This window comes from uncultured Eudoraea sp., from assembly GCF_947490415.1.
Lineage (GTDB): Bacteria > Bacteroidota > Bacteroidia > Flavobacteriales > Flavobacteriaceae > Eudoraea.
Map to the genome: position 1 here is coordinate 634,388 of NZ_CANLGX010000002.1, position 108,720 is coordinate 743,107.

At 37.0% G+C, this 108,720-nt stretch carries 93 protein-coding genes and 1 riboswitch (1 of these 94 running past the window's edge); of the genes, 41 read left to right on the forward strand and 52 right to left on the reverse strand.

The features are described from left to right. From Q0874_RS07770 to Q0874_RS07780, 3 genes are all read left to right on the forward strand, one after another. Window positions 1-33, forward strand: partial view of a 2TM domain-containing protein gene (locus Q0874_RS07770; protein ID WP_299161490.1) — the end only. Its footprint begins 270 nt before the window's first position; the window shows 33 of its 303 coding nt (coding positions 271-303); its start codon lies beyond the left edge, outside the window; it ends in the stop codon at window positions 31-33. 30 nt (window positions 34-63) lie between these two features. Beyond that, on the forward strand, window positions 64-375 hold the full coding sequence (locus tag Q0874_RS07775) for a 2TM domain-containing protein (RefSeq protein ID WP_299161492.1): 312 nt from the start codon (window positions 64-66) through the stop codon (window positions 373-375). Between the two features lie 66 nt (window positions 376-441). After that, on the forward strand, window positions 442-1,197 hold the full coding sequence (locus Q0874_RS07780) for a LytTR family DNA-binding domain-containing protein (RefSeq protein ID WP_299161494.1): 756 nt from the start codon (window positions 442-444) through the stop codon (window positions 1,195-1,197). A 76-nt stretch (window positions 1,198-1,273) separates the two neighbouring features. On the opposite strand, the gene Q0874_RS07785 is transcribed toward Q0874_RS07780, so the two are convergent. The 9 genes from Q0874_RS07785 to Q0874_RS07825 all read right to left on the reverse strand — a co-directional run bounded on the left by Q0874_RS07785 (window position 1,274) and on the right by Q0874_RS07825 (window position 13,314). Next, a complete protein-coding gene (locus Q0874_RS07785) occupies window positions 1,274-2,467 on the reverse strand; it encodes an LETM1-related biofilm-associated protein (protein WP_299161496.1) in 1,194 nt (397 codons plus the stop codon). A gap of 553 nt (window positions 2,468-3,020) precedes the next feature. Continuing rightward, the gene (locus Q0874_RS07790) at window positions 3,021-3,608 is read right to left on the reverse strand and encodes a superoxide dismutase family protein (RefSeq protein ID WP_299161498.1); all 588 of its coding nucleotides are present in this window, start codon (window positions 3,606-3,608) and stop codon (window positions 3,021-3,023) included. Between the two features lie 229 nt (window positions 3,609-3,837). Further along, window positions 3,838-5,052 (reverse strand): bifunctional alpha/beta hydrolase/OsmC family protein, encoded by a 1,215-nt coding sequence (locus Q0874_RS07795; RefSeq protein WP_299161500.1) that lies wholly within the window; start codon window positions 5,050-5,052, stop codon window positions 3,838-3,840. Window positions 5,053-5,283: 231 nt separating this feature from the next. Continuing rightward, window positions 5,284-5,970 (reverse strand): DUF2490 domain-containing protein, encoded by a 687-nt coding sequence (locus Q0874_RS07800; protein ID WP_299161502.1) that lies wholly within the window; start codon window positions 5,968-5,970, stop codon window positions 5,284-5,286. 122 nt (window positions 5,971-6,092) lie between these two features. Next, window positions 6,093-8,036 carry an alpha/beta fold hydrolase gene (locus Q0874_RS07805; RefSeq protein ID WP_299161505.1) on the reverse strand — a complete coding sequence of 648 codons (1,944 nt, stop codon included), beginning with the start codon at window positions 8,034-8,036 and terminating at the stop codon, window positions 6,093-6,095. 276 nt (window positions 8,037-8,312) lie between these two features. Then, window positions 8,313-9,566, reverse strand: a complete 1,254-nt coding sequence (locus tag Q0874_RS07810) for an amidohydrolase family protein (RefSeq protein WP_299161507.1) — start codon at window positions 9,564-9,566, stop codon at window positions 8,313-8,315. A 44-nt stretch (window positions 9,567-9,610) separates the two neighbouring features. After that, a complete protein-coding gene (locus tag Q0874_RS07815; RefSeq protein WP_299161719.1) occupies window positions 9,611-10,378 on the reverse strand; it encodes a CDP-alcohol phosphatidyltransferase family protein in 768 nt (255 codons plus the stop codon). Window positions 10,379-10,501: 123 nt separating this feature from the next. Beyond that, on the reverse strand, window positions 10,502-11,878 hold the full coding sequence (locus Q0874_RS07820; RefSeq protein WP_299161509.1) for an amidohydrolase family protein: 1,377 nt from the start codon (window positions 11,876-11,878) through the stop codon (window positions 10,502-10,504). After that, window positions 11,875-13,314 carry an amidohydrolase family protein gene (locus tag Q0874_RS07825; protein ID WP_299161511.1) on the reverse strand — a complete coding sequence of 480 codons (1,440 nt, stop codon included), beginning with the start codon at window positions 13,312-13,314 and terminating at the stop codon, window positions 11,875-11,877. The genes Q0874_RS07820 and Q0874_RS07825 overlap by 4 nt, the downstream gene beginning before the upstream one ends. 252 nt (window positions 13,315-13,566) lie before the next feature. Between Q0874_RS07825 and Q0874_RS07830 the strand changes: the two genes are divergently transcribed. After that, window positions 13,567-16,983, forward strand: coding sequence for a ThuA domain-containing protein (locus tag Q0874_RS07830; RefSeq protein WP_299161513.1), 3,417 nt, complete (start codon window positions 13,567-13,569; stop codon window positions 16,981-16,983). 92 nt (window positions 16,984-17,075) lie between these two features. On the opposite strand, the gene Q0874_RS07835 is transcribed toward Q0874_RS07830, so the two are convergent. The 4 genes from Q0874_RS07835 to Q0874_RS07850 form a co-directional block, all read right to left on the reverse strand. Beyond that, window positions 17,076-18,710, reverse strand: a complete 1,635-nt coding sequence (locus tag Q0874_RS07835; RefSeq protein ID WP_299161515.1) for a M1 family metallopeptidase — start codon at window positions 18,708-18,710, stop codon at window positions 17,076-17,078. 162 nt (window positions 18,711-18,872) lie between these two features. After that, window positions 18,873-20,201: a DUF2268 domain-containing putative Zn-dependent protease gene (locus Q0874_RS07840; RefSeq protein WP_299161518.1), complete on the reverse strand. Its 1,329-nt coding sequence runs from the start codon at window positions 20,199-20,201 to the stop codon at window positions 18,873-18,875. Between the two features lie 8 nt (window positions 20,202-20,209). Then, window positions 20,210-21,544: a M28 family metallopeptidase gene (locus Q0874_RS07845; RefSeq protein ID WP_299161520.1), complete on the reverse strand. Its 1,335-nt coding sequence runs from the start codon at window positions 21,542-21,544 to the stop codon at window positions 20,210-20,212. Window positions 21,545-21,805: 261 nt separating this feature from the next. Beyond that, entirely contained in the window at window positions 21,806-24,010 is a 2,205-nt protein-coding gene (locus tag Q0874_RS07850; RefSeq protein WP_299161521.1) for a bifunctional alpha,alpha-trehalose-phosphate synthase (UDP-forming)/trehalose-phosphatase, read from the reverse strand. A gap of 102 nt (window positions 24,011-24,112) precedes the next feature. On the opposite strand from Q0874_RS07850, the gene Q0874_RS07855 reads away from it, so the two are divergent. Both Q0874_RS07855 and Q0874_RS07860 read left to right on the forward strand, forming a co-directional pair. After that, on the forward strand, window positions 24,113-25,912 hold the full coding sequence (locus tag Q0874_RS07855; protein WP_299161523.1) for a glycoside hydrolase family 15 protein: 1,800 nt from the start codon (window positions 24,113-24,115) through the stop codon (window positions 25,910-25,912). Between the two features lie 362 nt (window positions 25,913-26,274). Next, window positions 26,275-28,305: a dihydrofolate reductase gene (locus Q0874_RS07860; RefSeq protein ID WP_299161525.1), complete on the forward strand. Its 2,031-nt coding sequence runs from the start codon at window positions 26,275-26,277 to the stop codon at window positions 28,303-28,305. 79 nt (window positions 28,306-28,384) lie between these two features. Here the strand turns inward: Q0874_RS07860 and Q0874_RS07865 are convergent, their stop codons facing one another. From Q0874_RS07865 to Q0874_RS07900, 8 genes are all read right to left on the reverse strand, one after another. After that, window positions 28,385-30,199, reverse strand: coding sequence for an acyl-CoA dehydrogenase family protein (locus Q0874_RS07865; protein ID WP_299161527.1), 1,815 nt, complete (start codon window positions 30,197-30,199; stop codon window positions 28,385-28,387). A gap of 20 nt (window positions 30,200-30,219) precedes the next feature. Next, window positions 30,220-31,410, reverse strand: a complete 1,191-nt coding sequence (locus Q0874_RS07870) for an acetyl-CoA C-acyltransferase (protein ID WP_299161529.1) — start codon at window positions 31,408-31,410, stop codon at window positions 30,220-30,222. A gap of 4 nt (window positions 31,411-31,414) precedes the next feature. Beyond that, the gene (locus Q0874_RS07875) at window positions 31,415-33,820 is read right to left on the reverse strand and encodes a 3-hydroxyacyl-CoA dehydrogenase/enoyl-CoA hydratase family protein (RefSeq protein WP_299161531.1); all 2,406 of its coding nucleotides are present in this window, start codon (window positions 33,818-33,820) and stop codon (window positions 31,415-31,417) included. After that, window positions 33,817-34,281 carry a MarR family transcriptional regulator gene (locus Q0874_RS07880; RefSeq protein WP_299161533.1) on the reverse strand — a complete coding sequence of 155 codons (465 nt, stop codon included), beginning with the start codon at window positions 34,279-34,281 and terminating at the stop codon, window positions 33,817-33,819. The genes Q0874_RS07875 and Q0874_RS07880 overlap by 4 nt, the downstream gene beginning before the upstream one ends. Before the next feature lie 138 nt (window positions 34,282-34,419). Beyond that, entirely contained in the window at window positions 34,420-36,192 is a 1,773-nt protein-coding gene (locus Q0874_RS07885; protein ID WP_299161535.1) for a long-chain fatty acid--CoA ligase, read from the reverse strand. 145 nt (window positions 36,193-36,337) lie between these two features. Continuing rightward, window positions 36,338-36,793, reverse strand: a complete 456-nt coding sequence (locus Q0874_RS07890; protein WP_299161537.1) for a GNAT family N-acetyltransferase — start codon at window positions 36,791-36,793, stop codon at window positions 36,338-36,340. Next, complete coding sequence (gene purL, locus Q0874_RS07895; RefSeq protein ID WP_299161539.1) at window positions 36,790-40,467, reverse strand: phosphoribosylformylglycinamidine synthase; 3,678 nt, start codon at window positions 40,465-40,467, stop codon at window positions 36,790-36,792. Before purL ends, Q0874_RS07890 begins: the two co-directional genes overlap by 4 nt. 99 nt (window positions 40,468-40,566) lie before the next feature. Continuing rightward, the gene (locus tag Q0874_RS07900; RefSeq protein WP_299161541.1) at window positions 40,567-41,778 is read right to left on the reverse strand and encodes a methyltransferase domain-containing protein; all 1,212 of its coding nucleotides are present in this window, start codon (window positions 41,776-41,778) and stop codon (window positions 40,567-40,569) included. A gap of 193 nt (window positions 41,779-41,971) precedes the next feature. Here Q0874_RS07900 and Q0874_RS07905 point away from each other — a divergent pair, with 193 nt between their 5' ends. Further along, window positions 41,972-43,000 (forward strand): oxidoreductase, encoded by a 1,029-nt coding sequence (locus Q0874_RS07905; protein WP_299161543.1) that lies wholly within the window; start codon window positions 41,972-41,974, stop codon window positions 42,998-43,000. Between the two features lie 81 nt (window positions 43,001-43,081). Here Q0874_RS07905 and Q0874_RS07910 read toward each other — a convergent pair whose 3' ends face one another. The 8 genes from Q0874_RS07910 to Q0874_RS07945 form a co-directional block, all read right to left on the reverse strand. Beyond that, the gene (locus Q0874_RS07910; protein WP_299161545.1) at window positions 43,082-43,429 is read right to left on the reverse strand and encodes a DUF6515 family protein; all 348 of its coding nucleotides are present in this window, start codon (window positions 43,427-43,429) and stop codon (window positions 43,082-43,084) included. A gap of 180 nt (window positions 43,430-43,609) precedes the next feature. Further along, the gene (locus Q0874_RS07915; protein WP_299161547.1) at window positions 43,610-44,062 is read right to left on the reverse strand and encodes a hypothetical protein; all 453 of its coding nucleotides are present in this window, start codon (window positions 44,060-44,062) and stop codon (window positions 43,610-43,612) included. After that, on the reverse strand, window positions 44,055-44,558 hold the full coding sequence (locus tag Q0874_RS07920) for a hypothetical protein (RefSeq protein WP_299161549.1): 504 nt from the start codon (window positions 44,556-44,558) through the stop codon (window positions 44,055-44,057). Before Q0874_RS07920 ends, Q0874_RS07915 begins: the two co-directional genes overlap by 8 nt. A 118-nt stretch (window positions 44,559-44,676) precedes the next feature. Then, window positions 44,677-45,219, reverse strand: a complete 543-nt coding sequence (locus Q0874_RS07925; RefSeq protein ID WP_299161551.1) for an RNA polymerase sigma factor — start codon at window positions 45,217-45,219, stop codon at window positions 44,677-44,679. Window positions 45,220-45,279: 60 nt separating this feature from the next. Further along, entirely contained in the window at window positions 45,280-47,109 is a 1,830-nt protein-coding gene (locus tag Q0874_RS07930) for an ABC transporter ATP-binding protein (protein ID WP_299161553.1), read from the reverse strand. After that, the gene (locus tag Q0874_RS07935) at window positions 47,109-48,818 is read right to left on the reverse strand and encodes a phospho-sugar mutase (protein WP_299161555.1); all 1,710 of its coding nucleotides are present in this window, start codon (window positions 48,816-48,818) and stop codon (window positions 47,109-47,111) included. The genes Q0874_RS07930 and Q0874_RS07935 overlap by 1 nt, the downstream gene beginning before the upstream one ends. A 49-nt stretch (window positions 48,819-48,867) precedes the next feature. Next, a complete protein-coding gene (locus Q0874_RS07940) occupies window positions 48,868-49,824 on the reverse strand; it encodes a glycosyltransferase family 2 protein (protein ID WP_299161557.1) in 957 nt (318 codons plus the stop codon). Window positions 49,825-49,867: 43 nt separating this feature from the next. Then, window positions 49,868-50,386, reverse strand: coding sequence for a DUF4199 domain-containing protein (locus tag Q0874_RS07945; RefSeq protein ID WP_299161560.1), 519 nt, complete (start codon window positions 50,384-50,386; stop codon window positions 49,868-49,870). A gap of 157 nt (window positions 50,387-50,543) precedes the next feature. On the opposite strand from Q0874_RS07945, the gene Q0874_RS07950 reads away from it, so the two are divergent. From Q0874_RS07950 to mtaB, 3 genes are all read left to right on the forward strand, one after another. Then, entirely contained in the window at window positions 50,544-50,852 is a 309-nt protein-coding gene (locus Q0874_RS07950; protein WP_299161562.1) for a type B 50S ribosomal protein L31, read from the forward strand. 83 nt (window positions 50,853-50,935) lie between these two features. Next, window positions 50,936-52,111, forward strand: a complete 1,176-nt coding sequence (locus Q0874_RS07955; RefSeq protein ID WP_299161564.1) for a GlmU family protein — start codon at window positions 50,936-50,938, stop codon at window positions 52,109-52,111. A gap of 141 nt (window positions 52,112-52,252) precedes the next feature. Beyond that, window positions 52,253-53,581, forward strand: coding sequence for a tRNA (N(6)-L-threonylcarbamoyladenosine(37)-C(2))-methylthiotransferase MtaB (gene mtaB / locus Q0874_RS07960; RefSeq protein WP_299161566.1), 1,329 nt, complete (start codon window positions 52,253-52,255; stop codon window positions 53,579-53,581). A gap of 31 nt (window positions 53,582-53,612) precedes the next feature. Here mtaB and Q0874_RS07965 read toward each other — a convergent pair whose 3' ends face one another. Beyond that, complete coding sequence (locus tag Q0874_RS07965) at window positions 53,613-53,906, reverse strand: GNAT family N-acetyltransferase (RefSeq protein ID WP_299161568.1); 294 nt, start codon at window positions 53,904-53,906, stop codon at window positions 53,613-53,615. Between the two features lie 175 nt (window positions 53,907-54,081). Between Q0874_RS07965 and Q0874_RS07970 the strand changes: the two genes are divergently transcribed. Together Q0874_RS07970 and Q0874_RS07975 are read left to right on the forward strand one after the other, a co-directional pair. Further along, a complete protein-coding gene (locus Q0874_RS07970; protein ID WP_299161570.1) occupies window positions 54,082-54,744 on the forward strand; it encodes an alpha/beta hydrolase in 663 nt (220 codons plus the stop codon). Window positions 54,745-54,789: 45 nt separating this feature from the next. Continuing rightward, entirely contained in the window at window positions 54,790-55,746 is a 957-nt protein-coding gene (locus Q0874_RS07975; RefSeq protein WP_299161572.1) for a lytic transglycosylase domain-containing protein, read from the forward strand. A 4-nt stretch (window positions 55,747-55,750) separates the two neighbouring features. Here the strand turns inward: Q0874_RS07975 and Q0874_RS07980 are convergent, their stop codons facing one another. Beyond that, a complete protein-coding gene (locus Q0874_RS07980) occupies window positions 55,751-56,266 on the reverse strand; it encodes a DUF2892 domain-containing protein (protein ID WP_299161574.1) in 516 nt (171 codons plus the stop codon). A gap of 2 nt (window positions 56,267-56,268) precedes the next feature. Beyond that, window positions 56,269-57,153: a DUF6263 family protein gene (locus Q0874_RS07985; protein ID WP_299161576.1), complete on the reverse strand. Its 885-nt coding sequence runs from the start codon at window positions 57,151-57,153 to the stop codon at window positions 56,269-56,271. Window positions 57,154-57,291: 138 nt separating this feature from the next. On the opposite strand from Q0874_RS07985, the gene rpmH reads away from it, so the two are divergent. Next, window positions 57,292-57,450 carry a 50S ribosomal protein L34 gene (gene rpmH, locus Q0874_RS07990; protein ID WP_297702715.1) on the forward strand — a complete coding sequence of 53 codons (159 nt, stop codon included), beginning with the start codon at window positions 57,292-57,294 and terminating at the stop codon, window positions 57,448-57,450. Window positions 57,451-57,544: 94 nt separating this feature from the next. After that, window positions 57,545-60,397, forward strand: a complete 2,853-nt coding sequence (gene carB / locus Q0874_RS07995) for a carbamoyl-phosphate synthase large subunit (protein WP_299161578.1) — start codon at window positions 57,545-57,547, stop codon at window positions 60,395-60,397. Between the two features lie 41 nt (window positions 60,398-60,438). Here carB and Q0874_RS08000 read toward each other — a convergent pair whose 3' ends face one another. Further along, entirely contained in the window at window positions 60,439-61,488 is a 1,050-nt protein-coding gene (locus Q0874_RS08000) for a phosphotriesterase (RefSeq protein WP_299161580.1), read from the reverse strand. Between the two features lie 170 nt (window positions 61,489-61,658). Further along, window positions 61,659-63,068 carry an NADP-dependent phosphogluconate dehydrogenase gene (gene gndA / locus Q0874_RS08005; RefSeq protein ID WP_299161583.1) on the reverse strand — a complete coding sequence of 470 codons (1,410 nt, stop codon included), beginning with the start codon at window positions 63,066-63,068 and terminating at the stop codon, window positions 61,659-61,661. Between the two features lie 181 nt (window positions 63,069-63,249). Between gndA and zwf the strand changes: the two genes are divergently transcribed. Both zwf and pgl read left to right on the forward strand, forming a co-directional pair. Continuing rightward, window positions 63,250-64,782, forward strand: coding sequence for a glucose-6-phosphate dehydrogenase (gene zwf / locus Q0874_RS08010; RefSeq protein WP_299161586.1), 1,533 nt, complete (start codon window positions 63,250-63,252; stop codon window positions 64,780-64,782). 9 nt (window positions 64,783-64,791) lie between these two features. Continuing rightward, window positions 64,792-65,502: a 6-phosphogluconolactonase gene (gene pgl / locus Q0874_RS08015; RefSeq protein ID WP_299161587.1), complete on the forward strand. Its 711-nt coding sequence runs from the start codon at window positions 64,792-64,794 to the stop codon at window positions 65,500-65,502. Window positions 65,503-65,555: 53 nt separating this feature from the next. On the opposite strand, the gene Q0874_RS08020 is transcribed toward pgl, so the two are convergent. The 5 genes from Q0874_RS08020 to Q0874_RS08040 all read right to left on the reverse strand — a co-directional run bounded on the left by Q0874_RS08020 (window position 65,556) and on the right by Q0874_RS08040 (window position 70,357). Next, window positions 65,556-65,921 carry a 6-phosphogluconate dehydrogenase gene (locus Q0874_RS08020; RefSeq protein WP_299161588.1) on the reverse strand — a complete coding sequence of 122 codons (366 nt, stop codon included), beginning with the start codon at window positions 65,919-65,921 and terminating at the stop codon, window positions 65,556-65,558. 5 nt (window positions 65,922-65,926) lie between these two features. Continuing rightward, window positions 65,927-67,264, reverse strand: coding sequence for a DNA recombination protein RmuC (gene rmuC / locus Q0874_RS08025; RefSeq protein ID WP_299161590.1), 1,338 nt, complete (start codon window positions 67,262-67,264; stop codon window positions 65,927-65,929). 63 nt (window positions 67,265-67,327) lie between these two features. Continuing rightward, window positions 67,328-68,080 (reverse strand): ABC transporter ATP-binding protein, encoded by a 753-nt coding sequence (locus Q0874_RS08030; protein WP_299161593.1) that lies wholly within the window; start codon window positions 68,078-68,080, stop codon window positions 67,328-67,330. An 85-nt stretch (window positions 68,081-68,165) separates the two neighbouring features. Continuing rightward, entirely contained in the window at window positions 68,166-69,197 is a 1,032-nt protein-coding gene (locus tag Q0874_RS08035; protein WP_299161596.1) for an iron ABC transporter permease, read from the reverse strand. Next, window positions 69,197-70,357 (reverse strand): ABC transporter substrate-binding protein, encoded by a 1,161-nt coding sequence (locus tag Q0874_RS08040; RefSeq protein WP_299161598.1) that lies wholly within the window; start codon window positions 70,355-70,357, stop codon window positions 69,197-69,199. The genes Q0874_RS08035 and Q0874_RS08040 overlap by 1 nt, the downstream gene beginning before the upstream one ends. 202 nt (window positions 70,358-70,559) lie before the next feature. Beyond that, a riboswitch (cobalamin riboswitch) is annotated at window positions 70,560-70,785 on the forward strand. Window positions 70,786-70,933: 148 nt separating this feature from the next. On the opposite strand from Q0874_RS08040, the gene Q0874_RS08045 reads away from it, so the two are divergent. Beyond that, window positions 70,934-72,721 carry a TonB-dependent receptor plug domain-containing protein gene (locus Q0874_RS08045; protein WP_367275417.1) on the forward strand — a complete coding sequence of 596 codons (1,788 nt, stop codon included), beginning with the start codon at window positions 70,934-70,936 and terminating at the stop codon, window positions 72,719-72,721. Between the two features lie 7 nt (window positions 72,722-72,728). On the opposite strand, the gene Q0874_RS08050 is transcribed toward Q0874_RS08045, so the two are convergent. Beyond that, window positions 72,729-74,204, reverse strand: a complete 1,476-nt coding sequence (locus tag Q0874_RS08050) for a S41 family peptidase (RefSeq protein WP_299161604.1) — start codon at window positions 74,202-74,204, stop codon at window positions 72,729-72,731. 236 nt (window positions 74,205-74,440) lie between these two features. On the opposite strand from Q0874_RS08050, the gene Q0874_RS08055 reads away from it, so the two are divergent. The 5 genes from Q0874_RS08055 (at window position 74,441) to Q0874_RS08075 (ending at window position 77,527) form a co-directional block, all read left to right on the forward strand. Continuing rightward, window positions 74,441-74,950 (forward strand): sigma-70 family RNA polymerase sigma factor, encoded by a 510-nt coding sequence (locus Q0874_RS08055; RefSeq protein WP_299161723.1) that lies wholly within the window; start codon window positions 74,441-74,443, stop codon window positions 74,948-74,950. Next, entirely contained in the window at window positions 74,937-75,356 is a 420-nt protein-coding gene (locus tag Q0874_RS08060) for a hypothetical protein (protein WP_299161606.1), read from the forward strand. The genes Q0874_RS08055 and Q0874_RS08060 overlap by 14 nt, the downstream gene beginning before the upstream one ends. Before the next feature lie 10 nt (window positions 75,357-75,366). After that, entirely contained in the window at window positions 75,367-75,921 is a 555-nt protein-coding gene (locus Q0874_RS08065) for a DUF4252 domain-containing protein (protein WP_299161609.1), read from the forward strand. A gap of 95 nt (window positions 75,922-76,016) precedes the next feature. Continuing rightward, window positions 76,017-76,556, forward strand: a complete 540-nt coding sequence (locus tag Q0874_RS08070) for a DUF4252 domain-containing protein (protein ID WP_299161611.1) — start codon at window positions 76,017-76,019, stop codon at window positions 76,554-76,556. Between the two features lie 158 nt (window positions 76,557-76,714). Further along, window positions 76,715-77,527 (forward strand): mechanosensitive ion channel domain-containing protein, encoded by an 813-nt coding sequence (locus Q0874_RS08075; RefSeq protein WP_299161613.1) that lies wholly within the window; start codon window positions 76,715-76,717, stop codon window positions 77,525-77,527. A 66-nt stretch (window positions 77,528-77,593) separates the two neighbouring features. Here the strand turns inward: Q0874_RS08075 and purB are convergent, their stop codons facing one another. Both purB and Q0874_RS08085 read right to left on the reverse strand, forming a co-directional pair. Further along, entirely contained in the window at window positions 77,594-78,937 is a 1,344-nt protein-coding gene (gene purB, locus Q0874_RS08080) for an adenylosuccinate lyase (RefSeq protein WP_299161616.1), read from the reverse strand. A gap of 144 nt (window positions 78,938-79,081) precedes the next feature. Then, window positions 79,082-79,642 carry an adenylosuccinate lyase gene (locus Q0874_RS08085; RefSeq protein WP_299161619.1) on the reverse strand — a complete coding sequence of 187 codons (561 nt, stop codon included), beginning with the start codon at window positions 79,640-79,642 and terminating at the stop codon, window positions 79,082-79,084. Between the two features lie 37 nt (window positions 79,643-79,679). On the opposite strand from Q0874_RS08085, the gene Q0874_RS08090 reads away from it, so the two are divergent. After that, window positions 79,680-80,153: a heme-binding domain-containing protein gene (locus Q0874_RS08090; protein ID WP_299161622.1), complete on the forward strand. Its 474-nt coding sequence runs from the start codon at window positions 79,680-79,682 to the stop codon at window positions 80,151-80,153. On the opposite strand, the gene Q0874_RS08095 is transcribed toward Q0874_RS08090, so the two are convergent. Then, window positions 80,116-80,811, reverse strand: a complete 696-nt coding sequence (locus tag Q0874_RS08095; protein ID WP_299161625.1) for an NAD-dependent deacylase — start codon at window positions 80,809-80,811, stop codon at window positions 80,116-80,118. The two genes, Q0874_RS08090 and Q0874_RS08095, sit on opposite strands and share 38 nt — an antisense overlap. A gap of 45 nt (window positions 80,812-80,856) precedes the next feature. Here Q0874_RS08095 and Q0874_RS08100 point away from each other — a divergent pair, with 45 nt between their 5' ends. The 3 genes from Q0874_RS08100 to Q0874_RS08110 are packed head-to-tail and all read left to right on the forward strand — an operon-like array spanning window position 80,857 to window position 82,469. Continuing rightward, a complete protein-coding gene (locus tag Q0874_RS08100) occupies window positions 80,857-81,513 on the forward strand; it encodes an RNA methyltransferase (RefSeq protein ID WP_299161628.1) in 657 nt (218 codons plus the stop codon). 41 nt (window positions 81,514-81,554) lie between these two features. Then, window positions 81,555-82,082: an SRPBCC family protein gene (locus Q0874_RS08105; RefSeq protein ID WP_299161630.1), complete on the forward strand. Its 528-nt coding sequence runs from the start codon at window positions 81,555-81,557 to the stop codon at window positions 82,080-82,082. 9 nt (window positions 82,083-82,091) lie between these two features. Continuing rightward, window positions 82,092-82,469 (forward strand): VOC family protein, encoded by a 378-nt coding sequence (locus tag Q0874_RS08110; RefSeq protein ID WP_299161633.1) that lies wholly within the window; start codon window positions 82,092-82,094, stop codon window positions 82,467-82,469. A 9-nt stretch (window positions 82,470-82,478) separates the two neighbouring features. Here the strand turns inward: Q0874_RS08110 and Q0874_RS08115 are convergent, their stop codons facing one another. From Q0874_RS08115 to Q0874_RS08135, 5 genes are all read right to left on the reverse strand, one after another. Next, window positions 82,479-83,291, reverse strand: coding sequence for a metallophosphoesterase (locus Q0874_RS08115; protein ID WP_299161635.1), 813 nt, complete (start codon window positions 83,289-83,291; stop codon window positions 82,479-82,481). 72 nt (window positions 83,292-83,363) lie between these two features. Beyond that, window positions 83,364-85,055, reverse strand: coding sequence for an alpha-amylase family glycosyl hydrolase (locus Q0874_RS08120; protein WP_299161637.1), 1,692 nt, complete (start codon window positions 85,053-85,055; stop codon window positions 83,364-83,366). Window positions 85,056-85,187: 132 nt separating this feature from the next. Beyond that, complete coding sequence (locus tag Q0874_RS08125) at window positions 85,188-85,967, reverse strand: carboxypeptidase-like regulatory domain-containing protein (protein ID WP_299161639.1); 780 nt, start codon at window positions 85,965-85,967, stop codon at window positions 85,188-85,190. A gap of 74 nt (window positions 85,968-86,041) precedes the next feature. Continuing rightward, entirely contained in the window at window positions 86,042-87,841 is a 1,800-nt protein-coding gene (locus Q0874_RS08130) for a DEAD/DEAH box helicase (protein ID WP_299161641.1), read from the reverse strand. Between the two features lie 152 nt (window positions 87,842-87,993). Continuing rightward, window positions 87,994-88,575 (reverse strand): non-canonical purine NTP diphosphatase, encoded by a 582-nt coding sequence (locus Q0874_RS08135; protein WP_299161643.1) that lies wholly within the window; start codon window positions 88,573-88,575, stop codon window positions 87,994-87,996. Between the two features lie 75 nt (window positions 88,576-88,650). Between Q0874_RS08135 and Q0874_RS08140 the strand changes: the two genes are divergently transcribed. From Q0874_RS08140 to serA, 5 genes are all read left to right on the forward strand, one after another. Beyond that, complete coding sequence (locus Q0874_RS08140) at window positions 88,651-89,103, forward strand: isoprenylcysteine carboxylmethyltransferase family protein (RefSeq protein WP_299161645.1); 453 nt, start codon at window positions 88,651-88,653, stop codon at window positions 89,101-89,103. A gap of 122 nt (window positions 89,104-89,225) precedes the next feature. Next, complete coding sequence (locus Q0874_RS08145) at window positions 89,226-89,837, forward strand: SatD family protein (protein WP_299161647.1); 612 nt, start codon at window positions 89,226-89,228, stop codon at window positions 89,835-89,837. Then, window positions 89,834-90,529, forward strand: a complete 696-nt coding sequence (locus Q0874_RS08150; protein WP_299161650.1) for a DUF3307 domain-containing protein — start codon at window positions 89,834-89,836, stop codon at window positions 90,527-90,529. The genes Q0874_RS08145 and Q0874_RS08150 overlap by 4 nt, the downstream gene beginning before the upstream one ends. A 12-nt stretch (window positions 90,530-90,541) precedes the next feature. Then, window positions 90,542-91,702, forward strand: coding sequence for a cellulase family glycosylhydrolase (locus Q0874_RS08155; protein ID WP_299161652.1), 1,161 nt, complete (start codon window positions 90,542-90,544; stop codon window positions 91,700-91,702). A gap of 254 nt (window positions 91,703-91,956) precedes the next feature. Beyond that, on the forward strand, window positions 91,957-93,849 hold the full coding sequence (gene serA, locus Q0874_RS08160; protein WP_299161655.1) for a phosphoglycerate dehydrogenase: 1,893 nt from the start codon (window positions 91,957-91,959) through the stop codon (window positions 93,847-93,849). 41 nt (window positions 93,850-93,890) lie between these two features. Here serA and rlmH read toward each other — a convergent pair whose 3' ends face one another. Further along, window positions 93,891-94,364: a 23S rRNA (pseudouridine(1915)-N(3))-methyltransferase RlmH gene (rlmH, locus tag Q0874_RS08165; protein ID WP_299161658.1), complete on the reverse strand. Its 474-nt coding sequence runs from the start codon at window positions 94,362-94,364 to the stop codon at window positions 93,891-93,893. Between the two features lie 83 nt (window positions 94,365-94,447). Between rlmH and nadC the strand changes: the two genes are divergently transcribed. The 3 genes from nadC to priA are packed head-to-tail and all read left to right on the forward strand — an operon-like array spanning window position 94,448 to window position 98,757. Further along, window positions 94,448-95,305 carry a carboxylating nicotinate-nucleotide diphosphorylase gene (gene nadC / locus Q0874_RS08170; protein WP_299161660.1) on the forward strand — a complete coding sequence of 286 codons (858 nt, stop codon included), beginning with the start codon at window positions 94,448-94,450 and terminating at the stop codon, window positions 95,303-95,305. Further along, window positions 95,306-96,271 carry a YihY/virulence factor BrkB family protein gene (locus Q0874_RS08175; RefSeq protein ID WP_299161662.1) on the forward strand — a complete coding sequence of 322 codons (966 nt, stop codon included), beginning with the start codon at window positions 95,306-95,308 and terminating at the stop codon, window positions 96,269-96,271. It abuts the gene before it with no gap. Window positions 96,272-96,300: 29 nt separating this feature from the next. After that, window positions 96,301-98,757, forward strand: coding sequence for a primosomal protein N' (gene priA, locus Q0874_RS08180; RefSeq protein ID WP_299161665.1), 2,457 nt, complete (start codon window positions 96,301-96,303; stop codon window positions 98,755-98,757). On the opposite strand, the gene Q0874_RS08185 is transcribed toward priA, so the two are convergent. Further along, complete coding sequence (locus Q0874_RS08185) at window positions 98,758-99,450, reverse strand: LytTR family DNA-binding domain-containing protein (RefSeq protein WP_299161667.1); 693 nt, start codon at window positions 99,448-99,450, stop codon at window positions 98,758-98,760. 241 nt (window positions 99,451-99,691) lie between these two features. Between Q0874_RS08185 and rpsF the strand changes: the two genes are divergently transcribed. From rpsF to hisS, 6 genes are all read left to right on the forward strand, one after another. Then, window positions 99,692-100,030, forward strand: coding sequence for a 30S ribosomal protein S6 (gene rpsF, locus Q0874_RS08190; RefSeq protein WP_299161670.1), 339 nt, complete (start codon window positions 99,692-99,694; stop codon window positions 100,028-100,030). A gap of 5 nt (window positions 100,031-100,035) precedes the next feature. Then, window positions 100,036-100,332 carry a 30S ribosomal protein S18 gene (rpsR, locus tag Q0874_RS08195; RefSeq protein WP_299161672.1) on the forward strand — a complete coding sequence of 99 codons (297 nt, stop codon included), beginning with the start codon at window positions 100,036-100,038 and terminating at the stop codon, window positions 100,330-100,332. Window positions 100,333-100,345: 13 nt separating this feature from the next. Further along, window positions 100,346-100,798, forward strand: coding sequence for a 50S ribosomal protein L9 (rplI, locus tag Q0874_RS08200; protein ID WP_299161674.1), 453 nt, complete (start codon window positions 100,346-100,348; stop codon window positions 100,796-100,798). A 98-nt stretch (window positions 100,799-100,896) separates the two neighbouring features. Beyond that, window positions 100,897-104,073, forward strand: coding sequence for a TonB-dependent receptor (locus Q0874_RS08205; RefSeq protein ID WP_299161676.1), 3,177 nt, complete (start codon window positions 100,897-100,899; stop codon window positions 104,071-104,073). A 57-nt stretch (window positions 104,074-104,130) separates the two neighbouring features. After that, on the forward strand, window positions 104,131-104,601 hold the full coding sequence (locus Q0874_RS08210; protein WP_299161679.1) for a DUF6495 family protein: 471 nt from the start codon (window positions 104,131-104,133) through the stop codon (window positions 104,599-104,601). Between the two features lie 64 nt (window positions 104,602-104,665). Continuing rightward, the gene (gene hisS / locus Q0874_RS08215) at window positions 104,666-106,057 is read left to right on the forward strand and encodes a histidine--tRNA ligase (RefSeq protein WP_299161682.1); all 1,392 of its coding nucleotides are present in this window, start codon (window positions 104,666-104,668) and stop codon (window positions 106,055-106,057) included. On the opposite strand, the gene Q0874_RS08220 is transcribed toward hisS, so the two are convergent. After that, window positions 106,037-106,600, reverse strand: coding sequence for an NUDIX domain-containing protein (locus Q0874_RS08220; RefSeq protein ID WP_367275418.1), 564 nt, complete (start codon window positions 106,598-106,600; stop codon window positions 106,037-106,039). The two genes, hisS and Q0874_RS08220, sit on opposite strands and share 21 nt — an antisense overlap. A gap of 24 nt (window positions 106,601-106,624) precedes the next feature. After that, on the reverse strand, window positions 106,625-107,713 hold the full coding sequence (locus Q0874_RS08225) for a M42 family metallopeptidase (protein WP_299161685.1): 1,089 nt from the start codon (window positions 107,711-107,713) through the stop codon (window positions 106,625-106,627). Window positions 107,714-107,818: 105 nt separating this feature from the next. Between Q0874_RS08225 and Q0874_RS08230 the strand changes: the two genes are divergently transcribed. After that, on the forward strand, window positions 107,819-108,505 hold the full coding sequence (locus tag Q0874_RS08230; protein WP_299161688.1) for a DUF4294 domain-containing protein: 687 nt from the start codon (window positions 107,819-107,821) through the stop codon (window positions 108,503-108,505). Window positions 108,506-108,720: the final 215 nt, after the last annotated feature.

Genomic DNA, 108,720 nt, shown 5'->3' on the forward strand with positions numbered 1-108,720 from the left:
CGCGATGAAGAACAGCAAAACAGATGGGAGTAAAAATTAGTAGAATATTAAATAATAAAAGAAATGGAGAATGACAACAAGTTAAACAGAGCTAAAAAGAAAGTAGAAGAGATGAAAGGGTTTTACATTCATCTTGCAGTTTATATTGTGATTAATGCTTTTATTCTCGCTAATGTTTATATGAGGACTCTTGGAGATGGGGAGAGTTTTTGGAAATTTTCCACTTTTTTCACCCCCATATTCTGGGGAATTGGAGTAGTGTTTCATGCAGCTCATGTATTTAATTATAATCCTTTCTTTGGCAAAAGTTGGGAAGAACGGCAGATTCAAAAATACATTGACAAAGACAAACGTGAAGCAGAAAAGTTTAAATAATAATCAGCTCTAATTATATATGCGAGTTAAAATGAATAGAAATCATAGCTTAATTAAATTTGCGGTATGAACGTATTAATTATTGAGGATGAAAAACCTGCGGCAAGACGTTTAGCCCGATTGTTAAATGAACTGGATGTTCAGGTAGCTACCATGCTTCATTCAGTTGAAGAATCTGTTGAATGGTTTCAGAACAATGATCATCCTGATTTGATTTTCCTCGATATTCAGCTTTCCGATGGTTTGTCTTTTGAAATTTTTGATTTGGTTGAGGTAAAAAGCGCTATCATTTTTACCACAGCTTATGATGAATATGCTCTTCAGGCTTTTAAACTTAACAGTATTGATTATCTTCTAAAACCCATTGACGATGAAGAGTTAGAAAGTGCGGTTATAAAATATCAAAATCTGAAACCGGACCATAATCAATTAAGCCTGGATTTTGAGGATATTAAAAAATTACTTGTCAACCCACTTGAAAGAGAATACAAAAAAAGATTCACTATTCGACTTGGACAGCATTTGAAAATTATCAATGCCGATGAAATTGAATGTTTCTATAGCGAAAATAAAGGTACGTATGCATCAACTACAGAAGGAAGAAACTATCTTTTGGATACTACATTAGAAAACCTTGAGAATGAATTATCACCTCAAATATTCTTTAGAGTGAGCAGAAAATTCTATATCAATATCAATCACATAAAAGACATTGTTTCTTACACCAATTCTCGCCTGATAATCAAGTTGAATCGCTATAATGAGCAGGAAATAATAGTAAGTAGGGAAAGGGTAAAAGATTTTAAGTTATGGTTAGAATAACTATGATTAAGTATCTGATATAAAAATACTTAGAATTAACTATAGATATTTCTTATAGTAGCTTTTTAACAATATTTCAGGACTTTTCATCTACTCTGTTGTCATCAAAAGCAGAAGGCAGTAATTTAGGAATTAATTTTATAAAAATTGGCAATAAAACTGCTCCTCCGGGTAATAAAAATATAGCCAGGGATGGTATGCTTTTAAAAATATCTATAAGGTGATTTTGGACTTTTTTCTTTTCCTCTGAACTGAGGTCCTTAACCGTGGACTTAGAAAGTAGCTGCATCAATTCTTTGCTCTCTGATAATTCTTTTTGAAGTCTTTTATTATTTCTTAGAATTAGTTTATTGACCACTTTGGACATGCTATCGTAAAATTGAATTGCCATGTTGGGGTCCTTCAGAAAAGGAATATTCGCAGAATTTTTCTCAAAGAAAGAAGTAATTTCTTCCAGTGATCGGGAAATCTCTTTTCTCTCAAAACCAAGATTCTTACCTATACCAAAAATAAATTCAGATTCCTGATATTCCAGTGTTTTATCTTCCCAAACAGTAAGACATGCCACATCCAGAAAATAATGATTTTCCCAGATAACTGAGTTATTCAATAGTTGGGCTCTGTATGAACCGTCAAATTCTTGTTTTTCACCATCAATAAAGGTCATGGAAGAAGCAAAAAGTTGGGCTAAACGTTCATCCGTTTTGTTTTTCTCTTTAGAGTTTAGTGCATGTGCGGTAACATTTATGGTAAGGTATTCTAAGGTTTGAGCGTGTTCCCTAATATTTTTGCCTCCGTTCAAGTAGTATTTGAATGTAAGAACATCAATAAATAATAATGAGTTTGTGATAATTCTGTTAAAGGTTTTACTAAATACATTATCACCTAGATAAACCCTGGAATCAATAAGTTTTTCAAGTTGCTTAGAGGTTTTACTACCGGCAAGGATTTTATTAAGAAAGGAAATGTTACTAACATTCAGTTCCTGATAAAATTGAAAAATTGTGTGAACAAAATCATCAAAATTAGAATTGTTATGTTCTAATTTAAAGGTAAAGAATAAGGCCGTAAGCAGGTTAATTTTTGCCTTTTCATCCTCTGACAAAGTGTGTTCAGGTTTAATAAAACCCGGAATCTTGATATTTAATCCATAGACAAAACCAGATGTTTTAAGCCCTCCGTAAAGATTCCTGAAATCGTTAAAAACTTCAAGATTATCTTTTACATCGTGCCCGAATTTGTCAATCCAACCGGATGCGGATGGGTTCATTGGCTTGATCTTTTAAAAAGTCAAAGTAAAACAAAATATGGGACATTCCCTTTGTTGTCTCTCTTATTAAAATGGAAAATTGGTATGTTGTAACTGTTATCAACTTAATTTTATTTTTATATCAACCGTAATTTGGAATTGAAAAATTTAAAATTAATCAGTGTTCAATTCATTTGATATTTTGTTTTTTTTAACTTTTTCTTAGGAAATTATGGATGAAATGCTTATGTTTAACGTTCAAATGCTATCAGAGCATTTCTGCAATGCCCCAAGTATTACAGAAATCTGAATTTATTTATTAGTACGTTTTCGAGAATATTAACCCAAATCAACCTCGTTATGGAATATTATATTTTCTCTGTTTGGTTTATAGTTATGTCGTTTCTTCTATTTAAAGTTTTTAAAGCCCATTATTCCTTGAGAAAAAAATAGGGCAAAAAAAATATTTACATATTGATCGACTTTTACTGAAAAGACCATAAACAAATAGGCCTCTTAAAACTTAAAATGGCCGCTAATTTAGCAGCCATATTTTAATAAAATTATAGGTTTTCTATTGAATAATACCGGTGCAACTTACTCTGGCACCTGCGGCACCACTGGGTTGCGATGTAAAATCATCAACTCCCTGATGTACAATTACAGCTTTGCCTAAAATGTTCATATTTTCATCTTCGCAGCCTATACACCACTGATCGGTACTAAATTCAACAACGGCATTACCCTCTGCATCTGCCGTAAAATTACCGATATCTCCTTTATGGTAACCCTCGGCCATACCCCATTTTCCATGTGGCTCATGGGTAGGGTTCCAATGCCCTCCGGAGGACGTGCCATCATCAGAAGAACAATCTGCCTTTTCGTGAATATGAATTGCATGTTCTCCGGGGCTAAGTCCACTTAAGGTGGCTTTCATCATTACCATTCCGTTTTCTTCTGTAAAGACCACTTCACCCTGCACATTGCTATCACTTTTGGGTTCCATAGAAAATTTTATAACTTCTACTTTAGCTTCCTCCGCTGTTTTTTCCACAGCTTCGTCCGTAGCCGCATTACTTTCTTTTTCAGTCTTTTTACCATCTTTACAATTATATGCCAGTACAAGAATCATACTTAGTACGATGATGTGTATTTTCTTCATTTGTTTTTCGTTTTATGTTACTGACGAAAGTTACGCAATATTCGCTGGTAAGTCAACACAATATTTACAATCATTTGAATAAAACCCTCGGATAGCAGTCTTAATTTAAGGCGATTACGCGGTTAAACGGATTCTTCATAGTATAGTTCAGACTTTTAATTTCTCCTTAACTTATAAATTATACTTCTTTTATAACATCGGTAAATATTTCAAAAAGGATTGTTTAGAATTAGTCAATGATTTTTGTGATGACCTGTATCTCGCTGTGCAAAGTTTTATGAACCGGACATTTATTTGCTATATCCAGGATGCGTTGAGTCTGTTTCTCATCAACACTACCAGTTAGTTTTAGTTCCCTGTGAAATGTATCTATTTTTGCCCCGGGGGACTCACAATCCTGGCAATCCTCAGCATGTGATTTACTAAATGAGGAGTGTACTTCAACGTTTTTCAGGTCCCATCCTTTGCGTTTTACGTACATCTGAATAGTCATGGCCGTACAAGCCGCCAAACCTGCAGAGACCAACTCATATGGAGAAGGTCCAAAATCATTACCGCCAAATTCTTCCGGTTCATCCGCTATCATATAATGATTTCCTACTTTCATTGAAGTTGAAAACCCTTCATCCGCATCCAGGCTTGCCACCGCCTGGTGTTCGGAGTTAATACTTTTATCCTGAGGAATATCGAGGTAACGTTGCGCCCAACCCGAAATAACATTACCTGCATAGGTTGAATCTTTTTTATCTGAAAGGAGATGATCTGCCCCATCTAAAGAAATAAAGCTCTTTGGGTGATGTGCAGCGATATAAATTTCTTCTGCATTTTTAATAGCCACCGTTTGATCTTGTGGAGAATGCAATATCAAAATTGGTTTGCGTAATTCTTTGACTGTTTGTGAAATCGTTCTATTTTCCAAATCCTCAAGAAATTGTTTTTTAATGGTAAAATCGCGTCCGCCTATATTAACCAGGGCCTTCCCATTTAAGTTTATTTCCTCGATATTACTCTTAAGTAAACGTTTTACATGCACAGGATTAGAGGGAGCAGCAATCGTCGCTATAGCTTTTATCGATGCTATTTCTGCTGCTGCCAGGAGTACTGCCGCGCCCCCAAGAGAATGTCCTATTAAAAGGGTTGGTGCTTTGTGAGTGTTACTCAGATGTTCTGCTGCAGCTATCAAATCTTCAACGTTCCCCGAAAAATTGGTGTCTGCAAAATCTCCCTCGCTCTCACCCAGACCAGTGAAATCAAAACGTAAAACACCAAAACCACTGGAAGTAAGTGATTTACTAATATTTTTAATGGATAACAGATTTTTATTACAAGTAAAACAATGTGCAAATAACACGTAGTTATGCGGTAGTTGATTTGCAGGTAGCTCTAACCTACCCACCAGTTTCTGCCCCGACTTGTTTTGAAATAGTACTTTTTGAAGACTCATATTGCTTTTTAATTAATTGGTAGTCGAATGAAAGGTACTAAACTTTCTTACAGATCGAAATTGACACTAATGGACAGATTTATAAAAAAATATGGAAATAACTCTATGAGGCTGAGTGATTTGGATATACTTAAGTTTAGGTCTTAAACGGGTATTAACAGTAATCCCTACCTCTAAGTTTTTTATATTTTTGGTAGGTAACTATACCATTTTAGCATTGGTAGGAATAGGTTATTTTACTTCATTCTTTTTTCGGCGTAAATCCGGGTTGTAGAAAACGGCTAATTGCAATCGATCGTAATTAGCTGTATTAAAATGGTTTTTCAAATACCCTAACTGCAAACTTAAATTTTCAACAATATTTATCCCCAGAGCAGCATACAGTCTGTTCTGCCCAAAAATTTCATCCTGAAGATTCAAAAATATCTCATCATAGAAGTTGAGGAAAAAGGTATTGGTAAGTGGAAGTGTGATTTGTAATCTATACCGTGCTCTATGTTGGGTGTCAGAAAACGTTCCTGAATTCAAAAAACGCTGTTCAAAGCGAAAACGATGTTCAAATAATAATTCCCAAACCTTGTTTTTGAGGATAAATTGTTCAAAAATTCTGTTTTCCAGCAGCTTATTTTCGTTAGGGATATCTTCAAAACTTGTATCGGTATCAATATAGCCATAACCTATAGTAGCAATGGCTTCAGAACTAATATGGTAATTCAGTCCGGTTCTGAGCAGTAATTGATTAAAATTACTTGTGGTTTCATAATATCTAAATTGAGCTTCTGTATGAATACTAAATCGCTCAGAGACTTTATTGGTACCAAAGTACATGTACCATGCGCCTAATTTGTCTTCTCCTGTTTCCTGAGCTTGATTATTTGTTGCAATAAGTAATGTAAGAATGGCTAGTAATTTTCTCATAAGGTAACATCTTTTATAAAAGTGCAAAATTACAAGCTCGCTTGAATTAACTTTTGACAAACAAGCGAGCTTCTATATTTAATTTAACTATCTAAAATCAATAAATTTAGATTTTGTTAAACTTAATCAGAATTCATTTCAATAGTTTCACCATCCTTAATTGGAGTACCTTTGTCCTGCTTTAGATATACATCCAAAAATTCGAGGACTTTACTATAAGCTTCAATTTGATTTTCCTTTTTAACAAAACCATGACCTTCATCTTCAAATAAAACATATTCCACTGGAACCCCATTTTTTCTAACCCCGGCAACAATCTCATCAGATTCTACCTGTAAAACCCTGGGATCCTGAGAGCCTTGAAGGACAATCAATGGTTTAGTTACTTTATCAGTATGGAATAATGGGGATATTTTTTTAAGACGAACGGAGTCTGCGCTATTTGGGTCTCCTAATTCTTTATAAAGCGCATCTTTAAACGATTCCCACCATGGTGGAATACTTCTAAGGGTTCTTATCCAGTTGGTAACCCCAAATAAATTTACGCCTACAGCAAATTCTTCAGGGGTATAAGTAAGGGCAGCCATGGTCATATAGCCTCCATATGAGCCCCCTATAATACCAATCTTTTCTGCATCAATTTCGCCTTGTTGCGTGAGCCAATTTTTTCCTTCTACACAATCTTTTAGATCTTTATCCCCATGATTTAAGTCATCCATCTGATAAAAAGTCTTGCCATATCCGCTACTTCCTCTGTTGTTTACCGCCAGGATAGCATAGCCATGGTTTACCAAATATTGTATTATGGAACTAAAATTTTGTCTCGATTGTCCTCCGGGACCACCATGTACCCAAACCAGAGCAGGCACCTTATTTTCAGCACTGGCCTGATGGGGTTTGTAATAAATAGCTGGTATTTCAAGACCATCAAAAGAATTAAAACGTACAACTTCTGCAGTGACCAGATGCTCACCTTTTATTTCCCGGTTTAAAACGTTTGTAATTTGATTCTGCTGCTTGGTTTCCAAATCATATACAAATAAATTAGATGGAGTATTTGAACCACCGGCATAAAACCTCATGGTCTTTTCATCATCTGAAAAACCGACATTAGTAATACTCGTATTTTCAAATTTGGGAAGTTCAATATTTTCACCCGAAGCCATGTCTTTTACTTCAATAACATTTTTTGCATCTTCATTTATATAAGTCACCTGATATGTTCCATTTTCAGTAAAATAACTACCAACAATATCCCAATCGCGTTCCATAACTTTTTCACGTGTGCCATCGGCAATATTATATTTCATGAGGTAAGCAAATTCAGCACCATCGTCTGTAGTATAATATAGCGATGAACCGTCTATGGCAAAGTCTTCACTGCTATTGGCGCTTTGATTTAGATTTATTTTTGTTGTAGACTTATCTTTAAAACTATAAAGGAATAAATCACTGTCATTGGTGTTAATAGATTTGCTTAATGGCAGGTATTGCTTATCATGTGAGATTCCGCCAACGTTATATCCTTCATCATTTTGGTAGAGCAGGGTAGGTGTAAAATTCTCTAAATCCATCTCATACAGATCCATATACCTCTTATCTCTTTTGTTGGAAGTAAAGTAAAAGCTTTTGTCATCCTTGGCCCACCCGTAGAAAACCGTTCTGGCACCTTCAAAAGGAGTAATATCTTTTTGTTTTCCCTCTTCGTCCCTTAAAAAGATATGATAAATTTCATCCCCATTGTTATCCATCCGGAATAACATACGCTCGTCTTGAGGAAAATAGGAAATTGAGAAAACGGAGGAACTATCGGAAGCTGTTACGGGAATAAAATCGCCTCCTGACGAAGGAACCGTATACATGTTATAAATACCCGAGCGGTTACTGGACACTAATAATTTTGATTTATCCGGAGAAAAACTTCCCCCAAATACGCTCTCATTGTCCATCATTTGCTCTATGGTGTAAGTCTCCAGAGTTTCTGCAATGCTTGGTTTTACTTCCGTTTTTTCTTGCTTGCAACTCCATATCATTGTGATTGCCAGCATTAAGATCAGTTTTCTCATGTTTACTATGGTTTTAAGATTGATGTTTAAGTAGTTATTACCCTAATAAATAAAGAAGTATGAGCATTAATTCCGGCTGGAAAGAATGGCCATTTTTACATTAAACAAGGGTGCTTTTATTTAATTGTTAAATATACCAAAAAGTTGAACTATAAATCTTAAAGGCTTGTTAATGGCAGATTCTCATTTATTATACGAAATGTTTAAAAGAGGAAAATTCGAATTTTAGTTTTCGATACTTATTTAAATTGTAAAATTTGCATCAATTTTTCAGCCTTACTTGTCTCCTAGGTAGACTTCTCCATCTTTCATTACAAATTTTACCGATTTTATAGCCGAAATATTCTTAGTAGGGTCACCTTGGACGGCTATAATATCTGCCAATAACCCCTTCCTGATACGGCCTAGTCTGTCAAGGTGAAATACCCGGGCATTTACAGAAGTTGCAGATTGCAATACAGCTAATGGGGTCATCCCGTATTCTACCATTAATTCCATTTTCCGATAATTTTCTCCATGGCTAAAAACACCTACATCTCCACCAAATACGATCTCAACCCCCGATTTTAGTGCTTCTTCAAATGAAGCTTTTTTTAGAATAATTCTCATTGGTACAGGGTCCTTGCCTTTTATCCATCCGCCATATTGCTCAACGGCTTCTCCTGCGGCAAGGGTAGGACAAAAGGCAACATCGTTTTCTTTCATTAAAGTAAACTCCTTTATCGTTCCCAAATCCCCGTGCTCTATGGTTTCTACACCTGCAAGTACTGCCCTGCGTATTCCCTCCGGAGTGCTGGCATGAGCTACTACGTATCTTCCTGTACTTTCAGCTGTAGCCACCATAGCTTCAATTTCATTCTGCAAAAAAGTGGGTTGTGCTGGCTCACCCGGATTCCATCTGTAGTCTGCATATACTTTAATAAAGTCGGATCCATTGCCAATCTGCCTGCGCACTGTTTTAATGGCTTCATCAATTCCACTTACAGTTTCAGCTCCCAGTGGGACTACTACCCCGTCATGAAACCCTTTTGGGCCATAAGCCCCGGTAGCTACAATTGCCGGGCCGGCAACCAATAGACGGGGTCCTGGAATAATACCTTCATCAATAGTCTTTTTTAGATAAACATCGGTATATCCGGCTCCTTCAGCACCCAAATCCCGCATTGTTGTAATTCCTGCCAAAAGTGACCTTCTTGCATAAACAGTGCCTCGGATTGCCCTTTCTGCAGGAGATTCTTGAAGTACCTGATCATTCCAACTGGTTTCATTATACGGATGGAGCAGCAGATGTGAATGGCCTTCTATAATTCCTGGTAAAAGTGTCATCCCTTTTAGCAAAACGGTGTCTTTTATAATTTTTATCGGACATTTATCAAGAGGACCACTGTATTCAATTTGATTGCCATCCACAATAACGATCCAATTAGTAAATAAAGTTTCTCCATCAAATACTCTATCAGGAATCAATAGTGATTGACTTTGCATTCCGGCACTTAATAGTAAAAAGAATAGGATAAAAAGCTTTTTCATTTCCGGTTAAATTTATGAAGATTGAATGTTGAAAATAAAGATAATTACCGATTTAGTATCCTTCGAATTGCAATAAATAAAAAAATAAACAGTGAATAACCAATAAAAAAGGGAATTATATAGGATTCCAGATTACACATAAGCATTATACCTATTATTAAAAGTTGAAACCCTAGTCCAAAAGTAGAAACAGCAGTCATAAACCAATTGGGAAGATTTTGACTTGCTACAGCCTTTCTGTCCAAGACATAAATTATCCTGTCAAATAGTCCATATAAGATACTGTAAAGTCCAAAAAGGAAATTAACCGTACTCTGTTTCTCTCCGCTCATGGCTTTTGGTGCTTTGCGTTCAAAGACCCGGCTGGTAGTATCACCATTGTATTTATTCCTCAGAATTACATAATAGTAATTATAAAGGGTTCCCTGCAACTGAAGTCCAATAAAAGCCAGGATGGTATACCCTATTGATCCGTCAGTAACATACCATATCGTAATCAGGATCATTAGATTGAGAATAATGTCTGAAACAGAATCTAAATACCTTCCCGTATAAGAGGGCTGATTTTTAATACGGGCTAATTCTCCATCTGCTGCATCCAAAATTGATTTTAATATTAGGAAGAACGCAGAGGCCCAATAATAATGATTAAAAATACACAGGATAGCAATAAGACCCGAAATTACAAACCCGATAGTTAGATGGACCGGCGTAAAAGCCGTATTTTTTAAAGAATTTGCGATGATTCGTGCAATGGGCCTGCCATAGTCTGAAAGGTCTATAAATTGATGTTCTTTGGGCAATTTGGACATTATATCTATGCCTGCTACCTCTGTAGATATTAATAACGATTGCACGCTGGCTTAATATGAAGTAAAGGCTTGCGGCAAAAATAACATTAAATCTACTATTACGTCCTCTAAATATTAGTATTACTAGTTAGCGGAAGCATTTTTTGCTATTTGTTGAAGTTTTTGATCAATATCGGCCTTGCTTATCCATTTCCCTTTGACCATTACCCCGGACAAGTCTTTTAATGCACTAATGTCTTCAACGGGATTAGAATTAACAAGCAGAATATCTGCGGCCATTCCTTCCTTTAATTGGCCGAAAACAGATTCCATATTAAAAAAGAGAGCTGGGTTAATTGTTCCGGTTTGTAGTATTTCAAGTGGAGATAAGCCCGACTTTAACATTCCCTCAATTTCGTGATGGATGGAAAATCCTGGAACATTGAATAATTGTGGGGCATCTGACCCCAATAGCAGGCCATGCCCTGTTTTATTTAGTGCATAGATTAGTTTTCTTCTTAAGTCTATAAAGGTTTCCCATTGTGTTTTATCAAAATTTGTGCCCGGGCCTGTTGATGCCTCCTTACGTTTTCTCCATTCTAACAGGGTTGATGCAGGCATGTATTTCATCTCGGGCTGCTGAAGAAGTATTTCTCCATCTACCGGTGCAAACCATCGTTCAAAAAGGCTTTGTGTAGGTACTATCCAGACTTTGTTGTTTTTTGAAAGTTCAACTAGTTCATCAATCATCGTAGTATCAGCCAGTTTTGTGAAATTGTAGCCAAAAAATCCGTTTTCATTTGGATCAACTTTTTCTGAATTAGGCACTAAACCTTCTAAAAACCCATCTACATGGTCTATGGAGGCATATTTACTCTCTAAGGCGTGTTCAATACCAACATCAACAGGCACATGTCCGGAAAATGAAATCCCCGATTCATTGGCGGTTTTGACTAATTCGTCAAACACATCGCGCTTAATTCCGGGGTGGATTTTTAAAAAATCATAACCGTCGTTTTTGTAAGCTATTACCTTCTCCCTGGCTTCTTCAGTTGACGTAACCGAATTTCCATTTAAGGAAGGACTGGAAGTAAAAATTCTTGGGCTAAGGAGTTCCCCTCGTTCTGCCGCTATTCGCAACTCTAAATGTGACGGATGACCTAACATTCCTCTTATGGTTGTGATACCATTGGATAGATAGAGAAAAAGGATTTCTTCCGTTTGTTCTTTAGACGTAGGTGGCGAAGGAATATGAGCGTGCATTTCGGCCAGGCCGGGTAAGGCATATTTTCCCTGCCCATCTATGATGTTTTTATAAACCTCTTCATTTTCTATACTGACTGCTATTTTCTTGATTTTCCCAGAGTCTATAACCATTTGCCGGTCCGAGAGAAGCTCTCCAGTAATTACATCAATGACCGTAACATTGGAGATTAAAATGGCCGTATCACTTACTTTTTCCTGTGCCTGATTACATGAAATAAAGATTAAGATAGCACCTGCAATAAATAGTTTTTTCATGGGTTTATATTTTTTTCAATTTCAGCTTCTTTCATTAATTCTCGCAACTCTTTGGAGTAAAAAACCTTGTCTCCTTTTATTACGAAATCAATTTTTTGTGTATTTGAGATATTCTCCAGCGGATTTTCAGCCAATAAGACCAGGTCGGAAATTTTGCCTTTAGTTACCGATCCAAAGTCATTATTTTTATTTAAGAAAACAGAACCGTTATATGCCGAAGTTCGCAGTGCTTCGATGGGCGGAATACCTACCCTCACCATAGCTTCCAGCTCTTTATGCAAAGAAATCCCCGGATAGACATATGAATTATATGCCCCACAATCTGAACCTGCAAGAAGACCAACACCGGCCTTATTTAGATCATGGGTTAATTTACCAAAAAAGGCATTTAATTCTTTCCTGTCTCTTCGGCGTTCGGCACTGGCCTTAAGAGCTCCGTTAATTCTCCCTTCATAGCTTTTAATAAAGGCATCTTGCAAATATTTTAAATAGGAATCCTCGCTGTGGTTTACTTCATCTAAATAGCTTAAAACTTCTCCAATATGAAGTGTTGGTACTACAAATATGTTGTTGGTTTTTAATGATGCAAATGTCTTTTCTGCAGTACCTTCTTCATAGCTCTCCTGTAACAAAGGCATGGCCTCCCAAAATCCAATGGTTTTATCCTGAAGTTGTTTTGTAAGGGTATTTTCAAGGTAAGAACATCCCTTCATTACGTAATACAAATGCTCAATGGCATCTATACCGGCCTCTACTGTTTCATTTAAATTTACGGTAAAAGGCATGTGACCCGAGGTAATTAAACCCCGGTTTTCCGCCTCTATAATAGTTTTCAGATATAATTCGCCGCTAATCTTACTATCATATAATTTAACAAAATCCGTTTTCAAATTTGTCAGGGAATCAAGTGCTTTTTTAATATCCAGTTCATTTTCAACTTCAAGTGAACCGGCCCAGGTTGCTCCGGGGCCATCAATTTTAGGACCTGAGGTATATATATCCGGACCTGTTAAAGTTCCTTCGGAAATACCTTTTCTCCATTGCATTACATTTGGAGTGAGATCGCCACCAGCGTCTCGGACTGTAGTTATTCCGTTGGCTAAAAACACTTTTAAAAAGTTTTTGTTATTCGAAATCAGGTCTTTGCCACCTCTGAAATGTACGTGATTGTCCCAAAACCCCGGCAGGATATATTTGCCTTTTGCGTTTATAAGTTTATTTCCTTTATATAGGGGGATTTCATCAGAATTACCCAGTTCTTTGATTCGGCCATTGGAAATATAAATATCCTTTTGTTCAATTTTGCCGGTTTCCAAATTAATGATATTCCCGTTCTGAATGATAAGATCAACCATTTCCTTCGAGTTCTCATTACAGCCTGTAAGAATAAAAAGGGATAGAACTATAATTGATAGGGTTTTTAAGAAAATGGACATATAGAAAGTAGAAGTTTAACTCTAAAAGTAAAAATAATTAAGTAGACACCTTTAGAAATGGTGTAATTTTTGGAAATCCAGAGTCACTATTCTTTGGTATTCTTAAAACAGATTTCTGGTGATGTCTTATTTTTTTTCACAAATTAATACGAATTAGTTGATTATGAATATCATATTTTGAAAAATTAACAACTACTATTCTTATATTTGCTGCTTGCAAAAAATCTACAATAATTTATTACTCACTAAATAATGAAAAATATTTCCCCTTTGGCAATATTCTTTTGCTGCCTTTTACTTATTGGATGTAGTTCTAAAAAAAGAGAAGGAAACCCAAAAGTATTGGTATTCTCAAAAACCATGGGATTCAAACATGCATCTATTCCTGATGGGATAGCAGCTATTCAAAAACTGGGAGCTCAGAATAATTTTGAAGTAGATACCACTAAAAATGCAGCCATCTTTGAAGAAGACTCATTACGCCAATACTCAGCGATTATATTTATGAGTACTACTGGTAATATTTTGGATCACAAGCAGGAAGCCGGGTTTGAGCGTTACATTCAGGCCGGTGGTGGTTTTGTTGGTGTGCATGCAGCCACTGATACGGAGTATGATTGGAACTGGTATGGGAAATTAGTTGGTGCCTATTTCCATAGCCACCCTGCAGGTACCCCGGAAGCAGATTTTATAATAAAAGATCAAAGTTTTGCAGCAACCAGTTTCTTTACAGATACGATCTGGCACAGAACGGACGAGATGTACAACTTCAAGAAGATAAACCCGGATATAAATGTCCTTATGACCGTTAATGAAAAAACCTACGATGGAGGCATTAACGGGGATAACCACCCTATGAGTTGGTACCATCAATACGATGGAGGAAGGGCATTTTATACGGCACTAGGTCATACGTCAGAATCCTTTACAGAAGAACTGTATTTGAAACACTTATTAGGTGGTATACAATATGCAATTGGGGATAATTTAAAACTAGATTATTCTAAAGTGAGTTCGCAAATTCCTCCAGAGGTGGATAGATTTTCCAAAGTTTCTCTGGTAGGGGGAGGTGAATTTTTTGAACCTACGGAGATGACGATTTTACCAAATAATGATGTCCTTATTGGACAGCGGAGAGGAGAAGTTATGCACTACAATGCAACTACCAAAGAGCTAAATCAAGTGGCTTTACTGGATGTTTACCACAAATCATTGTTGAACCCGGATGTCAATGCCGAAGAAGGACTTATGGGATTGCAAAAAGATCCTAATTATGCACAGAACAACTGGATATACATTTATTATGCACCAACGGGGGATGAGTCTGTAAACCGATTGTCAAGATTTAAGTTTAAAGACGGAATTTTTGACATGGATTCCGAACAAAAAATTCTGGACGTGGACAGTCAGCGTGAGATCTGTTGCCATACAGGAGGGTCTATTGCATTTGGACCCGGCGGACTCTTACATTTATCCACTGGTGACAATTCCACTCCATTTAATGAAAAAGGGGTAAAATATGTAAATAGTGGCTACGCTCCCTTAAATGATACTCCCGGAAAACAGCAATATGATGCCCGAAGGTCATCTGGTAATACTAATGACTTAAGAGGAAAAATTTTGCGGATAAAAGTAAATGAAGATGGTTCTTATGATATTCCGGAGGGAAATTTATTCCCGATAGGGACAGAAAAGACACGCCCGGAGATTTATACCATGGGTCACCGAAACCCATATAGAATCTCCGTGGACCCTAAAAAAGGATATGTCTATTGGGGCGATGTTGGCCCTGATGCGAGAGAAGACAGCCTTTTAACAAGAGGTCCCAGGGGTTATGATGAAATGAATCAGGCCAGGGAAGCCGGGAATTTTGGCTGGCCACTATTTGTTGCAGATAATAAACCCTACTTCGAATATAACTACGAAACAGGGGTTAGCGGGGAAATATTTGATCCCGAAAGGCCTTTAAATAATTCTAGAAACAATACGGGTTTAAAAGAACTTCCAAAGGCTATGCCCGCTTATGTTTTTTATCCCTATGTTGAGTCTACAGATTTTCCTCAGGTAAGTACAGGAGGAAGAAATGCAATGGCTGGTCCGGCGTATTATTCAGATTTGTATAATGGCCCTAACGCCTTGCCTGAATACTATAATGGGAAGGTGATAATTTTTGATTGGATGAGGGGCTGGATGAAGGCGGTAAGCCTTTTTGAAGACGGCACATTCAATAAAATGGAACCTTTTGCTTCAGATATTGAGGTTAATAACCTGATCGATATGGAAGTTGGCGCAGATGGCAGAGTGTATCTTCTTGAATACGGTAGCGGGTGGTTCCAAAAAAATGATAATTCCGGATTGAGCTATATTGAGTATAATGGCGGAAACAGGCCCCCGTTAATAGACCACCTGATAGTGGATAAGACTTCCGGAATTTTGCCTTTGAGTATTACTGCCGAAGTCGTTGCAACAGATAGAGAGAAAGATCAGATAAGTTATTTATGGAATCTTGGAGATGGAACAACCATGGAGTCAACAGAACCTTCAATTAATTATGTTTATGATAAGGCTGGAGAATATATGGTTTCTGTTGAGGTAAAGGATGATAAAAATGCTATTGCCACCAGTGAGGTGGTAACTGTTGTAGCTGGAAATTCCAGGCCAATAGTAACCATAGACCTTAGTGGAGGCAACTCATCATTTTTTATGCCTGGCGTACCTTTAAATTACAAGGTTTCCGTAAATGATCCGGATGGCAATGGGGATATTGATGAAGAAAATATATTTGTGTCATTAGATTATATGGAAGGAATGGATGAGGTAAATCTTTCTTTGGGACATAAGGAAGTATCTGCCGCCGTTGCTGGTAAAGCCCTTACCTTATCTATGGATTGTAGAGCCTGTCATAAGGAAAGTCAAGCCTCAATTGGGCCAATGTATTCCCAGATTGCTGAAAAATATAAAGATGATGAAAATGTAGTAAGTTATTTACAGGAAAAAATAAAATCGGGCGGTAATGGCGTCTGGGGAGAAGTAACTATGCCAGCCCACCCGAACATTAAGAACGAGGAATCCAGGCAAATTGTAATGTATATCCAATCCTTAAGGGTAGGAAATACTGCAAAAAAATCACTTCCTTCCAAAGGTGCAATAATACCAAAACCAACACCTGGAACTAACGTCTTAGTACTAACAGCCAGCTATACTGATGCCGGAGGAGGTGCAGCCATACCACTTACCGGAATAGAAAAGGTTTACCTAAAAGGGAGTACTGTTCCGTTTTCCGGTAAAACTAAAGTAGACGGATTTAATCCCGTTTCGTTTGGTGGAATGGATTTACTCATATTACCTGCTAAAAAGGGTTGGTTTGTCTTGGAAGACATAGATTTAACCGGGGTAAAAGTGGCACATATTAACACAAGTTGGAGGGAGTTGCCTACTGCTGGTCTCGATTTTGAGATGCGATTAAATGCACCTGATGGCAAATTATTAGGAAAAGGAAGCATGCCTAAGCCGTTAACAGGAGAAACCAGTAGTGTGGTATCCATTCAGCTTGATTCGGAGACCAATGTCAAAGCAGATGAAATCTATTTTGTATATATACCCAAAGAAGGTGAAGACAGAGGTCCTGGTGCCGTTGTCGCAAGAAATGTAAGGTTTGACAGTAATTAATTATTTTTAGAATAATATATCAGGTCAGAGTTAAGTTGTACTAAAATTATATTCTTAACTCCGATTTTTTTTGTACAAGTTTGCCAAAAGAGTTATTGAGATAGGTTTTTAACCAAAATATAAAAATTCTCATCTACCAGAACCTGGGTTGTGTCCTTCGCATTTAAGTTCTCTGTTTTCCATTCAGCCTTGGGGAATAACCATTGCTCCTGATCGTTAACTTTAATTCTTACAGGCATATCAAAATCCTTGACAATATTTGTGTACCTGTATCTCATTTTATTATCCATAATGCTAAATTCCAAAACCGGAATTTTCGTTGTACGCAGATATTGATTGAAAAATGCAGTGAGATCTATATTGGTTTGTTCACTTAGATAGTTTTCAATTTGGTTGGTGGTAACCGTCTGATGATAAAATTCTTTATTTAAGCCACGAAGAATTTGCCTCCATTTCTCATCATCTTCCAGGAGTTGTCGAAGGGTATGTAGCATATTTGAGCCTTTATAATACATATCCCCGGATCCTTCATAATTAACGCCATATACAGCAATAATAGGGCGGTCATTGCGAATTCTGCTTCGGGTACCAATAACATATTCTGCTGAAGCTTCAGGGCCAAAATAATAATCCAAATAGAGGTTTTCGGAATAGGCCGTAAAACTTTCATGAATCCACATATCCGCAATATCTTTGTTGGTAATATTATTGGCGAACCATTCATGACCTGATTCATGAATAATTATAAAATCGAATTTTAAACCCCAGCCACTGCCCGAAAGGTCCGTACCCAGATAGCCATTTTGATATTTATTCCCATAAGTTACTGAACTCTGATGTTCCATTCCCAGATATGGAACTTCTACCAATTTATATCCGTCTTCATAAAAAGGGTAGGGGCCAAACCAATGTTCAAAAGCTTCCATCATCAGGCCGGCTTGTTTGAACTGTTTTTCTGCTAATTCGAGATTATCTCTTAATACGTAATAGTCCATGCTTAACGATCCATTTTCTCCATCATAGGTTTCTCCGAAATAGACATAGTCACCTATGTTTACGTTTACACCGTAATTATTAATAGGATTAGCCACAAACCAATGGTAAGTTTTAGAATTCGCACTTTCTTTAATTTCTCTTAAACGGCCATTGGAAACATTCATAAGATTTTTTGGTACAGTGACGTTTATGGCCATACTATCCACTTCATCATACATATGGTCCTTGTTAGGCCACCAGACACTCGCTCCAAGACCCTGACAGGAACTTGCGACAAATGGATTGCCATTTTGATCCGAACTCCAGGAGAAACCCCCATCCCAAGGAGCATTAGCAGCTTCTTTTGGGTGCCCGGAATAGGATACGACAAGTTCATTGTATTCGCCAATTTTTTGCGGCTTTAAAAGAGTAACCCAGTGCGCATTCCCTATGGAGTTATAAACAAGATCATTACCGTCCTGAGTAATTTTTGTTATAGTCAGCGGGGATTGCAGGTCTATTTGAATAACCTGATTTTCACTTAATACTTTGTATCTGATAGTATTGCTTCCCGAAATATATTTCTCATCCGGATTAACTTCAATGTCCAGATTGTAATAATTCAAATCCCACCATGCCCTTTCAGGAGTAATGCTTCCTCGAAGGGTGTCTTGAGCTGTAAAAAGTGGAGCCTGGCCGTAAGAAGGTAAAACTATGAGAAGTACGACGGTATGAAGTAAAAATCTGATCATTGTATACTATTTATTGGCAACCATTTTCAATAGCTATTTTATAAAAGCCCTTTCCGTGGAAGCGGTTTTAAATCTATTTTCTTCATTTAACTTTTATGAAGTTATAAATTAAAAGGAGCATGACACTTAAATGATATTTTTTATAAGATAAGAACTAATAAATTAAAGGTCCTTCTCCAGCAGAAAAGCATAATCACTTGCTTTAAGTATAGATAAAAAGTCATTTGTATTTAAAAGTTCAAATACAGCCTTCTGCTTATTTAAGGCAAGTTCGTAATATGATTTGGAAATCAGGTATCCCACGGTATATCCCAGATCATGAGGCCTGTCATTAATTCCACCTCCATTATAAAGCCATTTGGAATTGTCATCAGAAAATAAATCGTTTTTTAGGTCATTCATTATTCTCTGCTCATTTTCTACATCACTAAGATACATAAGATTGGAATTCTGTAATTCTTTCCCCGAACACAATTCCACCAGAAAATCACATACCCCTTCACTAATCACTTGAGCAAGCAAGGTTTCGTTATTTTCAATATCCTGATAATTTTGTTGAAAGTGCATTAATTCATGTATAGTAAGTCCCGGTAGGTCTGAAACCTTCATAATCGCTTCTTTTTGCCAGTTAGTTAATCCTGCAGTAGGCATTGAGTCAGATCTGCCATACATATCACCTCCAACAAACATTCCCATTTCAGTTGCTGTTCCACCAGAGTTTAAAATACCGGGTACCACATACACTTTTGGAAAAACGGCTTTAGGGTAAATATTTTTAAAATTACGCATCCATCCGGCAGTTTTCGATTTTAAAGCGTTAATGCTATCCGGATTAAACTGATTTTTTAAGTAATGGAAGTAATCGGGCGAGGCATTAATCATTTGTCCATACATATTGTTCAAATTTATGTAGCGCACCACATAAAAATCACGCAACTCTCTTGGTCCTTTAAAAATAAATTCTTTAAAGATATGTTTGGCATTCGCAGTATCTTTCGCAGCTTGTTCAAAATAGTCCCAAAAAAGGGTCATTGAACCCATTTCCATACTGTAATTAGAAACATCCTGGAGCTGGAGTTGTATGGAGTCTAATCTCATTTGAAGATTCCGCCATAGAGGCGTATCCATATTATTTTTTATACCATGTAGTTTAGAGATTATTTTTGGGTTGGCCATGCCATTGTCTATAGCCTTATGCAATAAAATAGCTACAGAATCTGATTGCCCGGCCTGAGCATATAGCGAGGCCGCTTCTACATATAATTCCGAAGATTTCAGATCTCGATTGGCATTTACCAACTTATAGGCAAAAGTATTGTAAGCCCCAGTACTATCCAGTTGCTCATAATCTTCGTAAAGCAGGTTTAAATCGGGCAAATAAAGCTTTTTTATGGCTTCTTTGTCTGTTTCGTTTCCAGCTTCGCACGAATTCAAAAAAGGGGTGAGCAAAATGATGAAGATAAAGACTGGGGGAAGGTTTCTTCTATTCATGATTTTTGTTATTCTCTAAAAACTCGATTTGGAAATACAATTATACTTTCATGTCCATTTGCTCCTACAGCCGCAACACCAAAAAAGGAATTATCAATGACTATTCCATCTAATGTAAAGGAATTAATATCTCCAACATAACGACTGTGATCCCATGTAGGTGATGTGGTATCCCGCCAGTAAATTTTGTAGCCAGTGGCTCCTTCAGACTTACTCCATTTTAATTTTACCGAAGCTTGTACTATACCTCCAATTTGTACTTCCTCCGGAGCAGGGGGAGCAGAGGCAATTGATGCTAAATTTATGGCGTTAACTGCCGTAAGTTTTTTCGCATACTCAAAATTTACATGTTCCAATACGTCGCCGTAGGCTATTCCATTTTCCATTCTGATATCCTGATGTTGCTGGGTATAATTTTCATGTGCTTCCATTATCCGGATACCGGCAAAACCAGCATCATTAAATGGTCTGTGATGTCCTCCTCTTCCAAAACGATCCAGTCTGTAAATTAGTATCGGATTCATTTCAGGCATGTACTTTTTAGTGGTTTTATAAACATATCTTGCTAATTGCCGTGAAATTCCATCTACTTCTCCACCATAGAATCTTCTTGCTTTACGCTGTTGTTCAGTTTCGGTGGGCGGAACAGGTTCTGAAAAAATTCTGAAATCGCGATTACTCACTACCCCGTCTACACCACTTATATTTCCAATCATATCATTGTTTAATATTCCCAAAATTTCCCATCCTTTTTCTTTGGCATAAGCCGTAAGACCTTTTCCGCCAAATAGTCCTTGCTCTTCACCCGATAGTCCTACATAAATAATACTGCTCTCAAAATTGTATTTGCTTAATACCCTGGCGGCTTCTATAGTACCAGCCATACCACTGGCATTGTCATTGGCTCCCGGGGCATCTGAAGTAAAATTAGTTGGATCACTTACCCTGGAATCAATGTCACCGCTCATTATAATAAACTTATTGGGGTATTTAGTACCGCGCTGAATAGCTACAACATTAACGACCCAAACGTCGTGAACAATACGTTCGTTTTCACCTTTTTTAACCAAATCTTTTTGGTAAAACACTTCCAGGCAGCTATTACAATTGCTCGAAATTTTTTCAAATTCACTTTTTATCCAGCGTCTGGCTGCGCCTATTCCCCTAGTCGCTGATGTTGTATCACTTAGGGTGTGCCTGGTTCCGAATTTCGTCAGGGTTGTCACATCTTTACCTATACGCTCCGACGAAACATCATTAATGATATCGTACAAGCGGGAATCATTTTGGGAATACGTAAAAGTGGATAATAGTAATAGAAATAGCGTAACATATTTTACCATAGCTTATAAAATTTTAAAGGGAATAGTTTTAAATAATTCAACAAAAATACGACTAGGATCGAGAACTTAGAACAATTCGCTGTCCTATTAAAGCTAAATCTAAAATTGATTCATAAAAGACTTTTGCGTTTTTGTATGAAAATTACCATTAGGATTCGAATAAAGATAGAAATTGGTTTTATCAAATTATTTAGATATTTGAACGTAAATAGTTAAATGACTGAACGTTAAGTAATCAAAACCGGAAAAAGGAAATTACCGCTAAACAAATTTTTGAAGTATACCGCGTACACCGGAAACATTTTCAATATAATATTTAGCCTGGGTATTTTGCATCCCTACTTTAACGGTCACTGCCTCTTCAGGAAGTTCCTGAAACATAAATTCATCTGTCCAGTCATCCCCAATTGCAAAAATAAAGTCATAATCCTCCTTCGCTAACACTCGCATTGCCGCCCTACCTTTATTAACATTACTACTCTTTATTTCCATTACTTTGTTGCCATTGAGTACGCTAATATCATCATTGCCAATAAGACTCGTAAGTACTGTATTCAATTCAGTGGCCCTGTTGGCTCCAAAGTCGGGATCTGTATTTCTATAATGCCAGGCCAGGGAATAATTCTTTTCTTCTATAAAGGAACCAGGAGTTCTGTCTACAAAAGATTCTAATACCGGATATATTTTTTCCATCCAGTCTTTTTTAACATTTTCCAGCATTTTAAATTCTTCGCCTCGTTCTGAAATCCAAACCCCGTGCTCCACAATCATATTGTATTTTTTGGGCAAAAACCAACGCGCAAAAGTTTCTTTATCACGTCCACTTATCAAATAGATATCGTTGCCTTCCTTTTCGCTTAGTTGGTCTAATAAATCATACAATTCACTATCCGGACTTGCTTTTTGCGGATCAATTTTAAAACCGGTTAATGTCCCATCATAGTCAATAAAAAAAAGCCTCTTTTTAGCTTTCTGATAATCTTGAAGCACTCCTTTTAAAAGGGTTTCAGTAAGACGTTTTGAAACATTGGCCGTATCCCGGTCTTTTTGGCCCTGTAATGAGGTCATAAAATCATTGGCCCATTTCTCAACATTATAACGTTCAAGGCGGGTTTGAAGTATTGCATTTCTTCTTTTTTGCTCTTCCAAAGGCATATTGATAGCTTTAAATAATGTATCTGCAATCTGTTCAAAATTATTGGGATTAATAAGCAGAGATTCATTCATCTCATTAGCAGAACCAGCCATTTCACTCAAAATAAGAACCCCGGTTTTATCTGTTCTTGTCGCAATATATTCTTTGGCAACAAGGTTCATTCCGTCCCTGATAGGGGTCAGCCAGGCAATATCACTCGAAGTGTATAGATCAATTAAATTCTCAAAAGGAAGCGATCTGTAAAAATACCAGATGGGTGTCCAGCTAACCGTTGATAATTCACCATTAATTCGCCCTACAAGCTCATCAATCTCCTTTTTTAGAAGTTGATATTGGGGGACATTGGATCGGGAAGGCACTGCTAAAATTATAAGCCTGATCTTTTCTTTGTATTCGGGATATTTATCCAGAAAATATTTGAAAGCATGTAATCGCTTGGCGATACCTTTGCTATAATCCAGACGATCTATTGACAAAATTAATTTAGCATCCGGACTTGATTTTTTATGAAGATCGAGCCTGCGTTGTAAATCAGATTGCTGGTCTTCCGTATTCTGCTGATGAGTTTTAGCTGCCTCACTAAATTTTTCATAGTCAATTCCCATGGGAAAAGAATCGACCTTAACAATCCGGTTGTCCACATAAATATCATTAAAACTTACTTCTGCACCCAACAACCTTCTTACGGAACTCAAAAAGTGTCGTTCATAATCATAGGTATGAAAACCTATTAAATCTGAACCTAGTAAGCCTTCCAGAACCTCTTCACGCCATGGTAATGTCCGGAAGATCTCATATGAAGGAAATGGAATATGCAGAAAGAAGCCTATGGACAAATTGGGTCGCATTTCCCTTACCATTTTTGGCACCAACATTAATTGATAATCGTGTATCCAGATTGTATCCTCTTCGCCAGCTTTTTCTATAATGGAGTCGGCAAATTTTTGATTAACCGACTTATATGTCAGCCAGCTATCTAGTTCAAATTCAGCATACTCTAAAAAATAATGGAATAAAGGCCAGATTGTTCGATTGCTGAATCCAAAATAAAATCCGTTTACCTCCTCTTCTGTCAGATTAACTTTGGAAGAACCATGTTCTGCAAGTGCTTTATCTATTTTAGGTGCCAGTTCCTTTGGAATTTCCTCATCGGTAAGGCCACTCCACCCAATCCAAAGACTGTCTCCCCCCGAATGAACAGATTTCATGCCAGTGGCCAAACCTCCAACACTTGGTATTGCATGAATGTTCCCATTGCTAATTTGCAATTGAACGGGTAGTCTATTTGAGATTATGATAGTTTTGCTCATGTATTGAATAAAATTACGGGGATTTGATTTTTATTTTTCTAAATTTCGTCAAATTGAAGTGCAATAACAATTATTAAGGAACTTTTAGCGGATAATTCAATTATGGACAATTTAGATTATGGTATTATCGGAAATTGCAGGAGTGCAGCATTAATTTCCAAAACGGGTTCCCTAGAATGGTGTTGTTTACCTGAATTTGATTCCTCATCAGTTTTTGCGAAGATACTGGATGATAAAATTGGTGGCAGCTTTGAAATTCATGTTTCTGAAGAGTATTCAATAAGCCAGCGATATAAAAAAAACACAGCTATATTGATTACCAGGTATTCAGATGGAGACAATACGTTTGAACTGCACGATTTTATGCCAAGGTATTATGCAGAAAATGGAAAATATCATGCACCCCCCGAGTTAGCTCGGTATGTGAGACACATCAAGGGGAAACCAAGATTTAAAGTACTTTATGACCCAAAACTGGAGTATGCAATAGGGGAGACCCGGTCTTATGTAAAAAAGAATTTTATTGTAAGCCTTACGGACAATGAAAAATTTGATACAGTCTTTTTATATACCTCATTTAATAAAAATGCCGTACTGGAGGGAAGGGAGCTTGAGGTCACAAAAAATGGGTACTTTTTATTAACGTATAATGAGAAGATATTACAGCCCGATTCAAGGAAGATTTATTTAGATCTCGAAAACACCAAAGTATATTGGCTCAACTGGACCAACAGAACTCCGACGTATAATCAGTATAATAAGGAAATTACAAGAAGCGCAATAACACTTAAACTATTGAGCTACGATAAATCAGGGGCAGTACTCGCTGCTGCCACCACATCATTACCAGAAACCATAGGTGAGGTAAGAAATTGGGACTATCGTTTTTGCTGGATAAGGGATGCGTCAATGGTTATTAAGGTAATGGCCCAATTAGGTCATAAGAACGTGGCACGGAGATACCTTCAGTTTATTATTGATCTTATTCCTGATAAAGATGAGAAACTTCAGATAATGTACGGCATAAACAAGGAAAAAAACCTTACTGAAGAGACTCTGGATCACTTAAGTGGATATAAAGGCTCTAAACCCGTGCGCGTTGGGAATGCTGCCTATAAGCAAAAGCAAAATGACATCTATGGTATTCTTATGGATGTAATTCACGCTCAGTTGGTAAAATTTAGTACCAATATAGAAAACGGGGAGGAATTATGGGGCATTACCAAAGGTATTGTCTGGATCGTATCGAGACACTGGAAAGAGGCCGATAAAGGAATTTGGGAATTGAGAACGGAAGAAAGACATTTTACTTTTTCTAAAGTGCTATGCTGGGTGGCTATTGACCGGGCTATTAAAGTTGCCAGGATACTTAAAAAAACCCGGAAACTTGAAAAATGGATAAAATTAGAACAGGAAATAAAAGAAGATATTTATTCCAATTCCTGGAACAGTGAGGTTAATGCATTTACCCAGTCTTATGGATCCACCCACTTAGATGCCTCTGTTTTATTGATGGAATCTTATGGATTTATTCATGCTAAGGACCCTAAATATGTAAGCACGGTATTAGCAATAGAAAAAGAGTTAAGTAATGATGGATTATTGTATAGATATAAGAATGAGGACGACTTTGGATTACCTTCATCCTCATTTACTATTTGTACGTTCTGGTTTATTAACAGCCTTTTTAAGATAGGAGAAGAAGAAAGAGCACAAAAGCTTTTCGATAAGATATTGAGCTATAGCAATCATTTAGGGCTTTTTAGTGAAGATATTGATTTCAAAACAAAAAGGTTACTAGGTAATTTCCCCCAGGCATACTCACATTTGGCCTTAATAGAATGCGCTGTTAATTTTGCCAACAAGGCCAGTGAGGAAAAAGTATTAGAGTCCATGCGCTAACAATTGGCCGGTAATTCAAGTACTATTTTCTTTTTGAGTTAGATGATTTATTTATGAAATAAAGGAATAGCTTTACTTTTTATTTTTTCCATCAATTCTTTAATGTGCTCTGCATTGGTAAATGGATTCATAATTATAGCCCTTAAGTAAATAATTCCTTTGATTTTTGTTTGCACAAGATAGAAGTTACCTTCTTCAAGTAAGTCTTGCCGAATTGTTGCATTGATTTTATTAAGACTTGGGAGATCTCTTATTGATAATTCTGAAACAAATGATATTAGGCATTGAAGTTGTCTCTAACAAGCATAACAAATCGGTAATGTTTCTCTAAATTTGTAGGATCAAATTAAAAGGTAAAAATCATGAAATGGAAACATGTTTTTAGTAGTTTTCTTGTAGTATTGCTATTGTGGTCTTGTAAGCAAAAAGTAATGCCTGAAGAGACTGCTTTAGTCACGGAAAAGGAATTTGAATATGTAGTAGATCAGTTTGCAGACCTGAGAATACTCCGTTATCAGGTTCCTGGCTTTGAGGATCTCACATTAAAAGAAAAACAATTAGTTTATTATTTAACCCAAGCTGGTTTAGCTGGCAGGGATATTATATGGGATCAGAATTACAGGCATAATCTAGAAATCAGGACAGCTTTGGAAAACATTTACACCACTTTTGAAGGGGATAAATCGACCTTTGACTGGAATTCATTTGATGTGTATTTAAAACGAGTATGGTTCTCTAACGGAATTCATCATCATTATTCCAATGATAAAATAAACCCTGGTTTTTCTAAAGAATATTTAAACTATTTACTTGCAGAAACCAATACGAAACTGGAAGGAGAGGCTTTTGACGTTATTTTTAATGAAGTGGATAGTAAAAAAGTGAACAAAAAGAAGGGGGTTGATAATGTGGCCTCCTCAGCAGTTAATTTTTATTCTCCTGACATCACCGATGCGGATGTGGATACCTTTTATAAAACCGCATATAAAGGCCCGAAGGGCCGCCCAATAGAAACTGGTTTGAATTCTACGCTAGTGAAAGAGAATGGCAAATTGGTAGAGAAGGTATGGAAATCGGGAGGTTTGTATGGTACAGCTATTGACGAGGTAATTAAATGGTTAGAAAAAGCAGTGACTGTAGCTGAAAACGAAAAACAAGCCAAGACTTTGGGGTTACTAATCGAGTATTACAAAACAGGAAGTCTTGACAAGTGGGATGCATACGCTATAGAATGGGCGACCTCAACTCAGGGTAATATAGATTGGATAAATGGCTTTATAGAAGTTTATAACGACCCCAAGGGTTACAGGGGATCTTACGAGAGCATAATTGAAATTAACGATTTTGATATGTCAAAAAAAATGGCTGTACTATCGGAAAATGCGCAATGGTTTGAAGATAATTCTACCTTAATGGAAGAACATAAAAAGGACAATGTAGTTGGTGTTTCTTATAAGACCGTTAATGTTGCCGGTGAGGCGGGGGATGCCTCTCCAAGTACGCCTATTGGCGTAAATCTCCCCAATAATAATTGGATACGCCAAAAACATGGAAGTAAGTCTGTGTCATTAGGAAATATAGTTGATGCGTATAGTAATGCCGGAGGTAGTGGCAGATTAAAAGAGTTTGCTAATGATGAAGAGGAGATCAGGCTTGAAGAAAAATACGGTAAACTGGCAGATAAATTACATACCGCATTGCACGAAGTAATAGGCCATGCTTCGGGACAAATAAACCCGGGGGTAGGACAACCCAAGGAGACCTTAAAAAATTATAGATCAACTATTGAAGAGGGTAGAGCAGACCTGGTTGGTCTGTATTTTGTTATGGATCCTAAGCTAGAGGAATTAGGTTTGGTAGAAAACTGGGAAGAAACTGCTATGGCCTCATATGATGAGTATATAAGAAATGGTTTGATTACGCAATTGATAAGAATTGAATTAGGAGATGATGTGGAAGAGGATCACATGGTGAACAGACAGTGGGTATCAGCCTGGGTATTTGAAAAAGGCAAACCCAACAATGTCATAGAAAAAGTGACAAGAGACGGGAAGACCTATTATAACATCAATGACTACAAAAAACTACGTGAATTATTTGGAGAATTATTGCGTGAAACTCAAAGGATAAAGTCTGAAGGTGATTTTAAAGCTGCTCAGGAATTGGTAGAAGGTTATGGAGTAAAAGTTGATCAGGCATTACATGCAGAAGTGCTGGATAGGAATGCGCAATTTAAGTCTGCACCCTATAGCGGATTTGTTAACCCTGTACTGGTTCCAACGGCTAATGAAGAAGGTGAGATTATTGAAGTTGAATTAGTACAGCCTGCAAGTTTCGAGGAACAGATGTTAAACTATTCTGCAAGCTTTGGGTTTTTAATTTCTAAGAATTAAAATAATAGTAATTTTAGGAGTCTCTAATAAAAAAAACCGCTCAATTGAGCGGTTTTTCTATTCCAAATTAAATTGATTGCTACTGATCAAAAGTATAGGCATTATCCGAAGCCACCTTTTCCGCTATTTGCATTCGGAGTGCCGCAACATTAGGTTGATTGGTGTACTTTGTAAAACGCTTTAATCCCATAAGCATCATTCGTTGTTCATCACCCTCTGTAAATGAGACTATTGCTTCCTTGCCCTTTTGAATTACTGTATCCACTGCATTGTATAAATACAGCCTGGACATTGCAATTTGTGTAGCTTGGCTCTCTTCCCCGAATCTTAGGGCATTTTTCTCCGTTCTAAGAATAGTAGATTCGGCCATATATATTTCTATTAATATGTCTGATGCAGCCAATAAGACCTGTTGGTGTTTTTCCAGATCAGTACCAAACTTTTGTACGGCACTTCCGGCTACCATCAGAAATACCTTCTTAAGTCGGGCGATGATATCGTTTTCTTCCGAAAAGAGTTTAGAATAATCAGGGGTGTCAAAAGAAGATATGCCCATAAGTTCTTCGGCCACCTTAGTTGCCGGGCCCAATAAATCTACATGGCCTTTCATTGCTTTTTTTACCAGCATACCAACCGCTAACATCCTGTTTATTTCGTTGGTTCCTTCATAAATACGTGCTATACGGGCATCTCTCCAGGCTGATTCCATTGGGGTATCTGCGCTAAAACCCATGCCACCAAAGATCTGAATACCTTCGTCTGTCGTCTGTTGAACATCTTCAGATACGGCCACTTTTAGTATAGAACATTCTATGGCATATTCTTCAACGCCTTTTAGTTCGGCTTCCTGGTGTGAATTACCTTCAGCAACACGTATGGCTATCCTATCCTCAATATTCTTAGCTGCTCTATAGCTGGCAGATTCTCCAGCATAGGCATTCGTTGCCATTTGCGCAATTTTTGCTTTAATAGCTCCGAAATTTATGATTGGGGTTTTAAATTGTATCCTTTCGTTGGCATAATTAACCGCTTCACCAAGCACTCTCCTTTGAGCTTCCAGGCATGCTGCAGCCAACTTAATTCTTCCAATATTCAAGGCATTCATTGCAATCTTAAATCCATTCCCTCGCTCCGATAGCATATTTTCAACGGGCACTTTAGTGTCGCTAAAAAACACCTGTCGGGTGGAGGAGGAGTGAATACCTAATTTTTTTTCTTCATCTCCCATCGTGATTCCATTTGAAGGATCATTTTCAACAATAAACCCTGTAATGTTTTTATCATCTCCTATCCTGGCAAAAACAATAAATAATTTACAGAAACCCGCATTGGAAATCCACATTTTTTGACCGCTAATTTGATAATGTTTTCCGTCTTTGGATAATACAGCCTTGGTTTTTCCGGAATTTGCATCTGATCCTGCACCTGGTTCAGTAAGACAGTAAGCTCCGAACCATTCACCTGATGCCAGTTTGGGTACATATTTCTTTTTTTGCTCTTCTGTGCCGTAAAGGGTGATTGGCATGGTGCCTATGCCCGTATGCGCTCCAAAGGCCGTACTAAATGAACCTGTAGCGCCGGAAATATAATCACATACCAACATTGTAGAAACGAATCCCATACCCAGACCGCCATATGCCTCGGGGACAGCAACACTTAAAAGACCCAGTTCACCGGCCTTACGCATACACTCTTCGGTAAAGGCATAATCCTTTTTTTCAAATCTTTCCCAATGTGCCCACAATTCACGATCTACAAAATCCTTGGTGCTTTCACGCATCATTTTTTGCTCTTCGGTCAGATCTTCAAGCGTAAAAATATCTTCGCATTTTGTTTCTTTAACCAAAAACTGACCGCCACGTAAGATGTCTTTGTTAATTGTATCCGTACTCATTTTATTTTTCTTTTTTGATATTAATTTAAAAATTCATAGATACCAGCTGCACCCTGGCCTGTTCCTACACACATGGTTACCATTCCGTATTTACCTTTCATATCGCGTTTGCGCATTTCATCAAATAATTGGACAGAAAGTTTGGCTCCGGTGCAACCCAGCGGATGACCCAGTGCAATGGCACCACCATTTACATTAACCAGATCCTTATTAAGGTTTAATTCTCTTATAACTGCAAGGGATTGAGAGGCAAAAGCCTCATTGAGCTCTATTAATGAAATAGCATCCTGCTTTAAGCCTGCTTGTTTTAATGCCTTAGGAATTGCTTTTACAGGACCAATTCCCATGATTCTCGGTTCTACACCGGCCGCCGCATAATTTACCAGACGGGCAATTGGTTCTAACTTTAACTCCTTGACCATTTCCTCACTCATCACCATTACAAAAGCTGCACCATCACTCATTTGTGAAGAATTACCTGCAGTAACACTGCCGCCTGCTGCAAAAACAGGTCTTAATTTGGCAAGAACTTCTTTGGAAGTATCTGCTCTTGGGCCTTCATCTTTATTCACGATGTAGGAAGTTGTTTCTTTCTTACCCGCAGAATTAACAAAGGTGTGTTCTACTTCAATAGGAACAATTTGTTCGTGGAATTTATTTTCCTTTTGTGCTTTTAAGGCTTTCATGTGAGAGTTGTATGCAAAATCATCCTGATCTTCCCTCGATACCTTAAATTGTTTTGCAACAGCCTCTGCTGTTAACCCCATACCCCAGTAATAATCTTCATGTCCTTCTTTGGCAATTTCGTAATCGGGAGTTGGCTTGTATCCCCCCATTGGAATATAACTCATGCTTTCGGCTCCCCCGGCTATGATACAATCAGCCATGCCCGACTGTATCTTCGCGGTGGCGATACCTATGGTTTCCAGTCCAGAGGCACAATATCGGTTTACCGTAACGCCGGGAACATCATCTATTTCTAATCCCATTAAGGATATCAGGCGAGCCATATTAAGTCCTTGCTCAGCTTCGGGCATTGCATTACCTACAATAACGTCATCGATTCTTTTTTTATCCAGTTGTGGCAACTCCTTCATCATATATGCGATGGTCTCTGCCGCCAATTCATCAGGTCTTTTAAAACGAAATAATCCTCTTGGTGCTTTGCCAACTGCTGTTCTGTAAGCCTTAACGATATATGCTGTTTTCATTTTTTTAATTTCTAAGTGGTTTACCTGTTTTTAACATATGCTGAATTCGTTCCAATGTCTTTCTCTCGGTACAGAGCGATAAAAAGGCCTCTCTTTCCAAATCCAATAAGTATTGCTCACTGACAAGAGACGCTTCAGATAAATCTCCTCCGGCCATAACATAAGCTAATTTATCAGCAATTTTTTTATCGTGTTCACTAATATAGTGACCTGCTTCCATAGAATCCGTTCCTACAAGGAACATGCCTAAAGCCTGTTTCCCCAATACCTTTACATCTTTTCTTTTAATAGGTTGGGTATAACCTCCTTCAGCCAAAAGTTTTGCCTGCGCTTTAGCTGTTGCTATTTGCCGGTCTTTATTTACGACAATGATGTCTTTTCCTTTTTGCAGTATACCTAAGTCATATGCTTCATATGCTGAAGTAGAGACTTTGGCCATTCCAATAGTCAGAAAATATTCCTGCAGCACATTTAATTCTACATCATTCTTCTTGAAAGTGTCGGATGCCCTTAATGCCATTTCTTTAGAACCACCCCCACCCGGTATGACGCCAACTCCAAATTCGACCAATCCAATGTAGGTTTCAGCTGCTGCCACAACTTTGTCGGCATGCAGTGATAGCTCACATCCCCCGCCCAGGCACATTCCATGAGGCGCTGAGACTGTTGGGATAGCAGAATAGCGCATGCGCATCATTGTATCCTGAAAGTATTTAATAGCCATGTTCAATTCATCGTACTCCTGTTCTACAGCCATCATGAATATCATTCCTAAATTGGCTCCAACAGAAAAGTTAGCTGCCTGGTTGCCTATAACAAGTCCTTGAAAATCCTTCTCGGCAAGGTCTACTGCTTTGTTTAAACCAGACAATACATCTCCGCCAATAGTATTCATTTTAGACTGGAATTCTACATTGAGTATTCCATCACCAAGGTCTTCTATAACAACGCCGCTATTTTTAAATACTTCATTAGATTTTCTTATATTATCTAAAATAATAAAGGCATCCTGGCCGGGTACCTTAGCCATGGTCTTCTGAGGAATATCATAAAAATAGGTGGCTCCGTCCTTAACACTGTAGAATGAAGAAGCACCTGAGTCCTTGAGCTCCTTAATCCATTTGGCCGGACTATGTCCCTCTTCTGCAATCATTTTCAAGCCATTTTCCAAACCAATGGCATCCCATATCTGGAAAGGCCCGTGCTCCCAGCCAAAACCGGCTTTCATAGCATCATCAATTTTGTATAATTCATCCGTTATTTCAGGGATGCGGTGAGAAACATAGGCAAAAAGTGCTGCAAAGCTTTTGCGGTAAAAGACGCCGGCTTTATCCTTGCCATTTGCCAAAACTTTGAAACGATCAATAACTTTATCTATGGGCTTGGTAAGTTCCAGTGTGGCGAAATTCGCTCTCTTTTTTGGTCTGTAATCCATAGTATCCAGATCCAGGCCAAGAATGTCACTTTTACCGTCCTTGGTCTTTACCTTTTTATAGAAGCCCTGACCTGTTTTACTACCCAGCCATTTGTTATCCGACATGGTCTGGATAAATTCCGGTAATTTAAATAATTCATGTTGTTCATCATCTGTACAATTTGCATAGATACCATTGGCCACATGTACTAAAGTGTCGAGCCCTACAACATCCACTGTTCTGAAAGTTGCAGATTTTGGTCTGCCAATTACAGGCCCGGTTAGCTTATCTACTTCTTCTACGGTTAGCCCTAATTCTTTGACCATATGAAATAAGCTCTGAATGCTAAAAATCCCAATTCTGTTACCTATAAAGGCAGGGGTATCCTTGGCTATTACAGATGTTTTTCCAAGAAATTTTTCACCATAAACATTTAAAAAGTCCAGCACCGATTGTCTGGTTTTCGGCCCAGGAATAATTTCAAAAAGCTTTAAATAACGAGCAGGATTAAAGAAATGAGTACCACAAAAATGTTCCTGGAAATCATCACTTCTTCCTTCGCTCATGAATTTAATGGGAATACCAGAGGTGTTAGAGGTTATCAATGTTCCCGGACTTCTGTGTTTTTCGAGCTTCTCAAATACCGTTTTCTTAATATCCAGGCGTTCCACAACCACTTCGATAATCCAATCTACCTGTCCTACTTGTGCTATGTCATCTTCAAGATTTCCGGTGGTAATTCTACCGGCGAAATCTGAATGATAGATAGGAGATGGCTTTGATTTTAATGCCGCGGTTAAGGAATCATTGACAATTCTATTTCTTACGGCTTTATCTTTAAGTGTAAGTCCTTTTGATTTTTCCTTTTCATTAAGTTCCCTGGGAACAATATCTAATAATAGGACTTCAACTCCAATATTGGCAAAGTGACAGGCAATTCCGCTACCCATTATACCGGAACCTATAACAGCTACCTTTTTAATATGCTTATTCATTGATGATGATTATTTAATTTGGTATTCCGACTATATATTTTTTTTTCAGTAATAAGACTGTTTATGGTTTCCATAACTTCAAAAAAGTTGTCCAGCTGTCCTTCACTAACATTTTCCTTAACTACGTCGTTAAACCGTAAAACAACATCTTTGGAATCTTTACGCTTTTCAAGACCAAAAGGGGTAAGATGTATTAAAACGCCACGTCCATCATCCGGATTAGGTTTACGGATAATCAGCCCTTTTTCTTCCATGCTTTTTAGTATTCGGGACAAGCTGGTGGCCTCCATTCCCATTTTAGGACCCAGGGATGTGGATGGTGTACCGGTTTTAGGATCTATGCTTAGCAGCGTAAAGCCAACGGCCATAGTTGTGCCAAAATGTTTGGCTTCTTCATTATACATTTTAGCAACGGATTGCCAGGTAGCGCGCAGGGCATAATCTATTGTTATATCCTTCATGAAATCTTCAATTGTACCTCAAAGATATAAAAATTTATTATGCATGCATAATAAATTTAAAAGAATAGCCTGTTGATTTTAAAAGAAATTTAGGTCAAATTAAGTAGTTCAGATTCCCTTAAGAGAGAGCATCTACTCTTAATGTCCATATATTTGATTGTAGAGAGCCATATACTTTTCTTTAATAATCTTTCTTCGAAGTTTCATGGTAGGAGTGAGGTGGCCTCCGTCAACACTCCATACATCGGGGGTAAGTCTAAACTCCTTAATTTTTTCCCATTTGGCGAATTTTTCATTGGCGTGATCAACTTCCTCCTGAAATCTGGCCAGGACTTTCGGATTTATAACACTTTCTGCATTGGTTCCCAGATTAATATTATGTCTTACAGCCCATTCCCCCAAGAATTCAAAATTGGGTTGGATCAGCGCAGCGGGCATTTTCTCACCTTCTCCAACAACCATAATTTGTTCGATAAATCTGGATTGTTTAAACCGGTTTTCCATTACCTGAGGTGCTATATATTTGCCTCCGGAAGTTTTAAACATTTCCTTTTTGCGGTCTGTAATTCTGAGGAAACCATCGGCATCAATTTCACCAATATCACCTGTATGAAAAAACCCATCCTTTAATACTTCAGCGCTTTTTACCGCATCTCTGTAATAGCCCATCATAACCTGAGGCCCCTTAATGCAAATTTCTCCATCAGCTTCAATTTTTACTTCAGTGCGCCCTATTGGTTTACCTACGGTTCCTATCTTAAAACCATTATTGCGCATGTCATTTACGGAGATAACCGGAGAGGTTTCTGTTAGTCCGTAACCTTCCATAAGACCCATTTCAGCAGCATTAAAAATTCTGGCTAATCTGGGTTGCAAGGCCGCACTACCAGATGCAATAAGACCAAGATTACCCCCAAGTCCGGCTTTCCATTTGCTGAAAATTAATTTACGTGCCAGTTTGAGTTGTTGCTCATACCACCATCCGTTTTGGCCATATGGTTCATATCTAAGCCCTACTTTTACTGCCCAAAAAAACAAGAATTTCTTTATGCCTTTTAAGTCAGCGCCCTTTGCTATTATTTTATCATAGACTTTTTCTATAAGTCTGGGAACAGCAGTCATGACATGGGGCTCAACCTCTTTTAAATTTTCACTAATCGTTTCCAGTGATTCAGCGAAATATATAGAAACACTTCTATACTGATACAAATACATTAGCATCCGTTCATAAATGTGGCAAACTGGCAAGAAACTAAGCGCTTTAACTGTACCGTCAGCAATGGGTAATCTGGACGAACTTTCCAAGGTATTACTCACTATGTTATCATGGGATAGCATAACCCCTTTTGGCCTTCCCGTGGTGCCGGAAGTATAAATTAATGTGGCCAGGTCTTCGGGTTTTACAGAGGCTTTAAGTTTTTCTACTTCAGTCTGGTTTGACTCGTCTTTTCCAAGTTGTAACAGTTCCTTCCAGTTCTTACATTCGTCGAGTTCATCAAAAGAGTATATTTCCTTTAAGGAAGGAACTTTATCCTTAACCGTCTTGACTTTCTCATAAACCTCACTGCAGGATACAAAACAATAAACACATTCTGCATGGTTAAGGACATAGGCATAATCCTCTTCAGAAATCGTGGGATAGATAGGTACATTTTGGGCCCCTAACTGTAAAATACCGATATCCATTATATTCCATTCTGTTCGGTTGGTCATGGATATCAGCGCAATCTTGTCATTGGGTTTTACACCTAATTTTAGTAAAGCCCTGCTCACTGTATTTGCCTTATTTATATAATCCCTGGTAGAAGTGGCAATCCACTCCCCATTATATTTTGTAACCAGGGAATTCTTTAGATCAAATTTTTCTAATTGGTAATAAGGAAAATCAAAAAGACGTGTTATATCTTGCATACTCAATTTCTGAATTGTAATTGCAAAATAAGAAAAGGTAACGGTATTTAATACGGAATTACTAAAAAAAGACCTTAATTTCTTATAATTTGTTAATAGAATACGATCTGATAATAAATAGGATCTTAAAAGGTCAATTCATTATTTAGTGCAAATGAAGTTTCATTCCTTCATGGGATGCAATGAACCCTAGTTTTTCATAAAATTGCACGGCCGCATTCCTTTTTTTATCCGTAGTAAGCTGCACTACATGTGCTTCTTTTTGTTTAGCGCGATCTATGGCCCATTGTATAAGCTTCTTTCCAATTCCTTTATTCCTGTAATTCTCATGCACCCTCACGGCTTCTATTTGTGCTCTTATGCCTCCCTGATAAGTTAGATATTGAATAAAGCTTAGCTGTAAAGTGCCAATTATATCTCCGGAGTCGTTTAACATGACCATCAATTCCTGATGTTGATCCGAATTAATTCTGTCAAATGCATTCAAGTACTGCTCAGGTAAAGGTGTTTTGAAGTTTTCTCTTAACCTGCCTAATTCATCGTTAGCGATGAGTTCTACGATAGCTGATAAGTCCTTTTGTTGGGCCCTGCGAATAATCAAGATACTTCGTTTTGTTTTTCTATCCATTTTCTGGCGTTGATAAACGCCTCTAACCAGGGTGATATTTTATCGTTTCTATCCTTGGGATAATATGCCCAGTTCCAAGGAAAAATAGAACGCTCAATATGTGGCATGGTCACCAAATGCCTTCCTGTTTTATCGCACATCATAGCAGTATTAAAATCACTTCCATTGGGATTAGCGGGATAGTCACTATAACCATATTTGGCAACGATATCGTAATTTTCTTCACTCAATGGAAGACTAAATTTCCCTTCACCATGGGATATCCATACTCCAAGAGTTGTTCCCGAAAGAGAAGCAAGCATTACCGAATGATTGTCTATAACCTTCACGGAGGTAAAACTACTCTCATGCTTGTGCGAATTATTAAAAGTCATTTTACCATGAACTTCATGTTCAGGATTTACTAATTCTAATTCCATAAAAAGCTGGCATCCGTTACATATTCCTACTGATAAAGTATTCGTTCTGTCAAAAAAGTTTAGAAGTGACTGCCTTGCCTTTTCATTATATTTAAAAGCACCTGCCCAGCCCTTTGCACTTCCTAAAACATCGGAATTGGAGAATCCGCCTACTGCACCTATAAACTGAATGTCTTCCAGAGTTTCCCTGCCGGCAATAAGATCGGTCATGTGGACGTCCTTGACATCAAATCCGGCAAGGTACATTGCATTGGCCATTTCACGCTCAGAATTACTTCCCTTTTCTCTTAATATTGCTGCCTTTGGCCGCTTTATATTTTCTGTACTTCTTTCAGGATGATGATTTAGAAAATTTTCAGGGAAGATAAAATTCAGAGGTTGTTTTTTATAATTTCCATACCTTGATTTAGCAAGATTATTGGAGGTTTGCCTTTCATCCAAGAGATAAGACGTTTTATACCAGATATCACGCAAACTGTTAATGTTTAAACCTATTTCAGTTTCCTGATTTTTTATGTTCAATTCCGGTTGTTGGATAACTTCCCCTATTTTCTTATAATCTATTCCTGCCTCCTGCATTTTTAATTCCACTGAATCATCTTTGGCTTGAAAAACCAATCCGGAATTTTCGGCAAAAAGTAATTTGATCGTGTCTTTTTCGGCCAGATTTGTAAGATCTAAAGATGCTCCCAGATTAATATCTGCAAAACACATTTCCAAAAGTGTGGTTATCAATCCGCCTGAAGAGACATCATGGCCAGCTACAATTAGTCCATCTTTTATCAATTCCTGAAGTGCATTAAATACATTAATGACATAATCTGATTCCTTTATTGTAGGGGCTTTATCACCAATTCTATTTAGGATTTGCGCAAAAGAAGATCCGCCTAACTCATATGTATCCTGTGAGATGTTGATATAATAAATACTTCCCGCAATACTTTGAAATACGGGTTCTATTACACTAGTAATATCGGTGCAATTTGCTGCGGCAGAAATTATTACGGTCCCCGGAGATATAACTTCTACATCCTTGTATTTTTGTTTCATGGATAATGAGTCCTTTCCGGTGGGGACATTGATCCCAAGTTCAATGGCAAAGTCCGATATAGCTTTAACTGCTTCATACAACCTGGCGTCTTCTCCTTCGTTTCTGCAGGGCCACATCCAATTAGCCGAGAGGGCAACCGATTTTAAGCCGTCTTTTAAAGGTGCCCAGACTATATTTGAAAGGGCTTCTGCAATACTGTTCCTGCTACCTGCGACCGGATCGATTAACCCGCTTATTGGGGAATGACCAATAGAAGTCGCAATACCTTCTCTGCCCTTAAAATCCAACGCCATGACACCACAATTATTCAGAGGTAATTGCAAAGGTCCGGCACACTGTTGTTTGGCAACCTTGCCACCAACACATCGGTCTACTTTATTAGTTAACCAGTCCTTACATGCAACAGCTTCCAGTTGAAGGACTTGTTCGAGGTAGTCGTGAAAAAATTCTATTTTATAATCTGTTACCTGATATTTCCTGTCGACCGTAATATCATCCATGATGGTTTTTGGAGAGCTGCCAAACATGTCGGAAAGTTCAAGGTCCATTGGCTTAGTTCCTTTTGTTTTGGATTCAAAGGTAAATCTATTGTCTCCGGTAACATCCCCTACATCATAGATCGGAGAGCGTTCCCTATCGGCAATTCTATGTAATAAACCCATATTTTCGGCACCCATTACGAGCCCCATGCGTTCCTGAGATTCATTCCCGATAATTTCCTTGGCAGAAAGTGTAGGATCTCCAATCGGGAGCATATCCAGATCAATTTTACCTCCTGTCTCTTCCACTAATTCTGATAAACAGTTTAAATGTCCGCCTGCACCGTGATCATGAATAGAAACTATGGGATTCTCTTTGCTTTCCACAAGGCCCCGTATTGCATTGGCCGCGCGTTTTTGCATTTCCGGGTTAGACCGTTGTACGGCATTTAATTCTATGGATGAACTAAATTCACCGGTATCAGCACTTGAAACGGCAGCGCCACCCATTCCTATGCGGTAATTGTCGCCCCCAAGAATAACTATTTTATCTCCTTTTTTTGGAATTCCTTTTAGGGCCTGCTCTGCTTTGCCATAACCAATTCCTCCGGCAAGCATTATAACCTTATCATATCCCAGTTTTCTGGAATGTTCTTCGTGCTCAAAGGTCAACAAAGATCCTGAAATTAAAGGTTGACCAAATTTGTTACCAAAATCAGAAGCACCATTGGAAGCTTTTATAAGAATATCCATTGGAGTTTGGTATAACCATGGTCTTTCCTCCATACCATTCTCCCATGACCTGTTTTTTTCCAGGCGTGAATATGAGGTCATATACACGGCGGTTCCTGCGATGGGTAATGAACCTTTACCTCCTGCTAATCGATCCCGTATTTCACCTCCAGAACCGGTAGCTGCCCCATTAAAAGGCTCTACCGTAGTTGGAAAGTTGTGGGTCTCGGCTTTTAGTGAAATAACAGATTCAAACTCGCTTTCCTGATAGTAGTCTGGCTTATCTGAAGTTTTTGGAGCGAATTGAACCACCTTAGGACCTTTTACAAAAGCCACATTGTCTTTATATGCGGATACAATTTCATTTGGATTTTCATTAGCTGTTTTTTTTATTAGCTTGAAAAGTGAGGCAGGCATTTCTTTGCCATCAATAACAAAAGTTCCGTTAAAAATTTTGTGCCTGCAATGTTCAGAATTCACCTGACTGAATCCAAAGACCTCAGAATCTGTTAATTTCCGACCTATTTTTTTTGATAACCCTTTAAGATATTCTACTTCATCCGGGCTCAGTGCCAAGCCCTCTTCTTTATTATATTTGGTAATATCATCAATTTCCAAAATGGGGTGAGGTGCCACCTCAATACTATAAATCTCCTGATTTAACCCTTGGTACTTTTGCGAGAGCATTGGATCAAAATCTATAAATTTTTCATCCACCGGTGTAAACTCTTCAATTCTAAGAATTCCAGAAACACCCATATTCTGTGTTATTTCGGTAGCATTAGTACTCCATGGGGTAATCATGGCAGCCCTGGGTCCAACAAAAAAGGCGTCTATAGACGCCACATTTATTCTGGATTGATTTCCAAATAACCAACTAAGTTTCTCAATGTCTGTTTCTGTAAGTTCTTGTTTAGTTTGTACTGCAAAAACTTTAGTGCTGAGGTCTCCAAAGAAATGAATCATGGAACTTATTAAAAATTAGGATTACGAAAGCACAAATTTACATTATTAATATGGGTTTTTTTAAGAGAAAAGTTAACAGTTTTCAAATGCAATTGTTCATTACTTCCTAATCATTCTAGCCATATAGAAACCGTCAAATCCGCTTTCTGAGGCATAAATGTTCACTTCTTTTTCCATAGAGAATAGTTTTCCTTCATCTGAATCTAAGAATTGTTTCACCTGCTCCGTATTCTCCTGAGGCAGAATAGAACAAGTAACATATATAAGTTTACCACCTTCTTTTACCATTTTGCTGTAATTTTTCAGTATTTCCTGCTGTACTTTCATAATCTTGGTCAGAAATTCAGGCTGTAATTTCCACTTGGCATCCGGGTTGCGTCTTAGTACGCCCAGGCCCGTGCAGGGGGCATCAATAAGCACTCTATCTGCACTTGCATATAATTTTTTGTATACCTTGCTGCTGCTTATTACCCTGGTTTCGATATTATGGGCCCCGTCTCTTTTCGCTCTTCTTTTAAGTTCTTTTAATTTATTCTCATATATATCAAGTGCAATAAGTTGTCCTTTGTTTTTCATAAGAGCGGCTAAATGCAAAGTTTTACCGCCGGCTCCGGCGCAGGTATCAATTACCCGTAATCCTGGTTCAACCTGTGTAAAATATCCAACCTGTTGTGATGAGGCGTCCTGAACTTCAAAAAAGCCGTCAGTGAATGCCTTCGTTTTAAAAACATTCGTACGCTCTTTTAATTTCAAGGCATCAGGATGACCCTCAATAGTTTCGGTCTCAATACCCTCTTCTAACAGAAGGTTTTTTAAGTTACTTTTAGTGGTTTTAAGCGTATTCGTCCTGAGAATTACCTGTGCCTGCTTGTTTAATGCTGCAATTTCCCTGGTCCATAAGTCTTCTCCCAATGAATCTGCACCCAACTCATCTATCCAGTCCGGAATAGATTCTCTGTATTTTCTTATTTTGGAAAGCTCATCGAATTTTCCTTTAATTCGTCTGGTCGGGGTCATTTCTATTTGTTTCCAGTCTGGCAATTGAATGCCCCTGAGTACTGCCCAAACGGCAAATAACCGAAATAAGTTAGGTCTGGAATAGGGAGCACCAACTTCAGCAATTTCTGAATAAAGTCGTTTCCAGCGGACTATATCATAGGTGGTTTCAGCAATAAAACCTCTGTCCCTGGAGCCCCATCGTTTGTCGTGCTTCAAAGTTTTTTCCACTACCTTATCGGCATATTCTCCTTCGTTAAATATATGGTTGAGTGCATCTACCACTGCAAACACCAAATTTCTATGTAACCGCATCTGCAAAATTTAGGAGGCAAAGGTATTGCTTTTAATTTTTAACCAATCAATTACACCTCAGCAACTAAACACAGTTTTTTGTTTTTTTTAAATCTGTAAATGCCGTCTCTATTTTTTAGATAGTGACATATAACGGCAGAATAATCGTTTTTTGCTATCGGCCCAAAATCCGGTTTTATTCCTACATTTACATATGCGCTATATTATCTTATTCATCACATTGTTTGTAATTCATTCCTGCAAGAAGCCTGTTAACAGGCCTTATTTTACAAAGGTTAAGGTTGAAGTACTTTATGAGGATTCATTAAGTATAAGAGCAATTGAATTAATGGGAGGTAGTTTAGGTTTTGCCGCTAATGAGGGTATTTTTGGTACAATTGATCTGCAGACCAAAACAGTTAGGACCAATAGACAAAAATTCGATAGCATTTTCCCCGAATTTAGGGCAATAGCGCATACTTCTACCGATTTTTTTATGCTCTCCGTAGCAAATCCTGCCTTGTTATATAAAACTGGCGATAAAGGTAGCATGGAATTGGTTTACACAGAAGAAGGGGAGAACGTTTTTTATGATTCTATGGCTTTTTGGAATGATAAGGAGGGTATCGCTATAGGGGATAATGTTGGAGGTTGTCTGTCTATTATTATAACCCGAGACGGTGGATATAGCTGGACCAAACTCTCTTGCGCCCAATTGCCTGAGGCGCTTGATGGGGAAGGAGCTTTTGCGGCCAGTAATACGAATATTGTTGTTCAGGGAAATAAAGGCTGGATAGGAACAACTAAAGGACGTGTGTTTTATACTGATGACAAGGGATTATCATGGAGCGCTGTACAAACCCCGATCCTTAGAGATAAACCTACTCAAGGTATTTATTCGATTGATTTTTACGATAGCTTACTGGGAATTGCGATTGGAGGAGATTATACAGAGCCTGATAAACGAAAAGCCAATAAGGCGATCAGCCATGATGGAGGTAAAAGTTGGCAGCTACTTGCCAATAATCAAGAACCCGGCTATAAGAGTTGTATCCGATTTGTTCCTGATTCTGAAGGTAATGAGATTGTGGCCATAGGATTTACGGGAATATCATATTCCCATGATATGGGGATGAATTGGAAGGCTATTTCAAACGAAGGGTTCTACACCATACGATTCCAGAATGATTCGGTGGCCTATGCTGCAGGAAAAAATCGCATTGCCAGACTTACTTTCAAATAAATAGGGAAGCTTAAGAACTTCCCTATTTAATCACCAACAACTTAACCACTTGACGTGGTAACCAAATCAAAACCATCCTAACTATACATTCACTACGATATAGTTACGACCCTTTTTCTTATAAAAAACTCCATTGTACGTATAATACTCCTTACCACTATATACAACTACCTTATTTCCAACCGGAAGTTTTCTCACCTTAATTCCAACAGGAGCCGCACACACAACATATTTTCTCCCCCTTGCTTTGTACCAGATACCTTTGGAAAAATGAAAATTTACTCTTTTGTGAACCACAAGTCGTGGTTGGTATAATGTTGTAACAACCGTACCATGTTTAGGATATACTTTTATGTTGCGCTGAGCAGTAATAGTTGAAGTTGTACCAACTAATAAAATAATGATTACTAATAGTTTTAAACTTTTCATAACTTCTTTTTTATTGATTATTTAACTAAGACTATAAATTAAAGTAAAGGTTTAATTAAAGCTTAAATTTTATTGATATTAAAGTAGTTGAATATTATAATTAAAGAGTTTAATTCCTGATTTAACCAACAAAAAAGGAAACCAAAAGGTTTCCTAAATTATCCTATATGATCCTATAATTTATCCACCTCCTTGACGCCTTTGCTGAATTTGTCGCAACAGACGTTTCCTAAAATCTTCTTCGGCCTTAATTAAAAGAAAGGTTTTCTTAGGAGAAATAACGTCACGAATATTTGACAAGAATACTATATTAAGCTCTTGTTTCTCCCGTTCAAGCTCAATAAACTGATCTAAGAGTTTACTGGCCTCATTCTCGCTTAAGTTCTCAAAATCGGCCATTTTACTTCTTATTTCGACGCGTTCCTTTCTGCGAATTTGAGATAGTGCTTCCTCATGCTCATTGTAAACAGGCCAAAACATTGTAGCCTCTTTACTTGTAAGACCTACCTGTTCTGTTATAAATGCAACCTTCAGGGATTTAATTTTGTCCATTCCGGGCCTGCCTTGCCCCGATACTATAGCAACTGTTAAAAATAGCACAGTAAACACCCATATTTTGCCGAAATTATTCATCGATCTCTAAATTTAATTCATCAATATTATCCTCAAGGTAATCTATGATGTTTTCATCATCCAGTTCAATATTCAGAATATCATTTACTTCCATTTCTTCCGTTAGTAATACCTCCGCAAGTTCGTAACTGCTCAATCCCAGGTCATTTTCTTCGAGGTAAATTTCAATATCTGTTCTGGCTAGATCATCAAAGGTAAAACTACTTTTATCCTTCCATTGCATACTTAGTACTAATAACACAATTGCCGCTACTGAGGCTGCCGCATAAAAGTATTTCTTATAGGCTTGAAGACGTATTACTTTTATTTCCTTTTCAGTTACCTTCTCTAGAACTTTTTTATTTAGAGAATCAAAATAACCTTCAGGAACTTTAAATCCATCCTTATTAGGAAGACTTGAAGCCTCTTTTGACATTTTGTTCAAAAGATCATCCGTAAAGCCTTCAAAGTAACCCTCCGGGGTCTTAAATCCACTATTTTTTCTTTTTTTGCCCATCCTTATGGTTTGACTCTCAATGTCCTAAAAGGTTTAATATTCACAGGTTTTATATCATTTTACTTATATATTCTCCATGTACTTTAAACCTAAATATATTAAATAAGCATTACTTCAATTATTCTTCCTTTAAACTTGCTTCAATTTTTTTTACAGCTAAATGATAGGAAGCTTTCAGACCGCCTACTGAGGTTTCTAATATCTCCGATATTTCCTCGTACTTTAGTTCTTCAAAATACTTCATATTAAAAACCAATTTCTGTTTTTCCGGTAATAAAGCAATTGCCTTTTGTAACTTTAATTGTATTTCATCACCTTCAAAGTATACATCTGCCTGTAAATTATTAGCCAATCTTTCCTGTAGCTCGTCATTGCTGACCCCTAATTTTTTGGACTTTACTTTAAGGAATGAAAGTGCCTCATTAGTAGCAATTCTGTACATCCAGGAATATAACTTACTATCTCCTTTAAAGTTATTAATATTTCTAAAGACTTTAATAAATGTATTCTGCAATACATCATCCGTGTCGTCATGATCTATCACAATTCTACGAATATGCCAGTACAAGCGTTCTTTGTAAGTATTAATGAGTACCTCAAAGGCTTTGGCCTGGGTATCTTTCTGCTTTAAATTTTCTATTAAGGTTTCTTCGGCGATCAAAGCAAATACTTATTTATTTAAGACTGCATTGAATTTAAAAGGTTTAATTACATTTTAAATTTATATTACGCCCAGTGTTTGCATATCTACCAAGTTTTTATACATACCACTTGATTTTAGCAGTTCTTTATGAGACCCTTGTTCTACAATCTTTCCTTTCTGTAAAACAACAATGGTATCCGCATTTTGTATGGTGGATAATCTGTGAGCTATAACAATAGACGTACGGTTACGCATCATTTTTTCGAGTGCATCTTGCACTAGGCGTTCGCTTTCTGTATCTAGTGCAGAGGTGGCCTCATCCATAATCATAACCGGAGGGTTCTTTAAAACGGCTCTTGCAATAGAAAGACGTTGTTTCTGCCCACCACTTAGCTTATTACCGCTATCCCCAATATTTGTGTCATAGCCGTGAGGCAATTCCATTATAAACTCATGAGCGTTCGCAATCTTCGCGGCAGCCGTAATTTCTTCAATACTGGCATTCTCCTTTCCCAGACCTATATTATTCTTTACAGAATCATTAAAGAGAATTGAGTCTTGTGTAACCAGCCCTATAAGATTTCTTAGCGATTTTTTAGTGAGGTCCTTAATATTCGTATTATCAATTTTTATTGCGCCTTCATTGATATCATAAAATCTGGTAACCAGGTTAGCAATTGTACTTTTACCACTACCGGACTGTCCCACCAAAGCTACAGTATTACCCTTTGGGACATAAAGATTGAAATTATCCAAAACGTATTCATCCTCGTATCTGAAAGCAATGTTTTCCAGTGTTATCCCGGTATTAAAATCGGTTTTGACAATAGCATCTTTCTTTTCAGCGATTGGGTTTTTTGTTTCCAGAATTTCTAAAACTCGTTCGGCTGCGGAATTGCCCTTTTTAACTCCATATAATGCTTTGCTAATTTGTTTAGCCGGAGTAAGTATGTTGTAGGCCAATCCCATATATGCTATAAATTCGGATGCGCCCAGAGTTTTATCTATAAGCACCATTTTTCCTCCAAACCATAGCAGCACACCAATTACAAGTATGCCCAAAAATTCTCCGGTAGGGGATGCGAGATTTTGCCTGTTAAGTAATTTGTTGGAAAATTTAAAAAAACGTTCTGTAGAATTTTTAAACGTTCCATAAAATTTAGATTCTGCGTTAAATGCTTTAATAACCCTTAGTCCTCCCAAAGTTTCTTCAACTATAGAAAGGAATTCGCCCTGTTCTTTTTGCACCCTGTCTGAATTCTTTTTAAGGGATTTTCCTATTCTGGAAATTATCATTCCTGCAATTGGAATAAAAATAAATACAAAGAGGGTGAGCTTTACGCTTATTAAAAACATAATGCTTATTGTAAAAAGTATGGTGAGTGGTTCTCTGATAATCAACTCTAGGATGGAAAGAAATGAGTATTGAATTTCAAGAACATCGGATGAAATTCTCGCTATAACATCACCTTTTCTTTTCTCAGAATAATAGGCGAGGGGAAGGTCCACAATTTTTTGATACATCTTGTTTCTGACATCTTTAAGGACTCCATTCCTTAAAAATGTAATAAAATACATGGCCAAATAATTAAATAAATTCTTAAGAAGAAAGAGTATCAGTACCAATCCAATGACCAATACCAAACCGCTCATTTCATCATCACCTGAATAATCAGTGACTTTATAATTTACATACTCCTGGAGATAGTCTTTTAAGTTTACAGAACTGTTATAAACAGGTGCCTGATACACTTTTTTGGTTTTGTCGAAAAGCACATCCAGCATGGGAATAAGGGCGGCAAACGAAAGTGCACTAAAAAGTGCATAAAGAATATTAAAAAAAATATTTAAGAATCCGTACCTGCGATACGGGATGGCAAAACGCAGGATTTTTTTAAAATATTCCATTAATGAAGCTTCAGTTCTGTAAGAATCCTTTCAATGCGTGCATCCAATTCCTTATCTACTTTTTTAAAGTTTTCTGCAGAATCGAGTCTGGTATTTATGCTAAAGTAAAATTTAATTTTTGGTTCTGTACCACTGGGCCTGGCTGCCATTCTGGTTCCATCTTCTGCGGTATAGATTAAAACGTTAGATTTTGGGATATCTATTTGTTTAACCTCACCGGTTAACAGGTTTTTAGAAGTAGACATGTTATAGTCATCAACAATAACCACATTTGCGCCTCCAATAGATTTTACCGGATTCTCTTTAAAGTCAATCATCATTTGGCTTATCTCTTCTGCACCGCTCATTCCTTTTTTGGTTATTGATATCAACTTTTCTTTATAGAAACCATAATTGACATAACAATCAATAAGCTGTTTATAAAAAGAGCTGCCATTAGCTTTAGCGTCCGAAGCTATTTCACAGGCCAGTAAGGTAGCTGTAACCGCGTCCTTATCTCTTACGAAATCACCAACCATATAGCCAAAGCTCTCTTCACCGCCTCCTATAAAATACTGTTCGGGAAAATCTTTGATCATCTTCGCAATCCATTTAAATCCGGTCAAGGATGTTTTGCATTCCACCCCATAGCTTTTGGCCATTTCATCCATCATAGGGGTTGATACTATGGTTGTGGCTATAAACTCATTTCCGGTAAATCCTTGTTTTGCTCTCTGGTCCAATAAAAATTTAGTCATCAGGAGCATGGTTTGATTTCCATTCAACAATTCCATTTTCCCCTCAAGATTTCGGACTGCTATGCCTAATCTATCGCTATCCGGATCCGTTCCAACAACCATATCGGCCCCTATTTCTTCGGCCTTTTTCATCGCCAGGGTAAGTGCCTCAGGCTCTTCCGGATTCGGGGATTTCACTGTGGGAAAATCGCCATCTGGTACAGCCTGTTCTTTTATAATAGTCACATTATTGTAGCCGGCTCGCTTAAGAACTTCTGGGATAACTGTAATTGAAGTTCCATGCAGAGATGTAAAGACAATTTTAAAATTGTCCTTCTCTTTTGTGCCAAAGCTTCCATTTTCCACAGATGCCTGTATAAAAGCTTCATCAACTTCGCTATCTATTAATTCAATCAGGCTCGAATTGGCATTAAAATTAATTTCTTCGTAGTTCAGCCGATTAATTTCTTCAATGATTTCATTATCCTGAGGAGGGACGATTTGTCCGCCATCTGTCCAATAAACTTTATATCCGTTATATTCGGGAGGATTATGTGATGCTGTCAAAACTATTCCGGCATTGCAGCCTAAATATCTAACCGCAAAGGAAAGTTCCGGGGTTGTCCGCAATTCGGAGAAAAGAAATACTTTTATTCCGTTCGCTGAAAAAACGTCGGCCACTGTCTTTGCCAGAGTATCACTGTTATGTCTGCAGTCATAGGCAATCACTACTTTTAAATCTTCACCAGGACAAACTCTTTTCAGATAGTTGCTCAGTCCCTGAGTACTTTTGCCTAAAGTATATTTATTTATTCTATTGGTACCAACTCCCATGATACCCCTCATACCTCCGGTACCAAATTCCATGTTTTTATAAAATCTATCCTTCAGTTCTTCCGGATCATTGGCCATAAGATTCTGAATTTCTTTTTTGACCGAGGGATCAAAAAAGTCGGTTTGCCATGCTTTGGCATTGGAAAGAATGTCGTCCATTTGTATGGAATTTTCGATTGAAAATTTAAAATTACAAAGAATATCTGTTTTAAGGCCTTGAAAGATTTAATTCTTCAGAAATCATATAGCGTTGCACATTTACCCTTGATCTAACCATTATTTCTCCGAGAAACCCAGCAAGAAAAAATTGTGTTCCAATGATCATTGATGTAAGTGAAACGTAAAATTGTGGCCGTTCAGATAACAATCGCCCGAAAGGATTAATAAAAAGTTTGTCAATTCCAAGATAAAGGGCAAAACCAAAACCTATAAAAAACATCAGAACACCTAATGCACCGAATAAATGCATTGGGCGTTTACCGAACTTGGAAACAAACCAGATAGTAATTAAATCTAATAATCCGTTTATGAAACGTTCCGCCCCGAACTTTGTCTTACCGTATTTACGAGCCTGATGTTTTACAACTTTTTCACCTATATGGGAATAGCCTGCATTTTTAGCCAGAACAGGTATATATCGATGCATTTCTCCAGAGACTTCAATATTTTTAACAACATCATTTCTGAAAGCTTTCAGCCCACAATTAAAATCATGTAATTTTACATTGGATGTAATTCTTGCAGCCCAATTAAAAAGTTTTGAAGGAATGTTCTTGGAGAACAGGGAATCATATCTTATTTTCTTCCAGCCCGAAACCAGATCAAACCCTTCCTTTGTAATTAGGTTATAAAGTTGTGGTATTTCCTCCGGATTATCCTGTAAATCTGCATCCATGGTGATAATTACATCACCTTGCGCCACTTTGAACCCTGCATGAAGTGCCTGAGATTTTCCGAAATTCCTCTGAAAGCGTATGCCCTTTACGTTTTCATTCTTTTTTACTAACTTTTCGATAACCTTCCATGAATTATCTGTACTGCCGTCGTCAATAAAGAGGATCTCGTATAAAAAATGATTGGATTGCATAACACCGGCAATCCAATCATGGAGTTCTTCTAAAGACTCTTCTTCGTTAAGTAAAGGAATAACTATGGATAGATTCATTGAGTTCTAAGGAAATTCCTGCCAAAAGTACAATTTTTAATAATTAATAATCCGGTTTTGCTTTTTTCAGAATTAAACCTCCTATAAGTCCGATAATTAAACCAGCCATGATATTAAATATTAAAATGAAAGGATAAGTAATCCAGAAATAATTAATTGTACCTTCATATTGCTGTTGTATTTGTGCATCTGTCATCTGACCAGCCGCTTCGCTAGCTGCTTTTGTGGTTTCTGCAATTTTTACTGCAAACTCTGTGTCCAGTACATTAGATAAAAACAAGGTATATATAACTGTTATAATTCCGGCAACCAAAGCTATTCCAGCTCCTAGTTTTAAGGCCTCGCTTAAGGTTAAAAATCCTCCATTGGCCTTTCTAAAGTTAAAAATACCCCAAATAATGACGCCAACCATAATTAAGATACTTATCACTGTATTACTGGGGTCCTGTGAATAATGGGCATCCATGCTATATAACATAATACCAAATATTACTCCGATTGCTCCTAGGATTAATCCGTAATTCAATGAAAACTTTCCGGTTTTAGGTTGATTTTCTTCCATTTTTATATGAATTTGATGTTTTAGATAGTTAGTTGTTTTTGTTACATTTAAAGATACAATTTTTAAGTTTTCTTTTTTGGGAAATTAAAATTGTTGTTTCTCAGAAAATTAATTAAATTTGCACGCTTAAAATTCAGAAGTTTAAAAAGATTATAAAATGAGAAAAGGTATACATCCGGATAATTACAGATTGGTAGCATTCAAGGATATGTCTAATGAAGATGTGTTTATAACCAAATCTACAGCAGCTACAAAAGAGACTTTGGAAGTTGACGGTGTCGAATACCCGTTGGTTAAATTGGAAATCTCAAGAACCTCTCATCCTTTCTATACTGGTAAGGCTAAATTAGTAGATACTGCTGGTAGAATAGATAAATTTAAGAGCAAATATAAAAAGTTCGAAAAGGAGGCAAAACCTTCCGCTCCAGAGGCTAAGGACACGAAGTCAGGTGCTGAGGAAAATTAGACCTTTTATAATTCCTTATAAAGATGCGCCTCCGATTATTATCGGGGGCGTTATTTTTTTATTTTTATTTAAAATTTAAATAGATGAATTATATTCTCTTTGATGGTGAAGTCAGGAATTCGTTATTACCTTTTACTTTTACCAGGCCCGTTGCCGATATTAGAATAGGCATTCTTACAATTAGAGAAAAATGGGAGAAGCTACTTTCGGCAACGACCAGCACAAAGACAGAACAATATCTTTCTAAAAAATATCCGTTAGTTAATGGCCCCGCTAATGTTTTAATTAACGCTTCTTTCTGTCCAACAGAAGAAATTGTCTCTATTATACTTAAGTTAAAAAAGAACGAAGCCGTTTTTAAAGAAGATCTTGTAATTGCTTATTTCGCAGAAGATGCCGAACAAAAGGTTAATTTATCTGATTTTAAAAAAATAAATTTTGAAGGAAATTTACTTAGTGTTGTAAACACCTGGGATATTTTTTCTAAAAATGGGATTGCTTTACAGCAGGACTTTGATATGATTACTAAGGGAAGGAAAAGCGCTCCAATATCTTCTACCAATCATTTAATCAATGCCGAGCATATTTTTCTTGAGGAAGGCGCCATTGTGGAATACAGTATTTTGAATGCCAGTAACGGACCGATATACTTAGGAAAGGACTCCGAAATAATGGAAGGAAACCTGATTCGTGGGGCATTTGCTTTATGTGAAAAGGCCGTTGTAAAAATGGGAGCTAAGATTTATGGACCTACGACAATTGGCCCATATGGTAAAGTATGTGGAGAAATTAATAATTCGGTGATTTTTGGATATTCGAGTAAAGGTCATGATGGTTATTTGGGGAACTCTGTTTTAGGGGAGTGGTGTAATATTGGAGCGGATTCCAATAATTCCAATTTGAAAAATAATTATGCTAAAGTGCGTTTGTGGAATTACGCCACAGAGCGATTTGAGCATACAGGGCTTCAATTTTGCGGCCTTATGATGGGTGATCACAGCAAGACAGCAATTAATACCATGTTTAATACGGGAACCGTAATTGGAGTGAACGCAAATATCTACGTACCTGGTTTTCCAAGAAATTTTATACCCAGCTTTAGTTGGGGTGGCGCTTCCGGGTTTACTACATATCTGCCGAAGAAAGCTTTTGAAGCTGCAGAAGTAATGATGGCAAGAAGAGGAGTTGTTTTTGATGAACAAGAGGCGGCTATCCTTAACCATGTATTTGAATTAACCAAGAAGTTCCGGAACTACTAAACGAAAAATACCAACAATAATCAAGGAGACCCGTTCAAAGCTTTGACAAAGGGTTTAAGTATTTCCCAAACTGCTATAGCTTAGATGGTTTGCCTTAAATTTTGATATCTTTACGGTCTTTAATTTTGTATAACAGCAGTAATGAAGAAGAGAGTGGCATTTTATACGCTGGGTTGTAAGCTAAACTTTTCTGAAACTTCGACCATTGCAAGGAGTTTTGAGAATAAAGGATACGATCGTGTAGATTTCACGGATCGCGCAGATATGTATGTCATAAATACCTGTTCGGTAACAGAGAATGCGGATAAACGCTTTAAAACGCTTGTAAGACAAGCACAAAAAACAAATCCCGAAGCTTTTGTTGCAGCCATTGGTTGTTATGCACAATTAAAACCGCAAGACCTTGCCGATATTCATGGTGTGGATCTGGTTTTAGGTGCTTCAGAAAAGTTTAAGATATTGGACTATATCAATGATCTTTCTAAGAATGACTTTGGTGTAGTACATTCCTGTGAAATTGATGAGGTGGATTTCTATGTTGGCAGTTATGCGGTTGGCGATAGAACCCGTGCTTTTTTAAAGGTTCAGGATGGCTGCGATTATAAATGTACCTATTGCACTATCCCCCTGGCAAGGGGTATTTCAAGAAGCGACACTCTTGTAAATGTATTGAAAAATGCAAAGGAGATATCAGAACAAGGCATAAAGGAGATTGTACTTACTGGTGTAAATATTGGGGATTATGGTAAAGGAGAATTCGGTAATAAAAAGCACGAGCATACTTTTTTTGACCTTGTAAAAGCTTTGGATAGCGTTGAAGGTGTTCACAGATTTCGAATATCTTCTATAGAACCTAACCTGTTGAAAAATGAAACTATCGATTTTGTAGCGGGTAGTAACACTTTCGTGCCGCATTTTCACATCCCTTTGCAGAGTGGGAGCGATGAACTTCTTAAACAAATGAAAAGGCGTTATCTCACGGATCTCTATGTGGATAGGATTAAGAGAATCAGAAAAGTGATGCCTCATGCGTGCATTGGAGTAGATGTTATAGTGGGATTTCCAGGTGAAACGGATAAACACTTTTTGGAAACGTATAATTTTTTAAATGAGTTGGATATCTCCTACCTGCATGTTTTTACCTATTCAGAACGAGATGGTACTCCAGCAGCAAGTATGTCCCAGGTAGTGCCAAAAAATGTCAGGAGTAAGCGAAGTAAAATGTTACGGGGCCTGTCCGTTAAAAAAAGAAGGTCATTTTATGAGAGCCAACTAGGAAAGAATAGAGCTGTATTGTTTGAAAGTGAAAATAAGGAAGGCTATATCCATGGGTTCACAGATAACTACGTAAAAGTAAAAACGCCATGGAATCCTGAATTAGTAAATACATTACACAAAGTAACCCTTTCTGAAATATATGAAGACGGATTGGTGCAGATAAATTTTGTGCAGAATGAAGTCTGGGCATAAAAAAACCTCCGGAAAGGAGGTTCGTAAATTTTTAAATCCGGATGCCTACCGGGAGCATTTCCTTATATTGTCTGTTCTTTCGTAAAAAACCTGCAATTTGAGGACTTGTAGGAACCACTCTGAGCTTTTGTTCCTGTATGAGATTCAAAACCGCTTTAATAAATTCTTCTTTAAACCCTTCTTGAGATATTTCATCAGGAATAACCAATTTGGTTAGAAAAACTTTTCTTTCCTGCGAAGAGTATTCAATCTTGGCAAGATGACCATCAACATTAGTTTCAAATTGACGTAAGAAACTATTATCCTTAATTGCTACTTCATTCATATAGTATGATTTAAAATGGTTTCAGATGAAAAATTTACGATCTTGCGTTAATCGTAATTGTATATATTGCCAGCTAATGTTTAATTCTCCAACTGGCAGCGGTAATTTAACAAACAGCGTACAAAATTAAGAAAAAAATTGCTATTTTCCTAGTAAAATCGATAGTTTAGATTTAATGAGCAACACGATAATTCCAGTTTATTTCATGCCCGGCATGGCTGCGAGCTCTGCTATTTTTAAAAACATTGAATTACCAAAAGACAGATTTGAAATACATTTATTAGAATGGTTTATTCCGGAATACGGAATTACTTTTGAAGCCTATGCAACGGCAATGTGCAGGCAAATCAGGCATAAAAGACCGGTGCTTGTAGGTGTGTCATTGGGAGGACTGCTTGTACAGGAAATGGCAAAGCTATTGGATGTAAAAAAAGTAATTATCATTTCGAGCATTAAACAAAAATCAGAATTACCTAAACGCCTGCTATTTGCGAAATACACCAAAATACATAAATTACTGCCAACCGGTTTAGTAAATAATGTTGAACTTTTAATTAAATACGCTTTTGGTGAGATGGTTACCAAACGTCTCAAATTATATGAAGAATACCTGTCTGTGCGTGATAAATACTATATAGATTGGTGTATAGACAAACTGGTTCATTGGGACCAAAGTAGTTGCGATCCAAATTTAATTCATATCCATGGAGATAGTGATGCGGTTTTTCCTATTCAATATATCAAAAATTGTCATGTCGTTGAGAAGGGCACCCATACCATGATCATTCATAGATATAAATGGTTTAATGAACGATTGCCCACAATTATTTTGGAATAACGGAGTTGTATTTTATACCTTTGATAGGTCACTAAATAATATATTATGAGGATAATTAAGAATATGCTGATGATTTTAGGGGTTGTTTTTGTAATAAGCACCTTAATCTTTGCGGTGCAACAAGGGGATAATTTTGGCACTGAATATCAGGGGAAAGACATACAATTAAAAGACAAAAATGTCTCGAGTGAATATCGAATTTCAGCCATTGAAATTCCAGCTGATTTAAATTTTGCCAACGAAAAAGTACCTCAGGAAGATCCAGAAATAATGGAGCGTGTAGACAGGGAATTTTTGGTAAATACTTATTGGCAATCAAATGCCCTTCTGCTAATGAAACGCGCTCATAAATATTTTCCTGTAATTGAGCCTATACTTTCTAAAAATGGTATTCCTGATGATTTCAAATATTTAGCAGTAGCTGAGAGTGGCCTGCAAAATGTGGTATCACATGCCGGAGCTACAGGGTTTTGGCAAATAATGAAGGGGACTGGACGTGAATATGGCCTGGAAATAAATGACAATGTTGATGAGCGATATCATCTGGAGAAGTCTACGGAGGTGGCATGTAAATATTTGCAGAAATACAAAGAAAAATATGGTAGCTGGACCCTTGCTGCGGCTGCTTATAATGCCGGTCCAGGCTCTATAAATAAATATATGGGTATTCAGAAGGCTAATGATTATTATGATTTACTATTAGGAGAAGAAACAGGGCGCTATGTTTTTCGGATACTTGCTATAAAGGAAATACTCAGTAATCCGGAAAAATACGGATTTGACATTGAAAATGATGACCTTTATAATGCAGTACCAACATTTAATGTGGTGGTAGAAGAACCGGTACAAAATTTTGCGGATTTCGCTCAGCAGTATGAAATCAACTACAAAATTCTTAAACGGCATAACCCCTGGTTAAGGGAACCGCATCTTAATAATGCTTCCGGTAAAACCTACACTTTAGAAATTCCCAATAAGGGGTATTATAAAGTATCAAAATAAGCCTTTAGATCTTCTTCATTTGCTGCTGCATCATTTTTATCTGATCAGTAAGCATGTTGTTCTTATCAAGTTTTTTGGCTTCCTGAAGGAGTGTTGTGGCCTCTCTTTTTCTCCTTTTCTGCATAGCTATTCCAGCCAGGCTAAGTTTGGCCATGGCAACGTCATAGTCCATGTTTAAGCCCAATTTTAGAGCTTTCCTAAAATATTTTTCAGCTTGGGTAAGATTCTTTTGTGAAAAGATAATACCGAACAGGTAATTGTAATAACCTTGCTGTTTTGTAGTAAGAGACGATTCAGGATTCTTTATTTTTTGTAACCATTTTTCTGTTCCAGGCATATCCTGCTTACGCATCCTAAGGAAGGCCAGAAGAATAAATTCATTCCTGAAATAAAGAAATACAAAAATTGAAGAAAGCAAAATCAGAAAAATACCGTTTCCAATATTGCCCTCTATGAATTGGTATACAGCATATGCAATAATAAGCGCAGCAATTACCAGTTTAATATTCTTGTTGAACATATTTAGTTTTCTATTAATTCGTAAATAATTGTAGATTCTATAATTGTTGGGATTTCCTGATCACCCATCTGAGTCATAGTTGTATATCCTTCAGCTAAAGCATGGACCGTCATTTTTTTGACAAAACCAGTCGTGATATCGGCTATTACAGATGAGTTCTGGGTACCATTCAGTTTCATTGTTGAAGAAGGCTCAACAACATCCATTAACACCAGGGCCTTCCCCTCTATATTTACACCAGCCTCGGAAATCGCATTCAGGGTCCAGGTGTTTTGTGCATGTAGTTTACCTGCATATTCATTTTTCCAGCTATCACCTATCTCAATTGGTGAGACAGGGTATAGGAAAGTTAATTGTTTATAACTATTAGATAGTGCTTCTGAACCAAATTCTTTTTCCAGAGATTTTTTCATCATGTTCAACGAAAAATCATCTTCTAAACCAGATACCTTAGCCATTATTGATACCAGGCTATCACCACCATTTACTTCTAAAATATCACCTGTTCTGGCTAAAATGATTTGTATAGGAACATCTAATAGACTATTAAAGATTTTAGATTGCGCATCATTTTCTTCAAAATCTTTAGCCTTTACGTTCATCAATTCTCCTTGAATACTCGATGTCATTTTTAAGTTCAGGTCTTTAAACATGACGTCTATATCATAGGTATTGTTATCATCACCCTTAACTCTAAATTCCAATATCCCATGAAGAGTGTTGGTGATTTCATGGGTAGCTCCGTCTATTTCCTGAGTAATTATCTGATTTGCATCCTGCTTAATTGTAAAAACATCACCCAGGGATAGGTTATACTGCATCGTGGCTTGCCCAAATACTGCGGTATTAATGAGCAGATAAATCAGTAAATATGATAATTTTTTCAACTTTTAATGCAAGAATTTTTAAGTTCCCGCAAAAGTACTAAAACTATCCGAAATATTTTTTTAATTCCATTTGCCAAAGCAAAAACTCTTCGTATATTTGCGCGCAGATTTTGGGATTCCAAAGTAAAAAAAGCGGTAATGAAAAGAACATATCAACCATCCAAGCGTAAGAGAAGAAATAAACATGGTTTTAGGGAGCGCATGGCGTCAGTAAGCGGACGTAAAGTTCTTTCGCGAAGAAGAGCTAAAGGAAGAAAAAAACTTAGTGTATCTTCAGAGCCGAGACATAAAAAATAATGATTGAATTTTTTAAAATAATTGGGTGTTACTTTTTAAAAGTAGCACCTTTTTTTTTATCTAATAAATAATAAAAAAGCTAAAAAATAAAGAAATGCCAAAACGTAAAGATTTAAAATCAATACTAATAATAGGATCCGGACCAATAATAATAGGACAGGCATGTGAATTTGATTATGCTGGTTCACAGGCTCTGCGTTCATTAAAAGAGGACGGTATTGAAACTGTCTTGATAAACAGTAATCCTGCTACTATTATGACAGATCCTTCTATGGCAGATCATATTTATCTTCTCCCGCTTACCACCAAGTCAATTGTTCATATATTAAAACAACATCCAAATATTGATGCGGTCTTGCCAACTATGGGTGGACAAACTGCCCTGAATTTGTGCATTGAGGCTGGAGAAAGAGGTATTTGGGATGACTTTGGAATTGAAATTATTGGTGTTGATATAGATGCCATAAATATAACGGAAGATCGTGAGAAATTCCGCGAGTTAATGCTTAAAATAGGTGTTGGAATGGCACCCCAATCTACTGCTACGTCTTTTCTTGAGGGAAAAGAGATTGCCCAGGAATTTGGTTTTCCCCTGGTAATTAGGGCGTCATATACCCTTGGCGGTGCCGGGGCTTCAATTGTATATAAACCGGAGGATTTTGATGAACTTTTAAGTCGCGGGCTTGAAATATCACCTATTCATGAGGTGATGATAGACAAGGCGCTCATGGGATGGAAAGAGTATGAACTTGAATTACTCCGCGATAATAATGATAATGTAGTCATAATTTGTACCATTGAAAATATGGACCCAATGGGTATCCATACAGGAGACTCTATTACAGTGGCACCCGCCATGACCTTATCTGACAGCACTTTTCAAAGGATGCGCGATATGGCAATACACATGATGAGAAGTATTGGAGATTTTTCCGGAGGATGTAACGTCCAGTTTGCCGTTAGCCCTGATGAAAAAGAAGATATTATAGCCATTGAAATCAACCCAAGGGTATCCAGATCCTCTGCCCTGGCTTCAAAAGCTACAGGATATCCTATTGCCAAGATTGCGGCAAAATTAGCTATCGGCTACTCTTTAGATGAACTGGAAAATCAGATAACCAAATCTACCTCGGCATTATTTGAGCCAACGCTTGATTATGTAATCGTTAAAATACCACGTTGGAATTTTGATAAGTTTGAAGGGTCAGACAGAACGCTGGGTCTTCAGATGAAATCGGTTGGAGAAGTTATGGGAATAGGACGTTCTTTTCAGGAAGCCCTGCACAAAGCTACGCAGTCTCTAGAGATTAAGCGAAATGGCCTGGGAGCAGATGGGAAAGGATATAAAAATTATGATCAGATTATAAGTAAACTTACAATTCCCAGCTGGGACAGGGTTTTTGTAATTTATGATGCCATACAATTGGGGATTCCTCTAAGCAGAATACACGAAATCACAAAAATTGATATGTGGTTCTTAAAACAATATGAAGAATTGCATCTGCTGGAAAAGGAAATATCTAAATATACCATTGCAAGCCTGCCCAAGGAATTGCTGCTCGAAGGTAAGCAGAAAGGTTTTGCAGATAGACAAATAGCACATATGCTCGACTGCTATGAGAGTGAAGTGCATAAGAAAAGAATAGCACTAAATATTAACCGTGTCTACAAATTGGTAGATACCTGTGCGGCTGAATTTAAGGCTATGACCCCTTATTATTACTCCACTTTTGAAGAGGAAATTGAAACAACTGAAGGGAAGAGGTTCGTGGCGAATGACAGCATCGTAACAGATCGAAAAAAAATTGTTGTTCTTGGTTCAGGACCCAATAGAATAGGGCAGGGGATTGAATTTGATTATTGCTGTGTGCATGGTGTACTTGCAGCCGCTGAATGTGGTTATGAAACAATAATGATTAATTGTAACCCGGAAACCGTATCTACAGACTTTGATACTGCAGATAAATTATATTTTGAACCGGTGTTTTGGGAACATATCTATGACATTATTAGACATGAAAAACCCGAGGGTGTAATTGTTCAATTAGGAGGACAAACCGCTCTTAAATTAGCCGAAAAATTAGATAAATACGGGATAAAAATAATAGGGACCAGTTTTGAGTCTTTAGACCTTGCCGAAGACAGAGGGAGCTTTTCTAAATTATTACAGGCAAATGATATTCCTTATCCTGAATTTGGTGTTGCGGAAAGTGCTGAAGAAGCCCTGGAATTAGCAGATGTACTTGATTTTCCGCTATTGGTAAGACCTTCCTATGTTCTGGGTGGTCAGGGAATGAAAATTGTAATCAATAAGGAAGAATTGGAAGAACACGTAGTAGATCTTCTAAGAAAAATACCGAACAATAAGCTTTTACTGGATCATTATCTGGATGGAGCCATAGAAGCCGAGGCCGATGCCATATGTGATGGAAAGGATGTCTATATAATTGGTATTATGGAGCATATTGAACCATGCGGGATACATTCCGGGGATTCTAATGCTACCCTACCACCGTTTAATCTGGGTGAATTTGTAATGCAGCAAATTAAGGATCACACCAAAAAAATTGCTCTGGCTTTGAATACAGTTGGTTTAATAAATATTCAGTTCGCTATAAAAGATGACATGGTTTATATCATTGAGGCCAATCCAAGAGCATCCAGAACAGTTCCCTTTATAGCCAAGGCTTATGGAGAACCCTATGTGAATTATGCGACAAAGGTGATGCTGGGGGAAAATAAGGTTAGTGATTTTACCTTTAATCCCAAGCTGGAGGGTTTTGCAATAAAACAACCTGTTTTTTCATTTAACAAATTTCCGAATGTAAATAAAAACCTTGGGCCTGAAATGAAAAGTACAGGCGAAAGTATCCTGTTCATAGATAATTTGAAAGATGATGAGTTCTACGAATTGTATTCTAAGCGCAAGATGTATTTGAGCAAATAAGAGGAAAGAACTGTATACTCAAATCAGAATGAATTTGATATTTATGGATTTTCTTGCTTTGTGCCCATGCCCCTTTTATGAATGGCATACGCCTTAGAAGGGTTGACTGAAATTAGAAGATTAATTTCATCTTCCGTAAACCCTTTGGACCTTAGTAATGGGAGCAGCGTTTTGAAGATGGGCGTATACGGTTGAATTTTTTGCGATTTTTTCTGGGGATCATACCATCCGGCATCGTGTGATATCAGAATTTGATCTAAAAAACCATTTCTTTTCGCATATAGCAGTTTTTCAATATGTTTGTCCATCTCCCAACCTAAACCATCAAGGCTTATCCAACACCCTGTTTTAGCTGCTTTTTGATAGTTTAATTCTTGTTCTTCAGCTTGTGCATGTACCCAAATAAATGCTTTTGGCGACACCCCTTGTCCAGAAAGAATCTCCAATTGTGGCCATAGCGCAATTGCCTTTCCTGTATGTGAGGCTATGGTCAAACCACTTTTTAAGTGACATAAGGCTGCGGCTTTAACTAACTTTGCATGCATGGGACTCAGGGAATCCGCATTATCTACGCTTATTTTTATAAAGCCAGGTTTTATGGTGGTGCCATCAATTCCTTCTTCAAATTCCTTCAGCCATTGCCGGGCTAATTCTTCAGCAGTATTTTTCCAGGCATTGTCCGGGATAAATTTGTTATTCTGAGCCCCATAAAGCCCGGTGTTCGTAATAATTTTTATGCCAGTCTTGTCTGCAAGTTCTTTTAATAGGTACACATCCCTGCCCAGGTATTGCGGGGTGGCATCAACAAAATATTTCACATTGAATTTCTGAAGTTCTAGAAGAAACGGTAGCACCTGATTAATTACATCTACCTTATTCCAGGAACTGGAACTAATACTATCTGCCCCAATAAAATCCACCAAAATGTGCTCATGTGATAACCAAATTTCCCCGGATTTTACCTTATGCATGCCCGTAATTTCCTGAATGTACACGGGCTTGGTTTGAGCTATTCCGCCCCAAACCATTAGGAGGAATATGTAAAAACTGCAGGCTTTCAGTGTTATACGATTAATTTTGGAGCTCAACATGGACTAAATTTTCATGGCTTGTTTGCGCTAGTATTATTTTTATTTTTTCAATTGCAAAGCTACAGGATATGCTGGTTAGTTGTATTATCTTTTTCACAAGTTATAGAATGATTTTTTCTTTTTATCAACTACCTGCTGTATTTTTTGAATACGTTATGGGTTTCATAAATTTAGCTCCAATCGGTATGGAAAATACCCTCTCTGTCGGTTCGTTCGTAGGTGTGTGATCCGAAATAATCTCGCTGAGCCTGTACAAGATTTAAAGGCAGTCGCTCAGAGGTATAAGCATCAAAATAACTAAGTGAGTTAAAAAGCCCTGGCATAGGAATACCATTCTCTGCTGCATAAGCCACCAGTTCTCTTGCTGCTCCTACAGAATCCTGTATTTTTAATACAAATGAAGGTGCCAAAAGAAGATTTGCTAAATCCTTGTCTTCCTCAAACGCTTTCGCAATATCTTCGAGTAACGATGCCCTGATAATACATCCGGCCCTCCAAATTTTGGCTATACTTGCCAGTCTAAGCTCATAACCATATTCTCTGGAAGCTTCTCTTAATTGATGCATTCCTTGTGCATACGTAATTATAAATGCAAAAAACATAGCTTTTTCCGCTTTTTCAATAAGTATTTGCTTTTTTTCCAGGTCGATTGTCCTCCGTTCATACTTTTTTGACGCTAATACTCTTTCTTGTTTTAATGCTGAAATCTCTCGCATGCTAACTGCAATATCTATTGTAGGAATCGGAATTCCAATATCCATTGCATTTTGAGAAGTCCATTTACCCGTCCCTTTTTGCTTGGCTTTATCTAAAATTTTATCTACTAACTGACCTTGACCCAAATTATCTTTTTTCTCAAATATTTTTGCACTTATCTCCACCAAAAAAGACTGCAAGTCTCCTTTATTCCATTCAGTGTAGACTTTATGTAGTTCATTGTTGTTTAACTGTCCTCCCTTTTGCAACAGATCATAAAATTCTGAGGTTAATTGCATTAATCCATATTCTATTCCATTGTGCACCATTTTCACATAATTCCCCGCAGATTTAGGACCCATATAGGCTACACAAGGTTCATTATTAAATTTGGCTGCCACTGCTTCAAAAATAGGCTGTACTTCCTTGTATGCAGCTCTGGAGCCACCAGGCATAATGCTAGGGCCCTTTCTTGCCCCTTCTGCTCCACCGGAAACACCTGCACCAAAAAAATGAATTCCTTTAGATTGCAAATATGCTTCTCTTCTATCTGTATCCGTAAAAAAAGAATTTCCTCCGTCAATTATAATATCATCTGGTGACAAATAGGGAAGCAAACTTTCAATCACAGCATCTACAATCTTTCCTGCAGGCACCAGTAACATAATTTTGCGGGGTAGCGATAGGGAAGTAACAAAAGAACTAATGTCACCAGATGCATTTACCCTCGCTTTATCTCCTCCTTCTTTTATCAATGCACTCACCTTTTCGGGATCAAGGTCATAACCAAAAGCTGTATAATCGTGGTCTGCGACATTTAAAATAAAATTGCGACCCATAACCCCAAGGCCGACCAGTCCAAAATCATATGTAGTATTTTGCATAAGTGTGGTTTTAAATGTTTATTCGACTTAGGATGGATACCGTAAATTTCTTCTAATGGAGAATTAAATAAATTATATCTTAGCCAGAGGCGAGATTCAAAAATAATTTAAAATATCGAATTTAGTGTCTGTCTGCATTTTCTTCCAAAGTAGAATGACTAATTAATTAACTAAACTGTCTATGAGCAAAGTGGAAAATCAAATGCTAATAATTTTTGGTGCTTCAGGTGATCTTACTTCAAGAAAGCTTATTCCGGCGTTGTTTGATCTTTATAAGGGAAACCATCTTGCCGAAAACTTTGTCGTTTTGGGTACCAGCAGAAGTGTTTTAAGTGATCAGGAATTTAGAGAGAAGGTTGTTACCAAAAGCAAATATTTAAAGGAAATGCTTACTAATCATGACGAAGCCTATATAAAGGCCTTTGCTAATAAAATCTTTTATACAGATATTGGAAAGGATTACAATTCTGACTACAGCAGACTAAAAGAACGCATCTCCTCACTTAATGAAAAGCATGGTACGGAAAACAATTATATGTTCTATTTGTCGACTCCTCCAAATATTTATGAGACCATTGCCATGAATCTCGCAGAACAGGGATTAGCAGATGAGACGCAGGGCTGGAAAAGGATTATCGTAGAAAAACCATTTGGTTATAGCTACGAAACCGCTAAGAATCTAAATACAGGACTACAAAAATATTTTAGGGAACCACAGATTTACAGGATAGATCACTACCTGGGTAAAGAAACAGTACAAAACCTTTTAATAACCAGATTTGCAAACAGCATATTTGAGCCTTTATGGAACCGAAATTATATTCATCATGTTGAGATAACCAATGCGGAAACGGTGGGAGTAGAAAAAAGAGGTGGTTATTATGATAAATCAGGTGCATTACGGGATATGTTCCAGAATCATCTTTTGCAAATTATCTCATTGGTCGTGATGGAACCACCTATTGATGATAAAGCGGAAGAAATAAGGAATGAGAAAGTTAAAGCCCTGAAGTCTCTGAGGATTATGAGAGATGAGGAAACACTCTTTAAAAATACTATTAAGGGGCAATATTTAGCATCGGATATTATGGGCGAAAGGGTGCCTGGCTATAGAGAAGAAAAAGGAGTAGATCCTGAATCTACGACAGAAACCTATGCGGCATTAAAATTTTACATCGATAACTGGCGGTGGAAAGATGTGCCTTTTTACGTGAGAACGGCAAAAAGAATGCCTACAAAAGTTACTGAAGTAGTGATACACTTTAAATCCCCTCATCATCATATATTTAGTGAATCAGGAATTATAGATAAAGACAATAAGTTGATTATACGAATACAACCGGATGAAGGTATTTTAATAAAATTTGGAGTTAAGGTACCGGGGCAAGGTTTTAAGGTTGAACGAGCTAATCTTGAATTTTACTATTCCGGCCTAACAGAAACCAATGTAATGAGTGCTTATGAACGACTCTTGTTGGATGCAATGCAAGGAGATCCAACCTTATATGCACGTGCAGATGAAGTGGAGGCAGCCTGGGAGTTTGTGGATCCAATTTTAGAATACTGGAAGAACGGGAAAGATGTTAAAACCTATGGCTATTCCTCGGGAGTCTGGGGTCCTCAAAATGCCGACGAACTTTTTGATGGTCTTTATAGCTGGCGGAATCCTGGGGAAAACCTTGCAGATGATCCTGGTTTCTGCGTAATATGTTAAAACCAAAGGATGGAAGTCAATATAGCAGAATCAAAAAAGCAAACAGCGAGATTATTTTCAGAATACTTTAGTAATCTTATCGCTAAAAATACTATTTCACATATTGCCTTGTCCGGTGGGAGCACTCCAAAGGAGGTTTTTAAGGAGTTGGCAGAACATTTTAAAAATAAGATAGATTGGTCTAAAGTTCAATTCTATTGGGGTGACGAACGCTGCGTTCCGCCCGATGATGAGGAAAGCAACTATAAAATGGCTAATGAGTATTTATTTTCTAAAATAGAACTTCCTTTAGGTAACATAGAACGTATTAAGGGTGAGAATGAACCAGTAGAAGAAGCAACAAGATATTCTGATCTATTGGGAAAAAACCTGCCAAAATTCAATATGCAGCCACAATTTGATCTCGTTATCCTTGGACTTGGAGATGATGGACATACTGCTTCTATATTTCCAAACCAGATCAACTTATGGAATTCTAAAGCGTACTGTGAGGTTGCAGAACACCCTGAAACGGGGCAGAAACGAGTGACTCTTACCGGTAATATTATAAATAATGCCAAAGAGGTGGCGTTTTTGGTAACAGGTGAAAATAAGGCCCAAAAGGTATTTGAGATAATTGACAGGAAAGGAAACTATAATACTTATCCTGCTTCTCTTGTTGAGCCCGGGTCAGGTGGTCTAAACTGGTTTTTGGATGCAGATGCTGCAAAATTTCTTTAACCAAGTTGATTTTTAAATTGGACTAAAGTCAAGAACAAACCTTGGTAAAGAATTTAGTTTTTAAAATGCGGTGATTTTTCAAGTTTCACCTCGGTAATGAAATATTTTGTATCACCCCACCAGGCAAATGTAGTATAACGTTCCTCATAATTGAGTTTAACATAGGCGCCCTGATATTCTTTCAGCTTATCTATTACATCTTTCTTTTTATTGGACACGGAAAATTTAAATATTTGGGCACCTGAAATACCCTGGCTTAACTCGCCTTCCCATGTTTTCATAACTACACCTTTATGACTAATTTTTATGAGCTCTCCAGATCGGACACCTTCACTGTAGGGCACATAATAGACAAAAGCAAAGAAAGAGGCAAAAGCCAAAATTATAACGGTAACTGCAATGAATAAAGCTTTTTTCATGTATACTAATTTAGTTTTTCATCAAAATCATCTTGCTGGGCTCGCTCAAGATATTTTTCCGGTAGAGATTTTTTCGCTTTAGCCCCCATTTTTTTTAATTTTTCAATACTTGTTATGATGTTCCCTCGACCTTCTACCAATTTATTCATGGCACCCTTATACTCAAACTTTGCCTCATCCATTTTTTTGCCCACTTTGGTTAGATCTGAAATAAACCCTTCAAATTTATCATATAAAGCTCCCGCCTGCCTTGCTATTTCAATGGCATTTCTTTGCTGCTTCTCATTGTTCCACATGCTATCAATTGTGCGAAGTGTTGCCAATAAAGTGGAAGGTGTAACAATAACTATATTTTGCTCAAAAGCTTTATTGTAAATGGAGTTATCATTGTTTATTGCAATTGCGAAAGCAGGTTCAATAGGAATAAACATCAGAACAAAGTCCGGGCTTTCCATTTCATAAAGATCTTCGTATTTTTTTGAAGACAACTGGTCCACATGGCTCTTTATAGAACCTATATGTTCCTTTAAATACTTTTCCTGAAATTCCTCTTCGGCATTTATATAACGTTCATAGGCCGTAAGTGATACCTTGGAATCCACAACCATTTTTTTGCCATCAGGAAGATTAATTATTACGTCGGGTAATACCCTGCTGCCATCTTCCCTGGTGAAACTTTGCTGAACTGAATATTCCCTGTCTTTTTCAAGGCCTGATTTTTCGAGAACTCTTTCCAGCACTAATTCCCCCCAATTCCCTTGCATTTTGCTGTCGCCCTTTAAAGCCTTAGTAAGGTTTTCTGCTTCCTGTGTAATTTTTAGATTTTGGCTTTGCAGATTTAATAATTGCTCTTTGAGGGAAGAGTGGATACTAATATTTTCTTTTTGACTCTTCTCAACTTTGTCTTCAAACGTTTTAATTTTTTCCTTTAAGGGATTAAGAATATTTTCAATATTTTCTTTATTCTGCTTGGTGAATTTCTCAGACTTTACGTCTAGTATTCTATTAGCCAAATTTTCAAATTCTTTGGTAAACTTTTCCTGAAGTTTTTCTACATCTGCCTTCTGCTCTGTATTTTTTTGTTGCAGGTTTTCCATTTCGGCTTCATATCGGCTGATCTGAAACCCTAATTGTTCCTTTTGCGATCGTAATTCATTAGTCTCTTCAATACCTAATGCTAACCTTTTCTCCATTTCTGTAAGGTTATTCCTTAGCTGTTGCTCACGTTCTAAAAGGGTGCTGTTACTCGATTTAGTTTTAAGATTTTGGATGTAGTTACCTAAAAAATAACCGGCCACCAAAAAAACCAAGGCAAGTATAGTATAAACCAAATAGGTTTCCATAGATTTTTGATTCTGTTAAGTAAAGATAATTGTTTAACATTAAATTTTCAGTTGTAACATAACTTACTTATTAATCTTAAATGAACCTGATTCCGGGTTAAAAGTAATGGTGTCTTTGGGGAATAAATCCTCAAAGCTTTTGCTTTCGATAAGTTCACAGGGAGCCCCAAAAGTATTATTCGTCTTATTCATAATAACTATTTTATCACAAAGCTGGATAGCCAGGTCTATTTCGTGGGTGGTATAAAGAACCACCTTATTAGTGTCATGAGCAATTCTTTGTAATAGTTTTAATATGTGCACTTTATGATAGAGATCCAGATGTGTGGTAGGCTCATCTAAAAGTATAATTTCGGTATCCTGGGCCAATGCCCTGGCTATCATGACCTTTTGCAATTGCCCATCGCTAAGTTCATAACATTTACTATTCTTCAAACTCTCCAATTCTAAAATTTCAATAGCGTTTAGGATTTTTGATTGATCTTCAGCAGATAAAGTCCCAATCCAGTTGGTATAAGGGTGTCTTCCTAAACTAATAAGTTGAGATACCGTCAGATTTTTTGATGCAATTGGTTCCGTAAGTACTATACTCACAAGGGATGCGAGCTCATCTGACCTTAAAGATTCTATGGGTTTATTGTTTATGATTACTGAACCGGATAATTTGGGCTGTAATCGTCCCAAAGTTCGCAATAGTGTTGACTTGCCAATGCCGTTTATGCCAACAATTGCCCCGAGCTCACCTTTTGTCAGTCCAAAACTAATATGGTTAGCTACATCTGTTTGTTTTTTACCTGAAGTATATCCAATGGCCAACTTCTGGGCTTCTAAGATGAAATTCTCAGCTTCTAAGATGATATGTTTATTCTTTGTCGAAATGATTGAGGGTTTTTATAAGTGATTAAAATATCATTTTCTTTTTTCGTACCAATAGCCATATGACGACAGGTGCACCTACAACCGAAGTAATAGCGTTTAATGGCAATACATAGGAGGATGAGGGTAATTGAGCAATCAAATCACAAAGTAACAGAAGTATGGCACCGTAAACAAGTACTGCAGGCACCAATATTTTATGATCTGTGGTATTAAAAATTTGACGGGTTAAGTGAGGTACCGCAAGCCCAATAAAAGCAATAGGACCTGCAAAAGCTGTTACAGCACCTGCGAGTAAACCTGTCGCAATAATAATTATGAAACGAGTTTTCTTTAAGTGTACACCAAGACTAAGGGCATAATTTTCTCCCAGCAATAAGGCGTTGAGTGATTTGATGGAAATTACACTCAATATAATACCTGCAAGTATAAATACAGTTAAGACAGCCAGTTGTAACCCCGATAAATTTCCTACACTTCCAAATGCCCAAAAGATATATTGCTGCAGTCTTTCGGCATCAGTGAAATAAGAAAGGACACTTACAAGGGCAGCTGTGATACTGCCGAACATTAATCCAATAATAAGCAGCGCCATGGTATCCTTTACTCTTGAAGCTACTGTAATTACAGCTAAAAGAACTAAAAAACTTCCTATACTTGAAGCAATCGCCAGGGAAACGTCATTGATTACTTCAAAAATAAACCAATGAGAAAATAGCGCAGACCCCATGATTAAAAGTGCCGCCCCCAAACTTGCACCTGAGCTTATTCCCAGTACAAAAGGGCCCGCTAATGGGTTTCTAAAAAGAGTCTGCATTAACAAACCACTTAAGGACAGGCCGCTACCCACCAAAATAGCGGTAAAGGCCTTTGGTATCCTGTAATTCCATATTATGTATTGCCAGGATTCGTTTTCAACTGTTCCTCCAAAAAGACTCTTCAAAGTCTCATTAAACGGAATGGCTACAGATCCAAGACTCAGGTTAAGTACAAAGCAAAAAAGTAAAACCAAAAATAAGATTAGAAAAGGAAACAGGTATGTATTTGATCTTTGCACTACTGTAAGGGTTTAAAAAAGAAAAGTTGGTGTCCGGGAAGTAATTCGGGATGAAAAATGTATATAAGGTCTTTTAAAATCAAATCGGGCCTGGCAGGGCCCATTTCATAAAACAACAAACCTCCGGTCGCTCCCTTTGTATTTGCAAAAGTGTAGATCTTTTTTTCTTTATAAGCTTTAAACTGGCTATAATGCCTGCTTGCCTCATCCAATTCATTGTAGGCTATAAATTGAGAAGGAGATACCCAAAATGAGGCATTACCTGCTTTTGCAAGCACGCTTTCTACACTTAATGAAAGACTTCCCGTCACATCTGTGTCGCTCCATAAATAATCTGCATTGGCGTCATTAATAAAGCTGGCAGCCCAACTTTTCCCACCTGGGAGATACCATACATCTTTATAAAGGGCACCGCTAAGTACTGTCGGTTTGTTGGCTGCCTTCATTGCTAAATCCTTGGCGGCCAAATAATTTGATTCGGTAGTTTTAAATATGTCTTCAGCCTTTTCCTCCAAACTAAAGAAAGGTGCAAAGAATTTAATCCACTCAGCCTTGCCCAAAGGTGTTTCTTCTGTCCAATCCCCATTGTAAACAAGCGGAATATTTGAACGCTCAAGAGTTTCATAGGCCTTATTCTGATTATTTATACTGAAACCTATTATTAGATCAGGATTAAGGTTGATGGCCATTTCAGTATTAATTGACTCGTTATTCCCCAAATCTGTTATTTTTCCCTTATCTATAATTTCCCTGGTAATTTCTGAAGAAATATACCTCGTATCAGGAAAACCTACGAGCTTGTCAATAACTCCCAGATTCTCCAAAGCTGGTATATGCGTTGTAGAGGTGGCAATAATTCGTTCCACTGGAACATTTATAATTGCATCAAAATCTTTTTTGTTTGGATACGGTACTATTTTAAGTTTTTTGGGCACTAAAGCGTAGGTAAAACCATCCTCTGCACCTGGCCAGGGAGAAAACACCTTGATTATGGTAATTCCCGAAGCACATTTCTCGATGGAGAATCCTTTAGCGTAATTGATGGCAACCAAATTCCTATTTAAAGTTTCGGGCAAAGAGATCTCACTTTTCTCTTTACATGAGACATGGGCCAGAATCAGACTAAGTAATGCTATATATTTAATTGCGAATGAATTCATAAACACTTCCGCAAGGTAACAAAAGTCACATTTCTAAAATTGTTTACTTTCTAAATTTGTTAAAAATTCTCATATGGGAAGAGATTCTAATATCATAGTATATATCATAGGAGGAATTGTAATACTTCACTTTATTATAGGAATTCTCTGGCTGATCATAAAACTGGGAAGGAAAAGTAACTCTGACTAGAGAAATAATGCTACTTTAGCTTCGAAATTTGGTTTTCACTTCTTTATATAGAAATGAAATTAAAAGGGAATCCGGTTAAAATCCGGAACTGTTCCCGCAACTGTAAGCTTAGTTCCTTCATAAGGAATGCTTGTTACCACTTCAATACCACTGTTTGTGTTCATTTATGTTGAACATCCACGGGAAGGTTGGTGGCAAGACGCAAGTCAGGAGACCTGCCCAATTCAACAAACAATGTTAAACTTTCGGGATAAAAGTTTACGTATAGGAACATCTGTACAATTTCCCCGAAAAATTATTTGACTTTAATGATAAAAAGGGGTTCTCTTTTTTGCATTCTTTGCCTATTGTTAACAACGGTTTCTGCCCAGAACCAAAGGGATACAATGGAGTTACAGACATTAGATGAGGTGGTGGTCAGTGATTCCAAATTTCCTATAAAAAGGGAAAACTCTGGTAAAACGGTTATTAAGATTGGCCTTAAAGAACTGGAAAACAACCAGGGAAAAACTGTAGCAGAGATAATTAATTCCAAAAGTGGCATTGAAATAAACGGGAGCAGGGGCAGGCAAGGCGAGGTATTGGGTGTTTTTGCAAGAGGTGGCAGGGGCAGGCAGGTTTTGATCCTGATTGACGGGATAAGAGTTTCTGACCCTTCATCTTTCTCTCAGGAGTATGATCTTAGATTGCTTGCCGCCTCGAATATAGAATCAATTGAAATCATTAAAGGAGCTGCTAGTACGCTGTATGGAATGAGTGCGGCTACTGCCGTGATCAATATAACAAGCAAAAAGGTCTCGGATAAAAAAATAAGCGGTGATTTTCAATCCAGTATTGGGACGAACCAAACTTCATTCGACCAGAATTATAACATTGCAGATTTTAGCAACACCGCCTCGATTGCAGGTACTCTTGAGAGTTTTACTTATTCTCTGGGCTTTTCCAATGTATATACAAATGGTTTATCATCAATTATTACCGAAGCTAATGAGGAAGACCCTTTTTCAAGATATAATATTGATCTAAAACTGGGGTATGCATTTAATGATAAAATAAATCTTACTATTTACGCCAATCAAACTAATTTGAACAGCGCTTATGATGAATCTTTTGGCCTAATTGATGCTCCCTACAACTTTCTTACAGAGCAAAAACGTTTGGGTTTATCTTCCAAATGGTCTTATGATAAGGGCGATTTAAATTTAAACGGTTCATTTACAAACTATAAGTCAGATAACAGGAGTGCATTTCCTTCTATGTTTGAAGGGAATAATTATGTAGTTGACCTGTTTAACAGATATACCTTTGACCATCGCATTTATACGATTTTAGGGGTTAACTATAATCTTGATAGAGCTGAAGCTGAAGGAACTCAGGAATTTTCACTGATAGATCCTTATGCAAATTTGGTTTATGTTTCACCTTTTGGGATTAATATAAATGCCGGGCTGCGACTTAATCTTCATTCGGAATATGGTTCACACCTGGTATATAATATTAATCCATCTTATTCATTTGGAATAGATGAGGGCTATTTAAAATTTATGGGTTCCTATGCCACCTCTTATATCACACCTTCGCTGAGCCAGTTATTTGGCATGTTTGGGGCGAATCCATTGTTGGAGCCGGAAACTAACAAGACTGCTGAAGGAGGTCTGGAATATAAAGCAAATAATTCATTAAGGTTAAGTGCTTTGTATTTTAATAGAAAAGAAGACAATTTTGTATTTTTTGATAATACGCTATCTCAATATTTTAATGCTTCAAATACTATTAAAGTACAGGGTTTTGAGGCCGAATTAGCTTGGGTACCTCTTAAAAAAATGAATTTGACTGCAAACTACACTTTTACCGAGAGAAAAGGAGATAGTGCCATAAGAATCCCTAAGCATAGTTTTAATGCAGCTTTGAGCTATAGCTTTTCAGCCAGGACCTATACATCACTTTCGTATTCTTACATAGGGAAAAGACTGGATACGGATTTTAATACATTTGATGATGAGGTTCTCGATCCTTTTTCAACCTTTGGGTTTTATATTTCACGGGAAGTATTGGCAAACAAACTAAAATTCTTTTTAAACGCAGAAAATGTGTTTAATACCAATTTTACCGAGGTAATAGGATTTACAACAAGAGGGCGGAACCTCAGATTGGGGTTGAGTTTAAAACTTTAAGCTTTGATTATTTCAAATCAAGATTTAGATGAAGTGGCTTATCCAGTACCATATTGTCCTTCATTGGTAAAAACATTTTAGAACTTGTAAAAAGCTCAACAGGCGTCTTTACTGTAAAATCTCTTTTCCCAGAAATCCCTGTAATTGATTCAATTGCTCTGGCCAGTAATGGTTCACTAGCATCCCCCAGGACTCCCAGGTTTTCTAAATCCTCCTTTAGTTCAATATCCGGGGCAAATCCTTCGGTATAATCGAAGAAGCCCACAGAATTTTCATTTCTTCCTACTAATGGTTGAATGGCCCAGCTATTATCGGGGTTAATCTTACTTTCTCTGGATGGAGTATAAATAAATGGAGCCCCATCCCGGTTGGGATCATCTACCATAGTAAGAGAAAATTCATTTTTACCACGGGTGGTAGTACCTATTTTGATAACTTCGATATAAGGATTTAAGGCATTAATTACCAATTCACTAGCTGAGGCCGAACTCCCGGTTGTTAATACATAAACCTTGTTTAAATTTAAGGTGTTTATTTCGGTACCTGCCCCTGTTCTGTCTGCAAAATAGTCAGTTAAATCCTCGTCAGAAAAAACCTCCTGTAATTTGTCATTCCAGCGTTGTCTGATATATACATTATTGGTATTGGTACTAAAAACCATGCTTGATAGTAATCGGGAAGAATTTACAGAACCCCCCGGATTATAGCGCAAGTCAAGCACCAAATCTGTAACCCCATCAGTCTTTAATTGTCCGAAGGCGTCATTCAACACTTCATCAAACTCGTTTGTAAAGCCATTATACATCAGATAGCCTATTTTTTGGCCATTTATATCAAAAGACTTTACAATAAACACCGGGTTTTCCACCAATCCGTCCTGTTTGGTTAATTCTACACTTTTATCGTTGGGAGTTATTATTCCATCTGAGATATCCGCCATATTTAATGTGTAGGTCGCATTTTCGCCAAATAAAAGATCTCTGTAATTACTTTCGTTTAAACTTTGGCCATCTACACCTGTAAATAATTCTCCCCGGGAGATGTCTTTTGTAGAAGCATCGGAATTAGCAACAATATAGCGCACATATCCAAAGATATCCGTATCATTATCACCATATAAAAATAATCCAAACTCCAAACCATTACTGCGCGAAATTCCCGATAAATTGTCTGTTAGAGTTTTATAATTGTCACTATAAAAACTAAAGCGATCTTCAGTATACCGAAGTTTATTATCGAAAAAATCGGCAGGATCCGCTTCTGAGACTAAAAATGCACTATACTCCTCATTGGTAGTAAATCTATCATCCGCCAGGTCAGCTACATCCGCTTGCCAGAAATACCAGATATTCATGGCCTTCCACATAAAATCCTGAACACTTACTGAGTCACCTCCGGGGCCGCTTACACCTATGTCATCATCTTTACTGCAGGAAATACTTAGGGAGACAATTCCCAAAAATAAAAGAAGAAACTTTTTCATCTAATTTTTTTTTGCAATTTACGCAGTTCATACAAATATCATTCCAATTTTAATAATCATTAACACTATTGCCTCCCTAGTGAACGAATGATATGTTCTATAAATTAGTAGCTTTAAAGGGTGCAAATTACTTACATCTGCAGGAAAATAAAATTTTTTGTAACAAAATTCGATGTACTTCGTCTTGCTTATGTAAAACACCTTGAATGGTTCATACAATAACAGATCAACCGACAATGACACAATCAGAATTTTTAAATGTGGTTATGCCTTTTAAGGATAAGTTATACAGATTATCAAAAAGATTGCTCATTTCTGCAGAAGAGGCGGAAGATGCCACTCAGGAGGTACTGATGAAATTGTGGTCCAAGAATAGTAATATTGCGAATTACAAAAATGTTGAAGCTTTTGCAATGACAATGACCAAGAACTTTTGCCTGGACAGGTTAAAGTCGAAACAATCTAGTAACCTGAAACTGGTTCATAGCAATTACGAAGATGGGAACACTTCATTGCAAAAACAACTGGAGGCAAGAGACAGCGTAAGTTGGGTAGAAAAAATTATGGAGGAATTACCCGAACAACAAAAATTGGTATTGCAATTGCGAGACGTTGAGGAATACGATTTTAAAGAAATTGCAGATTTACTGGAAATGCAACCTACAGCAGTAAGAGTAGCACTTTCCAGAGCAAGAAAAACAGTTAGAGACAAGTTAATGCAAAAACATAGTTATGGAATTGGATAGAATTGAAAAATTATTGGAAAAGTACTTCGAGGCTACTACCACGGTGGCGGAGGAGAAACAATTGAGGGACTATTTTTCACAGGATTCGGTTGAACCGCATCTGGAACAATACACACCAATGTTTACTTACTTTTCCAAAGCCAAAGACGAACGGTTTACTAAGCAGGTTCCATTAAAACCTAAGGTATCTTACCACAAATGGATTTCTATTGCAGCAGTAGCAGTTATAGCCTTTGGAATATATTTCGGTAATGATTACCGGGAACAAAAGGAAGCAGAGTATGCCTATAATGAAACAAAGAAGGCATTAAACCTGTTGGCACAGAATTTGGAACGTGGTACCGAAAAAGTAGCCTATTTAAATGAATTTGAACAAACAAAACAAAAAATTTACAACAACAATTAAAATTTAAAAGATGAAAAAGTATATTCTAATAGCAGCAATGGCAGTTTTACCGCTTAGTGGTTTCTCACAGTCTATTTTTGATAAATTTGAGGATTCAGATGCGGTAAGTTCTGTAGTGGTTAATAAAAACATGTTTAACCTTTTGGTTAAGATGGATGTAGATGTGGATGATCCGGAAGCTCAGGATTTTATGAATATTGCAAAAAGCCTAAGTGGTCTTAAAGTATTCATTACTGAAGACAAAGCAGTTTCTGCAGATATGCAGGCAACTGTTAATAAGTATCTTAAATCTTCTTCTTTGGAAGAATTGATGAGGGTAAAGGACAAAGAAACCAATGTTAAGTTCTATGTGAAAAACGGCAAAGACGAAGATCATGTAAGCGAACTATTAATGTTTGTCACCGGTATCGATAATACAGATATGGAAATAAATGACAGAAAGATTGAAACTGTTCTTCTTACATTGACCGGGGATATTGATCTTACCAAAATTGGTTCACTTACAAAAAAGATGAATTTACCGGAAGAATTAAACAAAGCAGAGAAAAAGGACAAATCAGAATAGTAGATCAGGAAAGTGTTAATTAACCGCCTTAGAAGGCGGTTAATTACCATTACCAATGGTTTTGATAAATTATAAAAATCTAAAAAATCTAAAAAATGAAAAAACTTATAACAGTTATTGCAGGAATTGCCCTCCTGGTGCTTTCCGCCTGTTCTTCCCATCAGAGTCTCCAGGAATATTATGTGGATAATTCGGAAAACCCAAATTTCATTTCGTTGGATGTTCCAACAAGCATACTAAATTTGGAGAATGAGGATTTATCAGAAACACAAAAACAAGCATTACAATCCTTAAAGAAATTGAATTTATTAGCTTTTAAGAAGACGAGCGAAAATGGAGCCGAATATGAAGTAGAAAAAGCAAAAGTAAATGCTATTTTAAAGAATGATAATTTTGTTGAACTCATGAAATTGAATTCTGAGTACGGAAAGGGTGTTATTAAATATCTGGGTGATGAAGATGCAATAGATGAGGTAATTATTTACGGAAGCAGCGATGACAAAGGTTTTGCTCTCATTCGGGTCCTGGGTAAGGATATGAACCCCGCTTATATTATTCAACTTATGAATGCAATACAAAAATCTGATTATACAGGCGAAGGACTTGGTGAAATAGGCCAATTTCTTAAAGGATAACTTAAATATTTTCAATAAATAAAACCCGCGCGGAATCAATCCGGGCGGGTTTTTTTGTTATCAAAATGTAAAATATGTTTAAAAGTGTTTATTCGATTTAAATTTCTCTGGGCTATTTTATATCTTCCTGATCTAAATAACGTTAAAAATTGATCACTATGGAAAACGCAGAAATTTGGATTGAAAAAGGAATTGACTTCATTATTACTTACGGACCCAAACTAATTGGAGCGATACTCATTTTTGTAATTGGTTCCTGGGTAATAAATAAGATAATCGGGGCTTCCAGAAATGCGATGTCTAAAAGTAAGTATGATGAGTCTTTACAGAGGTTTCTTTTAAATCTTGCTTCCTGGGCTTTAAAAATATTTCTGATTATTATAGTTATCTCTCAATTAGGGGTAAATGTAACCACCTTTGCTGCTGTACTTGCTGCCGCCGGTTTGGCTGTCGGGCTCGCTTTGCAGGGATCCTTATCAAACTTTGCCGGGGGTGTTTTAATCATGATTTTCAGGCCATATAAAATAGGTGATTTAATAGAGGCACAGGGAGTACTGGGTGCCGTTAAAGAAATTGAGATTTTCACCACAAAACTTATTACACCCCAAAACAAATTAGCGATTGTTCCTAATGGTGCTATGGCCAATGGTAATATCATTAATTACACGGCTGAAGGTAAAATAAGAGTAGATATTGAAATTGGAATAGATTATGGTGCAGATATAAAAAAGACGAAAGAGGTATTAATGAGCGTCCTTACTGCCAATGAAAAGGTGCTAAAGGAACCTGCGCCTTCAGTAAATGTATCTGAATTGGCTGACAGTTCTATAAATTTTGCCGTAAGACCCTTCGCTAAACCAGAGGATTACTGGGATGTATATTTTAGAACAGTAGAGGGTTGTAAAGTTGCGCTGGATAAAGCCGGAATAGAAATACCTTACCCGCATTTACAAATATTAAAAAAGGAATAGCACTAACTAATATTGAAGTTATATTAAATGCACTATAACATAGAACTGGTTATATAAAAGTCGTTTTTAAATACCGGTATAATTACTGGGGCTAATATTTTTTAATTCGGTCTTAATTTCTTCTTTTATTTCCAATTGATCAATAAATTCAGCAATCGATTTTTTTGTAATACTTTCATTGGTCCTGGTGAGACCTTTTAGTGCCTCATAAGGATTGGGGTACCCTTCTCTCCTGAGGATGGTTTGTATAGCTTCAGCGACTACTGCCCAATTGTCCTCCAGATCTTTTTCAAATTTAACTTTATTCAGCAGTAATTTATTTAGTCCTTTAATAGTAGCCTTAAAGGCAATTAAGGTATGCGCAAACGGAACTCCCACGTTACGAAGTACCGTGCTGTCTGTTAGATCGCGCTGCATGCGTGAAATAGGTAACTTCGAAGATAAATGTTCAAAAATGGCATTGGCAATCCCTAAATTACCTTCGGAATTTTCAAAGTCTATTGGATTTACTTTATGGGGCATCGCTGAAGAACCTACTTCTCCTTCGGTTATTTTTTGCTTAAAATAATCCATGGAAACGTAAGTCCACATATCCCGATTCAGGTCAATTACTATGGTGTTGATACGTTTAAGAGTGTCAAATAAAGCAGCCATATGATCATAATGCTCAATTTGAGTGGTAGGGAAGGAATGAGATAATCCCAACTTATTCTGGACAAACTTTTGTCCGAAATTTTGCCAATCTATATCTGGGTAAGCCACTTTATGGGCATTATAATTTCCGGTGGCTCCACCAAATTTTGCTGCACTTGGAATGTCATTCAGAAGGTTAAACTGTTCCTCGAGGCGCACCACAAAAACATTGATTTCTTTACCCAAACGCGTTGGTGATGCGGGCTGTCCATGAGTTCGGGCCAGCATAGGTACATCTTCCCAATTTTTGACTAATGTCTTTAGAACTGCTGTAAATTCCATAAACAGAGGAACATATACCTCATTCATAGCTTCTTTGATGGAATAGGGTATGGCTGTATTGTTAATATCCTGAGAGGTAAGTCCAAAATGGATAAATTCCTTATTTTTTTCGAGCCCCAGTGCATCGAACTTATCCTTAATAAAATACTCCACTGCTTTAACATCATGGTTTGTGGTTCGTTCAATTTCCTTAATGGCCAAAGCATCATCCACACTAAAGTTTTCATAAATATTACGGAGGGAATTGACCTTATCCTGAGATAATTTTGGGAGTTGTGGCAGGTCTAATTCACAGAGCGCTATGAAGTATTCAATTTCAACCATAACCCTGTACTTAATTAATGCTTCTTCCGAAAAGAAATTTGCAAGGGAATCGACTTTGGATCTATATCTGCCGTCAATGGGAGAAATGGCGTTTAATTGATTTAACGACATGGGCTTTAGGATTTATTAAATTTTTTGAAAGATGTAAAGATACTTATATGCTTGGGAGATTAAAAGGATATTGGGAGGATAGTTAAAATTTTTGAGGCGAGTTGTGCAATTTATTTATGCCTCCCTTTTTAGGTTTTTGTTTTTCTATTTGATTAAGGCAAGAATTTGTCTGGCCCTTGCTTTATAGGCAGGGCTTCCCAGGCTGTAATTTTGCTCTAAAATCATACGGAGTTCGGGTCTGATCCATTCAAATTTGTCACCCAATAAATAAAGGCTCGTCATAGAGTAGGCTTTAGCAGCTACTTTATGTTCCCCTATGAGCCAATCAAAACACGATGTAGTTATTTTTTCCAGGTGATATTCCTTTAATTTCAACTGAACTTCATTTTTTGATTTGGTAAAAAAAGCCTTCATAAGAAGTTCGCAAATTTTAGCCACTGGCCTTACAGACGAATCTAATTGCACTTTAGAGATGCCCAAAGTAAAAGCATCAATATGAGTTAGTATTAATTGGATGTTTTTTTTGGCGACAAATTCTAAAATCCAGCAGGCTTTTGATGAAATTTCCACATTATCCTCAAATGCAATTTCTAATAGGGGTGAAATTAAATGTGGATTATCAAGCACTATTTGGGTTACTTCAATGCGTTTATCCCTGGTGCCGTTTACATAATTTAATGATTTGAATAATTCAGATTTGGTCACAAAAGTTTGTATTTTGGTCAGACAAAAGTACCCCCAAATGAAAGTAATAAAAAAAATAGCAAAATTGCTATTACTTCTTTTTGTTGCCATCCAATTTTTCAGACCGGAAAAGAATATCAATCAGGGCAATCATTTAGCCGGTTTTATAAATGAAACCAATCCTCCTGAAAATGTTAAAACCATTTTGACTCATAGTTGTTATGATTGTCACAGTAACAATACAGAATATCCATGGTACAACAATATTGCACCAGTTTCGTGGTGGCTTTCAGCCCATATCAAAGATGCTAAAGCAGCTCTAAATTTGTCTGATTGGGATAATTACAACAAAGGGCAAAAGGATCGAAAATTAGAAGAAATAATTGAGGTTACTGAAAAAGGAGAAATGCCTCTAAAGGAATACCATTGGATGCACCAAGAATCCGGACTCTCTAAGGAACAAGGTGAAGCTGTTCTCGAATGGGCAAGGCGCACTAAAACTCTTTATGGACTAGGTCCTTTACCAAGGTAGGAACTCCTTTTGCTGCAGTAGATTGAATAATTGTGAGATTTTCAAAATCTATAGCATTTATACTTGGTTTTGGATCTACAAAATAAATAGGTATGCCCTGTCTTGCGTAATTCAAAAGCCCCGCTGCCGGATATACCTGCATTGATGTTCCAATAATAATAAGAATATCTGCCGTTACAGTAATTTGTGCAGCTTCATATAATAGTGGAACTTCCTCGCCAAACCAAACAATATGAGGACGCAATTGATATCCTTTTGAGCAAGTCTCACCCAGGTTTAGATCATTTTTCCAATCCAAAACCAATGTTTCATCACCAGTACTGCGAACTTTTAACAGTTCACCATGAAGATGGAGAACATGAGAACTGCCCGCACGCTCATGCAAATCATCTATATTCTGTGTTATAATGGTGACATTGAAATGCTGTTCAAGTTCCACCAGCATTTTATGCCCTGCATTAGGGACCACTTCTAACAACTGCCTTCTCCTTTGGTTGTAAAAATCCAATACTAAGGCAGGGTCTCTGGCAAAACCGTAGGGGGAGGCAACTTCCATCACGTCGTGTCCCTCCCAAAGTCCGCCCGCATCACGGAAAGTTTTAAGTCCGCTATCTGCGCTCATTCCGGCTCCTGTAAGTATAACAATTTTTTTTTGCATTATTTTAGGTCTCTTATAAAGATACATTTTTCTTAAATTAGAGTGATGATAGATCTTGATCTGCTTTCCTATTTGGAAACTTATATTACACCAGAACGCCTAAAACGATTCAATGAAGTTTTAAGGGAGCGCACCAATTATATTACTGTGGCTATTGAGGATGTTTTTCAAATGCATAATACAAGCGCAGTAATTAGGAGTTGTGACGTTTTTGGTATTCAGAACGCACATATCATTGAAGACCGATTTGGACAACGTCTCGACAAAAATATAGCAATGGGAGCTCAAAAATGGGTTGATATAGAAAGATATACTACTGTAGAATCCTGTATAGGTAATTTGAGAAGCGATGGTTACAAGATTATTGCTACCACTCCTAATAACAATTCCACATTGCTGGAGGATTTTAAATTGGAGGATAAAGTGGCTTTGTTTTTTGGGACCGAAAAAGAAGGATTAAGCCCTGAGGTTTTAGAGCAAGCTGATGGTTATTTAAAAATACCTATGTGTGGATTTTCGGAGAGTCTCAACATCTCCGTTTCTGCGGCCATTATATTGTATAATTTAACACTACAACTTAAGAGATCAAAATTACCTTGGCGTCTAACCGAAGGCGAAATTTTAGAAAAACGGTTCGATTGGACTAAAAAATCTATTAAAAGTATTGATGAAATTGTAGAGAGGTATAGGATAGAAAATTAAATTTCTTTATATTTAAAGGTAACCAATTAACTGATAAACAAATGACTACAATATTATATATACTCGCGGGCATAGTTTTTCTAGTTATAATTTTAGCTTTGATTGCACCTAAAAATTATGATGTTAGCAGAAGTATAAAAGTGCAGCAATCTGTTCCGGTCGTATTCGAATATCTTAAATATTTGAAAAATCAGGATAATTGGAGTCCATGGGGTAAAAGAGATCCAAATATGAAGAAAGAATTTGAAGGTACCGATGGTGAAATAGGCGCTACCAGCAAATGGGAAGGAAACAAGGATGTTGGTAGTGGCGAACAGGAGATAAAGCGAATCGTTGAAAATAAAGTAATAGAAAGTGAGTTACGTTTTCTAAAACCCTGGAAGTCACAATCAGATGCATATTTAAGGGTAAAAGAAACAGGTGAAGGGGAGACAGAAGTTACCTGGGGTTTTTCAGGCAAGAATAAGTTCCCTGTAAGCATTATGATGCTTTTTATGAATATGGATAAGGCCGTTGGCAAAGATTTTGAAGAAGGTTTAGTGAGTTTAAAAGACATTTTGGAAAAATAACTTAGCATTATGGAGCACAATATGGTAGGATGGTTCGAAATACCAGTGGAAGATATGGAACGGGCCAGAAAATTTTATGAGGAAGTTTTTGATATTTCAATTTCTGTTCATGATTTAGGCGGAATCATCATGGGTTGGTTCCCTGGGGTCCAGAGCAAAACAGGTAGTTCGGGATCTTTAGTTAAACATGAGATGTATATTCCAAGTGACACTGCTGGTCCGCTTCTTTATTTTTCGTGTAAAGACCTCGCCGTGGAACTGGCCAGAGTAACTAATGCCGGAGGCACTATAATTCAACAAAAAAAAGAGATAGGAGGGGGGCATGGTTTTATGGCGCTCCTAACAGATACGGAAGGCAATAGGATAGCACTTCACTCCTTAAAATAAATATTTTAACTAAACATAAAATATAGTAGCTTCTGCTCTGGATCCCATTCGGATGGGAATATATTTTGTGCCAATGCCCTTGGAGACATACATTCTGATATCATTGAGTTTGTACCATCCTCTTAAGAATCTGCCGCTGCCGCCTGGCTTATAAAATGCTTTCCCAAGAAATGTTATTTGCCCGCCATGAGTATGACCAGACAATATGAGCTTAATATTTACTTTTTGAATTTCATTTAGAATAGCTATTTCATCACTGTACTCAGGACAATGATTCAGTACAATGGCTTCTTCAGTACTATCATATTCTGTTAAGGCATTTGTGAAATCGGGATTACCTCCAATAAAGTCATCAATACCAATGATAGCAAGATTTCTGTTAGCCGTTGAGAATTTTAAACTTTCATTAATAAGTAATTGGCCATTATGCTTCTTAATTAAAGCTCTGAAAGAATTTATGTCTACTTTCCCTGCATATTCCTTGTTTCCCATTATTACCACTTTAGGTATTTCTTTGCTGATAAGATCTAAAAATTGATTTAAAACGGGTAACCCCTTATTGTTGTTGACGGAATCTCCGGTAATGCAAATTAGGTCCGGTAACTCTTGGTTAATTTTATTGGCAATAGCCTTATGGAAAGATTTTAATTTATTTATATGAAGATCAGTTATTTGAACGATTTTTATTTTACTATCCGAATTGGAGAGATCATAGGTCGTCCATTGAATTACATATTTCTCGAACCAAAAAATGTCAAAAAGGAATAACCCCAGCAGGGCAAAAAAGGACCTAATGATAAAATTTCTCCTGTTCATCTTCATAAAAAACCCTGAATTAGAAGCATAAATCCTTTGGATTCCAAATATTGATTATGCTTTTTTTAAGAACTCCAATTAATCTGCTAATTCCAGGAGTGCTATATCATTATCATTTTCCAGGATTACCTTTCCATTTTTCACTTCAACATAAGTTTCGGAATAGGTGTCAAAAAGTTTTGTTCCGTCTCCAAAAAACCCTTTAACCCAAAGTGATTTTTTACCTTTGGGTAAATCTAGCCCTACCACGACCTTGTCCTTGAAATTTTCATTAATATAAGTTCTGCTGAAAACATAGGGTTTTTTACTTAGGCGCTTATGCCTTCCGGCCCCTATAGCAGGATGATTAGCTCGAAAACTTCCCAATTTCTGCCAGTGAGTTAGAATATTCTTAGTTACTTGTAGACTATCAATTTCTTCCCAATTCATAAATGATCTTAAAGTAGCATCCCCTTCTGTGTTTTCAATAGTAAGATCCCGCGCAGATTCATCTCCGTAATAAATCTGTGAAGTTCCCGGGGTTAGGAAAAGCACGTTTGCCGTATAATACGGTCTCTTCCTGTCTTTGTCAAAGGGTTCAGCATCATCATGTGAAGTCAGATAATTAAGTACACCTTTGTTTTTTAAGTCAGAGTTCAGGATACGATTGTATTTTTTAAATATTGTCTCGTAAGACTTTTTAGCATCATTTTTTAGTTCAAAGTTTATCAGACTTTCAAAGCCATATTCAAAATAATCAACCTTCTTATCACCAAAATCGAATTCTCTGCCTGTAGAAATTTCGTAGCCGTAAGCTTCACCAACCATATAAAAGGGTGTGTTATCCAAAACATCTTCGGGATGCTTTTTTTTCCAGGTTTCAAATGCTTTGGAAGCTTCTACATATAATTCTAACCATGTTTTTTCATCGGCATGTTTAGCTGTATCTACCCTGAAACCGTCAATACCCAAATCGTTAACATAGTCTGTTAACCATTTAATGATATAAAACCTGGGAGCACGGGGGTATCCCGTTCTTTGAAAAAAGAGTTGAAGTTCATCCAACTCATTACTAAGTCTGCCCTCATCCTTCCATTTTGCCAGTAATGCATCCGGTAGTTCAACCGCTTCATCAGATTCTGTGTAAATATCAGGCAAGTTCGCAACCAAAGTACAACTTGTTGTAGTCTCATAATTCGTATGTTCACAAACAGGGGTTGTTCTTACCCAATCTTCCGGCCATACCGGATCTTGCTCGGTTACCGGCCCCGTATGGTTAATTACTACATCCATCAAAATCCTTATATTATTTTTATGGGCTGTTTTCACCAGATTTTCAAGATCTTTTTTAGTGCCGAAATTAGGATCCAGGGCGGTCCAATCCTTGGCCCAGTACCCGTGATAGGCATATGTATTCCCCGTTCCTTCATCTGTATCGCCATGGATTTGTTCCACTACTGGTGTAAACCAAATAGCATTGACTCCTAATTTTGAAAAGTAACCTTCTTTAATTTTGTCTGTGATACCCTGAATATCCCCACCCATAAAGCCTCTTAAAGGAGCCGTTTCGTTTGTACGGTCGAAATTCAGATCATTTTCGGGATTACCGTTATTGAACCTGTCTGTTAATAAAAAATAGATATTAGCACCCTGCCAGACAAATGGAATTTTTTTCTGAACTATTTGAGTACTGTCTTTAGCTGTGGAAACTGGAGTTTGGGGTTCATTTTTTTCGACTTTGCAAGTCAAAAAAAGTGCAGAAACTGCAATTGCAATAAGCAGTTTTTTCATGTTCATAGATTTTGTCTAAAGCTATAAAATGAATGCGGAAAAAGAAAATTTATTTCGAAGGCCCTTAATTTGTTTCATAAGGCTATTCTTACATCAATTTTTTATATTGTTAAAGAGCTCTTAACTACTAAGTTACTTTTTTCTGTTAAGCACTTTGAATTCTTCATAACAACTGCTAATTGCATCCAATATTTGTAAATCATTGGCTGTTTTTATAAAGGAGGTTGAATAATTACAATTAGAAAGTATATCATTAATATCAAATTCATCAATTTGCAATAATTCTTTAAGTGTTTCCCGATCAAATTTGGAGGCAAGGAGATCCCTGATATCATCGTCATCTTTTATCTGCCTTAACTTTTTCATCTGGTTAGGTTGTTTTCCAAATAAATTTCTAAGAAGATCCGCTGGATTAAGAATGGAACCTAAAACCTTAGTTACTGCACTTGGATTTTTACTTCCGGCCTCATAGCTGGTGGGTAATCCTGAGATGCTGTATTGATATGAAGTATTAATAGGCAGGTTTTTTACATCAATTTCAAGATAGCCGGTTAATTCGTATGGTTTAACAACCACTTCTTCCAAGGCATAAGCGAGTTCCGTCAGTGCAATCTTGGTGTTTTTAAACTTAAACATATCATTCGTAACACGAATTTTCTGCGATTTAAAGCCTAAATATGAGAAGTAAAGCGTATCGTTAACGGAAGCTTTCATAGAAAATTCACCCTTGGAGTTGGTTATAGTACCAACAACCTTGTTGAGGTTTATTACATGAACACTTTCCAAAGGGTTATTGGATTGCGCGTTAATAACTACTGCCTGAAATTCTTCTTCTTTCTGCTCAGCTTCACTTTCCTGTGATATCCCGGCAAAACTGATTAATGAAAACAAGCACAATAAATACTTCCTCATTTAGTGCAATGCTAATTTATAATACGAATAAAATAAAAATAGATACCCTGGCACATTTTTTAATATACAATTAACTAATAAAAACCATCTCTTTTTTTACTGCGTTTATTTCCGGACGATGAACTCTGTTTGGATCCTGATCTTCTTGAACCGCTTTTTGCAAAGCTACCTTCCCTTTTTTTTCCTCGGCCTTTATCCCAGTCCCTGCTGTCTCTGCTTTTCCTTGGTCCTTTATCCCTTCTTCGCCCTCCGCCTTCAGGACTATTAGAGACTTCAACGTTTATAAATCGTCCTTTTATCTTAAAGTCTGTAAATGTTTCCAGAATTTGATCCTTAAGGGCTGCTTCTGTATTGAAAAAGGAAAAACCTTCTTTGACATCTACTTTGAATAAATCATCTTTACCCAGCTGAAGCGTATCCTTCAAAAAGTCTTTTAAAGACATCCAGTCATACCCATCGCGCTCTCCTACATTTATAAAATATCGAACAGATCCGTCGCTGGAAAAATCGCCAGACTCCTTACCTTTCCTTCTTTCTCCGCGATCAGGTTCAGCGGAATTTAGATCCTTGGTTTTACTGTAGTAATTAAAAAAACGGGTAAATTCTACGGAAACAATTTTTTGGATTAATTCATCCCTGTCAAGACCTTCCAGTACATCATTAATAGCTGGTAAATAATTACTTACTTCTTCATTTATTTCTGTAGTACGAATTCTATTGGCCAAATGATACAATTGAATCTCACAAATTTCTATTCCGGTAGGTATTTTTTTAGCAATGAATTTTTGTTGTATTTTTTTCTCTATGGCATGAATTTTTCGCAATTCACTTCGCGTGACTATCACCATCGAAATACCAGATTTACCGGCTCTTCCAGTTCGCCCACTCCTATGTGTATAGGTCTCTATTTCATCGGGTAGCTGATAATTAATTACATGGGTGATATCGTCTACGTCTATTCCTCGGGCCGCAACATCTGTGGCCACCAACATTTGAATTTGCTTTTTACGGAAAGCATTCATTACCATGTCGCGTTGATTTTGGCTTAAATCGCCATGCAGTGCCCCGGCATTGTAGCCGTCCTCAATTAGCTTTTCGGCAACTCTTTGAGTGTCGCGTTTAGTTCGGCAAAAGACCACAGAAAAAATTCCCGGATTAGCATCGGCAAGACGTTTTAAAGCAGAATACCTATCGCGTCCACCCACCACATAATGTTCATGTTGTACAGTGTCCACACCAGAATTTTTAGCACCTACGGTAATTTCCGTTGGGTTATGCATAAACTTTTTAGCTATGGTTGCTACTTCTTTTGGCATAGTAGCTGAAAAAAGCCAGGTAGATTTTTCTTTGGGTGTATTAGAAAGAATATCCTTAATATCCTCATAGAACCCCATGTTTAGCATCTCATCTGCTTCATCAAGAATACAATAGTCAATTTTGGAAATATCTATGATTCCACGGCCAATCATGTCCTTCATTCTACCCGGAGTGGCGACAACGATTTGTGCACCTCTTTTGATTTGCCGTGCCTGATCAGTTATACTCGCACCTCCATAAATAGCTACAGTATTCAAACCTTTTACATATTTCGAATACAATTGCATTTCATTTGTAATCTGCAAACAAAGCTCTCGGGTTGGAGATAATATTAACCCTTGTGTAGTTCTGCTTTCACTGTCTATTTTTTGAATTAAAGGAAACCCAAAAGCAGCAGTTTTACCGGTTCCGGTTTGAGCCAGAGCCACTAAATCTATTTCACCTTCTAATAAAAGAGGGATGGATTTTTCCTGAACCTCCGATGGAGTTTCAAATCCTAAATCGGTTATAGCATTTAGTAGGGCGCTATTAAGCCCCAATGCTTCAAATTTCGTCATAATATGTTATAATTTACCTAATCGCAAATATGTATGTTGCATAGAGCGATTATCCTTATAACTTATTAGACTCAGCGCAACACATGCTATACTAGCGGCTTCAATTTAAGCGGCAAAGATACTCTTATTTATTTAGATGTTGGTTAAACCTCTTATATTCCATGCTTAGTAAGGTATATAATAAGTTTTTGAAGCGCCTTTCCTCTATGGCTTATTTTGTTTTTTATATGGATTGGTAATTGAGCAAAGGTTTGGTCATAACCAACTGGAATGAAAATAGGATCGTATCCAAAACCCTGGGCACCTTGCTTTTCTTTAGTTATTGTACCTTCAACAACTCCTTCGAATAGCATTCTTTTTTTATTTAGATTTAAGGCTATTACTGTTTTAAATCTGGCTGTACGAGAGGTGGTGTTCTTTAACTCAAATAAAACTTTTTCCATGTTTTTTTCCGAATCCTTTTCTTCACCGGCAAATCTGGCGGAATGAACTCCCGGTGCCCCGTTAATTGCATCTATGATAAGCCCTGTATCATCTGCAAAACAAGAAATTCCATAGTGTTTGGTAATATAGTCCGCTTTTAATTGTGCATTGGCTTCCAGGGTTGTCTCCGTTTCCGGTATTTCTTCGTGGCAGCCAAGATCTTCCAAGGAGATAAGTCGGATATCTTTGGGAAGCAATAGACTTACCTCTTTTAATTTATTTGCATTGTGTGTGGCGAAAACGAGGTCCATAAGTCATAGGAATTCACAAAAAAGGATTGTTGTCCATGCTAAAAGTAGTAATTTTAATCCCACTATTTTTCTATCATGAAGCTTAAACTATCACCTGTAATTGTTTTTTTGATATTTGGGAGTCTAATGTACCTGTTAGCTGAATTCTTGCCGGTTGGATATTTTGATTTTTTTGGCAGAGAGTATTTAATTAGGGCAATGCTGATATTGGCGGTAGTAATTAGTTGTATCGCATTAATTCAGTTTTACGTTGCCCGGACTTCGGTAGATCCTAAAAACCCATCTAAAGCCACTTCTTTGGTTTCAAATGGTATTTATAAATTCTCACGTAATCCAATGTATTTGGGTTTGTTATTAATATTATTAAGCTGGGCACTATGGTTAGCCAATGCATTCAATGTTCTTTTGGCAGCTGGTTTTGTATCATATATGAACGCTTTTCAGATTCAACCTGAGGAATCAGCACTAGTCGGCTTGTTTGGCAAAGAATACAGGAACTACTGTATTAAAGTAAGAAGATGGTTTTGAATTAGGAGGAATGTTGCTTTTAACAAGTATTTTTTAGCTTATATATTAGCAATATAACTTATATTTGTAAATATTAGCATATTAAATAATATTTATGTATATTAGCATTTAAGCTTATAATAATGATTGCAGTTTTAACCGGAGATATTATCAATTCGGCAGGTTATAAAACCACCGATTGGATGCCAGTTTTTAAGAATTTTTTACGGAAACTGGGTGATTCACCCGGGGTATGGGAAATATACAGGGGGGATGAATTTCAAATACGAATTGCACCTGAAAAAGCATTGAAAGTGGCCATTCAAATTAAAGCTCTGATCAAAACTATTAAACACCTGGATGTGCGAATTGGGATTGGCTTGGGAGATGAAGATTATAGGGGTGTTGGTGTCAGTGAATCCAATGGTTCGGCCTATCAAAGGTCGGGCAGAACCTTAAGTCTGTTAAAGGAGAAAAAAATAAATCTGGCTATTGCCACAGCAGATTCACAATTAGAAGACACACTTAATTTAATGTTGAAATTAGGATTGGACTTTATGGATACCTGGAGTGTGGTATCTGCAGAGATCATTGTACTGGCCCTTGAAAATCCGACAGCTTCCCAAAAGGAAATTGCAGATCAATTGCAGATACAACAATCTGCCGTAAGCCAGAGACAAAAAAGAGCACGATTAGATCTGGTCGAAGACTTGTTAAATTATTACGATAAAAACTTTAAAAGCCCCCGGACATGATACTTTTTACAAAACTTTTTCTGGCTCACATAATTGGTGATTTTCTTTTACAACCAAAACGATGGGTTATTCAGAAAGAGGCTAAGAAAGTCGCTTCCGGATTTCTATATCTCCATATTCTAATTCATTTTTTCGTCATTATCTTATTGCTATGGGATATAGACTATTGGAAAATGGCCCTGGTTATTGCCTTCTCTCATTATATTATCGACTTGCTTAAAATTTATGTGACGCCTATATTTAAAAATAAGCGCATTCCTTTTTTTATAGATCAATTTCTGCATATAGCGGTGTTGTATATATGCGCTTATTACGGTAATCTTCTTGGGCATACGATCACTTTAATAGAACAAATAGACTGGTCGCTTTTAACCGCTATAGTTTTTGTGACTTATCCTGCAGCCATTATAATGAGTATTTTATTGGAAGGGATGTCTAATCAGATAAATTTAGATCATAAATCACTTCCAGGTGCAGGAAAATACATAGGTATAATTGAGCGTTTATTTGTTCTTATTTTCATTATTATGGGTAGATGGGAAGCGATTGGGCTGCTTATTACTGCCAAATCTGTATTTCGATTTAACGATTTGAAAGAAAGTAACAACAGAAAATTAACGGAATATATTTTGATAGGGACCTTATTGAGTTTTGGAATAGCTATTCTTACAGGTATTATTTACAATTACTAAAATAAACGGTTTATGAAATATTTAGGGGTTTGTATACTTTTTTTTCTCGCGCTTGCATGCGGGGAGCAAAATTCAAAAAAGTCGGGTAAGCAAGTCGTCGTGAATAAAGGCCAACGATGGTCTTCTGAGAAGGCCTGGGAGTGGTATGATAAACAACCCTGGTATCTGGGAGCTAATTTTAATCCCAGTTCATCCATAAATCAACTTGAGTTCTGGCAGGCAGATACCTTTGATCCTGAAACAATTGACAGAGAATTAAAATGGTCTGCAGATCTTGGAATGAATTTGCACCGTGTATATCTGCATAACTTACTTTGGAGCCAAGATTCTGTCGGCTTTTTAAATCGGCTGGATATCTATTTAGGATTGGCGCAAAAACATAAGGTAAAGACCATGTTTGTTTTGCTTGATGATGTATGGCACCCAATTCCTAAACCAGGCGTTCAACCAGAACCTGTTCCACATCTACACAACTCCGGATGGGTGCAGTCGCCAGGTGCTGAAATTCTGGGAGATACCAGCCGTCATGATGAATTAGAGTCGTACATCAAAGGAGTAGTGGGGCATTTTGCCAATGATGAAAGGGTCTTGGTTTGGGATGTATATAATGAACCGGATAATGTTGCTGGTCAGCCGGGAAGACGTGAGCTTGAAGTAAATAATAAACATGAGTTTTCACTCATACTTTTAAAAAAAGTAATGGGGTGGGCAAGAGAAATAAACCCCAGTCAGCCTTTGACTACTGGTGTTTGGAAAGGAAATATTGCCCATTGGGGTACTCCGGATAGTTTACCAGCTTTGGATAGATATATGCTTATGAATTCCGATGTTATTTCATTCCATGCGTATGACGGGGAAATAGAAAATGTTAAGAAGAAAATAACCGAACTACAAAAATACAATAGACCCTTATTTTGTACCGAGTATCTAGCGAGAGGCGCTGGGAATACCTTTCAAAAAGTCCTGCCAGTTCTAAAAAAAGATAAAATTGCAGCTATTAATTGGGGGTTTGTTTCAGGCAAAACAAACACTATTTACCCCTGGAAAAGCTGGGATTCTACATTTACTTCTGAACCAAAAATCTGGCATCATGATATCCTTCGACAGGACGGTACTCCATATTCTAAAGAAGAAATAAATTATATCAAAGAATTAACGGGTCATTTGCCGTAATCCGGACGATTGCTATTCAATTATTATCTGTTGGTCCCAAGGGCATTCTCAACGTATTTAGGTACTTACCTTGCTTTAGGGTGCTAATAGGAGTAGTACGTAAAATTAAGAATTTGGATATCTGATTCATAAGGGCTTTAAGACTTAAAATCAGCAATGGAATTCATAGATAAATGAATTATCTCCATTTTTACATCATGATTTCATAAAGCATCAAATTAATTTATAATTTTACCGCCTAACTTTTATAAAGGATGACGGAAGTGGGACGTAAGTATGTTTTTGATTTTGATAGTACCTTAACCAGAGTAGAAGCCTTGGATGTACTGGCGGAAATGACTTTGCAGGGCAAATCTAACAGAGAAGATGTCATTCATGAAATACAGGAAATTACCAATCTTGGAATTGACGGTGATATTTCTTTTACCGAATCCCTGGAAAGAAGAATTAAACTCCTCAAAGCACATAAGAATCACTTAAATCCACTTGTTGATGAGTTGCGGCAAAAGATCTCAAAATCAATTGCTGCCAACAAGGAGTTTTTTGAAAAGTACTCTGACGACATTTATGTGATTTCATGCGGGTTTAAAGAATTTATAGATCCTATTGTAAAGGAGTATAATATTCCATCGGAAAGGGTTTATGCCAATACATTTAAATTTGACGAGGAAGGAAACATTATAGGTTTTGACGAAAAGAATGTCCTGGCTACGCATAATGGTAAAATTGAATGTTTAAAGCAGCTCGATCTTGAAGGTGAAGTACAGGTGATAGGAGATGGGTATAGTGATTATGTTATGCGGGAAGCAGGCATTGCTCACAAATTTTTTGCATATACTGAAAACGTCCATCGGGATAAAGCGGCTGATAAAGCAGACCATGTTGCACCAAATCTGGATGAGTTTTTATTTATTAATGACCTGCCAAGAAGCCTTTCTTATCCAAAAAACAGGATAAAGATACTTTTGCTGGAAAATGTGCATCCGGCTGCTTTTGATAATCTTTCGGAAGATGGTTTCTCAGTGGAGCTCATAGAACAAAGTTTATCGGAAGATGAACTTATTGAAAAGATAAAGGGAGTGCACGTCCTGGGAATCCGTTCCAAAACAAAACTTACACCTAAGGTTTTAGATGCTGCCAATAAATTACTGGTGGTAGGAGCCTTTTGTATTGGGACGACTCAGATAGATTTGGATTATTGTAAAAAGAAAGGAGTAGTGGTGTTTAACGCTCCATATAGCAATACCAGGTCTGTTGTTGAATTGGCTATCGGGGAAATTATTATGTTATTTAGAAATGTTTTTCCAAGAAGTACCGAAATACACAATGGTGAATGGAATAAAACAGCTATAAATTCTAAAGAAATTCGGGGAAAAAACCTGGGAATTGTCGGTTATGGAAATATAGGCAAACAACTGTCAGTGCTCGCTGAGGCAATTGGAATGCGCGTTTATTACTATGATATTGAAGACAGATTGGCAATGGGGAACGCAGTAAAATGCGAAACTCTTGAAGATTTATTAAATGTTTCCGACGCGGTTTCCTTACATCTGGATGACAATAAAGCCAATGTTAACTTTATTGGTGAGCGCGAAATTAACCAAATGCGTGAAGGCGCCATGCTTTTAAATCTTTCCAGAGGTTTTGTAGTGGATATACCAGCCCTGGTAAAAGCTCTTAAAAGTGGCAAACTACGCGGTGCAGCAATAGACGTTTTTCCTGATGAACCCAAGTCCAATGGACCCTTTGTCTCAGAATTGCAGGGAATCCCCAACGTTATTCTAACTCCACATATTGGAGGTAGTACTGAGGAGGCACAGCGGGATATTGCCGATTTCGTACCCAACAAGATTATGTATTATGTCAATTCAGGGAATACGGTGGATGCGGTTAATTTTCCAAATATTCGATTGCCTAAACAGAATAAGGCACATAGGTTCTTGCATATTCATAAAAATGTTCCCGGAATTATGGCTAAAATTAATGAGGTCCTCGCTACTTATGAGATGAATATTTCAGGACAATACCTTTCTACGGATAGTGATGTAGGTTATGTGATCACTGATCTGGACAGGGATTATAATAAAGAGGTAATTAAAGCGCTCAAAAAAGTAGAAAACACTATTAAGTTTAGAGTTCTATATTAAACGTCTCTTCGGTGTATAGCTAATTAATCATTGGCATGTGCTTACTTGTGATGATAAGGCTCATTTCTCAAAATGGTAAATGCCCTGTAAATTTGTTCAACAATAAATAAGCGGACCATTTGATGTGAGAAAGTCATTTTTGAGAGACTAATTTGTCCATTTGCTTTGTGTCTAATGGAATCACTAAAGCCGTAGGGTCCACCTATTACCAAAACCCATTCTTTAATACCAGAATTCATATGTTTTTGCAATTGATTGGCAAATCCTACAGAAGTGTATTCCTTACCATTTTCATCTAATAAAAAAACTGTATCCGTGCTGTTAATATTTTTTAAGATTAACTCAGCTTCTTTCTCCATTTGATCAGAAGCAGATAGGTTTTTGGTGTTTTTAATATCTGGTAAAACTACCAATTCGAATTTTACGTAGTGTTTCAATCTCTTCAGATAAACATCTATCAGCTTCTGTAACTCTCCATTATCTGTTTTTCCTATAGTAAGAAGTTTTATCCTCATATATCTAAGTTATAATTTAAAGGAAATTGAATTTCTTTATTGGCATATGTTTTTACTAATTTAGTACCCTACAAGTTGCAAAAATGATATCAGAAGAACAATTTCAAAAGGAGATATCTTTAATAATAGAAAATGCCATTAGGGAAGATGTAGGTGATGGAGATCACAGTTCACTTGCTTGTATTCCCCCGAATGCAATGGGTAAGGCAAAGCTGTTAGTAAAAGATGAATGCATATTAGCGGGCGTTGAATTTGCGCGACAGACTTTTGATTATGTTGATAAGGATTTAAAAATGGAAATTCTCTTAAATGATGGTCAAAAGGTGCATTTTGGGGACGTAGCATTTTATGTAGAAGGAAGATCTCAATCTATTTTAAAAGCCGAAAGACTTGTCTTAAATGCCATGCAACGGATGAGTGCAATAGCTACTAAAACTAATTATTTTGTTTCGCTTCTGGAAGGGACTAAAACAAAAATCCTGGACACCCGAAAAACAACTCCTGGAATAAGGGCTCTTGAAAAATGGGCCGTTACCATTGGAGGAGGGGAGAATCACAGGTTTGCTTTGTATGATATGATTATGCTGAAAGACAACCATATAGACTTTGCGGGTGGTATTACCAAGGCAATAAAAAAAACAAAACTCTATTTGAAGGAATCGAATAAAGAATTAAAAATTATTGTTGAAGCGAGAAATCTAATGGAAGTGGAGGAAATTCTGAAATCTCAGGGTGTTTTTAGGATTCTTTTGGATAATTTCAGCTATGAGGATACAAGAAAAGCAGTGGCGCTAATTGGGAATCGTTGTTTAACCGAATCATCCGGCGGAATAAATGAGAATACGATTAGGAATTATGCAGATTGCGGGGTAGATTATATTTCTTCAGGTGCTTTAACACATTCTGTATATAACAAAGACCTAAGTCTTAAAGCAATTTAGATGACCGAGGAAATAGAACGAAAACTGGAGAAGATTCCTATAGTCAATTGGGTAGTCAGACTACTTAAAAAAATTAAGCTCCCGGCTTTTGAAGGGCTCTCTCTCTATGATCTTGTTGAAATGTACATTATAGGTATAGTTCAGGGCGCGCTTTCAACCCGGGCTAGTTCTATTGCATTCAGCCTTTTTATGGCTCTTTTTCCTTTACTTATTTTCTTGTTTACATTAATCCCTTTTATTATTCCCTATGTGAGTGTAGGTAATGAAAATTTTGACAGCCAATTTCTTGATTTTCTAGAGTCTTTTTTACCGGCAGCTACAGGTGAATATTTTGAAGTAATTTACTATCAGATAAAAGATCAGCAGAGTGGAGGATTGCTTTCTTCGGCATTTATTTTGTCAATTTTTTTAATGACCAATGGCGTTAGTGCTATTTTTGGTGGTTTTGAAGATTCTTACCATATAAATCTCACGAGGAATTTCTTTAAGCAGTATGCCTATGCCATGATGGTAGGGTTTCTTCTTTCCGTTTTATTGATTTTTGGTGCGGTGGGTTATGTATACTTTGAGTTTTATATTTTGGAATATTTAAGTGAATGGGCCGCCGAGACCAGAGGGTATGATCTTTCAGAAAATGATATTGTGGGAGCAAAAGTTGGTAAAACCATGTTTTTTATACTGCTTTCCTATCTTACTACTGCTATCTTATACTATTTCGGTACCAGGGAAGGCAAACAGGCTAAGTTCTTTTCTTATGGTGCTTTAATGACTACCTTGTTATTTCTTTTGACATCCTTTTTGTTTGGGATTTATATTGACAACTTTGCAAAATATAACGAATTATATGGGGCCCTGGCGGGATTATTGATTCTTATGGTATATATATGGCTGAATTCCAATATTCTACTACTCGGATTTGAACTGAATGCGTCTCTTAATTACCTCAGAAAAGAACATCAGAAATGAGGTTTAAGGTCAATAAATAGTATAACCCAATGGAAATCTTTATAAATGTCATACTGCCAATTCCTTTGGAAAAGCATTTTACATATCGCATTTCTGAATATCAAGCAGCGAAATTGAAATTGGGAATGCGAGTAGCCGTGCCATTTGGGAAGTCCAAACTTTATACCGCTCTTGTTGTTGAACTTCATAACAGACCCCCATTGGTATATGAGGCTAAAGCCATTCATGATATTCTGGATGAACAACCTATTGTGACATCAATTCAATTGAAACATTGGCAGTGGATAGCGGATTATTACATGTGCACACTTGGCGAAGTCTTCAGAAGTGCCATCCCAAGTGCACTTTTATTGGAAAGTGAAACACTGATTTTACTGAATAAAGATGTCATAATTGATGAAGATCAATTAAAGGATGATGAATTTCTGGTCTACGAGGCCCTGAAATACCAAAACATCCTTCGTGTTAATGATGTTATGGAAATTGTCGAAAAAAAGAATATCCTCCCTATTCTCAACAGGCTTATTAAAATTAAAGCTATAGTATTAAAGGAAGAAATTCATGAACAGTACAAGCCAAAAATGGTACGTTATGTTCGGCTGGGGCAGCGGTATAATAAAGAGGCCGAACTGGAGGAATTGTTGAGTTCACTTACAAGAGCACCTAAACAAAGCCAGGTCGTTCTTTCCTTATTTCATCTTCAGGCGACTAAAAAAAAACCAATAAAGCTTGATGACTTAGAAATTGACAGTAAGTCGAGCCGCGCTGTAATACGAGCACTAATAAATAAAGAGGTTCTTGAAGAATATTTTATCCAAACTGATCGTGTAGTATTGAACAGTACCACGGAGCTTGAACTGCCTAAAGAATTAAATGAATACCAGATTACAGCATTAAATACAATTAGGCAAAACTTTGATCATAAAAAAGTCACGCTACTAAGAGGGGTCACCTCTTCCGGAAAGACGGAGGTATATGTAAAACTGATTGCAGAGTGTATAAATGAAGGAAAACAGGCGCTATATCTGGTCCCGGAAATTGCGATTACCACACAACTCATTTCAAGATTACAGAAATATTTTGGTTCCGCTATTTCCGTTTTTCATTCCAAATACAATATGCAGGAAAAAGTTGAAGTTTGGAAGAATGTTTTAGATAATAAATCAAAAGCACAGCTAATTGTTGGCGCTCGTTCAGCATTATTTCTACCATTTGCAGATTTGGGGCTGATAATTATAGATGAGGAACATGAAACCTCATTTAAACAGTTTGATCCTGCACCACGTTATCATGCCAGAGATGCTGCAATTGTACTCGGAGGCCTTTTTAATTGTAATGTTCTCCTGGGCTCTGCAACCCCAAGCATAGAGAGCTATAAGAATGCCCAAACAACTAAATACGGATATGCACAAATAGACAGAAGGTTCGGAAATGTTTTAATGCCTGATATGGAATTAGTAGATATCAAGGAGCAACATCGGAAAAAACGAATGAAGGGGCATTTTTCTGAACGCCTGTTAGAGGAAATCACTGAAACACTAAATCAGGGGGAGCAGGTAATTTTGTTTCAGAACAGACGGGGTTATGCCCCAATTTTAGAATGTACTACCTGCGGGCATTCTCCTCAGTGTCCCAATTGTGATGTGAGTTTGACATATCATATGCATAGAAAACAACTAAGATGCCATTATTGCGGACATCATATCCCTATACCAACTAGCTGCCTGGCTTGCGGAAGCAATACATTAGACACTAAAGGTTTTGGTACAGAACAGGTAGAACAGGAATTAAATACACTTTTTCCATCGGCTAAAGTGGGTCGTATGGATCTGGACTCTACCAGGGGTAAACATGCATATGCCAAGATTATTCATGCTTTCGAAAATCAGGAAATGGATATATTGGTAGGTACCCAAATGCTTACCAAAGGTCTTGATTTTAGAAATGTCAATCTTGTAGGAATTATGAATGCAGATGCGCTTTTGAATTTTCCCGATTTCAGGGCACATGAACGCACCTATCAATTACTTACTCAGGTAGCAGGCAGAGCTGGCCGGACAAAAAAAAGAGGTAAAGTGATAATTCAAACCTTCAACCCTTACCATCAAATACTTAAGCAGGTTACCACGGGAGATTATCAAGGAATGTTTCAGGAACAACTGTACGAAAGAGAGCAGTATAAATATCCTCCGATAAACAAGATCATAAGAATTAGCTTTAAGCACAAAGAGTATAACAAGTTAAATGAAGCTTCTGCCTGGTTTGCAAAAGCCCTTGGTAACGCCAGTGAAATTGACGTATTAGGCCCGGAATTTCCGCCGGTTGCCCGAATACGCAACCAATACTTAAAACATGTTTTGATTAAGATCCCAAAAGGCGTGCCTCTTCAAAAAACAAAAAAAAACATCAAAAGAATTCAAAATTCTTTTGATGCTGTTTCTCAGTTCAAAGGCGTTCGTATAATCTATAATGTAGATTATATGTAATTAAACATTGCTTAATGCTTCCGCCAGTTCTGTTTTTTTATTTCTACTTAAGGGTATAGACCTGCCGCTTACTTCAACATTCTTACTGTTAAATTTCTCTATCTTTTCAAGATTTACAATATAAGACTTGTGAATTCTTAAGAATTTATCTTCAGGTAATTGTTTTTCAAAAGCCTTCATTGTCGAAAGAATAACAATATTAGCCTCATCTGTAACTAATTTTATATAATCACCTAAGGCTTCTATCCACTTAATATCATTGAGGATAACTTTTCTTTTCTTAAGATTGCTCTTAACAAAAATATGTTCTTCATCTTCATTGACCTTATTCAATTGCTCATACTTGGCTACTGCTCTTTTTACAGAAGCATCAAAACGAGCCATTGTAATAGGTTTGTGGAGATAATCGGTTACATCATAATCAAATGCTTTTAAAGCATAATCCGGTTTGCCGGTTATCAAAATCACCTGAGGGCTATTCTCTAAGGACTCCAATAAGTCAAAACCGCTGATAATGGGCATTTCTACATCAAGAAAAATCAAATCGATTTCATTGTTCTTGATACCGTTTTTCGCTTCAATAGCATTACTATAATCGGCTACTAGTGCTAGGTTAGGATGATTGTTAACTAATTTTGCAACTGCCATACGTTGCATAGACGAATCATCAACAACAATACTTCTTAGTTTCATAAAGGGGTTGATTTGTGGGGTTAAATCATCGACAAAGTACCGAAAAAACAAGTTTAACTGCAATAAAAGTTGTAAACATTGTTAATTATTACGTGTAAATTGTAAATGATTATACATTTTAAGTTTAATAGGTTAAGTTTAATTTCTTTGATTCTTGATACCTATAACGAAGATTTTTTCAATTTCTTGTAATTAGAACTAATTATTATTACTTTTGCGCTCCTAAAAAACATAAAATAATATGAACAATTACGAAACTGTTTTCATTTTAAATCCCGTTCTATCAGATACTCAGATAGAGGAAACAGTAAAGAAATTTGAGGATTTCTTAAAGAAAAATGAGGCCAAAATAGTGGCTAAAGAAAATTGGGGGCTTAAGAAATTAGCCTATCCAATACAGAACAAAAAAAGTGGTTTTTATCACTTATTTGAATTTAAAGCTCCCGGAGAAGTAATTACTCCCTATGAGCAGGAATTCAGAAGAGATGAACGTATTATGCGTTTCCTGACCGTTAAATTGGATAAACATGCCATTGAATGGGCGGAAAAAAGAAGAACAAGACTAAAAGCTAAAGCGTAAGTAATATGGCATCTATAGAACAACAAGCAAAAGGTAAAAAGGACGGTGAAATCAGGTATTTGACCCCCCTTAATATTGAGACTAATAAGCTGAAGAAATATTGCCGATTTAAAAAATCCGGAATCAAATATATAGATTATAAAGATCCTGATTTTCTGATGAAATTGGTAAATGAACAAGGGAAGCTTTTACCCAGAAGATTAACCGGAACTTCATTAAAGTATCAGAGAAAAGTGGCCCAGGCCGTTAAAAGAGCACGTCATTTGGCACTTATGCCTTATGTTGGAGATTTATTAAAGTAAAAAACAACGGATCATGGAACTTATTTTAAAAGAAGACGTCCAAAACCTTGGTTTTAAGGATGACGTAGTGAAAGTGAAGAACGGTTATGGTAGAAACTACCTTATACCCAAGGGAGTAGCCATGCTGGCCACCCCATCAGCCAAAAAGGTACTTGCCGAAAACATAAGGCAAAAAGCTCATAAAGAGAAAGAGGTGGTAGCGACCGCTAACAAAACTGCGGATGCATTAAAAGAACTGCAGATCAAAATTTCAGCAAAAGTAGGTGCGGCGGAAAAGTTATTTGGATCTATATCAAATATGGATGTAGCGGATGCTTTAGCCAAAGAAGGTCATGAAATTGATAAAAAGTATATCATTATCAAAGGAGGTACAATTAAACGCGCTGGACCTTATGAAGCTCAAATTAGACTTCATAGAGATGTAGTTGTAGAATTTCCTTTCGAAGTTGTGCCTGAAAAGAAGTAAACCAAATTGGTTGATAACTTAAAAGAGCTATGTCCGCATAGCTCTTTTTTTTTTATATTTTTATTTCCCTGAAGCACTAACAACTAAACTTAAAACCAATGAAAATCTCATCACTTCTAAGTCTTATTCTTCTTTGTATTGGAATTAATGTTAATGCCCAAGTTACCAGCTCTAACATCAGGGGATCCGTGGTTGATGATCAGGGAATTCCTCTTTTAGGGGCAAATATAGTTGCTGTTCATACTCCTACTGGAACTAAGAATGGTACAGTGAGTAATGAAGATGGCCGATTTAACTTATTAAACCTCAGAGTAGGAGGACCTTACGAGATTACAATTTCTTACATTGGTTTTAATACTCAAACCCAAAATGATGTTTATTTATCATTAGGTAAAACATTTAATGTAGATTTCCAATTGGTAGAAAAAAGCCAGGCACTGGAAGAAGTTATCGTAACTTCTGACAGGGGTGGAACTTTTGGAAGTGATCGCACAGGTCAGGAAACCAGTATTGGGAATAGGGAATTAACAAGATTACCCACCATTTCGAGATCTGCTTCTGATTTTACCAGACTTGATCCTACTGCATCTTCAGGTGCTTCCGGGTCATCCTTTGGTGGTAGAAATGACCAATACAACAATTTTTCCCTGGATGGTGCCATCTTTAATAATCCATTTGGATTGGATGCTGCAACACCCGGTGGGCAAACCAGTGCGCAGCCTATTTCGCTGGATGCTATAGATCAGATTCAGGTAACAACGGCGCCTTATGATGTTACCCAGTCGGGATTTACTGGTGCATCTGTTAATGCTGTAACTAAAAGTGGTACCAATGAATTATATGGTACGGTATATGGTTTCTTCAGGAATGATGATCTAACAGGAGGAAAAATTAATGGCGATAAAGTATTTAAAACTGGCCTGGAACAAAAACAATATGGTGTTAGTATTGGTGGCCCTATTGTAAAGAATAAATTATTCTTTTTTGTGAATTTTGAGCGCGATGAGTTAACATCGCTTGGAACAGACGGCTTTGTGCCGAATACCGGTACAGGGGAAATAAATGAAAGCAGGGTTTTGGAATCCGATTTTCAATTAGTCGATAATTTGCTTCGCCAGGTAGTTATAGGTCAGGATGACCGTGGTAATGATATTTTCTATGATCCCGGGAGGTATCAAGGATTTAATTTCAATCAGGAATCAACAAAAGGGATAATAAAACTTGATTGGAATATTAATGATAAAAACCGATTGGCAATTATTTATAATTTCCTCGATGCATCAAAGGGTAAACCTGCAAATAGAGATGCTATTGCCTTTAGAGGACCAAATACGCAAACTTTACAGTTTGAAAATGCCGGTTATGAAATAAATAATAAAATTCAATCCTTTCAATTGGAATTAAATACTAAGTTAACAGATCAGACTACTAACAAACTGCAGGTAGGATATACACACTTTGATGACTTTAGGAATCCTTTCTCGACGCCAGCACCAAGTATTGTAATCCTGGATGATACAGGTAGCTCAAATTATATAATTGCCGGTCATGAGCCTTTCTCCATTAATAATAAGCTGGACCAAAAAGTTTTTCAGATAACAAACAACCTAAACTATTTTCAAGGAGATCATACATTTACTATTGGTTTTTCCTTTGAAAAATTTCAATTTGACAACTCATTTAACTTAGGGGCATATGGTGCTCAGGGAGTTTTCTTTCCAACTACGACGATAACAGATTTTCCAGATTTCGCAAGTTCAGGAGATCTTCAGCAATCCTTTAATGATGCCATAGCTACTAATAATGCATTTAACGCCGCCGGTACAGGAAATCCGGGGGGATGGGCACTTGCAGAAACCAATGTGGGTCAATTATCCTTTTATCTTCAGGACCAATGGGATATAAAGGAAAATTTTAAGCTTACTTATGGCATTCGTTTTGACAAGCCCTTGTATTTTGATACTTCAGAGAAAATCAAGGAAAATATTGAGCGAAAAGGCGGTGAGATGGGAACTTATATTCCATCAATCCAATATTTTGACCCGGCAACCAATGAACCTATATTTCTTGATTCGAAAAAATTACCTACAAATAAAGTATTGATCTCCCCGAGGGTTGGGTTTAATTGGGATGTAAAAAGTGACAAAACCCTACAAATCAGAGGGGGGTCAGGAATGTTTACAGGAAGATTTCCTTTCGTATGGCTTGGTAACCAGGTACAGGGTGTAGACTTTTTCTTCTATCAGTTAGTAGATCCTGATTTTAGATGGCCTCAGGTTTGGAGAACCAATGTTGGTGTTGACAAACTATTTAATGATGGTTTATTACTTACGGCAGATGTGTCTTATACCAAGGATATTCATGCAGCTCATGTTCAAAACTGGGGTCTTAGCGCGCCTTCCCTGACGTTAAACGGAGTGGATAATAGGGCGGTGTATTCAAATGATGATAAATCACAAATTTTCGGAGGACCCACCAATGCCTATGTGTTTACCAATTCCGATAAGGGCAGAATATGGAATGCCTCTGTTAAAGCTCAAAAAACTTGGTTTAATGGCATATACGCGATGGCAGCATATAGTTATTTAAGCGCAAAAGAAGTAAACTCAATTGATGCAGAAATTACGGGTGATGCCTTTGCTGGTAATGCCATAGTTGGTGATGCCAATAAAGATCTGCTTTCTTTTTCAAGGTATGGCGATACTCACAGGTTCATTGGCGTTTTCTCTAAAGCATTCAGTTCAGGGACCACCGTTTCAGCATTCTTTGAATATGCAAAAAGCGGACGGTATAATTATATTTATGGAGGAGATATCAATAATGATGGATCAAGTATAAACGACCTGCTCTATATTCCAACCACATCGGAAGTAACCCAAATGGCCTTTAGCGGACCGGGACAGGCTGAAGCTTTTGAAGCATTTATTCAACAAGATGATTACCTAAGTGGTCGAAGGGGGCAATATGCTGAGCGGTATGGCGCCTTGGCCCCATGGAGGGGGACTTTTGATGTAAAAGTCTTGCAGGATATTAATATTAATGACAAAAACAAATTTCAAATAAGTCTTGATATTCTTAATTTCGGAAATCTTATTAACTCTAATTGGGGTGTTGTTCAGGCACCTAATTTTGACCAGTTAATGGGGGTAAGCGTTGATGATACCAATACACCTACCTATACTTTTGATCCAAGTAGAAATAGTACTTTTGGTGCTGTTACTTCAGAGATTTCCAGATGGAGAATGCAGATTGGGGTGCGTTATATATTTAACTAAACAACATTTAATTTAAATAGGGCCGCACATTTTGTGCGGCCTTTTTATTTTTGTAAAATGAAATATGCCAGGCTAACAAAACAGCAATTTGAAGAATTGCATAATGAGTTTATCAATTTTCTTGCAACACAGTCTATTACAGCAAGCGAATGGGAAACTATAAAGAAAAATAAACCTCAGGTGGTTGAAGAGGAATTAGATGTATTTAGTGATCTGGTATGGGAAGGTGTGCTGGGTAAGGTTACTTATTTGGAGAATATTTCCAGGCAGCAGATGCATTTATTCCATTTAGCGGAGAAGGAAATGAAACTGATTTCCGTAAAAATCTTAAATCCGGATATTGATTTAAATACTTCTCTTGGTTTTAATTGGTTTAAAAAGAACTGGCAATCAGATTTTGTTGAATACCTCCACGCTTCCAAAGCGTATACGGAGGATAAAAATATTGATAAATTTAAACTTATACAGGAAGGTGCGGTTATTACCAAAGGAGAATTATACCAATGGTTTGATAATATTATTGGATAATATTAGACCTCCATCTTAGACAGGTGTGCACAAACAATTATATTTGCAGCAGTTAGCATAATTTATGGCACAAAAACCATCCATACCAAAAGGAACCAGAGATTTTTCGCCTGTTGAGATCGAAAAGCGAAATTTTATTGTCCAAACCATTCAAAAACAATTTAAAAATTTTGGATTTCAACCTATAGAAACACCTGCTTTCGAAAACTCGGAAACCCTTATGGGAAAGTATGGTGATGAGGGTGATAGGTTGATTTTTAAAATTTTGAATTCCGGTGATTTTATAAGCAAGGTTGATGACGACACCTATAACTCCAAAAACTCAAAATCCCTTACCCGAAAAATTACGGATAAGGCGTTAAGATATGATCTGACAGTACCTTTTGCGAGATATGTGGTAATGCATCAGAATGAGATAGACTTTCCATTCAAGCGTTATCAAATTCAGCCGGTATGGCGTGCAGACAGGCCTCAGAAAGGAAGGTTTCGGGAATTTTATCAGTGCGATGCCGATGTGGTTGGCGCTAATTCCCTTCTTCAGGAAATAGAATTCATACAACTGTACGATGCCGTTTTTACAGATTTAAATTTAAAAAAGGCAACTATAAAACTGAATAATCGAAAAATTTTATCCGGCATTGCCGAGGTTATTGGAGAAAAACATCGCTTGGTAGACTTTACTGTAGCACTCGATAAACTAGACAAGATTGGTAAAGAAGGGGTTGTAAATGAAATGTTGAAAAAAGGAATTTCTCCTGTAGCAATAGAAAAGGCACAACCGCTTTTTTCACTTACCGGCACAAATTCTGAACAATTAGAACAGCTTAAAAACTTTTTGAAAGATTCTAAAGAAGGCCTTAAAGGGGTTGAGGACCTGGCCTTTATTTTAGATGCCGTAGCTGAATTAGGATTAATTTCTGCTCAACTTACTTTAGACGTCACTTTGGCAAGGGGACTTAATTATTACACGGGCACCATTTTTGAAGTAGCGCCCCCTGCTGAAATAAGCATGGGTTCTATTGGTGGTGGTGGACGCTATGATGATCTAACCGGGATTTTCGGGTTAAAGGATATGAGCGGAATTGGAATTTCCTTTGGTTTGGATCGAATATATCTGGTTATGGAAGAATTGGGCATCTTTCCGGATAACATCGGCCGGGCATTAGATGTATTATTTTTGAATTTTGGCGAGCAGGAGGCGATGGCGTCCCTAAAATTAATTGGAAAGCTAAGAAAAGAAGATGTTAAGGTCGATATTTATCCTGATTCTTCCAAAATGCAGAAACAAATGAAGTATGCAAATAAAAGGAATGTACCTTTTATTGTAATCATTGGTGATCGCGAATTGGCAGATAATGCATTTGTAGTCAAAAACATGTCTCAGGGAGATCAGAAAACCTATGACTCCAAAGATTTTGACGGATTTCTCCAGGATTTAAAGTTGTTCCTTAATTGACTTTATAATCGTTTTGTAATATTCGGTACTATGCGGTACATATTTCGCAGTATTGGCTAACCCCCAAACTTCTTCTGCAAACTTAATCAGGGGAATCATGTTTAAAGTTTCAACTTCACTATCCTGTTTTTTTAAAGAGCTAAAAGGAACCTTCAAATTACATAGAAATGTATAGTGAAATTCATTATCTATGAGATCTTTTCGGTGATGCTGACTCGATTTAAAAACCCCGATTTTAATAAGATCTTCTTCTGCTATGTTCAGTCCTATTTCTTCCTTAATCTCCCTGATTGCGGCTTTGTAAATGTCTTCTCCTGCACCAATATGCCCGGCAACAGAAACATCCCAAAGTAGAGGATAAGTATCCTTTAATTTCCCTCTTTGTTGTATAAGTACTTCCCCTCTTTTAGTATAAAACCAAATATGCACAGTGGGATGAAAGACGCCTTGCTGATGTGCTACAGATTTTAAAATAGTCTTACCGGTAAACTTACCTCGTTCATCCAGCCTGTCTATAAGTTCATCCATATTCTGATTGTACAAAATATATTTATTTAAAAGCCTGAGTTAATCAAAGTAGCTGAATGTCTCTCCGGATTTAATATTTAATAAGGTTTCATAAATTAAGCGAATTACATTTTCCACATCATCCCTATGTACCGTTTCTACGGTAGTGTGCATATATCTCAAAGGCAGAGAAATAAGGGCAGAAGCCACTCCGCCATTGCTATAGGCGAAGGCATCAGTATCCGTCCCGGTAGATCTGGATGCCGCCATGCGCTGAAATGGAATTTTTTTGGCTTCGGCGGTTTCAATAATTCGTTCTCTTAGTTTATTCTGGACTGCGGGAGCATAAGAAATTACAGGGCCGGCACCTAATTCTGTATGCCCCTGTTTTTTCTTGTCGATCATAGGTGTGGTCGTATCATGGCACACATCTGTAATAATCGCAGCATTCGGGCGTATGGTTTGTGAAATCATTTCCGCGCCTCGAAGGCCAATTTCCTCCTGTACAGCATTAGTTATATAGAGTCCAAAGGGTAATTTTTTCTTATTTTCATGTAAAAGTCTGGCAACTTCAGCGATCATAAATCCACCTGCTCTGTTATCAATTGCACGGCAAACGTATTTATCGTTATTCAAGATCTGGAATTCATCCGGATAAGTGATAACACAGCCCACATGGACTCCCATTTTTTCAACTTCTTCTTTATCTTTTGCTCCAACATCAATAAAAATATTATCTATTTTAGGAGGTTCTTCTTTAGCACGGTCCCGGGTATGTATAGCGGGCCATCCAAAGATACCTTTCACAATTCCGTTTTTAGTATGAATATTTACCCATTTTGAAGGAGCAATTTGATGATCACTGCCACCATTGCGAATGACATAAAGAAGCCCGTTATCTGTAACATAGTTTACATACCAGGAAATCTCATCGGAATGCCCTTCAATGACCACTCTGTATTTTGCTTCCGGATTAATAACTCCAACCGCGGTTCCGTAAGTATCGGTAATAAATGTATCAACATAGGGTTTCATATAATTCATCCACAATTTTTGACCTTCTGATTCATATCCGGTAGGGGATGCATTGTTAAGGTATTTCTCAAAAAAAGCCAATGATTTTTTGGTGATAATCTTCTTTTCGCTCATGTATTTATAATTTGAATACAAACTTAACAATATTCACTTTTATTTAGTAATGCAGTACAATGTTTATCATTAATTTTGGCAAGAAATTTGAAATTTAAATATTTAGTGAAAAAGTGTTTTCATCTTATTCTTATTTCTCTTGTGGGTTATATTGGGATTTCCCAGATAAAAGAGCAGCCATTGGATTCTCTGACTGAAAAAATGATAATCATTCAGGGGGATTCCATTTTTCAACAATCAATTGCCCTTGATGAGGTATATGTTTTTGGAAGGTTGGAGTTTTCATCTTACCAGGATAAATTGAAATATTATATTCTGCGCAGGAAGACCCTTAAGGTATATCCCTATGCAAAAATGGCATCGGAGAGGTTGGAAGAGCTTAATGATAGTTTGATGAAAATTAAATCAAAACGAAAAAAGAAAAAGTATACAAAACAACTGCAAAAATATATTGAAGGGGAGTTTTCTGATGAACTAAAAAAGTTGACACGCACTGAAGGGCAGATATTGGTAAAATTAATTTATAGACAAACTGGAACTACAACTTATGGTTTGGTTAAAGAATTGCGAAGTGGGTGGCGTGCCTTTTGGTACAGTACAACGGCTAAAATGTTTAAGATAAACTTAAAAGAAGAATACCAGCCGGAAAACGTACACGAAGACTACCTCATTGAAGATATCTTACAGAGAGCTTTTGCGGCTAGTCAGCTAGTGCGACAGGAATCTGTTTTGGATTATGATTATTCTTCATTAACTAATAAATGGAGTAAGACAGAAAAGGAAAAAAAATAGTTGCAGATAACGTTAAAATGATGTAACTTTAAAAGCCTTTTTTTGCTTTCAATCTTAGAGCAAAAAGCTAATAATAAGTACATTAAAAATTCAGGTTAAAATTATTTCATAAAAATAACTGAAATTTATTTTTAATTTAAAAAAGTGCTCTATATTTGCACCCGCTTAGCTGAGCAGTAGTACCGGTTAAGTTTTTAAAGAGTGAATAGGATCTA

Coding starts and splice junctions, on each gene's coding strand:
- Q0874_RS07775 (WP_299161492.1), top strand. CDS start 64: ATGGAGAATGACAACAAGTTAAACAGAGCTAAAAAGAAAGTAGAAGAG.
- Q0874_RS07780 (WP_299161494.1), top strand. CDS start 442: ATGAACGTATTAATTATTGAGGATGAAAAACCTGCGGCAAGACGTTTA.
- Q0874_RS07785 (WP_299161496.1), bottom strand. CDS start 2,467: ATGAACCCATCCGCATCCGGTTGGATTGACAAATTCGGGCACGATGTA.
- Q0874_RS07790 (WP_299161498.1), bottom strand. CDS start 3,608: ATGAAGAAAATACACATCATCGTACTAAGTATGATTCTTGTACTGGCA.
- Q0874_RS07795 (WP_299161500.1), bottom strand. CDS start 5,052: ATGAGTCTTCAAAAAGTACTATTTCAAAACAAGTCGGGGCAGAAACTG.
- Q0874_RS07800 (WP_299161502.1), bottom strand. CDS start 5,970: ATGAGAAAATTACTAGCCATTCTTACATTACTTATTGCAACAAATAAT.
- Q0874_RS07805 (WP_299161505.1), bottom strand. CDS start 8,036: ATGAGAAAACTGATCTTAATGCTGGCAATCACAATGATATGGAGTTGC.
- Q0874_RS07810 (WP_299161507.1), bottom strand. CDS start 9,566: ATGAAAAAGCTTTTTATCCTATTCTTTTTACTATTAAGTGCCGGAATG.
- Q0874_RS07815 (WP_299161719.1), bottom strand. CDS start 10,378: ATGTCCAAATTGCCCAAAGAACATCAATTTATAGACCTTTCAGACTAT.
- Q0874_RS07820 (WP_299161509.1), bottom strand. CDS start 11,878: ATGAAAAAACTATTTATTGCAGGTGCTATCTTAATCTTTATTTCATGT.
- Q0874_RS07825 (WP_299161511.1), bottom strand. CDS start 13,314: ATGTCCATTTTCTTAAAAACCCTATCAATTATAGTTCTATCCCTTTTT.
- Q0874_RS07830 (WP_299161513.1), top strand. CDS start 13,567: ATGAAAAATATTTCCCCTTTGGCAATATTCTTTTGCTGCCTTTTACTT.
- Q0874_RS07835 (WP_299161515.1), bottom strand. CDS start 18,710: ATGATCAGATTTTTACTTCATACCGTCGTACTTCTCATAGTTTTACCT.
- Q0874_RS07840 (WP_299161518.1), bottom strand. CDS start 20,201: ATGAATAGAAGAAACCTTCCCCCAGTCTTTATCTTCATCATTTTGCTC.
- Q0874_RS07845 (WP_299161520.1), bottom strand. CDS start 21,544: ATGGTAAAATATGTTACGCTATTTCTATTACTATTATCCACTTTTACG.
- Q0874_RS07850 (WP_299161521.1), bottom strand. CDS start 24,010: ATGAGCAAAACTATCATAATCTCAAATAGACTACCCGTTCAATTGCAA.
- Q0874_RS07855 (WP_299161523.1), top strand. CDS start 24,113: ATGGACAATTTAGATTATGGTATTATCGGAAATTGCAGGAGTGCAGCA.
- Q0874_RS07860 (WP_299161525.1), top strand. CDS start 26,275: ATGAAATGGAAACATGTTTTTAGTAGTTTTCTTGTAGTATTGCTATTG.
- Q0874_RS07865 (WP_299161527.1), bottom strand. CDS start 30,199: ATGAGTACGGATACAATTAACAAAGACATCTTACGTGGCGGTCAGTTT.
- Q0874_RS07870 (WP_299161529.1), bottom strand. CDS start 31,410: ATGAAAACAGCATATATCGTTAAGGCTTACAGAACAGCAGTTGGCAAA.
- Q0874_RS07875 (WP_299161531.1), bottom strand. CDS start 33,820: ATGAATAAGCATATTAAAAAGGTAGCTGTTATAGGTTCCGGTATAATG.
- Q0874_RS07880 (WP_299161533.1), bottom strand. CDS start 34,281: ATGAAGGATATAACAATAGATTATGCCCTGCGCGCTACCTGGCAATCC.
- Q0874_RS07885 (WP_299161535.1), bottom strand. CDS start 36,192: ATGCAAGATATAACACGTCTTTTTGATTTTCCTTATTACCAATTAGAA.
- purL (WP_299161539.1), bottom strand. CDS start 40,467: ATGATTCATTTCTTTGGAGACCTCAGCACTAAAGTTTTTGCAGTACAA.
- Q0874_RS07900 (WP_299161541.1), bottom strand. CDS start 41,778: ATGCGGTTACATAGAAATTTGGTGTTTGCAGTGGTAGATGCACTCAAC.
- Q0874_RS07905 (WP_299161543.1), top strand. CDS start 41,972: ATGCGCTATATTATCTTATTCATCACATTGTTTGTAATTCATTCCTGC.
- Q0874_RS07910 (WP_299161545.1), bottom strand. CDS start 43,429: ATGAAAAGTTTAAAACTATTAGTAATCATTATTTTATTAGTTGGTACA.
- Q0874_RS07915 (WP_299161547.1), bottom strand. CDS start 44,062: ATGAATAATTTCGGCAAAATATGGGTGTTTACTGTGCTATTTTTAACA.
- Q0874_RS07920 (WP_299161549.1), bottom strand. CDS start 44,558: ATGGGCAAAAAAAGAAAAAATAGTGGATTTAAGACCCCGGAGGGTTAC.
- Q0874_RS07930 (WP_299161553.1), bottom strand. CDS start 47,109: ATGGAATATTTTAAAAAAATCCTGCGTTTTGCCATCCCGTATCGCAGG.
- Q0874_RS07935 (WP_299161555.1), bottom strand. CDS start 48,818: ATGGACGACATTCTTTCCAATGCCAAAGCATGGCAAACCGACTTTTTT.
- Q0874_RS07940 (WP_299161557.1), bottom strand. CDS start 49,824: ATGAATCTATCCATAGTTATTCCTTTACTTAACGAAGAAGAGTCTTTA.
- Q0874_RS07945 (WP_299161560.1), bottom strand. CDS start 50,386: ATGGAAGAAAATCAACCTAAAACCGGAAAGTTTTCATTGAATTACGGA.
- Q0874_RS07950 (WP_299161562.1), top strand. CDS start 50,544: ATGAGAAAAGGTATACATCCGGATAATTACAGATTGGTAGCATTCAAG.
- Q0874_RS07955 (WP_299161564.1), top strand. CDS start 50,936: ATGAATTATATTCTCTTTGATGGTGAAGTCAGGAATTCGTTATTACCT.
- mtaB (WP_299161566.1), top strand. CDS start 52,253: ATGAAGAAGAGAGTGGCATTTTATACGCTGGGTTGTAAGCTAAACTTT.
- Q0874_RS07965 (WP_299161568.1), bottom strand. CDS start 53,906: ATGAATGAAGTAGCAATTAAGGATAATAGTTTCTTACGTCAATTTGAA.
- Q0874_RS07970 (WP_299161570.1), top strand. CDS start 54,082: ATGAGCAACACGATAATTCCAGTTTATTTCATGCCCGGCATGGCTGCG.
- Q0874_RS07975 (WP_299161572.1), top strand. CDS start 54,790: ATGAGGATAATTAAGAATATGCTGATGATTTTAGGGGTTGTTTTTGTA.
- Q0874_RS07980 (WP_299161574.1), bottom strand. CDS start 56,266: ATGTTCAACAAGAATATTAAACTGGTAATTGCTGCGCTTATTATTGCA.
- rpmH (WP_297702715.1), top strand. CDS start 57,292: ATGAAAAGAACATATCAACCATCCAAGCGTAAGAGAAGAAATAAACAT.
- carB (WP_299161578.1), top strand. CDS start 57,545: ATGCCAAAACGTAAAGATTTAAAATCAATACTAATAATAGGATCCGGA.
- Q0874_RS08000 (WP_299161580.1), bottom strand. CDS start 61,488: ATGTTGAGCTCCAAAATTAATCGTATAACACTGAAAGCCTGCAGTTTT.
- gndA (WP_299161583.1), bottom strand. CDS start 63,068: ATGCAAAATACTACATATGATTTTGGACTGGTCGGCCTTGGGGTTATG.
- zwf (WP_299161586.1), top strand. CDS start 63,250: ATGAGCAAAGTGGAAAATCAAATGCTAATAATTTTTGGTGCTTCAGGT.
- pgl (WP_299161587.1), top strand. CDS start 64,792: ATGGAAGTCAATATAGCAGAATCAAAAAAGCAAACAGCGAGATTATTT.
- Q0874_RS08020 (WP_299161588.1), bottom strand. CDS start 65,921: ATGAAAAAAGCTTTATTCATTGCAGTTACCGTTATAATTTTGGCTTTT.
- rmuC (WP_299161590.1), bottom strand. CDS start 67,264: ATGGAAACCTATTTGGTTTATACTATACTTGCCTTGGTTTTTTTGGTG.
- Q0874_RS08040 (WP_299161598.1), bottom strand. CDS start 70,357: ATGAATTCATTCGCAATTAAATATATAGCATTACTTAGTCTGATTCTG.
- Q0874_RS08045 (WP_367275417.1), top strand. CDS start 70,934: ATGGAGTTACAGACATTAGATGAGGTGGTGGTCAGTGATTCCAAATTT.
- Q0874_RS08050 (WP_299161604.1), bottom strand. CDS start 74,204: ATGAAAAAGTTTCTTCTTTTATTTTTGGGAATTGTCTCCCTAAGTATT.
- Q0874_RS08055 (WP_299161723.1), top strand. CDS start 74,441: ATGACACAATCAGAATTTTTAAATGTGGTTATGCCTTTTAAGGATAAG.
- Q0874_RS08060 (WP_299161606.1), top strand. CDS start 74,937: ATGGAATTGGATAGAATTGAAAAATTATTGGAAAAGTACTTCGAGGCT.
- Q0874_RS08065 (WP_299161609.1), top strand. CDS start 75,367: ATGAAAAAGTATATTCTAATAGCAGCAATGGCAGTTTTACCGCTTAGT.
- Q0874_RS08070 (WP_299161611.1), top strand. CDS start 76,017: ATGAAAAAACTTATAACAGTTATTGCAGGAATTGCCCTCCTGGTGCTT.
- Q0874_RS08075 (WP_299161613.1), top strand. CDS start 76,715: ATGGAAAACGCAGAAATTTGGATTGAAAAAGGAATTGACTTCATTATT.
- purB (WP_299161616.1), bottom strand. CDS start 78,937: ATGTCGTTAAATCAATTAAACGCCATTTCTCCCATTGACGGCAGATAT.
- Q0874_RS08090 (WP_299161622.1), top strand. CDS start 79,680: ATGAAAGTAATAAAAAAAATAGCAAAATTGCTATTACTTCTTTTTGTT.
- Q0874_RS08095 (WP_299161625.1), bottom strand. CDS start 80,811: ATGCAAAAAAAAATTGTTATACTTACAGGAGCCGGAATGAGCGCAGAT.
- Q0874_RS08100 (WP_299161628.1), top strand. CDS start 80,857: ATGATAGATCTTGATCTGCTTTCCTATTTGGAAACTTATATTACACCA.
- Q0874_RS08105 (WP_299161630.1), top strand. CDS start 81,555: ATGACTACAATATTATATATACTCGCGGGCATAGTTTTTCTAGTTATA.
- Q0874_RS08110 (WP_299161633.1), top strand. CDS start 82,092: ATGGAGCACAATATGGTAGGATGGTTCGAAATACCAGTGGAAGATATG.
- Q0874_RS08115 (WP_299161635.1), bottom strand. CDS start 83,291: ATGAAGATGAACAGGAGAAATTTTATCATTAGGTCCTTTTTTGCCCTG.
- Q0874_RS08120 (WP_299161637.1), bottom strand. CDS start 85,055: ATGAAAAAACTGCTTATTGCAATTGCAGTTTCTGCACTTTTTTTGACT.
- Q0874_RS08125 (WP_299161639.1), bottom strand. CDS start 85,967: ATGAGGAAGTATTTATTGTGCTTGTTTTCATTAATCAGTTTTGCCGGG.
- Q0874_RS08130 (WP_299161641.1), bottom strand. CDS start 87,841: ATGACGAAATTTGAAGCATTGGGGCTTAATAGCGCCCTACTAAATGCT.
- Q0874_RS08135 (WP_299161643.1), bottom strand. CDS start 88,575: ATGGACCTCGTTTTCGCCACACACAATGCAAATAAATTAAAAGAGGTA.
- Q0874_RS08140 (WP_299161645.1), top strand. CDS start 88,651: ATGAAGCTTAAACTATCACCTGTAATTGTTTTTTTGATATTTGGGAGT.
- Q0874_RS08145 (WP_299161647.1), top strand. CDS start 89,226: ATGATTGCAGTTTTAACCGGAGATATTATCAATTCGGCAGGTTATAAA.
- Q0874_RS08150 (WP_299161650.1), top strand. CDS start 89,834: ATGATACTTTTTACAAAACTTTTTCTGGCTCACATAATTGGTGATTTT.
- Q0874_RS08155 (WP_299161652.1), top strand. CDS start 90,542: ATGAAATATTTAGGGGTTTGTATACTTTTTTTTCTCGCGCTTGCATGC.
- serA (WP_299161655.1), top strand. CDS start 91,957: ATGACGGAAGTGGGACGTAAGTATGTTTTTGATTTTGATAGTACCTTA.
- rlmH (WP_299161658.1), bottom strand. CDS start 94,364: ATGAGGATAAAACTTCTTACTATAGGAAAAACAGATAATGGAGAGTTA.
- nadC (WP_299161660.1), top strand. CDS start 94,448: ATGATATCAGAAGAACAATTTCAAAAGGAGATATCTTTAATAATAGAA.
- Q0874_RS08175 (WP_299161662.1), top strand. CDS start 95,306: ATGACCGAGGAAATAGAACGAAAACTGGAGAAGATTCCTATAGTCAAT.
- priA (WP_299161665.1), top strand. CDS start 96,301: ATGGAAATCTTTATAAATGTCATACTGCCAATTCCTTTGGAAAAGCAT.
- Q0874_RS08185 (WP_299161667.1), bottom strand. CDS start 99,450: ATGAAACTAAGAAGTATTGTTGTTGATGATTCGTCTATGCAACGTATG.
- rpsF (WP_299161670.1), top strand. CDS start 99,692: ATGAACAATTACGAAACTGTTTTCATTTTAAATCCCGTTCTATCAGAT.
- rpsR (WP_299161672.1), top strand. CDS start 100,036: ATGGCATCTATAGAACAACAAGCAAAAGGTAAAAAGGACGGTGAAATC.
- rplI (WP_299161674.1), top strand. CDS start 100,346: ATGGAACTTATTTTAAAAGAAGACGTCCAAAACCTTGGTTTTAAGGAT.
- Q0874_RS08205 (WP_299161676.1), top strand. CDS start 100,897: ATGAAAATCTCATCACTTCTAAGTCTTATTCTTCTTTGTATTGGAATT.
- Q0874_RS08210 (WP_299161679.1), top strand. CDS start 104,131: ATGAAATATGCCAGGCTAACAAAACAGCAATTTGAAGAATTGCATAAT.
- hisS (WP_299161682.1), top strand. CDS start 104,666: ATGGCACAAAAACCATCCATACCAAAAGGAACCAGAGATTTTTCGCCT.
- Q0874_RS08225 (WP_299161685.1), bottom strand. CDS start 107,713: ATGAGCGAAAAGAAGATTATCACCAAAAAATCATTGGCTTTTTTTGAG.